105 protein-coding genes and 1 pseudogene (1 of these 106 cut by a window edge) are annotated in these 113,998 nt (G+C 69.1%); 50 read left to right on the top strand and 56 right to left on the bottom strand.

All coding sequences use genetic code 11. The features are described from left to right. Positions 1-383: 383 nt before the first annotated feature. Positions 384-893 (bottom strand): hypothetical protein, encoded by a 510-nt coding sequence (locus tag F6A08_RS00005; RefSeq protein ID WP_151458236.1) that lies wholly within the window; start codon positions 891-893, stop codon positions 384-386. A 152-nt stretch (positions 894-1,045) separates the two neighbouring features. Here F6A08_RS00005 and F6A08_RS00010 point away from each other — a divergent pair, with 152 nt between their 5' ends. The 8 genes and pseudogenes from F6A08_RS00010 (at position 1,046) to F6A08_RS00045 (ending at position 11,552) form a co-directional block, all read left to right on the top strand. Continuing rightward, positions 1,046-2,014, top strand: a complete 969-nt coding sequence (locus F6A08_RS00010) for a G5 domain-containing protein (protein WP_192576647.1) — start codon at positions 1,046-1,048, stop codon at positions 2,012-2,014. A gap of 63 nt (positions 2,015-2,077) precedes the next feature. Beyond that, positions 2,078-3,263 (top strand): annotated as a pseudogene (locus F6A08_RS00015) (SulP family inorganic anion transporter). A gap of 298 nt (positions 3,264-3,561) precedes the next feature. Further along, positions 3,562-5,361 (top strand): DNA cytosine methyltransferase, encoded by a 1,800-nt coding sequence (locus F6A08_RS00020; RefSeq protein ID WP_151458238.1) that lies wholly within the window; start codon positions 3,562-3,564, stop codon positions 5,359-5,361. 66 nt (positions 5,362-5,427) lie between these two features. After that, positions 5,428-7,629, top strand: a complete 2,202-nt coding sequence (locus tag F6A08_RS00025; protein WP_151458239.1) for a sensor histidine kinase — start codon at positions 5,428-5,430, stop codon at positions 7,627-7,629. Further along, positions 7,626-8,783: a response regulator gene (locus F6A08_RS00030; RefSeq protein ID WP_151458240.1), complete on the top strand. Its 1,158-nt coding sequence runs from the start codon at positions 7,626-7,628 to the stop codon at positions 8,781-8,783. Before F6A08_RS00025 ends, F6A08_RS00030 begins: the two co-directional genes overlap by 4 nt. A 100-nt stretch (positions 8,784-8,883) precedes the next feature. Beyond that, positions 8,884-9,219: a nucleotide pyrophosphohydrolase gene (locus F6A08_RS00035; RefSeq protein WP_151458241.1), complete on the top strand. Its 336-nt coding sequence runs from the start codon at positions 8,884-8,886 to the stop codon at positions 9,217-9,219. Next, entirely contained in the window at positions 9,216-10,979 is a 1,764-nt protein-coding gene (locus tag F6A08_RS00040; protein ID WP_151458242.1) for a DUF2075 domain-containing protein, read from the top strand. Before F6A08_RS00035 ends, F6A08_RS00040 begins: the two co-directional genes overlap by 4 nt. A 30-nt stretch (positions 10,980-11,009) precedes the next feature. Continuing rightward, positions 11,010-11,552: a hypothetical protein gene (locus F6A08_RS00045; RefSeq protein ID WP_151458243.1), complete on the top strand. Its 543-nt coding sequence runs from the start codon at positions 11,010-11,012 to the stop codon at positions 11,550-11,552. Positions 11,553-11,564: 12 nt separating this feature from the next. Here F6A08_RS00045 and F6A08_RS00050 read toward each other — a convergent pair whose 3' ends face one another. Then, positions 11,565-12,173 carry a MerR family transcriptional regulator gene (locus F6A08_RS00050; RefSeq protein WP_151458244.1) on the bottom strand — a complete coding sequence of 203 codons (609 nt, stop codon included), beginning with the start codon at positions 12,171-12,173 and terminating at the stop codon, positions 11,565-11,567. Between the two features lie 70 nt (positions 12,174-12,243). Here F6A08_RS00050 and F6A08_RS00055 point away from each other — a divergent pair, with 70 nt between their 5' ends. Beyond that, the gene (locus tag F6A08_RS00055; protein WP_151458245.1) at positions 12,244-12,753 is read left to right on the top strand and encodes a DUF4188 domain-containing protein; all 510 of its coding nucleotides are present in this window, start codon (positions 12,244-12,246) and stop codon (positions 12,751-12,753) included. Between the two features lie 69 nt (positions 12,754-12,822). On the opposite strand, the gene F6A08_RS00060 is transcribed toward F6A08_RS00055, so the two are convergent. Next, positions 12,823-13,218: a hypothetical protein gene (locus F6A08_RS00060; protein WP_124894588.1), complete on the bottom strand. Its 396-nt coding sequence runs from the start codon at positions 13,216-13,218 to the stop codon at positions 12,823-12,825. Between the two features lie 14 nt (positions 13,219-13,232). Then, the gene (locus F6A08_RS00065; protein WP_151458246.1) at positions 13,233-14,144 is read right to left on the bottom strand and encodes a hypothetical protein; all 912 of its coding nucleotides are present in this window, start codon (positions 14,142-14,144) and stop codon (positions 13,233-13,235) included. Between the two features lie 65 nt (positions 14,145-14,209). On the opposite strand from F6A08_RS00065, the gene F6A08_RS17930 reads away from it, so the two are divergent. The 4 genes from F6A08_RS17930 (at position 14,210) to F6A08_RS00085 (ending at position 17,089) form a co-directional block, all read left to right on the top strand. Then, positions 14,210-14,392, top strand: coding sequence for a phosphatase domain-containing protein (locus tag F6A08_RS17930; RefSeq protein ID WP_476738602.1), 183 nt, complete (start codon positions 14,210-14,212; stop codon positions 14,390-14,392). Positions 14,393-14,514: 122 nt separating this feature from the next. Further along, entirely contained in the window at positions 14,515-14,856 is a 342-nt protein-coding gene (locus tag F6A08_RS00075) for a YciI family protein (protein WP_151458247.1), read from the top strand. Beyond that, on the top strand, positions 14,853-16,154 hold the full coding sequence (locus F6A08_RS00080; protein ID WP_192576649.1) for an RNA polymerase sigma factor: 1,302 nt from the start codon (positions 14,853-14,855) through the stop codon (positions 16,152-16,154). Before F6A08_RS00075 ends, F6A08_RS00080 begins: the two co-directional genes overlap by 4 nt. A gap of 260 nt (positions 16,155-16,414) precedes the next feature. Continuing rightward, on the top strand, positions 16,415-17,089 hold the full coding sequence (locus F6A08_RS00085) for a hypothetical protein (protein ID WP_151458249.1): 675 nt from the start codon (positions 16,415-16,417) through the stop codon (positions 17,087-17,089). 917 nt (positions 17,090-18,006) lie between these two features. On the opposite strand, the gene F6A08_RS00095 is transcribed toward F6A08_RS00085, so the two are convergent. After that, a complete protein-coding gene (locus F6A08_RS00095; RefSeq protein ID WP_225855676.1) occupies positions 18,007-18,576 on the bottom strand; it encodes a TetR/AcrR family transcriptional regulator in 570 nt (189 codons plus the stop codon). Positions 18,577-18,651: 75 nt separating this feature from the next. On the opposite strand from F6A08_RS00095, the gene F6A08_RS00100 reads away from it, so the two are divergent. Further along, on the top strand, positions 18,652-19,653 hold the full coding sequence (locus tag F6A08_RS00100) for an SDR family NAD(P)-dependent oxidoreductase (protein ID WP_151458250.1): 1,002 nt from the start codon (positions 18,652-18,654) through the stop codon (positions 19,651-19,653). A gap of 64 nt (positions 19,654-19,717) precedes the next feature. Here F6A08_RS00100 and F6A08_RS00105 read toward each other — a convergent pair whose 3' ends face one another. Further along, positions 19,718-19,996, bottom strand: coding sequence for a hypothetical protein (locus F6A08_RS00105; RefSeq protein ID WP_151458251.1), 279 nt, complete (start codon positions 19,994-19,996; stop codon positions 19,718-19,720). Between the two features lie 69 nt (positions 19,997-20,065). Continuing rightward, positions 20,066-20,935, bottom strand: a complete 870-nt coding sequence (locus F6A08_RS00110; RefSeq protein WP_151458252.1) for an NAD(P)H-binding protein — start codon at positions 20,933-20,935, stop codon at positions 20,066-20,068. A 73-nt stretch (positions 20,936-21,008) separates the two neighbouring features. Here F6A08_RS00110 and F6A08_RS00115 point away from each other — a divergent pair, with 73 nt between their 5' ends. Beyond that, positions 21,009-21,734 (top strand): helix-turn-helix transcriptional regulator, encoded by a 726-nt coding sequence (locus tag F6A08_RS00115; RefSeq protein ID WP_151459056.1) that lies wholly within the window; start codon positions 21,009-21,011, stop codon positions 21,732-21,734. Positions 21,735-21,773: 39 nt separating this feature from the next. Here F6A08_RS00115 and F6A08_RS00120 read toward each other — a convergent pair whose 3' ends face one another. Then, positions 21,774-22,133, bottom strand: a complete 360-nt coding sequence (locus tag F6A08_RS00120) for a hypothetical protein (protein ID WP_151458253.1) — start codon at positions 22,131-22,133, stop codon at positions 21,774-21,776. Positions 22,134-22,291: 158 nt separating this feature from the next. On the opposite strand from F6A08_RS00120, the gene F6A08_RS00125 reads away from it, so the two are divergent. Then, a complete protein-coding gene (locus F6A08_RS00125) occupies positions 22,292-22,672 on the top strand; it encodes a VOC family protein (protein ID WP_151458254.1) in 381 nt (126 codons plus the stop codon). Between the two features lie 9 nt (positions 22,673-22,681). Here F6A08_RS00125 and F6A08_RS17555 read toward each other — a convergent pair whose 3' ends face one another. The 4 genes from F6A08_RS17555 to F6A08_RS00140 form a co-directional block, all read right to left on the bottom strand. Next, positions 22,682-22,840 carry a hypothetical protein gene (locus F6A08_RS17555; RefSeq protein WP_192576650.1) on the bottom strand — a complete coding sequence of 53 codons (159 nt, stop codon included), beginning with the start codon at positions 22,838-22,840 and terminating at the stop codon, positions 22,682-22,684. A gap of 35 nt (positions 22,841-22,875) precedes the next feature. After that, positions 22,876-23,598, bottom strand: a complete 723-nt coding sequence (locus tag F6A08_RS00130; RefSeq protein ID WP_151458255.1) for a 3-keto-5-aminohexanoate cleavage protein — start codon at positions 23,596-23,598, stop codon at positions 22,876-22,878. Positions 23,599-23,641: 43 nt separating this feature from the next. Continuing rightward, positions 23,642-23,869 carry a DUF2188 domain-containing protein gene (locus F6A08_RS00135; protein ID WP_124894576.1) on the bottom strand — a complete coding sequence of 76 codons (228 nt, stop codon included), beginning with the start codon at positions 23,867-23,869 and terminating at the stop codon, positions 23,642-23,644. 93 nt (positions 23,870-23,962) lie between these two features. Next, positions 23,963-25,144 carry a MalY/PatB family protein gene (locus tag F6A08_RS00140; protein WP_151458256.1) on the bottom strand — a complete coding sequence of 394 codons (1,182 nt, stop codon included), beginning with the start codon at positions 25,142-25,144 and terminating at the stop codon, positions 23,963-23,965. A 151-nt stretch (positions 25,145-25,295) separates the two neighbouring features. Between F6A08_RS00140 and F6A08_RS00145 the strand changes: the two genes are divergently transcribed. The 9 genes from F6A08_RS00145 (at position 25,296) to F6A08_RS00185 (ending at position 36,892) form a co-directional block, all read left to right on the top strand. Continuing rightward, entirely contained in the window at positions 25,296-26,318 is a 1,023-nt protein-coding gene (locus F6A08_RS00145; protein ID WP_151458257.1) for a LacI family DNA-binding transcriptional regulator, read from the top strand. Positions 26,319-26,642: 324 nt separating this feature from the next. Further along, positions 26,643-27,842 (top strand): ROK family protein, encoded by a 1,200-nt coding sequence (locus F6A08_RS00150; protein WP_151458258.1) that lies wholly within the window; start codon positions 26,643-26,645, stop codon positions 27,840-27,842. Further along, the gene (locus F6A08_RS00155; RefSeq protein WP_151458259.1) at positions 27,839-29,677 is read left to right on the top strand and encodes a class I mannose-6-phosphate isomerase; all 1,839 of its coding nucleotides are present in this window, start codon (positions 27,839-27,841) and stop codon (positions 29,675-29,677) included. Before F6A08_RS00150 ends, F6A08_RS00155 begins: the two co-directional genes overlap by 4 nt. Before the next feature lie 134 nt (positions 29,678-29,811). Next, on the top strand, positions 29,812-31,080 hold the full coding sequence (locus F6A08_RS00160; protein WP_151458260.1) for an ABC transporter substrate-binding protein: 1,269 nt from the start codon (positions 29,812-29,814) through the stop codon (positions 31,078-31,080). Between the two features lie 8 nt (positions 31,081-31,088). Further along, positions 31,089-31,964: a carbohydrate ABC transporter permease gene (locus tag F6A08_RS00165; RefSeq protein ID WP_124894570.1), complete on the top strand. Its 876-nt coding sequence runs from the start codon at positions 31,089-31,091 to the stop codon at positions 31,962-31,964. After that, the gene (locus F6A08_RS00170) at positions 31,964-32,776 is read left to right on the top strand and encodes a carbohydrate ABC transporter permease (protein WP_151458261.1); all 813 of its coding nucleotides are present in this window, start codon (positions 31,964-31,966) and stop codon (positions 32,774-32,776) included. The genes F6A08_RS00165 and F6A08_RS00170 overlap by 1 nt, the downstream gene beginning before the upstream one ends. A gap of 35 nt (positions 32,777-32,811) precedes the next feature. Next, entirely contained in the window at positions 32,812-34,947 is a 2,136-nt protein-coding gene (locus tag F6A08_RS00175; RefSeq protein ID WP_225855677.1) for a glucosidase family protein, read from the top strand. Between the two features lie 44 nt (positions 34,948-34,991). Continuing rightward, positions 34,992-36,167 (top strand): DUF4185 domain-containing protein, encoded by a 1,176-nt coding sequence (locus tag F6A08_RS00180; protein WP_225855678.1) that lies wholly within the window; start codon positions 34,992-34,994, stop codon positions 36,165-36,167. Next, positions 36,164-36,892, top strand: a complete 729-nt coding sequence (locus F6A08_RS00185) for an SGNH/GDSL hydrolase family protein (protein ID WP_151458262.1) — start codon at positions 36,164-36,166, stop codon at positions 36,890-36,892. The genes F6A08_RS00180 and F6A08_RS00185 overlap by 4 nt, the downstream gene beginning before the upstream one ends. 361 nt (positions 36,893-37,253) lie before the next feature. Here F6A08_RS00185 and F6A08_RS00190 read toward each other — a convergent pair whose 3' ends face one another. Then, positions 37,254-37,709, bottom strand: coding sequence for a VOC family protein (locus F6A08_RS00190; RefSeq protein WP_151458263.1), 456 nt, complete (start codon positions 37,707-37,709; stop codon positions 37,254-37,256). 103 nt (positions 37,710-37,812) lie between these two features. Between F6A08_RS00190 and F6A08_RS00195 the strand changes: the two genes are divergently transcribed. Further along, positions 37,813-38,766 carry a helix-turn-helix transcriptional regulator gene (locus tag F6A08_RS00195; protein WP_151458264.1) on the top strand — a complete coding sequence of 318 codons (954 nt, stop codon included), beginning with the start codon at positions 37,813-37,815 and terminating at the stop codon, positions 38,764-38,766. A gap of 20 nt (positions 38,767-38,786) precedes the next feature. On the opposite strand, the gene F6A08_RS00200 is transcribed toward F6A08_RS00195, so the two are convergent. After that, positions 38,787-39,863: a hypothetical protein gene (locus tag F6A08_RS00200; protein WP_151458265.1), complete on the bottom strand. Its 1,077-nt coding sequence runs from the start codon at positions 39,861-39,863 to the stop codon at positions 38,787-38,789. Between the two features lie 176 nt (positions 39,864-40,039). On the opposite strand from F6A08_RS00200, the gene purL reads away from it, so the two are divergent. The 3 genes from purL to F6A08_RS00210 all read left to right on the top strand — a co-directional run bounded on the left by purL (position 40,040) and on the right by F6A08_RS00210 (position 43,738). After that, positions 40,040-42,367 carry a phosphoribosylformylglycinamidine synthase subunit PurL gene (purL, locus tag F6A08_RS00205; RefSeq protein ID WP_151458266.1) on the top strand — a complete coding sequence of 776 codons (2,328 nt, stop codon included), beginning with the start codon at positions 40,040-40,042 and terminating at the stop codon, positions 42,365-42,367. Further along, complete coding sequence (locus tag F6A08_RS17560; RefSeq protein ID WP_017202962.1) at positions 42,367-42,510, top strand: hypothetical protein; 144 nt, start codon at positions 42,367-42,369, stop codon at positions 42,508-42,510. The genes purL and F6A08_RS17560 overlap by 1 nt, the downstream gene beginning before the upstream one ends. A 502-nt stretch (positions 42,511-43,012) precedes the next feature. Continuing rightward, positions 43,013-43,738: a DUF2786 domain-containing protein gene (locus F6A08_RS00210; protein ID WP_151458267.1), complete on the top strand. Its 726-nt coding sequence runs from the start codon at positions 43,013-43,015 to the stop codon at positions 43,736-43,738. Between the two features lie 60 nt (positions 43,739-43,798). Here F6A08_RS00210 and F6A08_RS00215 read toward each other — a convergent pair whose 3' ends face one another. Next, positions 43,799-44,371 (bottom strand): TetR/AcrR family transcriptional regulator, encoded by a 573-nt coding sequence (locus tag F6A08_RS00215; protein ID WP_124894561.1) that lies wholly within the window; start codon positions 44,369-44,371, stop codon positions 43,799-43,801. A 68-nt stretch (positions 44,372-44,439) separates the two neighbouring features. Between F6A08_RS00215 and F6A08_RS00220 the strand changes: the two genes are divergently transcribed. The 3 genes from F6A08_RS00220 to F6A08_RS00230 all read left to right on the top strand — a co-directional run bounded on the left by F6A08_RS00220 (position 44,440) and on the right by F6A08_RS00230 (position 47,871). Next, a complete protein-coding gene (locus F6A08_RS00220) occupies positions 44,440-46,995 on the top strand; it encodes an MMPL family transporter (RefSeq protein ID WP_151458268.1) in 2,556 nt (851 codons plus the stop codon). 61 nt (positions 46,996-47,056) lie between these two features. Next, positions 47,057-47,407, top strand: coding sequence for a TraR/DksA family transcriptional regulator (locus F6A08_RS00225; protein WP_151458269.1), 351 nt, complete (start codon positions 47,057-47,059; stop codon positions 47,405-47,407). 26 nt (positions 47,408-47,433) lie between these two features. Then, positions 47,434-47,871 carry a VOC family protein gene (locus tag F6A08_RS00230; protein WP_017202967.1) on the top strand — a complete coding sequence of 146 codons (438 nt, stop codon included), beginning with the start codon at positions 47,434-47,436 and terminating at the stop codon, positions 47,869-47,871. 16 nt (positions 47,872-47,887) lie between these two features. Here F6A08_RS00230 and F6A08_RS00235 read toward each other — a convergent pair whose 3' ends face one another. The 6 genes from F6A08_RS00235 to F6A08_RS00260 form a co-directional block, all read right to left on the bottom strand. Further along, entirely contained in the window at positions 47,888-48,514 is a 627-nt protein-coding gene (locus F6A08_RS00235) for a TetR/AcrR family transcriptional regulator (RefSeq protein ID WP_151458270.1), read from the bottom strand. Next, positions 48,511-49,278 (bottom strand): tyrosine-protein phosphatase, encoded by a 768-nt coding sequence (locus tag F6A08_RS00240; protein WP_151458271.1) that lies wholly within the window; start codon positions 49,276-49,278, stop codon positions 48,511-48,513. The genes F6A08_RS00235 and F6A08_RS00240 overlap by 4 nt, the downstream gene beginning before the upstream one ends. Then, a complete protein-coding gene (gene phnE / locus F6A08_RS00245; protein WP_151458272.1) occupies positions 49,275-50,117 on the bottom strand; it encodes a phosphonate ABC transporter, permease protein PhnE in 843 nt (280 codons plus the stop codon). Before phnE ends, F6A08_RS00240 begins: the two co-directional genes overlap by 4 nt. Next, positions 50,101-50,943, bottom strand: a complete 843-nt coding sequence (locus F6A08_RS00250) for a phosphonate ABC transporter ATP-binding protein (RefSeq protein WP_225855679.1) — start codon at positions 50,941-50,943, stop codon at positions 50,101-50,103. Before F6A08_RS00250 ends, phnE begins: the two co-directional genes overlap by 17 nt. Next, a complete protein-coding gene (gene phnD, locus F6A08_RS00255; RefSeq protein ID WP_151458273.1) occupies positions 50,940-51,842 on the bottom strand; it encodes a phosphate/phosphite/phosphonate ABC transporter substrate-binding protein in 903 nt (300 codons plus the stop codon). The genes F6A08_RS00250 and phnD overlap by 4 nt, the downstream gene beginning before the upstream one ends. Before the next feature lie 122 nt (positions 51,843-51,964). Further along, entirely contained in the window at positions 51,965-52,828 is an 864-nt protein-coding gene (locus tag F6A08_RS00260; RefSeq protein WP_151458274.1) for a Gfo/Idh/MocA family protein, read from the bottom strand. 81 nt (positions 52,829-52,909) lie between these two features. On the opposite strand from F6A08_RS00260, the gene F6A08_RS00265 reads away from it, so the two are divergent. Then, complete coding sequence (locus F6A08_RS00265; RefSeq protein WP_017202974.1) at positions 52,910-53,749, top strand: hypothetical protein; 840 nt, start codon at positions 52,910-52,912, stop codon at positions 53,747-53,749. Then, on the top strand, positions 53,746-54,594 hold the full coding sequence (locus tag F6A08_RS00270; protein ID WP_151458275.1) for an SMP-30/gluconolactonase/LRE family protein: 849 nt from the start codon (positions 53,746-53,748) through the stop codon (positions 54,592-54,594). The genes F6A08_RS00265 and F6A08_RS00270 overlap by 4 nt, the downstream gene beginning before the upstream one ends. A 203-nt stretch (positions 54,595-54,797) precedes the next feature. Here F6A08_RS00270 and F6A08_RS00275 read toward each other — a convergent pair whose 3' ends face one another. Then, positions 54,798-55,652 (bottom strand): fumarylacetoacetate hydrolase family protein, encoded by an 855-nt coding sequence (locus tag F6A08_RS00275; RefSeq protein WP_151458276.1) that lies wholly within the window; start codon positions 55,650-55,652, stop codon positions 54,798-54,800. 14 nt (positions 55,653-55,666) lie between these two features. Continuing rightward, positions 55,667-56,638, bottom strand: a complete 972-nt coding sequence (locus tag F6A08_RS00280) for a C-terminal binding protein (protein WP_151458277.1) — start codon at positions 56,636-56,638, stop codon at positions 55,667-55,669. A 77-nt stretch (positions 56,639-56,715) separates the two neighbouring features. Between F6A08_RS00280 and F6A08_RS00285 the strand changes: the two genes are divergently transcribed. After that, positions 56,716-57,465, top strand: coding sequence for an SDR family NAD(P)-dependent oxidoreductase (locus F6A08_RS00285; protein ID WP_151458278.1), 750 nt, complete (start codon positions 56,716-56,718; stop codon positions 57,463-57,465). Continuing rightward, a complete protein-coding gene (locus F6A08_RS00290; RefSeq protein ID WP_017202979.1) occupies positions 57,458-57,808 on the top strand; it encodes a nuclear transport factor 2 family protein in 351 nt (116 codons plus the stop codon). Before F6A08_RS00285 ends, F6A08_RS00290 begins: the two co-directional genes overlap by 8 nt. A gap of 81 nt (positions 57,809-57,889) precedes the next feature. Here F6A08_RS00290 and dinB read toward each other — a convergent pair whose 3' ends face one another. Further along, positions 57,890-59,086 (bottom strand): DNA polymerase IV, encoded by a 1,197-nt coding sequence (dinB, locus tag F6A08_RS00295; protein ID WP_017202982.1) that lies wholly within the window; start codon positions 59,084-59,086, stop codon positions 57,890-57,892. Between the two features lie 103 nt (positions 59,087-59,189). Between dinB and F6A08_RS00300 the strand changes: the two genes are divergently transcribed. Beyond that, a complete protein-coding gene (locus F6A08_RS00300) occupies positions 59,190-60,020 on the top strand; it encodes a PDDEXK family nuclease (RefSeq protein ID WP_151458279.1) in 831 nt (276 codons plus the stop codon). 6 nt (positions 60,021-60,026) lie between these two features. Here the strand turns inward: F6A08_RS00300 and F6A08_RS00305 are convergent, their stop codons facing one another. The 6 genes from F6A08_RS00305 to F6A08_RS00330 form a co-directional block, all read right to left on the bottom strand. Continuing rightward, positions 60,027-60,818 carry an SDR family NAD(P)-dependent oxidoreductase gene (locus F6A08_RS00305; protein WP_151458280.1) on the bottom strand — a complete coding sequence of 264 codons (792 nt, stop codon included), beginning with the start codon at positions 60,816-60,818 and terminating at the stop codon, positions 60,027-60,029. A gap of 1 nt (position 60,819) precedes the next feature. Beyond that, a complete protein-coding gene (locus tag F6A08_RS00310; protein ID WP_151458281.1) occupies positions 60,820-61,896 on the bottom strand; it encodes an enolase C-terminal domain-like protein in 1,077 nt (358 codons plus the stop codon). Next, complete coding sequence (locus F6A08_RS00315) at positions 61,893-62,651, bottom strand: SDR family NAD(P)-dependent oxidoreductase (RefSeq protein ID WP_017202986.1); 759 nt, start codon at positions 62,649-62,651, stop codon at positions 61,893-61,895. The genes F6A08_RS00310 and F6A08_RS00315 overlap by 4 nt, the downstream gene beginning before the upstream one ends. Before the next feature lie 87 nt (positions 62,652-62,738). Further along, positions 62,739-64,124, bottom strand: a complete 1,386-nt coding sequence (locus F6A08_RS00320; protein WP_124894545.1) for a hypothetical protein — start codon at positions 64,122-64,124, stop codon at positions 62,739-62,741. Between the two features lie 31 nt (positions 64,125-64,155). Then, positions 64,156-66,375 (bottom strand): DUF4148 domain-containing protein, encoded by a 2,220-nt coding sequence (locus F6A08_RS00325; RefSeq protein ID WP_225855680.1) that lies wholly within the window; start codon positions 66,373-66,375, stop codon positions 64,156-64,158. A 14-nt stretch (positions 66,376-66,389) separates the two neighbouring features. Further along, entirely contained in the window at positions 66,390-67,754 is a 1,365-nt protein-coding gene (locus F6A08_RS00330) for an MFS transporter (RefSeq protein WP_124894544.1), read from the bottom strand. Between the two features lie 156 nt (positions 67,755-67,910). On the opposite strand from F6A08_RS00330, the gene F6A08_RS00335 reads away from it, so the two are divergent. Together F6A08_RS00335 and F6A08_RS00340 are read left to right on the top strand one after the other, a co-directional pair. After that, on the top strand, positions 67,911-68,567 hold the full coding sequence (locus tag F6A08_RS00335; protein WP_151458282.1) for a GntR family transcriptional regulator: 657 nt from the start codon (positions 67,911-67,913) through the stop codon (positions 68,565-68,567). Positions 68,568-68,573: 6 nt separating this feature from the next. Next, on the top strand, positions 68,574-69,416 hold the full coding sequence (locus tag F6A08_RS00340; protein ID WP_151458283.1) for an SDR family NAD(P)-dependent oxidoreductase: 843 nt from the start codon (positions 68,574-68,576) through the stop codon (positions 69,414-69,416). A 129-nt stretch (positions 69,417-69,545) separates the two neighbouring features. Here the strand turns inward: F6A08_RS00340 and F6A08_RS00345 are convergent, their stop codons facing one another. The 8 genes from F6A08_RS00345 to F6A08_RS00380 all read right to left on the bottom strand — a co-directional run bounded on the left by F6A08_RS00345 (position 69,546) and on the right by F6A08_RS00380 (position 79,001). Then, the gene (locus F6A08_RS00345) at positions 69,546-71,696 is read right to left on the bottom strand and encodes a peptidase C14 (protein ID WP_151458284.1); all 2,151 of its coding nucleotides are present in this window, start codon (positions 71,694-71,696) and stop codon (positions 69,546-69,548) included. A 106-nt stretch (positions 71,697-71,802) separates the two neighbouring features. Continuing rightward, positions 71,803-72,732, bottom strand: coding sequence for a GNAT family N-acetyltransferase (locus F6A08_RS00350; RefSeq protein ID WP_151458285.1), 930 nt, complete (start codon positions 72,730-72,732; stop codon positions 71,803-71,805). Beyond that, entirely contained in the window at positions 72,729-73,742 is a 1,014-nt protein-coding gene (locus tag F6A08_RS00355) for a hydroxyacid dehydrogenase (protein ID WP_151458286.1), read from the bottom strand. Before F6A08_RS00355 ends, F6A08_RS00350 begins: the two co-directional genes overlap by 4 nt. Then, a complete protein-coding gene (locus tag F6A08_RS00360; RefSeq protein ID WP_151458287.1) occupies positions 73,739-74,824 on the bottom strand; it encodes a dihydrodipicolinate synthase family protein in 1,086 nt (361 codons plus the stop codon). The genes F6A08_RS00355 and F6A08_RS00360 overlap by 4 nt, the downstream gene beginning before the upstream one ends. Continuing rightward, positions 74,824-75,858 (bottom strand): NAD-dependent epimerase/dehydratase family protein, encoded by a 1,035-nt coding sequence (locus F6A08_RS00365; RefSeq protein ID WP_151458288.1) that lies wholly within the window; start codon positions 75,856-75,858, stop codon positions 74,824-74,826. The genes F6A08_RS00360 and F6A08_RS00365 overlap by 1 nt, the downstream gene beginning before the upstream one ends. Before the next feature lie 19 nt (positions 75,859-75,877). Next, entirely contained in the window at positions 75,878-76,783 is a 906-nt protein-coding gene (locus F6A08_RS00370) for a carbohydrate ABC transporter permease (protein WP_017202996.1), read from the bottom strand. Continuing rightward, positions 76,780-77,685, bottom strand: coding sequence for a carbohydrate ABC transporter permease (locus F6A08_RS00375; protein ID WP_017202997.1), 906 nt, complete (start codon positions 77,683-77,685; stop codon positions 76,780-76,782). Before F6A08_RS00375 ends, F6A08_RS00370 begins: the two co-directional genes overlap by 4 nt. 74 nt (positions 77,686-77,759) lie before the next feature. Then, on the bottom strand, positions 77,760-79,001 hold the full coding sequence (locus tag F6A08_RS00380) for an ABC transporter substrate-binding protein (RefSeq protein WP_017202998.1): 1,242 nt from the start codon (positions 78,999-79,001) through the stop codon (positions 77,760-77,762). 188 nt (positions 79,002-79,189) lie between these two features. Between F6A08_RS00380 and F6A08_RS00385 the strand changes: the two genes are divergently transcribed. The 4 genes from F6A08_RS00385 (at position 79,190) to F6A08_RS00400 (ending at position 83,704) form a co-directional block, all read left to right on the top strand. After that, positions 79,190-80,374: an ROK family transcriptional regulator gene (locus F6A08_RS00385; protein ID WP_151458289.1), complete on the top strand. Its 1,185-nt coding sequence runs from the start codon at positions 79,190-79,192 to the stop codon at positions 80,372-80,374. Then, positions 80,371-81,393: a Gfo/Idh/MocA family protein gene (locus F6A08_RS00390; protein WP_151458290.1), complete on the top strand. Its 1,023-nt coding sequence runs from the start codon at positions 80,371-80,373 to the stop codon at positions 81,391-81,393. Before F6A08_RS00385 ends, F6A08_RS00390 begins: the two co-directional genes overlap by 4 nt. Beyond that, entirely contained in the window at positions 81,390-82,412 is a 1,023-nt protein-coding gene (locus F6A08_RS00395) for a Gfo/Idh/MocA family protein (protein ID WP_151458291.1), read from the top strand. Before F6A08_RS00390 ends, F6A08_RS00395 begins: the two co-directional genes overlap by 4 nt. Positions 82,413-82,699: 287 nt before the next feature. After that, positions 82,700-83,704, top strand: a complete 1,005-nt coding sequence (locus tag F6A08_RS00400) for a magnesium and cobalt transport protein CorA (RefSeq protein ID WP_017203002.1) — start codon at positions 82,700-82,702, stop codon at positions 83,702-83,704. Positions 83,705-83,813: 109 nt separating this feature from the next. On the opposite strand, the gene F6A08_RS00405 is transcribed toward F6A08_RS00400, so the two are convergent. Next, positions 83,814-84,278: a VanZ family protein gene (locus F6A08_RS00405; protein WP_151458292.1), complete on the bottom strand. Its 465-nt coding sequence runs from the start codon at positions 84,276-84,278 to the stop codon at positions 83,814-83,816. A 114-nt stretch (positions 84,279-84,392) separates the two neighbouring features. On the opposite strand from F6A08_RS00405, the gene F6A08_RS00410 reads away from it, so the two are divergent. Continuing rightward, positions 84,393-86,087, top strand: coding sequence for a trypsin-like serine protease (locus tag F6A08_RS00410; protein WP_192576651.1), 1,695 nt, complete (start codon positions 84,393-84,395; stop codon positions 86,085-86,087). A 52-nt stretch (positions 86,088-86,139) separates the two neighbouring features. On the opposite strand, the gene F6A08_RS00415 is transcribed toward F6A08_RS00410, so the two are convergent. The 12 genes from F6A08_RS00415 to F6A08_RS00470 form a co-directional block, all read right to left on the bottom strand. After that, the gene (locus tag F6A08_RS00415) at positions 86,140-88,326 is read right to left on the bottom strand and encodes a S8 family peptidase (protein ID WP_151458294.1); all 2,187 of its coding nucleotides are present in this window, start codon (positions 88,324-88,326) and stop codon (positions 86,140-86,142) included. Positions 88,327-88,435: 109 nt separating this feature from the next. Next, positions 88,436-88,966 carry a cytochrome C5 gene (locus F6A08_RS00420; RefSeq protein ID WP_124894531.1) on the bottom strand — a complete coding sequence of 177 codons (531 nt, stop codon included), beginning with the start codon at positions 88,964-88,966 and terminating at the stop codon, positions 88,436-88,438. 247 nt (positions 88,967-89,213) lie between these two features. Continuing rightward, positions 89,214-89,849, bottom strand: a complete 636-nt coding sequence (locus F6A08_RS00425) for a hypothetical protein (protein ID WP_151458295.1) — start codon at positions 89,847-89,849, stop codon at positions 89,214-89,216. 240 nt (positions 89,850-90,089) lie between these two features. Beyond that, positions 90,090-92,201, bottom strand: a complete 2,112-nt coding sequence (locus F6A08_RS00430) for a COG1361 S-layer family protein (RefSeq protein WP_151458296.1) — start codon at positions 92,199-92,201, stop codon at positions 90,090-90,092. A 39-nt stretch (positions 92,202-92,240) separates the two neighbouring features. Further along, positions 92,241-92,933 (bottom strand): hypothetical protein, encoded by a 693-nt coding sequence (locus F6A08_RS00435; protein ID WP_151458297.1) that lies wholly within the window; start codon positions 92,931-92,933, stop codon positions 92,241-92,243. A 75-nt stretch (positions 92,934-93,008) separates the two neighbouring features. Beyond that, positions 93,009-93,629: an exosortase/archaeosortase family protein gene (locus F6A08_RS00440; RefSeq protein ID WP_151458298.1), complete on the bottom strand. Its 621-nt coding sequence runs from the start codon at positions 93,627-93,629 to the stop codon at positions 93,009-93,011. Next, the gene (locus F6A08_RS00445; protein WP_151458299.1) at positions 93,629-94,975 is read right to left on the bottom strand and encodes a glycosyltransferase family 2 protein; all 1,347 of its coding nucleotides are present in this window, start codon (positions 94,973-94,975) and stop codon (positions 93,629-93,631) included. Before F6A08_RS00445 ends, F6A08_RS00440 begins: the two co-directional genes overlap by 1 nt. Further along, positions 94,959-95,150 carry an LPXTG cell wall anchor domain-containing protein gene (locus tag F6A08_RS00450; RefSeq protein ID WP_017203012.1) on the bottom strand — a complete coding sequence of 64 codons (192 nt, stop codon included), beginning with the start codon at positions 95,148-95,150 and terminating at the stop codon, positions 94,959-94,961. The genes F6A08_RS00445 and F6A08_RS00450 overlap by 17 nt, the downstream gene beginning before the upstream one ends. Next, positions 95,150-96,298, bottom strand: a complete 1,149-nt coding sequence (wecB, locus tag F6A08_RS00455; protein WP_151458300.1) for a non-hydrolyzing UDP-N-acetylglucosamine 2-epimerase — start codon at positions 96,296-96,298, stop codon at positions 95,150-95,152. Before wecB ends, F6A08_RS00450 begins: the two co-directional genes overlap by 1 nt. A 59-nt stretch (positions 96,299-96,357) precedes the next feature. Further along, a complete protein-coding gene (locus F6A08_RS00460) occupies positions 96,358-98,514 on the bottom strand; it encodes a DUF11 domain-containing protein (RefSeq protein WP_151458301.1) in 2,157 nt (718 codons plus the stop codon). 107 nt (positions 98,515-98,621) lie between these two features. Beyond that, positions 98,622-100,058: a sigma-70 family RNA polymerase sigma factor gene (locus F6A08_RS00465; RefSeq protein ID WP_151458302.1), complete on the bottom strand. Its 1,437-nt coding sequence runs from the start codon at positions 100,056-100,058 to the stop codon at positions 98,622-98,624. Between the two features lie 112 nt (positions 100,059-100,170). Beyond that, positions 100,171-102,039 (bottom strand): DUF5979 domain-containing protein, encoded by a 1,869-nt coding sequence (locus tag F6A08_RS00470; RefSeq protein WP_151459061.1) that lies wholly within the window; start codon positions 102,037-102,039, stop codon positions 100,171-100,173. Between the two features lie 386 nt (positions 102,040-102,425). On the opposite strand from F6A08_RS00470, the gene F6A08_RS00475 reads away from it, so the two are divergent. The 4 genes from F6A08_RS00475 to F6A08_RS00490 all read left to right on the top strand — a co-directional run bounded on the left by F6A08_RS00475 (position 102,426) and on the right by F6A08_RS00490 (position 106,687). Then, positions 102,426-103,163, top strand: a complete 738-nt coding sequence (locus tag F6A08_RS00475; protein WP_225855681.1) for an SGNH/GDSL hydrolase family protein — start codon at positions 102,426-102,428, stop codon at positions 103,161-103,163. A gap of 101 nt (positions 103,164-103,264) precedes the next feature. Further along, a complete protein-coding gene (locus F6A08_RS00480; RefSeq protein WP_017203017.1) occupies positions 103,265-104,005 on the top strand; it encodes a Type 1 glutamine amidotransferase-like domain-containing protein in 741 nt (246 codons plus the stop codon). After that, positions 104,002-105,357, top strand: a complete 1,356-nt coding sequence (locus tag F6A08_RS00485; RefSeq protein WP_151458303.1) for an anaerobic C4-dicarboxylate transporter family protein — start codon at positions 104,002-104,004, stop codon at positions 105,355-105,357. The genes F6A08_RS00480 and F6A08_RS00485 overlap by 4 nt, the downstream gene beginning before the upstream one ends. 1 nt (position 105,358) lies before the next feature. Further along, positions 105,359-106,687 (top strand): threonine/serine exporter family protein, encoded by a 1,329-nt coding sequence (locus F6A08_RS00490; protein WP_124894520.1) that lies wholly within the window; start codon positions 105,359-105,361, stop codon positions 106,685-106,687. 137 nt (positions 106,688-106,824) lie between these two features. On the opposite strand, the gene F6A08_RS00495 is transcribed toward F6A08_RS00490, so the two are convergent. After that, on the bottom strand, positions 106,825-107,715 hold the full coding sequence (locus F6A08_RS00495) for a helix-turn-helix transcriptional regulator (protein ID WP_192576652.1): 891 nt from the start codon (positions 107,713-107,715) through the stop codon (positions 106,825-106,827). A gap of 123 nt (positions 107,716-107,838) precedes the next feature. On the opposite strand from F6A08_RS00495, the gene F6A08_RS00500 reads away from it, so the two are divergent. After that, on the top strand, positions 107,839-108,702 hold the full coding sequence (locus tag F6A08_RS00500; protein WP_151458304.1) for a zinc-binding dehydrogenase: 864 nt from the start codon (positions 107,839-107,841) through the stop codon (positions 108,700-108,702). A gap of 50 nt (positions 108,703-108,752) precedes the next feature. On the opposite strand, the gene F6A08_RS00505 is transcribed toward F6A08_RS00500, so the two are convergent. From F6A08_RS00505 to F6A08_RS00515, 3 genes are all read right to left on the bottom strand, one after another. Further along, positions 108,753-109,346 carry a DUF305 domain-containing protein gene (locus F6A08_RS00505; RefSeq protein ID WP_151458305.1) on the bottom strand — a complete coding sequence of 198 codons (594 nt, stop codon included), beginning with the start codon at positions 109,344-109,346 and terminating at the stop codon, positions 108,753-108,755. 68 nt (positions 109,347-109,414) lie between these two features. Then, on the bottom strand, positions 109,415-109,804 hold the full coding sequence (locus F6A08_RS00510) for a DUF6153 family protein (RefSeq protein ID WP_151458306.1): 390 nt from the start codon (positions 109,802-109,804) through the stop codon (positions 109,415-109,417). A 37-nt stretch (positions 109,805-109,841) separates the two neighbouring features. Further along, the gene (locus F6A08_RS00515) at positions 109,842-110,393 is read right to left on the bottom strand and encodes an ECF transporter S component (protein ID WP_151458307.1); all 552 of its coding nucleotides are present in this window, start codon (positions 110,391-110,393) and stop codon (positions 109,842-109,844) included. Between the two features lie 143 nt (positions 110,394-110,536). Between F6A08_RS00515 and F6A08_RS00520 the strand changes: the two genes are divergently transcribed. Continuing rightward, a complete protein-coding gene (locus tag F6A08_RS00520) occupies positions 110,537-113,023 on the top strand; it encodes a helix-turn-helix transcriptional regulator (protein WP_151458308.1) in 2,487 nt (828 codons plus the stop codon). Between the two features lie 108 nt (positions 113,024-113,131). Here F6A08_RS00520 and F6A08_RS00525 read toward each other — a convergent pair whose 3' ends face one another. After that, a protein-coding gene (locus F6A08_RS00525) for an isopeptide-forming domain-containing fimbrial protein (RefSeq protein ID WP_151458309.1) crosses the window boundary here: on the bottom strand, positions 113,132-113,998 show its 3' end. Its footprint extends 4,329 nt past the window's final position; 867 of the gene's 5,196 nt are visible here — the last part of the coding sequence; the start codon falls outside the window, past its right edge; its stop codon occupies positions 113,132-113,134.

Raw genomic sequence — 113,998 nt, forward strand, 5'->3', positions numbered from 1 at the left:
ACGAGGATAATTTGGCATTTGACAAGTGCACGCTGTTGAGTTCTCAAGGATCGGATGCTCCCACGACCCAGTCATCACAACCAGGCCCGCAGGGCAACTTCTCTATCTTACTAATCTCGCCGCCGTTGTCAAGTCCGAATTTCTTCGGCCTGACCGTGGGAACGGACCAGATCCTTCATCCTGTTCACTCAGTGAGTGTCTGGGATTCGGGAGGTGTTAGCTGCTTGACGGGAGCCGGTCCGAGGACCTCCGCTCAACCGTTTGGGGCGAACAAGTAATAAGTTACGTGGGTTCTGGGGATCCGGCAAATCAGGGCTGACCGCCGGGCGTGTCGCAGTCTGCGGCGGGGAGATCGGCCGCCGATCCTCTGCTCTTGGCGCGCGTCACTCGACGATCAGGGGTGTGGTTGTGACGTCAATGGTGCCGAAGGGGAACGGGTGGACGATGGACCAGGAGTGTGCGGTGAAGCTCTCCATGGGGATGAGGGAGAACCAGAGGTGCGAGACCACGACGCCGATGCCCACGAGCACCACGATTCCGATGACAGCCCGGTTCAGTGTCTGGAGCGCAGCGGCCTCATCGTTCGCCTTCATCAAGCGGCCGAGTGTGAGCAGCACGATCGCGGCGATACCGACGTAGACCAGAGGGCTTGGCGCGAGCGCCAGCTCGATGCACACGGGGGCTTCGTCCGTCGGCTGCCCAGACGCATCGATGAACCCACCGCTCCCGTCGATGCCGCCAGGGCAGTAGCTGCGACTTGCAGCCATGAGGGTGGGGAACACCAGTGCGCCGATCACGGCCACGATCAGGACTCGGCGGATCTTCGCGACGATCGCGACGCCGGGGAGTCCAGTGACGGCACTGGTTTCCGGCGGGGTCTGCGCGAGTGACATGGAGGCTCCTCCGTGGGCGCGGTCGTCTCATGATGGCGCACGGGGTGGAGAGAAGGAAGGGTGGGTTGTCGGCGCCGGCACTTGTCCGTTCTGTGCGCGCCTCCGGAATATCGGTATTGTTCGGCCATAGACCATGGAGAAGGACGGCAACGATGCCCGCAGCACCTCAAGGTTGGTATGCCGACCCCGAGCACCCCGCACAGCAGCAGCGGTGGTGGGATGGCACTCAATGGACGACGCACACCGCGCCTCTAGGCCAGGCGCCGGCGGTAGCTGTCGCCGCGGGCGTTGCCGAGGCCACTCCCGCAGCGGCGAAGTCCTCTCGGTGGAAGATCATCCTCATCGTGGGAGCAGTGGTCCTCGCGGTCCTCCTGCTCACCCGCAGCCTGGGCGTGATCATGATGCTCGCGGGGCTGGTCCTCTTCTTCGTCGCCATCTACGGCATCGTTCGTGGCTCGGCGAAACTCTTTCGCGTGCGCTCCCGCGGGGCGGCATGGGCTGCCCTCGGGATCGCCTTCGTGCTGATGTTCGTGGGCACGGGGGCGAACGCCGCTCTCGGCGGTCCGGGTTCGGACTCGACGGGTTCAGAATCATCGTCATCGGATGCCAAGCCGTTCGTGTCTGCACCGACCGAGAAGCCGACGCCTGCAGAGACCGAGGAGCCGACGCCCTCACCGAAGCCGACGACCTTCGAGGACCTCGAGGAGTCGACGGCGATTCCGTTCGAGCGGACGACGGTCGACGATCCGCAGCTCGACGTCGGGCAGACCGCCGTCACGACCGCGGGAGTCGACGGCACCAAGGTCACCACCTACCGCGTGACGTACATCGACGGGGTTGAGGCGTCGCGCGAGGTCGTCGGCGAGGTCGTCACCGTCGCCCCGGTGAATGAGGTCACGTCGAACGGGACGCGACAGCCCGCTCCCGCACCGGTGCCTCTGGTGCAGCCCGCAGAGCAGTGCCACTCGAGCTACGCAGGAGTGTGCGTGCCGATCGCGTCGGATGTGGATTGCGCAGGCGGGAGCGGCGACGGGCCGGCCTATGTGCGGGGGCCGCTGCAGGTGGTCGGCTGGGATGAGTACAAGCTCGACCGCGACGGTGACGGGATCGCCTGCGACTGAAGCGGGTCCGCCTTACGCTGGAGCGTCTGCCTCTTTCTCTGAGGCGCCTTCCCCTGGAGCTCCATGTCTGCAACGACGGTCGATGATCGTGCCCGCTATCGGGCGAACCCTTCTGTCCTGACCGCGCTGAAGAGTCCGCGGATGCTGACCCGCGAGGTGCTGGCCGGACTCGTCGTCGGCCTCGCGCTCATCCCCGAGGCGATCGCGTTCTCGGTGATCGCGGGCGTCGACCCGAAGGTGGGGCTGTTCTCGTCGTTCATCATGGCGGTCTCGATCGCGTTCCTCGGCGGGCGTCCGGCGATGGTGACCGCGGCGACCGGAGCCGTGGCGCTCGTGATCGCACCGGTCGCGCCGATGTACGGACTGGACTACTTCATCGCGACTGTCATCCTCGCCGGGATCTTCCAAGTGGTGCTCGGGGTGCTCGGCGGAGACGTTCACGATCATCGCGCCGTTCGCGCTCGGGGTGGCGCTGGTCGGGCTCATGGAGTCGCTGCTCACCGCGAAGCTCGTCGACGAGATCACCGACACCCACTCGAACAAGACGCGTGAATCGTGGGGGCAGGGCGTCGCGAACGTGCTGTCCGGGATCTTCGGCGGCATGGGCGGGTGCGCGGTGATCGGTCAGAAGATGATCAACGTGAAGGCGTCTGGTGCGCGGACCCGCATCTCGACGTTCTGCGCCGGCATCTTCCTGTTCCTGTTGGTCGTGGTGTTCGGCGACTTCGTCGGGACGATTCCGATGGCGGCGCTGGTGGCCGTGATGATCATGGTGGCGATCGGGGCGTTCGACTGGCACAGCGTGCGTCCGTCGACGCTGAAGCGGATGCCGAAGAGCGAGACGTTCGTGATGGTGGCGACGGTGGTGCTGGTGCTGATCACGCATAACCTGGCGGTCGGGGTTGTGGGTGGAGTGCTGGTCGCGTCGGTGCTGTTCGTGCGGCGGGCGGCGCACTTCGTTTCCGTGTCGCGGGTCTTGTCTTCGGCTGGGGACGTTGTGACGTACGTCGTGGAGGGGGAGTTGTTCTTCGCTTCGAGCAATGATCTGACGACGTTGTTCAATTACTCATCCGACCCATCTCGGGTGGTGATTGATCTGACGGGATCGCATGTGTGGGATGCGTCGACCGTTGCTGCGCTGGATGCGATTGAGACGAAGTATCAAGCGTTGGGGAAGACGGTGGAGATCGTCGGGATGAACGACCCGAGCGGAACCATGCACGGGCGGTTGACGGGTGGGTTCGAGTAGGCGGAACAGGACAAGGGCGATTGCGGCCCGTCTAGCACGTTGCAGTTCCCACCGCGATCGACACCAAGGCCAAGCGACTGAGGCCGAGGTCGAAGTACACTCAGGACTACGAAGCTGCTGCCGGCGGACCTATGGCAACCTAACACGGGATAAGATACGCACCTTGTTGAGATGGTTCACACCGATCAAGCGCGGTTCGCACTGAGCTCGAACACAGTGTTGAATTGGTTCAGAGAAGCGGTGCGTCGTTTCGCCCAGAAGTGACGCAGATGTTCTCCTGGAGTTGAGCACCGAGAGGATGTCCTTGGCGGAGTATGGAGTCAAGCTTGAGCGTTCCGCGCCGTTAGCGCTGGACCGCCATGAATCCGCACCCAACGAAGACGCATTCGCTTCCTGGTGCAGCGACGAAAAGTCCGCGGGCCGACCGTTGGCTCTTGACCTCTTCTCTGGGGCAGGTGGACTCGGCCTCGGGGTCCAGGCTGCCGGCTGGACCGTCGTCGCAGCCGTCGATCACGACCGCCGCGCTCTCGAGACACATCAAGCCAACTTTCCAGGACTAGCGATCCACAAAGACATGAGTGACCCCGAGCAAGTGCGCGAGCTTATCTCACAATTGCGCGAGATCGACCTTGACTTGATAGTCGGTGGCCCACCATGCCAGCCATTCAGCCGAGCCGGGCGCGCGAAGATTCGCAGTCTCGTGAATCAGGGCGCAAGAGAGGAAGATGACCATCGGCGCGAGCTCTGGCGCTCGTTTGTTGACGTCGTTCTTGCGCTGCGGCCGCGCGCGGTCATCATGGAAAACGTTCCCGACATGGCAATCGGTGATGACCTACTCGTGATCCGGACCATTGCCGACATCCTAGAACGGTCGGGCTACTCGGTGGACTACCGGCTCCTCGACGCATGGCGGCACGGCGTGCCACAGCATCGAAAGCGCTTCATCCTTCAAGCACGGAAGGATGGCGCTCCCCGATGGCCCGAGCCCCAGAGTGATCGCGTGAATGTTCGCGATGCCATCAGTGATCTTCCGAAGCTCGGGGCCACCACCGGTGCAAGAGAACTCCCGTACGTCGGAGAAGCCCTCTCCGAATTTGCAAGGCAACTACGCGGAGATGCCGGCCCCCTGGTTTTCGACCACATGACCCGCCCCGTGCGCAGTGACGATCGTGAAGCATTTGAGCTGATGACACCCCGCACTTTGTACTCAGACCTGCCCGAGCACCTTCGTCGATACCGTTCCGACACCTTCAACGACAAGTACAAGCGGCTCGACTGGGACGATTTGAGCAGAACAATCACCGCGCACATCGCTAAGGACGGATACTGGTACATCCACCCTGGAGAGCACCGCACACTTACAGTCAGGGAAGCCGCCCGAATTCAAACCTTTCCCGACAGCTTTCGATTCTCCGGAACACGGAGTGATGCGTTCCGACAGATCGGCAACGCAGTCCCTCCGATGCTCGGCAAAGCAGTCGCGGAAGCCGCAGCCGATCGTGAAGGCAGCGCGCCGGTCGCCCAGGTAGAAATCACCGCGCTCCGAAACGGGCTAACCAATTGGGCAATGCACGACCGCGAGACGTTCTGGTGGCGTTATCCCGGCCACCGAATGACCCCGATGGCTTCCGCGCTGGCCGCATTGCTCGATGTTCAGCGGCTATCGCCTGACCTGGCTCGAGCTATCATGACTCCGATCGGATCACAATCGTCCCTAGGCCTCGAGCAGCTCACGGCCCTTCCGACCGATCGTTTGAGCCGCGGACGCCGAATACTCGTACGAGGACTGAGAGAGTCAGTCCGTCGAACCGACGCGCCTGCAACCCCCGATGACCTCCTTGAACACATGCGACCTTCTCAACGCCGAGTCATGTCGATCCTGCAAGGCGGACCCGAGCTTGTTGTGAACGCTCACGTGGGCAAGGCAGTCACAACGTTGATGCGCCTTCCTTCGCATCTGCGGGGGCTCCATACTGACGTAAAGGTAGCCGCGGCCCAGCTAGTGGGCGTCGGTGAGAACGCGGCACTACGGATGTGTGCGTTACGCCACGTGGACATCGCTGCAGCACCGAGAATTCGCGCCGAGTCAGAATTTTGACGCGCGGACCGAAGAAACCCGATAGCGTGCGGTAGAACGGATCAATCGTTTCCGAAGGGGTAGAGGGTGGCAACCACAGACAGCTCGGGTCGAGGCAGGCTTAGACCCCGCGCGCGACTCCTACGAACGCTCGGAAACGACCTAATCAGCAACGATAAAGTCGCGATCATAGAACTCGTCAAGAACTCGTTCGACGCCGATGCCAAGAACGTGGTGGTCCGATTTATCGGGCCCCTCACCCCCACCGACGGGCGGATCGAAGTCTGGGACGACGGCACTGGCATGGATGCCGAAACGGTGGAATCAGCGTGGCTTGAGATCGCCACCGACAACAAGCAGAAGCGCACGCACAGCGACGGCGGGCGACGCGTTCTCGGAGAAAAAGGAATTGGACGCTTAGCGTCTGCGCGTATCGGCAGCGAGCTCTCCTTGATAACTCGGAGAGGGGACGCACAAGAAGTGGAGCTTCTCGTCGATTGGGCGGACTTCGATCGCGAGGGCGCGTTCCTCGACGAAATCGATCTTGCTTGGGAGATTGGCGGTAGCGATCTATTTGCACCCAATGGCACTGCGAGCGAGATCTTCGCCAGCAATGCCGAAGAATGGCACAGTGGTAGCGGGACTCTACTTCGAATCGAGAAGTTGAACCGTAGTTGGACCGAAGAGGACGTCGCTGAGCTGCGAACCTCACTTACGCGGCTGGTCCGCCCTCGACCCGCTCACTTGGAATCGCCGGAGTCAGATTTTGTAATTCACCTTGACTTCGTTTCTACAGTTGATGAGCTTGAGAAGTTCTCCGGATCCGTTCAACCCCCGCAAGACTTCCAGCAGCCCCACTACCGTCTTTCAGGGGACGTGGACGAAAGTGGTGTGGCAACGCTTCGATATGAGCAGCTCGCGCCAGAAATCGATGAGACGCTTGAGGAGAAGGCTCTTTGGGTAAGTGACCGTCGCGCCCCCCTGTGCGGAGGTTTTCAGTTTGAGCTAAGCGTCTGGGATCGAGATCGGCAAGGTTTTGACAAGACTGTGGCTGCGGCCGAGCGGTCAGGGACGGCGCTCATCGCAGCGAATCTCAGAGGTTTTCGGGCCGATCTTAATGAAGTTGCGGGCGTTAGCGTCTACCGTGACGGCTTCCGCGTCCTCCCCTTTGGCGAAAAAGATGATGATTGGCTGCGCCTAGACATAAGGCGAGTTCAAAATCCAACGTTGGCAGTCTCGAACAATCAGATAATTGGACACGTGTTCATCGCCGCGGATAGCAATCCGCTGCTGCGTGACCAATCCAATAGAGAGGGCTTGCTCGACGGCCCCGCATATGACGATCTTCGAACCATAATTCGTGCCGCACTATCTATGCTCGAAGTCAGGCGCTATGCGGCCAGACCTAGAGCAGAGAAGCCCGCTTCGACCAGAGGTGGACTTTTCGACAGGTTCGAGCTCACAACCCTACGGGATGCGATTGAAGCGAAACACCCAGGCGACAAGCAGATCATGGGACTTCTCGATGAGAAGGACCGCGCGATCCAAGCCGGAGTCGAGGAAGTTCAGCAAGTCTTATCGAGGTATTCACGCCTCGCGACGCTCGGCTCGCTGGTCGACAATGTTCTACATGACGGCCGCACTATCGTTGCTCAGATTATCGCTAGAGCACGTATCCGCCGACGGGAGCTCGCGAAAGAAGCAGTGCCTTGCCGGGAGCGTCTCCAAGTTGCAGATGAGGCGCTCGCAAGGACCATGGATCAAGCGAATCAGATCGATCAGTTGTTCGGTCGCATTGAACCTTTTGGTGGAAGAAAACGTGGTCGCCCCAGACAAACGCAGATCGCTGACATACTTGAGCGAGCCGTTGCCATCCATCGAGTTGACGCCGAAGAGCGTGGAATCGAGTTAAGTGCGGACGTCCACGACTTCGAAGTTACGGTCGATGAATCTGAGATGCTGACGGTCCTCGCCAACCTCATCGGTAATGCACTCTACTGGACTTCCACCAATCGGCCGGACTCGCCAAGGAAGGTACGAGTGAGCGCCGTCAGGAATGCCGATGCGTCACTGTCGGTGTTTGTAGGAGACACGGGTCCCGGAGTCGAGGATGACGTTCGTGATCTGATCTTCGATCCCTACTTTTCAACGAAGCCTGACGGAATCGGGCTTGGCTTGAGCATCGCAGGAAGCTTGGTTCAGGACGTGTACGACGGCGACCTACGACTGGTCGATAATCCCCAGTTCGAAGGTGCGACCTTTGAGGCTATTTTCAGGAGGCGCTCATGAGTAACGAACTTGTTAAGATCCTTTTGATCGAGGACAATATCGAGCTGGCGGAGCTCGCACGGGCCGAAATCTTTGATGCTTTCGAAGACGATAAAGAGATGTCGATTGCCCTTGACGTCGAGAATGATTTTGATCGGGGATATGAGCGAGCTAGCACAGGTGGATATGACCTGATCGTTCTGGATCTACGCCGCGAAGATGCCGCAGGCGACGATGACGACGCGGGCCAACGGACCTTTACCAATATTCGTGGGGCTCGGTTTATCCCCATTGTCTTTTGGACTGCCCTTCCGGACCACGTTGCCGATAAAGTCAAGCCACCGTTTGTGACGGTTGCCAAGAAGACGGCGCTCGACCAAGTTCCGCTGCTGATCCGAGAGGCTGTCAAGAGTCATGCCGCCCACGCCATGCGAGCGATCGAAGCCTCCGTCTCGGAGGTGCTCCGCCAACACATGTGGGACGAGCTGGCACCCAATTGGGATGAGTATTCTGGCACCCCCGATGAGGCTTCGCTCTCGCAGGTTCTCATCAGCCGATTGGCGCGCGTACTTGAAGCCAAGAACAACGAACAGTTCACATCGCATCCGCATCATCGATATGTTTATCCGCCTGCAGCGGAGCACCGCGCACCAGGAGACGTGCTAATGCGCGGAGGGGAGGGAGATGCTACCTGGTGGATCGTCCTGACCCCGGCCTGCGACTTCATTCCCCGTAAGGATGGCATACCGAACGCCGAAAGGGTCGTACTCGCCGCCGCGACCCCCGTGGAAGACGCTGATAAATATAAGGCATGGGCGAAGAAGATCGATGACAAGTCCAATTGGAGCATTCTGCGGCGCGACATCCTGACTGCGACTCACAGCCGGTTCTCGTATCTACCGGCTTTCCGGGACATCCCCGACCTTGTTGTGGATCTCCAACACTTGGCATCGGAGCCAATATCTCGAATCGCCGAATATCGCGCAGTTGCCTCGTTGGCGGGACCATTTGCTGAGGCACTGTTGGCCCAACACAGCCACTACGCAGGTCGCATTGGGATCCCTGATCTTAATGTCGACTTGATAAGGCAACGGTTCGAGGCTTCGATCGAGGCGGAGCTGTTGGCAGCCTCTGCGGTCGATACGCTTCAACCGACGGAGGCTGATGACCGCTAACCGGACACCGCCTGTGCCCCTCCGACACGATTGGGGCTAAGAGCACCAGTGCGGGAGAAGGTGTGGATTAGCGACCTTCGCGGCTGATACCGTCGGTCGCGTGCCGTCCTCAACCACGATCTCCGCGCTCCGCAACTTCGTCGCCGAACGGGACTGGGATCAGTTCCACTCGCCTGAGAACCTCGCCAAGAGCATCTCGATCGAGGCCGGCGAGCTCCTCGAGTGCTTCCAGTGGTCCGCTGACGTCGACCAAGAACAGGTCGAAGCGGAGCTCGCAGATGTTGTCACCTACTGCATCCACCTCGCGAACAAGATCGGCGTTGACCTCGACGAGATCGTCATGAAGAAGTTGGAGTCGACGAAGGCGAAGTATCCGGTGGAGCTGGCCAAGGGCCGCATGACGAAGTACACGAAGCTTTCCGAGGCGCCGGAGTGACAGATTTCAGCATCCAGCGCCTCCCTTTCCGTCGTGACGCTGTTGATACGTGGGCGCGCGACGACACCCGGCACACCAACTGGCCGGTTGTCTATGTGATCGAAGGCGACGCCCAGCGCAGTTCGCCCGGGCTCTACGTCGGTGAGACGGTGAGCGCCGCTACACGGATGCGTCAGCACCTCGCCGGCTCGAAGAAATACGAGTCGCTTGAATCGATTCGCGTCGTCGTGGATCACACGTTCAACAAGTCAGTCTGTCTCGACCTGGAATCGCATCTCATTCGTTGGTTCTCGGGGGACGGCCAATACCGCATCCTCAATGGCAACGACGGTCTGACTGATGCTCAGTATTACGACCGCGCCCTCTACCGCGAGTCGTTCCGTGACGTGTTCGAGGCGCTGCGAGCAGAGGGACTTTTCTCGCGGAGTATCCCCCAGATCGAGAATTCCGACCTGTTCAAGCTCTCGCCCTTCAAAGCGCTGACCGACGACCAGGGCATCGCGATCATGGACATCCTGGAGGGTCTGCTCGAAGACCTCCACGACCCCGGGGCTCGGTCCACACTCGTTGTACAGGGCAACCCGGGAACAGGGAAGACGATCATCGCGATTTTCCTGATGAAGTTGCTCGCCGACATCCGCGATTACGACGACCGCGACGGGGTGGAACCGGACTCGATGTTCTCGGAGTTCTTCGTCCCCGAGAATCGCGAGCTGCTCAAGACGCTTCGTATGGCGCTCGTGATCCCACAGCAGTCTCTGCGGATGTCGGTGAAGAAGGTTTTCAAGAAGACGTCCAAGCTCGATGCCTCGATGGTGATGTCGCCGTTCCAGCTCGGTGAATCGAACGAGGCTTACGACCTCGTCCTTGTCGACGAGACCCACCGACTCGGGCAGCGAGCCAACCAAGCATCAGGTGTGCAGAATAAGAAGTTCCGCGCGATCAACGAGGCGCTGTTCGGAAGCGACGATCCTCAGTACACCCAGCTCGACTGGATCAAGGCGCGGAGCAAACATCAGCTCCTACTCGTCGACGGAGAGCAGAGCGTGCGCCCTCATGATCTGTCCCCTGCGGCGCTAAAGGTCGAGATCACCGGGGCTAAGGATGCGCATCGCTTCTTCCGCCTGACGACCCAGATGCGCGTGCAGGCTGGCGCAGACTACGTCGAGTTCGTCCGCGCCCTGCTTCGGGATGAAGTGCCGTCGCTCCCTGACCTCGGCGAGTATGAGCTCCGCCTCTTCGACAACCTCGGAGAGATGCGCGACGCCATCCGGCGGAAGGATGCTGAGGTCGGTCTTTCGCGCCTCGTCGCAGGCTATGCGTGGGATTGGGTGTCGAAGAAGGACCCGGATGCCTTTGACATCGAACTCGATGGCGAGCGGATGCGATGGAACCGCACCGACAAGGACTGGATCAACTCGAAAGGGTCACTCGAAGAGGTTGGCTCCATCCACACCGTTCAGGGGTACGACCTGAACTATGCCGGTGTCATCATCGGGCCGGACCTCCGCCTCGACCCGGCGACCGGGCAGATCGTCGCGGATCGCGAGAGCTATCGGGACAAGAAGGGCAAGGAGAACACCGGGCACCTGAAGGATGCATTCGGAGACGATGACCTGCTGACGTTCATCCGGAACATCTATGGGGTGCTGTTGACGCGCGGGATGCGTGGAACGTACATCTACGTGTGTGACATTCATCTTCGCGAGCGCCTCCGAATCGCGATACAGACATCACCCTTGCTCGACACGGCTCCATGAGCGAGTTGAAGCCATGACTGGAGACCCGCAATGAACTACCCCGCCTGGAGCTATTTTCCGCGCAACGCTCGACCGCCAGCCTGGGCAGTAGCACTCATCGAAGTGGTGTCTAGCGCGCGGACAGTTATCGACACGGAACCGTCGCGCCCGACAGATGACGACCGCCTCACCAGTGACTATGTGCTGTCCGTTCTCCGCCCAGGGATGGAACACCTTGGCTACGTAGTGGAATCCGGAAAGCTTGCGACACAGCGCATCCGGAGACCGGTGCTTTTCGGCGATAACGGTCGCGCAGAGGTGTCCTACGAGATCGACGCCTTCCACGACGAACTGGGCATTGCGGTCGAGGTCGAAGCTGGTCGGGGAGCGATGGGAAACGCCGACTACCGTGACATCATCCGCATGTCCTTGTTACTCGACGCCGAGTACATGGTGCTAATGACGCCGTCAACGTACCGCTACGGGTCTACCAGCACGAGCGCATTCGCTCGGACTCGCGACCAGCTGTCTGCCATCTACGCTTCCGACCGGTTCCGGCTTCCTTTCTCGGGTGTGCTCCTCGTCGGTTACTGAGCGCGTCAGCCCTCAGCCTCCCCCAAACCGCTCCCCCGAGCTCACCTGCTGCGCCACCCGCCGCAACGCCAGCAACAACGGCTCCACCAACACCGACCCCAACACCACGTACCGCACCGCGGCTTCCGCAGACTCCCCCGGCACCCCCGCGATCTCCGCATCCGCGATCCGCCGCGCACTCGCGAGGTATTCCGCCATCGCCGCATCCGGAACGGTGAACCCGACGCGCTCCAACCCCTGCAGTGCCCGCGCGACCGCATGCAGCACCGCGGGGTCGCACATCCCCGGCTTCCACCCGAGCTGGGCGGCGTGCGCCTCCGCGTCAGTCAGGTCCAACGACTCCTCCACCGGCGGAGTGATCGCCGCATGCGCAGCCCCCAGCAGCTCGTGCGCACTCTCCGGCGGATCATCCAGCGCCCCGAGCACCCGCCGCGTCTCGGCAATGCTCACCCCCGCGTCGAGCAGCGCCCGGATCACCCGCAGCCGCTCCACGTGCTTCTCGCCGTACGCGGCCTGAGTCGCAGACGACCGCTCACCCTCGGGCAGCAGTCCCTCGCGCAGGTAGTACTTGATCGTCGGCACAGTCACGCCGGTCTGGGCTGACAGTTCGGAAATTCTCATGGCCACCTCTTGACTTCGATAGTAGCGCTATCCATTATGGATAGTGAAACTATCCAATCAAGGAGACATCATGTCAAAAGTCATCACGGGCCGCATGACCCACCGCCACGACGGCGAGCTCGTCGTGTTCCACATCGGGATGCAGATCAACCGCTGGTGGCGCCCCGACCTGTGGATGCCGGCCTTCTTCGCCATGCCGGGGATGCTGCGCGAACTCAGCACCGACCCCGACTCGGGCATGCTCGGCTACCACCTGCTCTTCGGATCGGGCGGGCCCTACGTCGTGCAGTACTGGTCATCCGTCGACAAGCTCTACGCCTACGCGTCCAGCCCGAACCAGCAGCACCGCCCCGCCTGGACCGCCTTCAACCGCGCAGCCCGCAAGGCTCCAGGAGCGGTGGGTGTCTGGCACGAGACCTTCCGCGTCGACACCGCCGAAAGCGTTTACGTCTCGACGAAGCCAATGGGGCTGCCGAAGGCCACGGAGCTCGTCCCCGTCGGCAAGCGGCACGACCGGGCGCAGGCACGGTTCACGGATGGGCGGATAGAGGCAGGGCGTAGCGGGTCGCTCGAAGCCTAGTTGCGCGGTCGCGAGACGAGCGCGCGGATTGACCGAAGCGGCGATGATCCCCCCAACCGCCCGCAAGCGCTACGCCGACCGCGAGTCCGCCCCCATTCTGATCGCCGAGTTCAGATAGAAGGCCGCAACGATGAACAACGCCACCCCGCCGACGAGCACGAGAGGTGGATTCGGTGACTGCGACGCTGCGACAGACGCGTACATCGCCTGAAAGAGGAAGAGCAGGGTGAGCGCGACGCTCGTGCTACGCGTGTTGGTCATTTTCCACCAGGGTCGGCGACTGTCCGGCTCTCCCCGGCCACGAAACGTTCTGGCCGCCACGACCACGGCAGCAACGAGCGCCACGACCGCCCAGACGAATCCGAGATCGAAGCTCGCGATACTCAGGGGAACAAGGACGAGCGTGATGACGATCACAACGACAAGCAGGTACCCCACCTGCGCTGAAGGTTCCTTGATGCGCATAATTGCCTCCCGTCCTACTTGACTGCTTTGAAGGTCGTGTAGCTGCAGTAGTTGAAGCCGCAGTTGTAGTACGTCACCTTGATCCGCAGCTTCTGCCAGTATGCTTTCTCGACTTCTGCCGACGGCGCAAGCCCAGCGCATGTGATGCTCGCTGGATAGGGGATCGGGAATAGCCCGCAAATGTTGTTGAGATTCTTCAGACCCTTGTACATGCTGGTGACCTGGGTGCGGCTCAGGTAGATCACAGACGTCGTGTACGTCGGATCAGCGACCACGGGGTATGCGTAGTCTGCGCTCTGATGTTCGACAACCTGGACAACGCTCGAACCCTTGATCTCGTATCTTGTCGGAACCATACGACCGTCCGCATCTCGAGCCCATGGCTCAGCGAACGCACCGAGAACTTCTCCAGTGGCGTTCTCCACCACATCGAATCCCTCGCCGGAAGGCAGCAACGAGGCGCCGGCCGGCAAGTCAATCGGATACTCATACGAAGTTGGCGCGGAAGAGTCGTTCAAGACGGTCGCCACCTGGAGCCGCCCGGTATCTTGGACGACGGCCACCGTGTCTGTTCCATTGTTGTTGTCGAACGTCATCGTCCCTGGTGCCTCAGAGACTCCGTCGCTCGCCGCGCTCGCGAACGGCAGCCCAATCGCGATCTCGCCGGTCCCCACCGCGACGGACACCCCGCGCGCTGGGTCGGCGGGGACCGACAACGATATGCCCCCGAGCGTCCCAGCCAGGCCTTCACGAGTCACCGGCATATCGACTGCGCTTTCAACGGAAGTTTGGTCCGCGCCCTCAAGCGCATCAAGGGGACCCTGGTCGTCACCGTAAGCGGGGTTGACCACCGCGAGCATCAACGCTCCAGCCACAAAGGCGCCCAGGGCGAGGTATGACGTGCGTGATTGTTGTGCTCGCTTCATGCGGAACTCCTCAAGATTCTCCGTGCGGACCCGCCCTTGTGTGCTTCGACCTGAACGCTCGCACAATGCGGACCCAGATTCCAGGAGTTTGGCGTCCGTCAGGCGTTGTATTCCGGAATCCGATCTTGAGACGCCCACATAGAACCGCACTTCACCGTGATCGTGTGGTCGACGATCGCCGCAGCGTGGTCGAGATGTGGCGGTCTCGCGGGCTGGCCGGCTTCCAGGTGGCCGAAGGGGACTTCTGAGGCGCACCCACCGGAGTCCAGCGACTTCGGCGTGGTCCGTCATTTTCCAAATCTGTGTCCTGTGCGCCGGTGGTCGTCCGTCGTCTGGGTAAGTGGATGTAGAAAGACCTTGAGGAGAACACATGCGCTACGTACTTTTCATCTGCACCGACCCGACCGCTGAGCCCTACATCGAGGCCGAGGACAACGCCGGGGAGTGGGTGGCGTCGCTGCAGGATAGCGGCTCCTACGTCTTGGGCGACCGTCTGCGGCCTGTCGAAGACGCCACGACCGTGCGCGTCCGAGCCGGCGAGCGGATCGTGGCCGACGGACCGTTCACCGAGAGCCGCGAATGGATCGCCGGGTTCGACGTGATCGACGCCGACGACCTCGACGCCGCGATCGAGATCGCCGCCGCACACCCGATGGCCCGGTTCGGCCTAGTGGAAGTGCGCCCCGTGTGGCCGCTCGGGGCGACGATGTGACCACCCCGGAGGAGCCGCCGGGCACGCCTCCGGATGCCTTGGCTGCCGTGCGGCACGTGGCATCGACCGAGTACGGCCGCGTGGTCGCGAGCGTGATCGGCACAGTCCACGACTGGACTCTCGCGGAAGACGCCGTGCAGGACGCTCTGGCCCGAGCGGTCGAACGGTGGCCAGGCGACGGGGTTCCGGCGAACCCCGCCGCCTGGGTCACGACCGTCGCCCGCCGCCGCGCGATCGACCTCGTCCGGCACGCGGACGCCGAGCGGCGGGCGGTGGCTCGCCTGGAGCACGAGCCGCACGAAGGCACCGATATCGCCCCGGGATCCGACGACCACGACGACGCGTTCCCGCACGGGGACGAGAGGCTGAAGCTGATCTTCACCGCCTGCCACCCCGCACTGACCTTGGAGGCCCGCGCGGCGCTGACGCTCCGCACCGTCCTGAACGTGTCGATCGAACAGCTCGCCGCGATCTTCGCGGTCGCACCCGCGACAATGGAGAAGAGACTCGTGCGGGCGCGGGCCAAGATCGCGCACGCGAACATCCCGTACCGCGTTCCGGATGCCGCGCAGCTCGACAGTCGAAGTGCCAGCGTCTGCGAGGTCCTGTCCGCTCTGTTCACCATCGGGTATTCCGATCCGACCCTGCAGCCCGACCCCGGCGCCGAGGCCATTCGACTTGCTCGGCTGTGCCGGCAGCTGCTCCCCTCGGACTCCCCGGCACTACTCGAGTTCACGGGGCTTCTCGCCCTCCTGCTCCTTCAGCACTCCCGCCGCGCGGCGCGCACGACGCCCGACGGCCTGTCCGTGCCGTTCGACCAACAGGATCGCGAACTGTGGGATGTCTCCGAGATCGAGGAAGGGCTACGGCTTCTCGATGACGCCGTCGAGGAGGCGGCACGGGCGGGAATCCCCGGCGGACGGCACCTCATCCGCGCCACCGTCGCGGCCGAATATGTCCGCCCCGCCCCAGGGACGGAGATCGACCACACCCGCATCGCCGACATCTACGGGGTGCTGGAGCAGGTGGATGCATCGCCGTTCGTCCGCCTGAACCGTGCGGTCGCCGTCGCGAACGCGGGACGACCGGCCGAAGCCCTTGCGCTGACGGAGGCGCTCGAGAGCTCGCTGGGAGGACACCACCTCTACTCAGCGGTTCGGGGAGATCTCCTGCAGCGCCTCAAGCGCGACGATGAAGCGAGCTCCGCGTTTCGCGATGCCGCACGCACCGCTCCGACGGAACGCGAGCGACGGTCATACTCCCAGCACGCTGACGACATCTCCTCGGCATCGACCTAGCCTGCACCCCCCGGCTCCCTGTGGCCTTCGATCCTCACGGCCGGAGCCTGCGCACGGGTCTCGGACCCTAGGGCAACTGTCAACGCGCAGGCCGGAAACTCGTTGCCGATTCCGAGAGTCATCGTCCTTCTCCTCAGGTCGTCAGCAGCGGAGCAGCCGCCGGAGTTGACACGACGTCGTCGAATATATTGCATCAGACCTCACATGGGGACTTACATATCTCATATACGTGCGATAGGGACACGCTCTCAGGAGGACTCATGAAGATGTACTCCCCGTTCTCAATGCTGTTCGCCACGACCGTCGTGGCGACTGTTTCGCTCGCCGGAGCATCCGCGGCATCGGCCAGTACGGACGTTCTCACGGAAAGCCAGGAGACAGCGATCCGCGCGAAGATGACGAGCGGAGGCATTGCTTCCGGGACCCAGGATGCACTCATAGAGAAGATCGAGGCAGGCATCGCCCCTGACTCACTCAGCGGAAAGGCACCAGTCGAAACCGTCAGAGAGCGCACCGCGACGGGCGTGCGCACGATCGACATCTTCGCCGACGGCTCACGAAGCTGGACCGAGATCCAGACGGCCTCCGCAAAACCGACTGGCCCGGCACCCCGCTCTTCGATAAGCGGGTGCCAGAACGCCGGAGGCTGGAAGGTGGGGTGCCGTGTCGGCATCTACGACATCATCAGCAGCGCGACCTTCGTGATCGACTATCAGACGAGCTCTCGAGGGCAGGCGAAGGTGCGCGACATGCGGTCACTGACCTGCGACAACGTCGCCGGCTCCTGCACCCGCTCCGGGAGCATCAAGAGGGCCACGCAGAGCAGCGCCGGACCGGCCTGGGCCGAGCTCTCGTACTCGGCGAACGCAGGGTGGGTCACCACGAAAGGCGCCTCTGGCATCCGAGTCAGCGGCACCACTGTGACCACCTATTGAACCTCACGGGCTGAATCGGAAAGGACACTCATGTTCGGAAGCGGCCTCGACATCGTTGCGCTACTCGCTTGGCTCACGATCGTCGCCCTCGTCGTCGGCGGCACCATCCTCGTGGCACGCATCGTGATCACAACCCTCCGACAACGCTCCTCACCCACGAAACCGGCGGGCGGACGGCAGTCGGACTCCTCAACATAGGTACCGGCGGCGCTGCGACGCGGTCGGTTCCACTCACTGCGCTCGCACAACAAATGAGATCAGGCTCACGCACCGACCACGCAAAGACGGGGATTGCGCCGCGATCCCCCGCAGCAACCGCACCACGGTCTCCTCCACTGGCTCCGCACTCGAGGGCTGCCCACAGCGTCCACTCCTGGCGGCGCTCACCGATCGCGACGTGAACGGTGCGTCTGCATGCGCCCATCCGTCCGACGCTGGACGAATCGGGCAACGCCGCGCACGAGGAAGTATGCGCTGACGAGAATCGCGACAACCACGGCAGCGCTGACGAAAAGACCCCACCAGCTGAAGAGCGATGCATCCACAACCCTGACTCCTTAATGCAGTCCGAAGGACCCGGCGCTCGTGTAGACGAACGACCGGCAATCCATCTGCATGTACGCGACAGCGCTGGTGACTCTCCCACTCCGCGAGAACGACCAGCTGCTCGGCCGAGGAGAGAACCGAGGGAAACAGCAGTCAGAAGGCTGACGGCCAAACCCGGCCATGACGACGGAGCAGTACGTCCGTTTCGACGATGCGATTCGCACTGTTCTCACGCAGAGGAACTAATCACACATATGAGGGCATAGCAATATTCTTGAGTTGCTGCCGAACCCCCGTGTTGGTCGCCAACTCCCCGCATACCGCGCGCGCCCAGCCCGGCCGAATCCGCGCCCGTCGGCGAGAGCCCGCACTCACCCCGCGATCCCCCGGAGCAACCGCACCACGGTCTCCTCCACCCGCTCCGCGCTCAACGGCTGCCCGATCAGAGCCGAGTACGAGGCGATCGCGATGAACTCGTCCGCGACCGCGGCGGCATCCACATCCGCCCGCACGTCTCCGTCCGCACGCCCGCGAGCGATCCGCTCCGCCACCCATTCCCGGATCGGCGCCGCCAGCCGCTCGTTCAACACGAGCCCCAGCTCGGGGTCCGCCGCCGTCACCTCGATGAGCGCCCGCGCCAGCGACACGCCCTCGGGCCGAGCCAGCCCCGCGGACACCGCCGTGAACCACGCGCGCAGGTCCGCGCCGAGGTCGTCCGTCATCGGCACGACGACATCCGAACCAGGGACGGTCCCCTCGAGCAGCGCTTCCCCGAGAATCGCGGCCTTCGACGGCCACCACCGGTAGATCGTCTGCTTCGACACCTCCGCCGACTCGGCGAGACCCTCGATCGTCACGGCCTCGTAGCCGTCCGCGGCGAGCGCACGACGCATCGCCTCCAGCACGGACTGGCGGGCCTTTTCACTGCGAGGACGGGGCACCATTCGAGCGTACAGAGGCGTACACTGGAACATAAGTAGACGCACCGTTGCGAAACCCGAGCAAGGAGAAAGAGCATGGCCCTCACCGCACACTCCACCATCGGCGACTGGATGAACGACCCCACCGGTGGCCCGCTCATCCGTGGCCTCTTCGAGCAGACGGGCGCCGACCCCGAGCTCCTCACCCCCGTGCTCGGACTCCCCCTGCAGCAGCTCGTCGCCATGAGCCAGGGCCAGCTCCCGCAGTCGGTCGTCGACGACCTCGTCCGTGCCGCGAACAACGGCGAGATCCCCGAAGACGACGCCTCCGAGGGCTGGGCCGAGAAGGTCACGGCCGGCCGCTTCGCCGGCAAGACCGTGATCGTCACGGGCGCCGCGTCCGGCATCGGCAAGGCCACCGCCTCGCGCATCGCCCGCGAAGGCGGACGCGTGATCGCCAGTGACATCGCCGCCGAGAAGCTCGATGCTCTCAAGGCCGAGCTCCCGGACGCCGACATCGTCACGGTCGCGGGCGACCTCACCAAGCAGGACGCGATCGACGCCGTGCTCGCCGCCGCGGGCGACCGCATCGACGGGCTCGCGAACGTCGCCGGCATCAACGACGACTTCTCCCCTGCGGGCGAGACCCCGGATGCCGTGTGGGACCGGGTCATCGCGATCAACCTGACCGCTCCGTTCAAGCTCATGCGCGCGGTCATCCCCGTCATGGAGAAGGCCGGTCGCGGCGCGATCCTCAACGTCTCGAGCGAGGCGGGCCTGCGCGGCAACGCCTCGGGCAACGCCTACACGGCCAGCAAGCACGGCATCATCGGGGTCACCAAGTCCGCCGCCTTCATGTACGGGCCGAAGGGCATCCGCGTGAACTCCGTCGCCCCCGGCGGCGTAGCCACCGGCATCCCGATGCCCCCGAACATGTCCGAGTACGGCTCCGGCCGCCTCGCCCCGTTCCAGCAGGCCATCCCGACCGTCGCGACCGCCGAGCACCTGGCCGCCTCGATCACGTTCCTGCTGTCGGACGACGCCGTCAACATCAACGGCGCCATCCTCGCCTCCGACGGCGGATGGTCGGTGCAGTAAGCACCGCGCCTGCGAAGCCGACGCCCCCGCCGACCCGAACGGCGGGGGCGTTTCGCGTGTCGAGTCAGCGCGAGGCGCGTCGGGCGTCTTCGCGATCCTGCCGGCGGAACTTCGCGTCGGTGACGCCCTGCCAGATCACGCAGGACCAGAGCGGAATCACCGATGCCAGCCCCAGCCACTCCGGTCCCCCACCGTTCCTGATGTACACGGCGTTCGCGGCGATGGAGAACAGCACAGCGGCGATGAAGAGGCTGAACCTCACCGGCGAGAACAGGATCCGGACCCGCTTGCCGAACGAGTTCGTGTAGGAGTCCGGATCCATCGACATGACGAACCATGCCACAGATGAGGTCGATGTGCAGCAATTCACGGTGCGGCGTATCGGAATTCTGCACGCGGGGAGGCGGGTTCGTCACAACACCCCGAGCAGCTCCTCCCGCGCCCAGGACCGCAGCGTGGTCGGCGTCGTGGTCGCAACCGAACGCTGCTGCTCCGGGACGAAGTCGTCGCGCAGTCCGGTCGACATCCCGAGCACCGCATCCGCCATCGCCGGCGGCATCCCGGCAGACAGCAGCCCCTGCCGCATGTCGTCGTCCGTGATCTGCTCCACGAGCACTTCGCGCCCGAGCTCGTGCGTGAGGATCTCGGCGACCTCCGACCAGCTCAGATCCGCAGGGCCGTGCACGGCCCGGACGCGCCGGCCGGTCCAGTCCCGGTTGAGGAGGGTAAGCGCCGCCACCTCGGCGATGTCGCGCGGCGCTACCCAGGGCATCCGGGCCTCGAGAGGCAGCACGGTCTGCAGCCGTCCGGCCTCCAGCGCCTCCTGGTCGAGCAGCAGGTTGCTGAAGAAGTACCCGCAGCGCAGGTGGGTGACGTCGATGTCGAGGGCATCGAGCGCGAGCTCGGTCGCCGCGAGACCATCGATCTCTCCGGCGCCGTGACGCTTCTCCGCACCGACACTGCTCTGGAACACGACCCGCCGGATCCCGTTCGCCTCGACCGCGCGCACGAGGGCGTCGGTGGCGCGGTCGTAGTCGGCGAGCGGGTCGTCGGACATGACGGACGGATCCACCCAGTACAGGGCATCGACGCCCCGGGTCGCTGCGACGACCTCGGCCCCGTCCTGCGAGTCCGCGGTCGCGATGTCGACATACGGCCGCAGCTTGTCGGCGATCCGGTCGGGATGCCGCGTGAGCAACAGCGGGCGAGCGCCGGCTCGCACCAGCATCCGCGTCAGGTGGCTGCTGACATTGCCATTCGGGGTGGTGACAGCGATTCGCATGATCGTCCTCTCGTCGATGTCCGACCACGGTAAAGTCAGATACGGCCTGATTCTGGCCGCATCCGGAGCGATGATGGATTCCGTGGAGTCACCCTCGAACCGCACCCTGCATCTGCTCTCCCTGCTCCAGACCGGCGGCGAGTGGAGCGTCGTCGAGCTCGCCGAACGCCTCGACGCGAGCGCCCGGACCGTGCGCCGCGATGCCCAGCGCCTCCGCGACCTCGGCTACGACATCCACTCCCGTCCGGGTCCCGGCGCGGGATACCGGCTCCGCCCCGGAACGAAGATCCCGCCGCTGCTGCTCGACGCCGACGAGGTCACCACGATCATCACCAGCCTGCTCGTGCTCGAGACCTGGACCCCGGAAGACGCCTCCGCAGCGGTCGCACGAGGCAAGCTCGAACAGGTGCTTCCGCCCGCTCTCCGACGCCGCGCCGCCGCGACCGCGCTGTCCACACAGATCCTCCGCGCCGACCCGGCGCCGGTCGACTGGGCGCTCGCCGGACTTCTCGCCGACGCGGTCGCGCAGGGCGCCCGCATCGCCTTCGACTACACCGACCAGCACGGCCGGGAGACGCAGCGGGTGGTCGAACCGCACCGGCACTTCCTCCGCCAATCTCACTGGTACGTGGTGGGATTCGATGTCGACCGTGACGACTGGCGGCTGTTCCGGCTCGACCGCATCCGGTCCGCGCGGACGCTTCCCGGCACCTACGCGGGGCGCGAGTTCCCGTTCGCGTCGATCGAGGCCTGGCTCGCGAGCGACTTCGGTCGCGCGGAGCAGGGAGCGGACGGCTGACGCCCTTGCCTCGGACCCGCGCCTGCTTCCTCGGACGAGCTAGGACGCGGGTGGACCGGAGGCGGCGCGTTTCTCCGCGAGCACCGCCGTGGCGATGGCGACGGCAACCGTGCCCAGCAACCCGCTCCCGAGCAGCGTGAGTCCCGCCGGCCAGACCGTGAGGAACGTCACATCGACGAAGCCCCCGCCCGCAGGGGTCTCCTGGGCGATCGTCCCGTTCGCGGTCAGGGCGATTCCGACGATCAGCGCCAGCAGCGGCAGCACCCAAGCGGTGCCCCACGAGAGACGACGGAGAAACCTCTGCCGCTGCTGCCAGTCCTCGGTCTCGAGGTCGACCACGGCAGCGTGCTCCACGGCACGATTATCGGCCGGGGCACCGGACTCGGACGGAATGCTCATCCCCGCACCCTACGGAATCGCCACGACATCCCGGGTCCCACGCGCCGGCCATCTCCGCAGAGTACCGATATGCGCGCGTCCGCGGTTCGCCCCTGAGCACGATCCCCGGGTCGATGCAACCCCGTGGATCCTCGCCGCGCCCGACCTAGGCTGACCGCATGTTGAAGATCGTGTCGATCGTCCTCCGCGTCAATGACCTGCCCGCCCAGGCCCGGTTCTGGAAGACCGCGCTCGACTACGTGGAACGGGACCCCGCCGAAGACGACTGGGTCATACTCAAGCCGCGCGACGCCGAGACCCCGTGCATCGCCCTCGACGCTCACCACTCCGAACGGGTGCTGCCGCCGCGCATCCACCTCGACATCTACGCCGAGGACCAGGCGGCCGAAGTCCGTCGGCTCACGGAGCTCGGCGCGCGGGAGGTGCACTGGGACGGCCGCCCCGCCGACGCGGACTACGTCATCATGGAAGACCCGGAAGGGAATCGCTTCTGCATCGTCGACCGCCCGGACTGGGCTGGGTGGGACGACGGGCGCTGAGCAGGCCGCTCACACCTGACCGGGCCGTCCTTCCCGCTCCATCGCCTTCCGGTGGGATGTCAGTGCAGCGCGCACGGCCGAATAGATCACCAACCAGGCGACGACGACCCCGACCAGCAGGTAGCCGAGGTTCATGAGGAGGATGGCGAGAAGCGAGTCGCTGAACATGGGCCCAGGATGCCGCATGCGCCGAGCCGTCGGGGTCAGACGCCCCGCATCCGCCCGACAGCGGCCCGGACGAGCGCGGCATTGCCCGGGGCGGTGCTCCCGTCGGGGAGCAGAAGCGTGTCCTCGAGGCCGATCCGCGAATCCCAGCCGCCCTGCACGGCGACGTCGAACGCGGGCCAGGTCGACCCCTCCTCGCCATGCAGCAGGATCGGGACCCCGGGTTCTTCCAGCTCGACGTGGGCGATCATCCCCTCAGCGTGATCGCGCACGGTCTCGGCCGCCTCATCCGGAAGCTCGATCAGCACGCGCAGGCACTTTCCGCGCACGGGCGACCGCCTCCACACCTCGAAGCCCGCGGCGTCCCACAGTCCGGCCTCGACGCCGACGCCTCGCCGCAGCAAGGCCGCGGCCACATCGTCGGCGCCGGCCTCGTGCCAGTTGACGGAGGCGAAGTCGGGCAGTTCCTCCCAGGCCTCGATCGCCGCGAGACGCCGCGCGACGTCCGGCTCCGCCCAGGCCCCCGTGGTGACTCCGACCGGCACATCGGGGCACGCCTCCCGCACAGCTCGCAGCCACCGCGCGACATCGTCGGGGGCGAGGCTGTCGCGGCCGGCGGCGTCCTTCGGATGCACGTGCACCTCGGCAGCTCCGGCAGCGACCGCGCGAGCGGCATCCGCCGCGACCACCGTCGCATCCGCGCTCAGCCACGGATGCTCCGCGATGTCGCGCGCGCCGTTGACACATGCCTGCACCAGCATGCCTCGTCTCGACGGGGCGGGAGCGGAGCCGGACGCCACGCGCTCAGCCGATCAGGTCGCGGGGGTGACGGTCGTAGACGCTGTCATCCGTCGACGGACCCTCCTCGGTGCGCACGCTGTGTGCGACCTGACGTGCGACGGCCGCACCGCGTCCGACCTTCACGGCTTCTTCCTGGGTCTCGAAGCTGCTGCCCAAGGTGTGCGATTCGCCCTGGATCCGGTTGAACCAGATCCCGTTGCGCTGAAAAGTCTCGATGTCGCCTGCGGCCATGCGGGGATCCCTTCTCTCAGATCCCTTTCTACGTCAGGCGACGGACATACGAGAGGCCCTTGACACCCTCGGCCCGCACGTCCGATATGCCGGTCAGGGCCTCGCTGCGCGCACGGCCTCGCCCATCGCAGCGAGCGCCTCCCGCAGGATCGGTCGCGGCGTCGCGAACACCACCCGCACGAACTCCTCGTACCCGCGTCCGAGCAGCCGGCCCTCCGTGAGCACGACTCCCGCGTGCTCCCGGAAGAACTCCGCCGGCGGACCGTCGATCCCCAGCGCGCTCGTGTCGATCCACCCGATGTACGTCGCCTCGGGTTCCCGGTACACCGCTCCGGGGAGGTGCTGCGCCACGAGCGTCGCCAGCTCCCGCCGCGACCCGTCGAGGTAGGCGGTCACATCCGACAGCCAGGGCTTGCCCGCGCGGTATGCGGCCGTCGACGCCACGACGCCGAGAGTGGCCGCGCCGTGCTGCACCGCGAAACCGAAGCGTCGGTACAGCTCCTGATCCGCATGGTTCGAGGTGATCAGCTGCGCCGTCTTCAGCCCCGGGATGTTCCAGGCCTTCGACGCGCTCGTCCCTGTGACGGTGTGCGCGGCCGTCGCGTCCGACACGGACGCGTAGGGCACGAACGGCGCACCGTCGTACCGCAGCGGAGCATGGATCTCGTCGGCGAAGACGCGTCCGCCATGCCGCTCCACCACCTCCGCGATCGCCTCGAGCTCCTCCCGCCCGGCGATCGTGCCGGTCGGGTTGTGCGGATTGCAGAGCACGAGAGTCCGCGCCCCCGCAGCGAACGCCTCGTCGATCCGCTGGAGGTCATGCTGCCAGCGACCGTCCACCTCGACGCCGGGCACCTCGATCACCGGATGCCCGATCGCAGGCAGGTATGTCAGGAACGGCATATATGCGGGAGTGGGCACGATCACGGGCGAGCCCGCGGGCGCGTACTCCTGCACCGCCACCCCGAGCGCTGCCATGACGTCGGACACCGGATGCACGCGCTCCGGGTCGACGGTCCAGCCGTACTCCTCGCGCATCCACCCGGCCGTCGCCTCCCCGAGCTCCGCGGCCTGCGGCGGCGACAGATAGCCGAGGTTCTCGTCGTCGATCGCCCGGTGCAGCGCCTCGGCGACCACGGGCGCCACACCGAAGTCCATCTCCGCCACCCAGGCGCCGATCCGTCCCGGATGCAGGCTCCACTTGCGGCTCTGCGGCCGGTCGAGCGAGATCCGCGTACGCGCATCGAACGGGTGGGACGGACAGTCGTCGGGCATGGCTCCTCCACGGCAGGGTCCGACCAATCTACGGACGGGCGCTCCGCCGTGCACGTCGCGTTTCCATCCATGACGTCGACTCCGCTCCCACGCGCGAGGGGCCGCTGGTAACGTTCCCTTGGATCGTCGGCACCACACCCCGGAGGGCAGTATGAGCGAACGCGCGCGCCGCCCCACCGTGAAGGAGGTGGCGGTCCGGGCCGGCGTGAGCCCGATGACCGTGTCTCGCACGCTCTCCGGCGGACTCAACGTCAAGCCCGATGTGCAGCAGCGCGTCATGGAAGCGGTCGCCGAACTCGGCTACCACCGAAACGAGAACGCCCGCAGCATCCGCCCCGGTCACTCCAGCGGACTGATCGGCGTCGCGATCACGAACATCGCCAACCCGTACTACAGCACCTTCGCGCTCGGCGTCGAAGAGGAGGCGGCCCTGACCGGACGCCGCATCCTGCTCGGCAACACCTCCGAGGATGCCGCCCGCGAAGCCGACCTCGTGGGCGACTTCCTCGGCCGCCGCGTGGACGGCCTGATCGTGGTGCCCGCCGGCACGACCTCCGCCCACCTCGCGCACTCCCAGAACCAGGGCGTCCCCGTGGTGCTCGCCTCCCGGCGCATCGACGGACTCGCTGCAGACAGCGTGGTGCTCGCCGACGACGACGGCGCCCACCGCGGGACGAGCTCACTCCTCGATCGGGGCCACACCCGCATCGGCTACCTCGGCAACGCCCTGTCGATCTTCACCGGCGGACGCCGCTACGCCGGATTCGTGCGGGCCCTGGAGGAGCGCGGTCTCACCGTGGATCCGCAGCTCGTCGCGACGAACCAGCAGACCGTGGACCAGGCCCGCGAGGCCACGCGCACCCTGCTCGACGCGGAGCATCCACCCACCGCCATCTTCTGCGCCAACAACCGCAACGCCATCGGCGCGCTCAAGGAGATCAGCGCCCAGCTCGGCGACGGGACCAGAGCGCCCGCGGACTTCCCGGAGATCGTGAGCTTCGACGACTTCGAACTCGCGGAGCTCTCGCCCGTGCCGATCAGTGTGATCGACCACGACCCTCGCGAACTCGGACGCACCGCCGCACGGCTCCTCCTCGACCGACTCGACGGCGGCGAACGCGAGACCCCGCCCCGCGCCATCGAGCTCCCCGTGTCCCTCCGCGGCGTCCGCTGACTCCGGCCGTTCGGCATCGGGGGACGATTCCCCGAGGCCCGGACCAATCCCGGACGAAGTCGTAAAGGAAGGACGGGGGATCGTCCATCCCTCGGTCGATCGTCACCGGAAACAAGGGGCGTCGGCACGGGACTCTTCGGGGACCGACGACTCCTCCGTCCGAACCTCGGCCGGACGATTCCCCGAGGCCCGGACGAATCCCGGACAGAGTCGTGGAGGAAGGACGGGGGATCGTCCATCCCTCGGTGGATCGTCGGGTGAACGAAGGTGTTGACACCCCTCGACCTCATTGATAACGTTACCAATCATCGACGAGGAGGCCGGATGGAGCTGTGCATCGATTTCGGGGGCACCGAGATCAAGCTCGCCGTGATCGACGGCCACCGTGTGCTCGCCTCAGGCGGCGTCGCGGTGCAGGGTGGTCCGTCCGACCTCGCCGCCGCGGCCGTCGAAGCGCGCCGTCTCCTCGAGCAGACGGGCGCGCCGGAGGCCGTCGGCATCGCCGTGCCCGGGGTGGTCGAACCCGGCACCGGGCGGATGCTGCACGCCAACGCGAAGTACGACTTCCTCCGCGACCTCGACCTCAGCGCGTGGTCCCTCGCCGAGTTCGGAGTCCCCGCGGCGGTGGAGAACGACGCGCGCGCAGCCCTCATCGGCGAGACCTCGACCGGCAGCGCCGCCGGCACACGCGACGCGGTGCTCGTCACTCTCGGAACCGGGATCGGCACGGCTGTCCTGATGGGCGGGATGCCGCTCCGCGGACGCACCGGGCATGCCGGGATCCTCGGGGGACATCTCACGGTCGACCTCGACGGACCCGTCTGCCCCTGCGGCAACATCGGCTGCGGGGAGGCCCTCGCGAGCACGTGGGCGCTGGGCGCTTCGACGGGGGACGACTCTTCGACCACCCGACCGGAGGACGAAGCGGCGCACGTGGGGGGCGCTTCGACAAGCTCAGCGACCCGGGTCCAAGACTCCGCGACCCAGGACCAAGACTCCGCGACCCAGGACCAAGAATCACCGACCCAGGACCGAGGGTCAGCGACCCGCACGAACGGCTCCGCGACCCAGGACCAAGACTCCGCGACCCAGGACCAAGAATCACCGACCCAGCACCGAGGCTCAGCGACCCGCACGAACGGCTCAGCGACCCAGCCGAACAACTCCGCGACCCAAGACCAAGGCTCGGCGACGCAGGCGGGGCGGGTCACGATGGCGGAGGTGTTCGCGGGGGAGGCGCACCGGGAGATCCGGGAGCGGTACCTGCGGGTGTGGGGCGCGGTCGTCACGTCGCTCGTGCACTCGTACGACCCGGCGGTCGTGATCCTCTCCGGCGGCATCCTCCGCGCGGGGGACGCCGTGAGCGCGCCCATCGAGGCCTACGTGCGCGCGCACCTGTGGCCGTCGCTGACACCGCCCCGTTTCGTCGTCCCGCCGGAACCCGAGCTCTCCGTCGCGCGTGGACTCAGCGTCCTCGCCCGCGCCGGGCACCTTCACACCGCAACACCGCAGGAGGAACAGTGACCACCCCGATCAGCGACATGCACGAAGGGCACACGACCCGAGGTCGCTACGACACCCAGCCGACCGTGGCGCTGCCGGAGGGGGAGCGCATCCTCCGCGGTGCGGACGCATGGACTGCCGCCGCCGAACTCGCCGAGGCCTGCGCCCGCGTGACGGGCACCGCCCCGGTGCTGCTGGTCGACACGTACCCGGGCGTCGATGTCGAAGCCCTCACCGTGCAGGTGCGCGGGGCCCTGCCGGACTGGACGCTCGTCGACGTCGAGGTCGCCGCACGCCCGGTGGCGGAGGTCGAGCAGCTCATCGCGCCGAACCTCACGGACGACCGGGTCTTCGGCGTCATGAGCCACTTCACGCTCGACGACTTCTACGACGCCGGACAGCTCGACACCCTCGCCTCCTCCCTCGCCGACACGCCGACCGTCGTGATCGGGTGGGGTGCGGCACTGCTCGCCCCGCGCCTGGCCGGTCCGGCCGCGACGGTGCTGGTGGACATGGCCCGGTGGGAGATCCAGCTGCGTCAGCGGAAGGGCGCGACCAACTGGCGGGCTGCGAACCCCGACGAGGACAACCTCCGCAAGTACAAGCGCGGCTTCTTCGTCGAGTGGCGGGTGGCCGACCGCCACAAGCGCGGCCTGTTCGACACGGTCGACTTCGTCCTCGACGGCAACGCGATCGCCCCGGCCGAGCAGCACCCCGACTCCCCCGAGGCGGGCATGATCACCGGCGCCGCGTTCCGCCAGGCGCTCAAGGATGCCGCGCACCGGCCGTTCCGCGTCGTGCCGTTCTTCGACCCCGGCGTGTGGGGCGGGCAGTGGATGAAGAACCTCATCGGCCTCGACCCCTCGAAGGACAACTACGCCTGGTGCTTCGACTGCGTCCCCGAGGAGAACTCCCTCCTGCTCGAAGGGGAGGGCGGCGTGGTCGAGATCCCCGCGCTGGATCTGGTGTTCAGCCGCCCGGTCGACCTGCTCGGACCGAAGACCTTCTCCCGCTTCGGGGCCGAGTTCCCGATCCGCTTCGACTTCCTCGACACCATGGACGGCGGCAACCTCAGCCTGCAGGTGCATCCGCTGACCGACTACATCCAGAACACGTTCGGCATGCACTACACGCAGGACGAGAGCTACTACATGCTCGATGCGGGAGACGACGCGGTGGTCTACCTCGGCACCAAGGAGGGCATCGACCGCTCCGAGATGCTGCAGGACCTCGCGACGGCGCAGGACGGAGAGCACCCGTTCCCCGCCGACAAGTACATCAACTCGTTCCCGGCCCGCAAGCACGATCACTTCGCGATACCGGCCGGCACCGTGCACTGCTCCGGAGCGAACTCCATGGTGCTGGAGATCTCGGCGACGCCGTTCATCTTCACCTTCAAGCTCTGGGACTGGGGCCGGGTCGGCCTCGACGGCATCCCGCGCCCCGTGCACCTCGATCACGGGGCCCGCAACATCCAGTGGGACCGCGACACCAGCTGGGTCGGCGACAATCTCCTCGACCGGGTCGAGACCGTCCGCACGGACGGAGACGTGGTCGAGGAGAGCACCGGCCTGCACGAGCTCGAGTTCATCGAGGTGCGCCGGCACTGGTTCTCCCAGGGCGCCGACCACGACACCGAGGGCACCGTCAACGTGCTCAATCTGGTCGAGGGGGATGAGGTCAGGGTCGTCAGCCCCACCGGCGCCTTCGAGCCCTTCACGATCCACTACGCCGAGACGTTCATCGTCCCGGCGGCCGTGGGAGCGTACCGGATCGAGCGCACCGAGAACGCGCGCAGCACCCGCTTCGCGACCGTCAAGGCGTACGTGCGCGGTTCGCGCACGAGCGACAACTGAACACAGCACCTGCAATGCCGCACCACCCGAACGCAGGGGCCTCCTTCCCAGGAATCCCTTGCACCGCACTCATCACCTTGGTAGCGTGAATCCAGATTTCTGGTAACGATACCAAACGAACAAGGGAGTTCTGAATGATTTCGCGACGCAAGATCGCCGCCGCCGCTGCCGGTCTCCTCCTCGGCAGCCTGGCGCTGGCCGGCTGCTCCGGCGACTCCGGATCCGGAGACGGCGGAGAGGTGACCGGCACGCTGAACTTCTACACCGACAAAGCGGCGTGGAAGCCCGACTTCGAGTCGCTCAACGAGGTCAGCGGCGACGCCGTCGACATCACCCTCAAGACCACCGGCTACTCGGACGCCAACCAGTACGACGCGTTCATCAAGCAGTCGTTCCGCACCGACAAGTCGCCCGGCCTGTTCACCTGGCACACCGGCGACTCGCTCAAGCAGCTGGTCGACGAGGGGCTCGTCGCCGAGACCACCGACATCTGGAGCAAGGCGGTCGACGAGGGCTGGGTGAGCGAGGACCTGCGCGACAGCTACACGTTCGACGGCAAGCAGTACTGCGTGCCGATGAACATCGCCTACTGGATCATGTTCTACAACAAGGCCGCCTTCGCCGACAACGGCATCGAGGTGCCGACGACGTGGGACGAGCTGAACACCGCGGCCGAGACGCTGAAGGATGCCGGGGTCACCCCGTACTACCAGACCAGCGTGCTGTTCACCTTCCAGTGGTTCCAGCACCTGGTCGCCTCGACCGACCCCGACCTGTACGAGGGGCTCACCACGGGCGAGGTCAAGTACACCGACCCCGAGATCGTCGACATCATGAACGTCTGGCTCGAGGAGCAGCAGAACGGCTGGTTCAGCGACGCGGGCAGCACGACCGATCCCGCCGTCGGCCTGAAGCAGGGCGACTACGCCATGATCAACTTCGGCACGTTCTTCGCGGGCAACCTCGAGGGCGCGGGCATGACCTCCGACGACTACGGGATGTTCGCCATCCCCGCCGTCAGCGACGACCTCGATGCCACCCCGGTCGCCGTCGAGTCGGGCCCGATCTGCACAGCCGAGAACTCGAAGCAGCGCGACCTCGGACTCGCCTACGCCGAATGGTGGATGTCGCCTGACGCGCAGACCGCGTGGAACGATGCCCACGGCGACGTGGCGTTCAACCCGAAGGCGAAGGTCTCCGACCCGGCCCTGGCCGAGATCGGCGAGCAGATCGCCGGTGACGACTACATGCTCTACGACCGGTTCTTCGAGGCCATGCCCACCGAGATCGTGACCACCGCGATCGAGCAGTTCGGCGCGTTCAACGCCAACCCGGGCGACCCGATGCCGTTCCTGGAGAAGATCCAGGCCACCGCCGACAAGTACTGGGCAGAGCAGGAGTAAGCGGGCGGATGGCGCATCAGAAGACGCCGTACCAGTGGTCCGCCCGGGGCTTCGTCGCCCCGGGCGTGATCCTGGTCGCGATCCTGCTCTACCTTCCGCTGCTGTGGACGGTGTTCCTCAGCTTCACGGAGTACAACGGCCTCGGCAGCCCCGACTGGATCGGGCTCGACAACTACGTCGAGATGTTCACCGACGGCGACTTCGTGGGCTCCGCGATGAACACCGTGCTCTGGGTGATCGGCACCCTGATCATCCCGGTCGGCATCGGCCTGGCGATCGCGCTGCTCACCTGGAACCTCGGCGGCGGCATCTGGCTGCGCCTGCCCTTCCTGATCCCCTACGCCCTGTCCGGCATCGGCGTCGGCGTGGTGTGGTCGTTCATCCTCTCCTCGGGCGGGGCGCTCGACCAGGCGCTCGCCGCGTTCGGCGTCACCGATCCGCCGCGGTGGCTGCTGGATGCTCCGCTGAACACGATCGTGATGATCATCGCCTCGTCGTGGCAGGGCGTCGGCGTGAACGCGCTGCTGTTCACGATCGGCCTCCAGGCCATCCCGAAGGAGCCGCTGGAGGCCGCGCGCATCGACGGAGCCGGCGGGATCCGCCTGTTCACCAGCATCCTGTGGCCCATGCTGCGTCCGCTGACCGCCGTGGTCGTCGGACTCTCGATCGTCGCGAGCCTGAAGACGTTCGACATCGTGTGGGGCATGACCAAGGGCGGACCGGGCACCGTCTCGGAGACCCTCGCGCTGACGATGTACAAGGAGACGTTCGTGAACAGCGACTACGGACTCGGCTCCGCGATCGCGGTGTTCCTCACCGTCATCACGCTCCTCGCCTCCGTGCTCTACCTGCGCCAGCAGCTCTCCCCGAAGAAGGAGATGTGATGTCGAAGTTCATCCGCACCGCCGTGCTCGTCATCCTCGGGATCGTGTGGCTGCTGCCCGCTTACCTCCTCGTCGTGAACGCGATGAAGGACCCGATCACCTTCACCTCGAAGGAGTCCTGGGTCCCGACCGACTTCCACCTGTTCGAGAACTTCGCGCAGGCGTTCGAGCTCTCCGGACTCGGCAACAGCATCCTGAGCACCCTCATCTACTCGATCGTCTCGCCGACCATCGCCGTGCTCGTCGGCGCGGCGGCCGGCTTCGCGATCGTGGCGCTGCGCCTCAAGCGCGGGTTCCTGTGGTTCGTGGTGATCTTCGGCGGCACGGTGTTCCCGCTGCAGATGGTGCTGCTGCCGCTGTTCGACGCGTACTCGCGCATCGGTCTGTTCGACACCCGTGTGGGCATGGTCATCATCTACACCGTGATCTCGATCCCGTTCTCGGCGTTCGTGATGCGCAACTTCTTCACCGGCGTCGCGCACAACGTGTTCGAAGCCGCGGTGCTCGACGGCGCGACCACCTGGCGCATCTTCGTCCGGCTCTACCTGCCGATGGCGTCGAGCGCACTGGTCGCGATCTTCATCCTGCAGGCGACGTTCGTGTGGAACGACCTGCTGCTCGGTCTGACGCTCAGCCAGTCCGACGACATCCGTCCCATCATCACCACGCTGTCGGGCATGCAGAGCACCTACGGCGGCGCGCAGATGTCGGTCGTGCTCGCCGCGGCCGTGCTCGTCTCGCTCCCCACGGTGGTGCTGTTCCTGTGCACGCAGCGGTTCTTCGCCAAGGGCCTCGCGCTCGGGCAGTACTGACCCCACCCCGCCGCCCCTCCGCCGCGAAAGGCATCATGCATCCGCTCATCCCCACCGTCGAGGATCTGGCCGCCGATGCGGTCACCCACCACTATGACGACATGATCGCGCCCTCGGGCCTGACGAACATGCTCGGCACCGTCCGCGTCGACCACGACCTCACCGCCCTCGGCGCCGTGCAGTTCCCGCCCGTGTCGCAGGGACTCACGCAGACCGCCGTGCTGTTCGTCGACGGGCGACTGTTCGCCTCCTTCGGCGTCCCGGTGACGCACGAGTGGCGCCCGGACCGGGTGGTGCGACGCGCGACCGCGGGCGAGCTGGAGATCGAGACGACGACGGTATGCGTGCCGGGGCGGACGGCGGTGGCGATCGACATCGCGGTGCGGAACACCGGGGCGGTGGAGCGGGAGGTGCGGATCGGGCTGTCGGCCGCGGCGCGGGTGACCCGGTCCGCGGCGGCCTGGCTCGATGCGGAGTCTCCGTCGGAGCGCGACAGCGTGCTCGTCGACGGCGACCGGCTCGTGTTCGCCGCGGAGGATGATGCAGCCTGGAGCGTGCAGGGACTGGTCGGCGGATCGGCGGCGCTGAGCGGAGTGGCCGACGCCTCGGCAGGCTCAGCGACCCCGGAGTTCGACGTCGGCATCGGCGGGAACGGGCGCGGCGGCGACCTCGCCGTGACACTGTCGGTCCCGGCCGGAGGTGCCGACCGCACCGGATACGTGCAGGCGGTCGGACTCTCGGAAGCCGAGGCGGCGGAGACGTGGACGGCGGTCGCTGCGGACGTCCCGGGTGCGGTCCGGGCGGCGGAGGAGTTCTGGAACCGGCAGCTGCGCGCCGCCTTCGACCCTGACGACGACGAGTTCTCCGGTGCCCTGCCCGTACTGGAGACCACCTCCGCTCCCCTGCGTCGCCTGTACTGGTGGGCGGTGCTGGGCGTGATCTGGTTCCGGCGCGACTTCGCGGGCAACGTGCTCGGCCGGTCCTACGACACCCTCATGCCGAACTACTGGGGCACCACCACGTTCATCTGGGACTACAGCCTCAGCTCGGTCAGCCATGCCCTGCTCGACCCCGCCGAGATGCGCACCCAGGTGCGGCACTGGATCTCGCTCGACATCCACTCGCACTTCGGCACCTCCTCGCTCACCGGCGGCCCGGTCGGGCGCTGGTACTCGGTGAACGACTACGCCATGACGCGCCTCGTGCACGACTACGTGCGCTTCACGGGCGATGCGGCTTTCCTCGACGAGGTGGTCGCCGACGAGACGATCGCCGCGTCGGTGCGGCACTGGGCGACCGCATGGAAGGACTTGCGGCAGGACAGCGCGCTCGCGGACTACGGCGAGATCGACAACCTCCTCGAGTGCGTCAGCTCGTACACGCACGAAGTCGCCGGGCTCAACGCCGCGAACGTGTGGAGCATGCGCACCGCCGCCGACCTCGCCGACCTGCAGGGCGATGAGACGGCATCCGCTCGGCTGCGCGCCGAGGCCGACGCCCTGCTGCCGGCCGTGATCGACCGTTACCTGCCCGGCACGGGAGTCTTCACAGCGGGTCAGCCCGACGGCACCCGACTGCCCGTGCGGCACTGCTACGACTTCAGCGTGGTCGGCACCACCATCGCCGACGACCTGGCGCCGAGCGTGCGCGATGAGATGGTCGCGTTCTTCCAGCGCGAGCTGCAGACCGAGAACTGGATGCGCGCGCTCTCGCCGTGGGATCAGGATGCGAGCTACAGCGTGCGCCCCGACCATCAGTGGAACGGCGCCTACCCCGCATGGCCGGCCGACGCCGGACGCGCACTCGCGGCCCTCGGCGCCCCCGGCGTGCTCACCGACTGGATCGAAGGGCTGTCGCGCACCGCGAACCAGGGTCCGATGGGGCAGGCGCACTTCGTCGAGGAGGCCGTGCCGGGGATCCACGGCGGCGCCCGCAAGGCTCCCCCGCAGCTGCCGTACATCATCGACTGGGCGTGCTCCTCGTCCGGTGCCTGGATCGAACTCGTGATCGAGGCGCTGTTCGGGATCTCGGTCGCCGCGGACGGCACGGTGCGCGCGGCGGGCTGCGTCGCGGCGCTCGACCCGCACGCCGTGCTGCGCGGCCTGCGGGTCGGCACGCGCATCTACGACATCGACGCCTCCGGAGGCATCACCGAAGCTCCCGGACGGTGACCGGCACCACCGAAGCAGTACCCGAACACGAAGGAGTGATCGACATGAGAAGACGCACGATCGCGGCGACCCTCGCCGCGGCATCCCTCTGCGCCGGCGCGCTGTTCGCCGCCCCGGCGACCGCAGCCGTACCGACGGGAGGCGGACACGGCGGAGGCCACGGCCCCGCTCAGTGCTCCCTCGTCGACAAGACGCTCACGGCGACGGCGAGCGTGGATCAGAGCCTGACCGACGCCTTCACGACCTACGGCGACACCGGCGGCGCATGGACCGGCGGCGACAGCACGTACTCCCTGCCGCTGGGCAAGGGGAAGACGGGCTGGTTCTTCTCGGACACCTTCCTCGGCACCGTGAACCCCGACGGCTCGCGCCCCACCGACTCCCCCTTCGTGAACAACTCGGTCGTGGTGCAGGACCGTCGCGGCACCCTGACCACCATCACCGGCGGCACCCCCGACGACCCGGCCGGCATCATCCCGCCCGAGCCCGACGGCAAGTGGTACTGGATCGGCGACCCGACACCCGGCCGTGACGGGACCGTGCAGGTTCCGCTGCTGCAGTTCGCCCGCACCGGCACCGGCCAGTGGGACTTCGCCTGGACGGCGAACCGGCTCGCCACGCTCGACGGCGACACCCTGCAGCTGCAATCCATCGTCGACCTGCCGTCCGCGACGGGCATCAACTGGGGGTCCTGGACGCTCGAGGAACGCGGCACCACGTACATCTACGGCATCGCGGATCCCGGCGGCGTGCGGTCGGCCTACGTCGCGCGCGTGCAGGACCGGAACGGCCTCAAGGGCACGTGGACGTACTGGAACGGCACGGGCTGGTCGGCGGCCGAGACGGATGCGGTGCCCGTGGTGCCCTACGTCGCCAACGAGTTCAGTGTCGCTCCGTTCCGCGACGGGTACCTGCTGGTGACGCAGGACACGTCCGAGCTGTTCAGCACCCGCATCGTCGCGCGCACCTCGTGCTCGCCGACCGGGCCGTTCACCGACCCGGTCGAGCTGTACCGCACGCCCGAGACCGGTGCGCTCGGCAGCTACGGCGACCCCGACGTGTTCACGTACAACGCACACGAGCACCCCAACCTGCGTCAGGGCAACCGCATCCTGGTGTCCTACAACGTCAACACGTTCGACAACGTCGGCGACGTGTACGACGACGCGTCGATCTACCGTCCGCGGTTCATCGACGTGCAGCTCAAGGTCACCGGATGACCGACGACCGTGCGGCGCTCCGGGGGCTGCTCGCCTCCGGGGCGCCGCTCACCTGGGTGCTCACGGGCGACTCGATCACGCACGGCCTCATCCACACCCGCGGTGCGCGGAACTACGTCGACCACCTGCATGAGCTCATCCGCGGCGACCTCGGGCGCGTGCAGGATGCCGTGATCAACACCGCGATCACCGGATGGCGGGCGGATCTGATCCTGGACGACTTCGACCGCCGCGTCGCACACTGGCGGCCGGACGTGGTGACCCTGATGATCGGCACGAACGACTGCACCACGAAGTGGCTGGATCCGGTCATCGAGGCCGCGGACTTCGCGTCGTCGGTCACGGACTTCGTGGGACGGGTGCGCGCTCTGGGGGCCGTACCGGTGCTGCAGACGCCGCCCACCGCAGACCTCCGGCATGCCCCGGACCGCGCCAGGATCGGCGAGTTCGCGCAGGCGATCCGGGACGTGTCCACGCGGGAGGGTGTGATCCTCGTGGATCAGTTCGCCGCGTTCGCGGAGTTCTCCGCCGGGACCGGCCCCGGCAACGACGACATCGCCTGGGGACTGCTCGACGACGCGTTCCACCCCGGCGCCGCCGGCCACGCCCTCCTCGCGCTCGGCCTCGCGGAGCAGCTCGGGCTCGACCTCCCGGACTCCCGCGTGCGCACGGACCTCGCCGCGCGCGTGGCCCTGGCCCGGCACCCCGCCTGGCCCCCCGCCTGACCCCCCCCGCCCCCTGCCCCGCCGGGACGGATGTCGGGCCGCCCCCTGCCCCGCCCGGGACGGATGTCGGAGCGTGGCCTGCCCCGCCGGGACGGATGTCGGACCGGTCACCGGAGCCTGCGGACACCTGTCGGGCCGCGGGACGGATGTCGGGCCGGATGGGCTCGAACCCTCCAGCATCCGTCCATCCGCCCGACATCCGCCCCACCCGACATCCGTCCCGCCCGACACCCGTCCCACCCGGCATCCGCCCCGCCCGACATCCGTCCGACCCGACATCCGTCCGGTCCGACATCCGTCCCGCCCGACATCCGTCCGGTCCGACATCCGTCCCGTCCGACACCCGTCCGCGGAGGAGGCGTCAGGGCTGCACGTCGAGGACCCAGGTCACGCCGAAGCGATCCGTGAGCATGCCGAAGCCGGGCGACCAGGCCGAGGCGGCGAGCGGCTCGATCACGGTCGCACCTTCGGCGAGGGCGTCCCAGGACGACCGGAGCTCGTCGAGCGAGTCCGAGCGCAGGGACTGGAAGAACGTGCGGTCGGTGATCGTCGCCCCGTTCTCGCGCGTGGTCGTCCCGGCCGTCGCCGCGGGGTCGGCGTCGTCCACTCCCGGGATGTCGTAGGCCATCAGGCGGATGCCTCCCGGAGCGTCCAGCTGCCCGAAGACGAGCTTGTCGAAACCGGGCGTGCCCTCCGGCAGGCCGAACTGCCCGTAGGTGGCGGCGGTGACCGTGCCGCCGAACACCGACCGGTAGAAGTCGAGGGCGTCCCGAGCGGTGCCGCGGAAGTTGAGGTGGGTGGTCGTGATGAGGGTCATGACTGTCTCCTTGTGTCGCGGCCCGCCGTTCGGACCGCTCTGAGACAACGATCTCGACAGTAGAGGTCTGTTTCTGTCCTCTACCTGCGACAGACTGAAGAATATGACTGGAAGCTCGTCACGGATGCTCGCGCTGCTGTCGCTGCTGCAGACGCCGCGGGACTGGCCCGGCCGTGTGCTCGCCGACCGGCTGGATGTGAGCTCTCGCACCGTGCGCCGCGACGTCGATCGGCTGCGCGAGCTGGGCTATCGGATCCGCGCGATCAAGGGCCCCGACGGCGGCTACCGTCTGGACGCCGGCTCGGAACTGCCCCCGCTCCTCTTCGACGACGCGCAGGCGGTGGCGATCGCGGTCGCCCTCCAGACCGTGCCGTCGAGCGGCATCGACATCGACGAAGGCGCGGCGCGCGCTCTGGCCACGGTGCGGCAGGTGATGCCCTCGCGACTGCGGCACCGCGTTGACGGCATCCGCTTCACGGGATCGGAGAACACGACCAGAGTCGATCCGGCCGTGCTCGAGGCGGCGAGCGCTGCCGTCCGGGATCGGCAGGTGCTGCGATTCGACTACGGCGATGACGATCGTCCCGCCCGCCGCACGGAGCCGCACGCCGTGGTCGCCCGCGAAGGACGGTGGTATCTGCTGGCGTGGGACCGGGACGCGGACGACTGGCGCACCTTCCGTCTCGACCGGATGCGGCCGCGCGTGCCGACCGGCCCGTCATTCGCTCCCCGGCCGTTGCCTGCCGCCGACGCGCAGACCTACCTCGCGGCGAGGGCCAAGGGCTCGAGCACCGAGGATCGCTGGCCGTGCACGGGCGAGGTCGTGATCGAGCTCCCGGCGCGCGAGGTGAAGCCGTGGGTCGAGGACGGGGAGCTGGAAGAGCTCGCCGAAGGCTCCTGCCGCGTGCGGCTCGGCTCGTGGTCGTGGACGGGGATCCTCGCCGCCGTCGCACGGTTCGATGCGCCGTTCACGATCGTCGGACCGGAACAGCTCAAGGAGGCGGCAGGCGCTCTGGCGGAGCGCTTCACCGCGGCGACGGGCTCCTCCTCCTCTTGATCCGCCACCCGAGCCGGGACCTACTGCGGAGAAGGACGCCCCCGGGTCAGGTGCTCGACGGCCATCGTCGCGATCGGGATCATGTCGGCGGCGGCCCGCCCGTCGTAGAACGTGAAGCGCAGCCAGTCCGGGCCGACGCGGACGTCGAGCGCGGAGCGGCCGTAGAAGTCGACGCTCGAGAGCGCGGCATCCGCGCCCGCGACGGTCTCAGGGCTCGCGCCGTCCAATTCCTCGAACGCCCATGCACCGGCTGGAAGCGTGGTCAACGAGACCAGGGTGGCGTCTTCGTAGATGTTCAGCCCCTCCGCATACAGGCAGAGCTGGCCGCCGTCCTTCACGTAGTAGACCTCCGCGGGGATGCCCCATCCACCCAGCATGGTGAAGTCGGTGATCTCGACGTGCGTGCCGAGCTCCGCGGCGACCTCCTCAGCGGTGAGCAGGCTCTCGCAGCGCGCAGCGGCGATCTCGCTCGGACCGACCTCGACCTCTCGGAGCGTGTTGGCGGCGGACACCAGGATGCCCTCGAGCGCTTCGTGGACGCGGCCTTCGTCCGCCTCGGTGATCCCTGGGGCCCTCAGCGAACCGGACATCAGGACCTCGCCGTCGCGGAGGTCGATGATGCAGGAGCTCGGATAGCACCGGACCCCTGTTGCGCCATTCTCACCCGCGCCACGTTCGGCGGCGCCGTCGAGGATCCGCTGCGCATCCGGGACGATGGCGATCCCCCAGTAGGCGTCGGGCGACGACTCGGGGTCGAACTTTTCGGGGTCGCCCGCCGAGCAGGCGATGCCGCCCGCCCGCTGCATCATGTGCTGGGCAGGACCGGGGTACCAGTTCGGAGCGGAGGTGAGGCCCATGACGTCCTTCTCTCCGCCGACGGAGCCGCCCAGCAGATCCGCGATCACGTCGTTCACGTCGGCGCACGTGACATCGAACGCCGCCTCGGGCGCCTCGATGGGCTCCTCGGTGGGAGTAGGCGTCGGGGAAGGAGTCGGCGACGAGGCCGACGGACTCGGAGACACCTCCGGAGTCGGCGCACACCCGGTCAGGATCAGGACGGTCACGAGACTGAAGAGAACGAGAGGACGCACACGCACGCTGCCACCCTAGGGGCGCGCGGACGGACGGCTGCGGAGCGGTGCACAACGATCTGATGACGACCGCAACGCGGTGCCAGCACGCCGTCCGCCGCACCCGCACCGGCCCGAGATCCGGCCCCCACCCGCGCCGGTAGACTGAATCTGCCCCGCCGGCCCCTTCCTTTGGAGTGCGCGTGACCACCGCCCCTGCACCTTCCCCCCAGCACGTCCCCGACTCCGTCGAGAACGCGATCGCGACCCCCGAGAAGGAGCAGCCGTACGGCGCCCTCGGACTCAAGGACGACGAGTACGCGCGCATCAAGGAGATCCTCGGCCGCCGACCCACCTCGGGCGAGCTGGCGATGTACTCGGTGATGTGGTCGGAGCACTGCTCCTACAAGTCGAGCAAGAACTACCTGCGCCGCTTCGGCCAGAAGGTCTCCGACGAGATGAAGGAACGCCTCATGGTGGGCATGGGCCAGAACGCGGGCGTCGTCGACGTCGGCGAGGGCTGGGCCGTCACCTTCAAGGCCGAGTCGCACAACCACCCCTCGTTCATCGAGCCGTTCCAGGGCGCGGCCACCGGCGTCGGCGGCATCGTCCGCGACATCATCTCGATGGGCGCCCGCCCGGTCGCGGTCATGGACGCCCTGCGCTTCGGTGCGATCGACCACCCCGACACCGCCCGCGTCGTGCACGGCGTGACCAGCGGCATCAGCTTCTACGGCAACTGCCTGGGCCTTCCGAACATCGGCGGCGAGACGGTCTTCGACTCCGTCTACCAGGCCAACCCCCTCGTGAACGCGCTCGCCGTGGGCGTTCTGCGCCACGAAGACCTCAAGCTCGCCAACGCGACCGGCGTCGGCAACAAGGTCGTCCTCTTCGGCGCCCGCACGGGTGGCGACGGCATCGGCGGTGCCAGCATCCTGGCCTCCGACACGTTCGCCGACGGCGGCCCCACCAAGCGCCCCGCGGTGCAGGTGGGCGACCCCTTCGCCGAGAAGGTGCTCATCGAGTGCTGCCTCGAGCTGTACCGCGGCGAGCTCGTCGAGGCGATCCAGGACCTCGGCGCCGCCGGCATCTCGTGCGCGACCAGCGAGCTCGCGGCCAACGGCAACAGCGGCATGAAGGTCTCGCTCGACAACGTGCTGCTGCGGGACCCCTCGCTCACGGCGGAGGAGATCCTCATGTCGGAGTCGCAGGAGCGCATGATGGCGATCGTCGCTCCCGAGAAGCTCGACGCCTTCATGGCGGTCGTGAACAAGTGGGAGGTCGAGACCTCCGTGCTCGGCGAGGTCACCGGCGACGGACGCCTCATCATCGACTGGCAGGGCGAGCGGATCGTCGACGTCGACCCCTCGACCGTCGCGGTCGACGGCCCCGTCTACGACCGCCCGGTCGCCTACCCGACGTGGATCGACGCCCTGCAGGCCGACGCCGCCGAGAACCTGCCGCGCTCTTCCGAGCCGGCCGTGCTGCGCGAGCAGTTCCTCAACCTCGTCGCCTCCCCGAACCTCGCCGACACGAGCTGGATCACGAACCAGTACGACTACTACGTGCTCGGCAACACGGCCCTGAGCTTCCCCGACGACGCCGGCATGATCCGCGTCGACGAGGAGTCCGGCCTGGGCTTCTCCATCGCGACCGACGCCAACGGCCGCTACTGCCAGCTCGACCCGTACGCGGGTGCCCAGCTGGCCCTCGCCGAGGCGTACCGCAACGTCGCCGTGACCGGCGCCGTGCCGACGGCCATCACCGACTGCCTCAACTTCGGCTCTCCCGAGAACCCCGAGGTCATGTGGCAGTTCGGCCAGACCGTCGACGGCCTCGCGGACGGCTGCTACGAACTGGGCACCCCGGTCACCGGCGGCAACGTCTCGTTCTACAACCAGACCGGCGACGTGCCGATCCACCCGACCCCGCTCGTCGGCGTGCTCGGCATCATCGACGACGTCTCCCGCCGCATCCCGTCCGGCTGGCAGGACGAGGGGCAGAACATCTACCTGCTCGGCACCACGTCGACCGAGCTCTCGGGTTCCGCGTGGGCCGAGGTCGTGCACCAGCACCTCGGCGGCCTGCCTCCGAAGGTCGACCTCGCGGGCGAGAAGCGTCTCGCCGGGCTGCTCGCCGCGGCCCGTGACGAGTGGCTCATCTCCTCGGCGCACGACCTCTCCGAGGGCGGCCTCGCGCAGGCCCTGGCCGAAGGCGTCATGCGCTTCGGCGTCGGTGCCCGCGTCTGGCTGAACGAGATCATCGAGCGCGACGGCGTGGATGCCGCGACCGCCCTGTTCTCCGAGTCGACCGGTCGCGTGCTCGTGACCGTGCCGCGCGAGGACGACGTGAAGTTCCGCGGACTCTGCGAGGGACGCGGCTACCCCGTCGCCCGCATCGGGGTCACGGACAGCGAGCCGCAGCTCGAGGTGCAGGACGTCTTCACCGTCTCGGCCGCCGAGCTCCGCGAGCGCTCGCAGGCCACGCTGCCGTCGTACTTCGGTCCGACCGTCACGGAGCCGGTGGCCTGATGAGCGGCGACGGCCTCAGCGAGGACTACGGCGACCTCGGCGAGAAGCGCAACCGGCGCATCCGCATCATCGCGTGGACCGTCATCGTCGCGCTGATCCTCGGTGGCGGCGGCGCGACCGTGCTCACCCTGCTCCTCGGCTGACCCGGGCCCGCGTCGCAGATTCGCATCCGCGTCGCAGATTCGCGCCCGCGTCGCAGATTCGCATCCGCGTCGCACATTCGCATCCGCGTCGCACAGATCCAGGACATCGCTGCGACCTCGGTGCGAAACTGCGACCCCGCGACGGGTCCGTGATGGCGCCCGCCTGCTGCTGAGGCCGCGACTCCCGCACTCGAGGCGGCCACGACCACCCGCGCCGCGTCGCAGATCCGCACCCGCGTCGGCCGGATCCCGCACATCCATGCGACCTCGGTGCGAAACTGCGACCCCGCCCCTGCCGCAGCCCACCCCCGCCCCGCGACACCCCGGCCCCGCCCCCCCCGGCCCTACACGCCCGCCCCGCAGAGCCGCGGAGCCAGCACCGGTTCTGCACCGCGGCGGGTTCTCGGCAACTCTCCCCGCTCTCCTGCGCGCACTCGTCCCGGCACCCGCCCTTGGGGGAACCCCCGAGAAGGATGCGAGGCACACGAACGAAGGGGATGGCATGGGCGACGGGAAGCTCGAACTGATCGAGAAGCTGCTGGCGAAGGCCGAGAGCACGACGCCGGAGGAGGCGGAGGCGCTGACGGAGCACGCCGAGCGGCTGATGCTGAAGTACGGCATCGATCAGGCGCAGGTCGATGAGCGGCGGCGACGACAGGGGCAGGCGCCCGAGGAGATCGTGCAGGAGCAGATCCTCTTCACGGGCACATACGCGCGCGACTTCCGAGAGCTCGGAACGGGCATCGCGCTGGCCCTGGGCGCGGTCCACCCGCTTCACGCGGACCGCGGGGCCGGCTCGATCCTCTATCTCGTTGGTCATGTCTCGGATGTGGCTCAGGTGCGGAGGCTGACCGCATCCCTCGAGGTGCAGGCGAAGGTGGCGATGCGGGCGTGGTGGGCGGAGCATCGCGAGCGGTATCACGCGTGTACGGAGAGCGAGCGACGTCGCGCGAGGAGCGGGTTCCTCCGCGGATTCGCGGCCGGCGCGGTCGGCCGTCTCGTGGAGGCGCGGCGGGCGGTCTGGGAACACGTCGGTGACGGCACCGCTCTCGTGCTCGCCTCGCGCCGAGACCGGGTGGATGCTGCGGTCGATCGCATCCGGACGCGGAGAGGGCGGGCCCGAGGCAGCGCCGATGGCAGCGCATTCGTTCACGGGCACCGCTCCGGCCGACAGGCCCACACCGGCGAAGGCGCTGTCACCCAGAGAAGAGGGGCTGACGATGAGTGACCCCGTACGTCCGTGCGACGATCACCGATTCCGGGCATCGCCCGCCTTCCCGGAGGACGCTCAGCGATCGAAGAGGTACCGCGCCAACGCGACGACCGAGTCGGGGTCGTGCGTCTCGCGTCCGAGCGACTCGACGATGATGGCCCCGAGGATCGCACGGCCGAGCTGCTCCACGGGGGCCTCCTCCGGCAGCTGTCCGTCCCGGATGCCGCCGCGCAGACGCTCCGACAGGTACTTCTCCACTCCCAGGCTCTCGCCGAGGTGGGCACCGACCGCCGCGTCTTCGGTGGCGGCGGCGACGAGCGAACGGAGCAGGGCACCGCCCTCGGGGGCTTCGAGGATGCCGAGCACGCTGCGCAGCCAGGTCTCCACATCGGTGGCGAGGTCGCCGGTGTCGGGCACGACGAAGTCGACGGGGATGAGGCGGCCTTCGGCGAGACAGTCGGCGATGAGCGCCCCGCGCGAAGGCCACCAGCGGTAGATGGTCTGCTTGCCGACCCCGGCCTCCTTGGCGATGCCCTCGATCGTGAGGCGGTCGTACCCCTGGTTGTGGAACAGTCGTGCGGTGGCGTCGAGGATGGCCTCTCGGGCGACGGTGCTGCGCACGGGCCCGCTGCGATGCTCGTTCACCATGCGTTCAGGATAGCCACAGATCCCTAGACGAGACGTGCCGTATGCTCTTCAGGTCTGAAGGAGATCACGTGGCTGCACTGCTGTTCCGTCTGGGTTCGTTCGCTGCACGCAGGGCGTGGACGGTGATCGTCTCCTGGGTCGTGATCCTCGGCATCGGAGTCGGCGCGTTCCTCACGCTCGGCGGCACCTTGAGCAACAGCTTCGACATCCCGGGCACGGCCTCGGGCGCAGTGACCGACCAGCTCGCCGAGAAGCTTCCGGACACGGCGGGAGGCACCGGCACGGTCGTCTACCGCACCGACGACGGCGAACCCTTCACGGACGAGCAGAAGCGTGAGATCTCCGACCTCGCGGCGAGCGCCGAGGACCTCGACGGGGTCGCCTCCGTGGTCGATCCCTTCGACGCACAGCAGCAGCAGGACGAGCAGGCACAGAAGCTCGCGGACGGCACGAAGCAGATCGACGACGGACGCACGCAGCTCGACGCGGGTCAGGCCCAGCTCGACGCCGGCCGCGCCCAGCTGGAGGCCGGCAAGCAGCAGCTCTCGGACGCCCGTGCCCAGGCCGAGGCAGCCGGAGCCCCCGCAGCGCAGCTCGCCGCCCTCGATGCGCAGCTCACCGCGCTCGACGGCCAGCTCTCCGAACTCGAGGCCCAGCAGGAGACGCTCGACGCGAACCGCTCCGAGCTCGACGACAACGAGAAGCAGGTCGAGCTCGGCTCCACGCTCCTCGACCTCGCCGACGGCATCGGCGTGGTCTCCGAAGACGGCTCGACCGCGATCGTGAACATCTCGTTCGTCGACCCGCGCCTCGAACTCTCCGAAGAGGTGAAGCAGTCCGCGATCGCGCACTTCCAGGACGAGCCGATCGACGGCGTCGAGGTCGAGTTCGGCACCGACATCGCGCAGGGCGTCCCGGAGATCTTCGGCATCGGCGAGGCGGTCGGACTCGCCTTCGCCGCTGTCGTGCTGATCGTCATGCTCGGCTCCCTCGTGGCCGCCGCCCTCCCGATCGTCACCGCCATCGTCGGCGTGGGTGTCGGCGTGACGGCATCGCTGGCGTTCTCGGGTGTCGTCGACATGGCGTCGGTGACCCCGGTCCTCGGTGTCATGCTCGGGCTCGCGGTCGGCATCGACTACTCGCTCTTCATCGTGAACCGGCACCGCAAGCAGCTGCTCGCCGGCGTGCCCGTCCGCGAGTCGATCGGACTCGCCACAGGAACGTCCGGCACGGCCGTGGTCTTCGCCGGCACGACAGTGATCGTCGCGCTGCTCGCGCTCAACGTGACAGGTGTGCCGTTCCTCGGGCTCATGGGAACCGTGGGCGCCGTCTGCGTCGCGGTGGCCGTGCTCGTCGCCATCACGCTCGCCCCCGCGATCCTCGGCCTGGTCGGTCCGCGTCTGCTCAGCCGTCGGGCGCGCGCCACGATCGGCCAGGAGCACGCCGCGGGCAAGCCCGTGAAGCGCATGTCGACGCTGCGTGCCGTCGTCACCGCGGTCGTGAGCGTCGTAGCCCTGCTCATCATCGCCATCCCCGCCATGTCGATGCGTCTCGGCCTGCCCGACGGTTCCAGCGAGCCGAGCGACTCGACCAGCTACCGCGCGTTCCAGACCGTCGACGAGCAGTTCGGCGAAGGTGCGAACGGTCCGCTGCTGGTGACCGCGACCCTCGACGACGCCGTGAGCGACGACGACCTCCTCGCCACGCAGGTCACGATCGCCGAGAAGATCGCCGACCAGGACGACGTCGTGGCCGTGGCACCCATCGCCGCCTCCGACGACAACACCCTGCTCGCGTTCCAGGTGCTTCCCGAGGAGGGACCGAACAGCGCGTCGACCGAGAAGCTGGTGCAGGATCTGCGCTCACTGCCCGAGATCGACGGCGGTATCACCCTCGGCGTCGCCGGCCAGGCGGCCATCAACATCGACATCTCCGAGGCCCTGGCGAACGTGCTGCCGCTGTACCTCGTGGTGGTGGTCGGACTGTCGCTGCTGATCATGATCGTGGTGTTCCGTTCGCTGCTGGTTCCCCTCATCGCGACCGGTGGCTTCGTGCTCTCGCTGTTCGCGACGTACGGCCTCATCGTGGCGGTGTTCCAGTTCGGCTGGGGCGCCGAGATCATCGGCCTGCACAGCACGGGACCGATCCTCAGCTTCCTGCCCGTGATCCTGGTCGGCATCCTGTTCGGGCTCGCGATGGACTATCAGCTGTTCCTCGCCTCCGGCATGAGGGAGGCGTTCGTGCACGGGGCCTCCGCACGCGATGCCGTGGCACAGGGCTTCCGCGCCGGACGCTCGGTCGTGATCGCCGCCGCCCTCATCATGGTGTCGGTGTTCGGCGGGTTCATCTTCTCGGAGTCGACGATCATCCGCTCGATCGGCTTCGGCCTCGCGTTCGGCGTGCTGCTCGACGCGTTCGTCGTGCGGATGCTGCTGATGCCCGCGCTCATGCACCTCCTCGGCCGTTCGGCCTGGTGGCTGCCGCGCTGGCTCGACCGGATCCTGCCGAACGTCGACATGGAGGGTGCAGCGCTCGAGCGCGACCACCCCGGCATGAAGGCCGTCGCCGTGCCGACGACGACCGACAGCATCCCGACCACCCGCGGCTCCGGCCGTTCCGCCTAGCCGCTGACCGGCGCGTCCGCGGAACGGCCCCGGCGTCGGCGGTCGCGCCTAGAGTGGGCGCATGACCGCCGACGCCCGCGAACGCCTGCACGAGCTGCGGGTCCGCGCCGAGGAACGGATGCGGGCGACGGCCGCGACCCTCGACGAGCTCACCCACGACCGGGAGGGCTCCAACGACGACGACGAGCACGACCCCGAGGGCGTCACCCTGTCTTCGGAATGGTCGCGCCTGACGGGCCTGGCCGAAGCCGCGGCCGCCGAGCTCCGCCAGGTGGACGACGCGCTCGCCCGCGTCGATGCCGGCGCCTACGGGATCTGCGCGAACTGCGGCAGGCCGATCCCCGCCGCACGCCTCGAAGCCCGACCGTTCGCCGAGTACTGCGTCGCCTGCGCCGAGAAGCTCGGACACTGAGGCCGGCGCGGAGTAGCATCGCCGCCATGCCCATCGCACTCGAGAACGTCGGGATCGCCGTCCGCGACCTGGAAGCCGCCATCTCCTTCTTCACCGATCTCGGCCTCTCCGTGTTGGGGAGGGACGAGGTCAGCGGCGAGTGGGCGTCGACCGCGGTCGGACTCGACGGCAACCACGCCAAGATCGCCGTCCTGCAGACACCCGACGGTCGCGGCCAGATCGAGCTGTTCGAGTACATCCACCCCGACGCGATCGAGACGGAGCCCACCCGGCCGAACGAGATCGGCATGCACCGCATCGCCTTCTCCGTGGACGACATCGACGAATCCCTGGCCGTGGCCGCCCGTCACGGATACCACCCGCTCCGCGGCGTCGCGAACTACCAGGACGTCTACAAGCTCACCTACCTCCGCGGTCCGAGCGGGATCGTGCTCATGCTCGCGCAAGACCTCACCCGCTCCTGAGCGCGGACCGCGCGAGTCAGGAGACCATGCCGCGCCAGATCACCTCGATCGCGGCACGGAGTCGGGACACGACCGCAGGATCGCTGATCCGATCGCCCCGCACGACGAGCTGGTAGTACGCCACCCCGGCGATCGCATCGAAGCACGCCTCGACGTCGAGGTCGCTCCGCAGCTCACCGCGGGCGATCCCGACCCGCAGCGCGTTCTGCAGCGGCACCCGCCGACGCGAGACGTGCGAATCCCAGTACGTCTTCTGCAGGGCGCGGTCCGACATCACGAGCCGGATCCGCTGCCGGAACCGCTCCTCGGAGTACCCCGGGGCGGACGGAGCGACCCCGTCGGCACCGAGACCCAGCCCCGTGAGCAGCACCTCCCGCAGATCCGCATCCTCGGGGTAGGCCGGGGGCACCTCGCGCCCGACGTCGAGAGCCGCAGCGATCAGGAGCGTGAGCGAGGGCCAGCGTCGATACAGCGCGGCCCTGCTCACCCCGCTGCGCGCGACCACGCGGGAGACCGTGACCTCCTCGCCCGCGTCGATGATGGCCAGCGTCGCGGCGACGATCTGCCCGTCGATGTCCTCATCCCGCGGACGGCCGGGGCGGCGGCGGACCGCAGCCCCGGCATCCGTCGTCGGCGTCGTCACGCGGCGAGCGCCCGCTCGCGCAGCCGCGCGATCGTGGCATCCGAGAGTCCGGCGGCGCGCAGCGGCGTCAGCGGGTCGCCGTGCTGTGCACGCAGCGTGTCGAGCAGGCTGCGCATCGACACGTCCATCGATCCCTCCAGCAGGGACGACGTCTTGTCGATGGCGTCGGCGTCGAACCCCAGGGCCTTCCACATCGCGCCCATCACGGGGGCGGTGCGCGCCATGATCGCGACCATGTTGTCGCCGGTACGGGCGTAGTCGGTGACGATGTCCTCGTCTGCGGCACCGAGGGCGAGCAGCAGCATCGCGGCGAGCACACCCGTGCGATCGCGACCGGCGGCGCAGTGGAAGGCCGCGGTGCCCGGCGTGTGCGCGATCACGTTCAGGGCGATGACCAGCTGCGGTGCCGCGCCTTCGACCATGCGCTGGTACATCAGCCCCATCGCCTCATGCGTGAGGGCAGGACGCTCCCGGTCCATCGACTCCCCCACGTCGGCGATGAGCGGAAGGTGGTGGTACGCGACGGGGTGCTGTCCGAGCGGACCGCGACCGGTGACCGAGACCTCCAGCGGCGAGCGGAGGTCGATGATGGCGGTGAGCCCGCCGGTGACGAGGCCGTCCGCGACGTCCGCCGTCACGTACGCGAGGTCGTCCGTGCGGATCGCGAGCCCCTCGCGGAGCACACCGCCGTCGATCGCGATGCCGCCGAGGTCGCGCAGGTTGACCGGTGCGCTGAGGACGAGCTCGGTGTCGATGATGGTCATGTGATTCTCCTTCGGATGAGGGCGCTGCCCTGGTCGATCAGCGTGACGAGCACGATGATGCAGATGATGATGGCGCTGAGGTGGCCGTAGTCGTACATGCGCATGGCCGTGGTCAGCTCCAGGCCGATGCCGCCGGCGCCGACGAGGCCGAGGATCGTCGCGCCGCGCACGTTCCCCTCGAACAGCAGCAGCGTGTAGGAGGTGAGCAGCGGTGCGGCCTGCGGCAGGATGCCGTACTGGATGACCTGCCGCTTCGACGCGCCGACCGCCTCCATGGCGACGACGGGGCCGCGGTCGACCTGTTCCATGGCCTCGGCGAAGACCTTGCCGATCGAGCCGATGGATCCGAGCGTCATGGCCAGGATGCCCGCGAACGGACCGAGCCCGACCGCCGAGACGAACATCAGCGCGAAGACCAGGTCGGGCACCGAGCGGATGATGTTCATGATCCACCGCGTGGGGTAGTACAGCCACCTCGGTGCGAGCGTGGAGGTGGCGCCGAACGCGATGATCAGGGACAGCACGGCGCCGAGGACCGTGCCGACGACGGCCATCTGGAACGTCTCGAGCAGCAGCGCCAGGATCGTGCCGATCTTGGAGAAGTCCGGCGGGAACAGGCGGGAGAGGAACTCGCCCATGTTGACCGCGCCCTCGCCGAGCTTCACGAAGTTGAACTGGGCGCCGTTGAACGACCAGAGCAGCAGGAGGACCGCGACGGGGAGGCCGATCAGGAAGCGGGCGCGCGGCACCCGGAAGGCGCTCTCGAGGCGAGCCCGCTCCGCCGGGTCGAGCTGCGGACGAGCCGTGCGGTCGGCGCGCGGCTCAGTGGTGGTCGTCATCGCGGTGCTCCTCGTCGTCGTACAGCGGTTCCAGGGCGGCGGCGTCGAGCTGGGACGTGACGCCCGAGACGAGCATCTCGCCGTGCCGCAGCCCCACGATGCGGTCGCTGTGCGCGAGCGCGAGCGGCAGCACGTGCAGGCTCACCAGCACCGGGATGCCGTCCTGCGTGGCGATCTCCCGCAGCAGTCCCAGTACCGAGTCGGCGAGTTTCGGGTCGAGCGAGGCGACCGGCTCGTCGGCGAGGATCACGGCGGGCCGCTGCATGAGCGCCCGGGCGATCGCCACGCGCTGCTGCTGTCCGCCGGAGAGCGACCGGGCGGGGGCGGACGCCTTGTGCGCGATGCCGACCCGATCGAGCAGCTCCAGTGCCCGGCGCCGGTGCGCGCTCGAGAACCCGCCGGCGAGGTTGATCGGCCCGGCCCCGTGTAGCGCACCGGTGAGGACGTTGGTCAGGACGCTCAGCCGCGGGATCAGGTTGAACTGCTGGAACACCTGCCCGACCTCGGAGCGCAGGGTGCGCAGTTCGCCGCGGGCGAGGTTCGTGACGTCGTGGCCGGCGACGCGGACCGAGCCTGCGGACACCGGGGCGAACCCGGTCAGACTGCGCATCAGCGTCGACTTGCCGGAGCCCGAGGCGCCGAGCAGAGCGACCATCTCGCCGGGGAAGAGGTCGAGGTCGACCCCGTCCAGCACGGTCGTGGCGTCGTACGCGACCTTCAGCCCGCGGACGGTGACGAGGGGAAGGGCCTGTCGCACCTCGGCCGTCGGCGTGCGCATCCCGTCTCGCTCCGCCGGGGCTGCCACCGGGGTGGGAGCGACGGTCACTGGAGGTCCTTGAGCTCGACGCCGGCGACGGCCGCGATCTCCGCGAACGACTCGAAGTCCGTGCTCTCCGGGTCGACGGTCTGCGGCGCGGCCGCGAAGGAGCCGTACGCCCCGAGCCGCTCGGCGTTCTCGGGCGAGAACACCTCGGCGATGCCGTCCTGGATCACCTTGCGGGTCTCGGCATCGAGTGACTGGCGCCCGAGCACCGCGCCCTGGATGTCCATCGCCGGGCTCTCGCCCACCGCGCGCCACTCGCCGTCGGCGAAGGGGAACATCGGGGCGCCGAGCTGGGTCAGCATGACGGCGGTGCACGCGGCATCCACCTGTCCCTGCTCCAGCGCCGCGAAGCTGCCCTCGTGGCCGCCCGCGAAGATCGCCTCGTAGTCCTCGCCCTGTTCGAGACCCGCCTCGTGCAGCATGTAGACGGGCATGAAGTACCCCGAGCTGGAGGCCTGATCGGCGAAGGCCACGGTCTTGCCCTCGAGGTCCTCGACCGTCTGGATCGGCGAGTCGTCGAGCACGACGCAGGTCGACACCGGCTTGCCGTCGCCCTGGAACGCGACCAGCGCATCCACCTCTCCGGTGTTGACGGCGAGCGCGGAAGGGAAGCCGCTCATGATGCCGATGTCGACGTGGTCGGCGCGGATGGCCTCGACGACGCTGAGGTAGTCGGGGACGTCGGTGATCTCGACGTCGCGGCCGGTCGCCTTCTCGAGCAGCTCGGCGAACACCTCGATCGGGTTCTCGGCGGTGGGGTCCTCGCCGACCGGGATGGTGGCGATCGTGATCGGGGCGTCGGGGTCGGCCGGGGCCGCCTCGGCGGTCGGGCTCTGGCACCCGGTGAGAGCGAGGGCGGCCACGCCCAGGAGGCCGACGACGGGCAGGGTGAAGCGGCGCATGATGACCTTTCGGGAGGAAGATGTCTCGGCATTCCGAGAACATCGGTATTCCAACTCCCGAAGGTGACGCGCAATTACGAGACCGCCGTACTCCGAATGGAACGCTCGGTGAACGAACGGTGTCAGTGCGCCCGGGGGAGCTCCGCCGCGATCCTCTCGAGGACGACGATCGGAGCCAGCATCTCCGCCGCGGACAACGGTTGACGGCCGGAGACGAGCATGTCGACGAAGGCATCCACCGCCGGCTTCATGTACCCGGGCCCGACGGCGATGTCGCGGCTCACGATGCCCTCCCGTCCGACGGCGGCGACGTGGAAGGGCACCTGGGTCGTCGCGGTCGGGCGGATCAGCTCCAGCGACACCGGCACTCCCCGCAGCCGGTAGGTGGCGACGACGCCGTCGGGGAGCGCGTCGACGGCGACGTGATCCGGCTCGCCCGGGAGCAGCCGCTGAGCGAGATCCGCGACATGGATGCCGTAGAAGAAGAGCCCTCCGTGTGGATGCCCGGCGTCGGCGGGTCCGGTCACCCGCACCGACTGCAGCGCGCCGATCCGCGACACCCCGTCGGCCGCCGCGGCCATCTCCGCCGACCAGCGCAGCGTGGACGACGAGGTGAGCGCGGCGCCGCCCCGCTCCGCCGCCGCGACGATCTCCCCCGCATCGACGGCCGAGGTGGCGAGAGGCTTGTCCACCCAGACCGGCGTGCCCGCTTCGAGGAACGGCACCGCCTGCGCGCGGTGCTGGGCGCCGTCCCTGGACGTCACCACGACGCCGTCGACCTCGCCCCGCAGTTCGGCCGGGTCGTCGACGATCCGATCGATACCGCCGAAGGCCGCGAGGAACCGCGTACGCTCCGCGTCCGGATGCGCCACCAGGGCGTGCACCCGGACGGACGCATCCGCGGCCGCATCGACGTTCAGATGGCGGATGATCTCCTCGGCATGGCTGCTCTCCAGCCCGACGATCGCGACGTTCCTCGGTGGCATGCTTCCATCCTCGTGCACGCGTGCGCGGCCACGGCCCCGCACCCCTCGGCGTGAGACACCGCGCAGTAGGCTGAACGCATCATGGACGAGTTCATCCAGGGCTTCTGGACCTTCGCGGGACACTACTGGTGGCTCGTCTTCCCGATCATGGGCATGGCGGGCGGGGCCGCGAAGGCGTGGGAGCGCAACTCCAAGCGCCGGCACGAACGCCGCCTGGAGACGCTGCGCATCAAAGCCCAGCTGAAGACCGCCGAGATCGAGGCGCGCGCACTGACCCAGCAGGCCAAGCGGCGCGGACCCACCGTGGTCGACACGACCGCATCCGTCGCCCCTGCTGACCTCGTCGCGCGCCTCTTCGCCGAGCACGACGAGATCACGGCGCGCTGGCTCGACTACGAGCTCGACGTCGCGAAGCTCATCGCCTATCCCGCCATGAGCGACGGCCGCCAGCCGCTGACCGCTGCCTTCCTCCGCGCGAAGAAGACCGCCGACGCCCTGCGCCCCGCCTCCGCCGACGCGAAGGTCTCGGAGCAGCAGGTGACCGAGTATCTGCAGGCCGTGGGCGACTACGCCGTCGCGTTCGAGATCGCCGAGAAGGACGCCAGGCGGCTGCGCGACTCGACCTTCACCGAGCCCGAGCGCAAGCGGCTGGAGCGGGCGCAGCAGCTGCTCAAGGTGGCCGTCGACGAGTCGGCAACGCAGGCGGAGCGCAACGTCGCCTACAAGCGGGTGCGCGAAGAGCTCGACGGCCTCATCCTGCTCTCGGACGAGGCCGTCACCGTGCTCGAGAAGCAGGTGGCCAGGGAGCTTCCCGCGTCGTCCGCGCCGACGCCGGATGCCCCGCCCGAGGCCGACCCCCTGCCCGTCACCGACCCGTTGCGGCCGCCCACGCCGCGCGGACAGCACCGCGAGGACGCATGACCCCCGAGAACGTCACCGGACCGATCGCCCACCACGCCGAAGCCCCTATCTGGTGGCCGGGATGGGGCGGACTGCGCTGGGTGGACGGCGACGCCGGAGACCTGCTGACGCTGCGCTCCGACGGCGTGACCCGCCAGCACATCGATGACGAGTACCTCGCCTTCGCACGCCCCCGGACCCAGGGCGGACTGGTCGCCGTCGGAGCCCGCACCCTCTATCTCGCGGATGACGTCGACGGAGACGCGCGCGCCGCCGCCTCCCTGTTCGACGACAACTCCGTGCGCATGAACGACGGATGCTGCGACCCGCGCGGACGTCTGCTCGCCGGCTCGATGGGCTACGACTCCACCCCGGGCGCCGCGAGCCTGCTGCGGGTGGATGCCGAGCTCGGCATCACCACGGTCCTGCCCCACGTGACGGTGTCGAACGGCGTCGGCTTCGCCCCGGACGGACGGCGCGCGTATTACATCGACACCGAGACCGGACGCATCGACGTGTTCGACGTGGCGGACGGCGACCTGCGCGGCCGCCGATCCTTCGCGACCATCGCCGAGGACGACGGCTCTCCCGACGGCCTCACGATCGCCGCCGACGGCAGCGTGTGGGTGGCGCTGTGGGGCGGAAGCGCGGTGCGCGGCTACGACGCATCCGGACAACTGATCGCGACGATCGACCTCCCCGTCCCCCAGGTCAGCGCGTGCACGTTCGGCGACGACGACCTCGGCACGCTCTACATCACCACCTCCGCACAGGGCCTCCCCGCCGACCACGGCACCGAGGCCGGCTCCGTGTTCGCCGTGCGCCCCGGCGTGCACGGCATCCCCGTCCTCCCCTTCGCCGGCTGACCCGCGCGCGGGATCACACCGGGCGCGCGGGGTCAGGCCGGGCGCGCGGGGTCAGGCGATCCCGCCAGAACAGGCCGAAACCCTGGCCACTTGCCTGATCTCGCGCGAATGCCTGAACCCGGGGGAACACCCGACGGCCTCTGCCCGGGACACGGTGCACTCAGCCATGGGAACCGTGCCCCGGACACAGGCCGCCGGGCGGATCAGCCGAGCCGGACGCGCTCCGTGCGCTGCTGCTGGCGTCCGAGTCCGTCGATCTCGATCGTCATCTCGTCGCCGTCCTGCAGGTAGGGGAACCTCCCCGACAGGGCGACGCCCTGCGGGGTCCCGGTATTGATGACGTCACCGGGCTCGAGCACCACGTACTGACTCAGCTCGTGCACGATCTGCAGCACCGGGAAGATCATGTCCGCGGTCGAGGAGTCCTGGCGCGGCTCGCCGTTCACGAAGGACCGAAGCCTCAGCGCCTGGGGGTCGACCTCGTCCGCCGGCACGAGCGCGGGGCCGAGAGGGTTGAACGTCTCGGAGCACTTCCCCTTCGACCACTGCCCGCCCGAGACCTCGAGCTGGTACGCCCGCTCCGACACGTCGTTCGAGATGGTGTACCCGGCGATGACGTCGCGTGCCGCCTCGACCGACGGCAGGTATCGTGCCGTCTTGCCGATCACGACCGCGAGTTCCACCTCCCAGTCGACTTTCTCCGCGCCGGGCGGCAGCAGCACGACGTCGTTCGGTCCGACCACGGTGTTCGGGTGTTTGAAGAAGATCACGGGGTGTGCGGGCGGCTCCGCCCCGGATTCGGCCGCGTGCGCCGCGTAATTCTGGCCGATGCACACGACGGCGGTCGGGCGGGCGACGGGAGCGCCGATGCGAAGCCCCTCGACGTCGGCCGCGGGGAGCTCGTCCCGGTCGAGGGCGGCACGCACACGGGCGATGCCGTCGGCGCCGAGGAACGTGCCGTCGATGTCGGGCGTGAGGGAGGCGAGGTCGTACACGGTGTCCCCGTCGCGGACGAAGGGGCGTTCCAGACCGGGGGATCCGAGTCGCAGCAGTTCCATGGGTGCTCCTGGGGTCAGCGCGCGGCGTACGCGGGGTTCACGATCGGGACGGACTCCCCGGCGAGGAATCGGATGATGTTGTCCGCGGCGTGCACGGGGAGATCCGCCAGCGCCTCCGGCGAGTACCAGGCGGCGTGCGGGGTCAGCAGCACCTGCTCGAGGTCGCGCAGGGGCGAGTCGTCGGCGAGCGGCTCCCCGGCGAAGACGTCGAGGGCCGCCGCGCCGAGGTGCCCGGCGCGCAGCGAGGCCGCGAGTGCTTCCTCGTCGATGAGGGGTCCGCGGCAGGTGTTCACGATCACGGCGCCCTGCTTCATGGTCGCGAGAGCCGGTCCGTCGATGAGGTGGCGCGTGGCGTCCGTCAGCGGCACGTGCAGGGTCAGGAGGTCGGCCTGTGCCACGGCATCCGGGATCTCGACGAGCTCGCATCCCGCTTCGCGCACGGCGTCGGGTGCGGCGTACGGGTCGGCGACGACGACGCGGAACCCCAGGGCACGGCATCCGCGGGCGACGATGGAGCCGATGCGCCCGAACCCGAGCACGGCCACGGTCGTCGTCGACGGGCGCACCGCGAGCGGCCGCGCGTCGACCGCCTTCCAGGTCCCGGCGCGCACGGCACGGTCGTATGCGGGCAGGCCGCGGGCCTGCGTCATGATCATTGCGATCGTGTGGGCGGCCACCTCTTCGATGCAGTAGCTCGGTGTGTTGGCGACGGCGATGCCCCGAGCTGTGGCGGCCGCCACGTCGACCATGTCGTATCCGATGCCGACGCGGCTGATGATGCGCAGGTTCGGCATCCGGTCCATGACGTCGGCGGTGATATGCGCCCACTGCACGACCAGGCCTTCGGCGTCCGCGCCGAGAACGGCGAGGTCGTCGATGCTCCCGGATGCGGCACGCTCGGCTCGGAGCCCGGCCTGCCGGAGGGTGTCTTCGATGACGGTTCCCGGCAGGTCGCAGTCGCTGACGAGGATGAGAGGCGCGGTCATGAGAGCGATGCTATAGCATCTAGCAGATTGCTGCACGACGGCTGACTTTGCCCTCGGGTTGCTATAGCGTTTACGACATGACTGCTCGCCGCGCACTGATCACGGGGGCCAGTTCCGGTATCGGAACCGCCGCCGCCCTCGAACTCGCCCGCGAGGGCGTCGCCCTCTGGATCACCTATGCCGGGCGCGAGGCCGAGGCCCATCGCGTCGCCGAGGACTGCCGTGCCGCCGGCGCCCCCGAGGTCCGGGTGTCCCGCCTCGACCTGCAGGACCGCGCGTCGATCGATGCCCTGGTCGCGGAGGTCACCGCCGCGTGGGGATCGCTGCACGTGCTCGTCAACAACGGCGGCGTCTGCCCCTACACGCCCTACGACGAGATCGACTTCGACGAATGGGACCTGGTCCTCGAGACCAACGCCCGCGGCACGTTCTTCCTGACCCGCGGCGCCCTTCCGCTGCTCCGAGCCGCGGACGGCGACCGGTCCGTGATCAACATCGCCTCGATCGCCGGACAGGTCGGCGCGCTGCAGACCGGCATCCACTACGCCGCCAGCAAGGGGGCGATCCTCGCGATCACACGCAGCTTCGCCCGGCACCTGGCGTCGGAGGGCATCCGCGTCAACGCGGTCACCCCGGGCCCGGTGGCCAGCGCCATCACCGACCAGCTGCAGGGCGAGGGGCGCGCGAAGCTCGAAGCCGGCATCCCGCTCGGAGCGTTCGGACAGCCGGAGGACGTCGCCTGGATCATCGCATCCCTCGCCTCGCAGCGCTCCCGCTTCATCACCGGAGCCACCTATGACGTCAACGGAGGAGTTCGCATTGACTGACCGCACCGCCCTCGACCGCTCCGCCCTGGACACCGTGCAGGCGCAGCTCGACGCCTTCAACGCGCACGACCTCGACGCGTTCGTGGCGACCTACGCCGACGACGCGGTGATCACCGGTGTGGCGCCGGAGCCCATCGTGGGGTCGGCCGCTATCCGGGCTTTCTACGAGCCCCGACTGCAGAACCCCGAGCTCTCGTGCGTCATCGACACCAGCGTGCTCTTCGGATCCCGGTGGGTGGTCGCGCAGGAGCAGGTCATCAACGCCGGCGTCGCGACCGAGACCATCGCGACCTTCGACGTGGTGGACGGACGCATCGCGCGGGCGTCGATGCTCAAGGCCTGACCCGGCGCGGTCGGGCACCGCATCCGCGAGCTTCGGCTCGAACCGTTGCAGGCTCGTACGGCGGGGCCGGGCCAGAAGTGCTCACTCGTGTTCCGGCAGGACGGGCGACGACCACCCCGGGTCGCGGCCGAGCTGCGCCGCCCGCGAGACCGACGTCGCACCGTAGCGATCGCGGAGATCGTCGAGCACGGTGTCCAGGCGCGCCTCATCGCCCCAGTCGATCGGCAGTTCAGGGTGCACCCGGTCGACGCGGTCGAGCTGCGACAGCGAGATGCCGATCAATGTGATGCCGCGCTCCGCGATCTCGGTGTGCGCCACGGCGAGCAGGGCGCGCGCGACCGTGAGCAGGATGGCGGTGCGGTCGGTCGGAGCCCGGAGGGAGCGCGAGCGCGTCGCCTTCGTGAAGTCGCCGAAGCGCAGACGCAGCACCACCGTGCGACAGACCCGGTCGCCGTCGCGCAGACGCCGCGCGAGCCGATCGACGATCTGCGTGAGGATGAGATCCAGTTCCTCGGGCGATCGAGGTCGACTGCCGAGCGCGCGCTGCGAACCGATCGATCCGCGGCGGCGGGTGGTGTCGACCGGCCGCGGATCCCGCAGCCGGGCGAGGGCGTGCACGTGCGCGCCCGTCGCCTTCCCCAGCATCCTCTCCGCCGTCGCGGCCTCGAGCTCGGCCAGCTCGCCGACCGTGCGGATGCCGTACCGGTGCAGCTTCTCGGCCGTCACCGCCCCCACGCCCCACAGCCGCTCCACCGGGAGGGGCAGCAGGAACTCCTGTTCACGCTCGGGCTCCACGATCAGCAGACCGTCCGGCTTGCTCACCGCACTGGCGACCTTGGCGAGGAACTTGGTGCGCGCGACCCCGACCGAGATGGCCAGTCCGGCCTCCGTCCGCACGCGCTCGCGCAGTCGCACCGCGATCTGCTCGGGCGTTCCGGCGATGCGCCGCAGGCCGCCGACCTCGAGGAAGGCCTCGTCGATCGAGAGCCCCTCGACCAGCGGCGTGGTGTCGCGGAAGATCGAGAAGACCGCCTTGCTCGCCGCGGAGTAGGCCTCCATACGCGGCGGCACGACGACGGCATCCGGGCAGAGGTCGCGGGCCTGGCGTCCGCCCATGGCCGTGCGGACACCGCGCGCCTTCGCCTCGTAGCTCGCCGCCAGCACCACGCCTCCGCCCACGATGACGGGCCGCCCGCGCAGCTCCGGCGCGTCACGCTGCTCGACGGACGCGTAGAACGCGTCGAGGTCGGCGTGCAGCACCGTCGCTTCCCCGCGCATCCCGTTCTCCCGTCGACGTGCGGATCGTCGCACGGACCGCGGACATCGGCGACGCGTCCGACCCGACGGATGCCGTGTCGGTGCCGACGGGTAGGGTCGGCGCGTGCCGGAACCGGTGATGCAGTGGTGGGCGCGACGGCAGTTCTCCCGCGGTCGCGCTGTTCCGTATGAGGTGGGCACGTATCGCACGGGATGGGCGGCATACCCCGAGCTCGTGCGGCAGTACCACCCCGAGCTGAACCACGGCATCGCCCTGTCGCAGATCCCGCTCGCCGCCGACGTGCTGCTGTGCTGGGAGTGTCCGCTCGGGCATCGCTTCGCAGCCACCCCGACCGAGCAGCGCGAGCGTCCGGGACCGGTGCGACGCCGCTCCGCATGGTGTCCCGAGTGCTCGGCGCTCGCCCGCCCCCAGCCCGTCGTCCTGGGCGAAGCACGCGCCCTTCCGCGCAGACCGCGCCGCCCGGCGCCCGCACTCTGCACGAAGACGCCTGACCTGCCGACCGGGACCGCGTTCGTGAGCGTCTGTGCGCCGCGACCCGCGTCCGCCGCCGAGGGGCGTCTGCGCGCGGAGCTCGCGGCGGCGATCGCGTTCGATCCGACCGTGAACGCCGTGAAGGTGGCCCGCCCGTTCTTCCGCCACACCGAGGTCTGGCCCGACATCGTGCTGCCGGAGCTGCGCATCGCCGTCGAGTACGACACGGTGGGCCGTCACGGGTTGGAGCACGTCGGCAAGCGGCAGGATGCGGATCTGCGGAAGGACAGGGCCCTCCGCGCCGCCGGGTGGGAGGTCATCCGCCTGCGCACCGGGAAGCTCGAACCGCTCGGACCGCACGACCTCGCCGTGTCCTCGGTGAACGCGAAGAGCATCGCGCGCCTCGTCGAACAGCTGCGGACGATCCGCGGCGCGCTGATGGTGGACGCGTACCTCCGGTGAGCCGGATCAGCCGCCGAAGCGAGCCCGCAGCTCGGGGCTGACGGCGACGTCGCCGAACGACGCCGTCCAAGCTCCGTCGACCGCGATCGACTGTCCCGAGAGGTACGGAGCCTCGTCGGAGAGGAGGAACGCGGTGACCGCGGCCACCTCTTCGGCGCGCGCGATGCGCCCCATCGGCGGCCCCTCCGCGAGCGCACGCTCCTCGGCGGCGGGGTCGGCGGCCCTGGCGATCTGGGACTCAAGGTGGGGCGTACGGACGCCGCCCGGAGCCACCGTGTTCGCGCGTATTCCCAAACCGCCATACGTCACGGCGACGCTGCGGGTCAGGGCGTCGATGCCGCCCTTCGTGAACTCGTACGCCGCGTGGTCGACGAAGCTGGACCGGCCGTGGATCGACCCGACGTTCACGATCGCCCCCGGGTGGCCCTGATCGACGAACGCGGACACCGCCGCCGAGCACCCCCAGATGTAGCCGAACCCGTTGATGTCGATGACCTCCCGCACCACGGTCTCATCCAGGTCGTGCAACGGGGTGCGCTTCGTGATCCCCGCGTTGTTCACCCAGCCGGCGAGCGGAGCCCTGGCGCGGGCGACGGCCGCGGCGCGCTCGTGAACCGTGCGCTCCGAGGCGTCGCCGAGGACGACCTCGGCCACGATGCCCTCCTCGACGGTTCCCGAGCCGGGTGAGCGCTCGAGTCCGACCACCGTCCAGCCGTCGGCGGTGAGGCGCTCGGCGATAGCCCGGCCGATGCCCTTGCCGCTGCCGGTGACCACGACGCTGCGTGCGGAGTCTGCCATGTCAGTCCTTTCCGAATCGGAAGACGGCGGGGTCGAGGCCGAAGCCGAGTCCCGGCGTCGCGAGAGGGGTGATGGTCCCGTCGAATCGCGGACCCTCCGTGATGAACGACGGCGCCGGATCGTAGGGGTTGACCCCGCGGGCGAACGTCTCGACCTGGATGCCCAGGTGGGCGGTCACCTCGGGATACACGTGGCCCGATACGGGGAGTCCGCGCTCGGCCGCCCAGGCGATCAGCTCGCGCGCCGGTGTGATGCCGCCGATGGCCACGACGTCCAGCCGCAGCGCCTCCACTCCGCCGACCTCGACCAGCGCCTGCAGCACCGCCGGGTCGGTGACCTCGTCACCCACCGCCACCGGAAGGCCGGAGCCCTGACGGATGCGGGCGACGCCGGCGGCGTCCTCGGGGAGCAGCGGGTCCTCGAGCCAGGCGAGGCGCGGTTCTCCCCACTGCGTGATCTCCGCCAGCGCGGTGTCGGCGTCGGGCCAGCCGAACCCGACATCGACCACGAGTCCGGTGGTCGAGGGCAGCTCGGCGTTGAGGATCGCCAGCAGCTCGCGCATGTATGCCGGATCCGGAATGCGAGAGATCTTCACCTGCGACCAGCCGGCTGCCTGGCGGAGAACCTCGTCGGCGACCGCTCGCGGGGTGCGGTCGGGCGAGGGATACGCGGCGACGAGCATGGCCGCGCGCGGGGCGTCGCCGGTGCCGAGCAGCTTCCACAGCGGCGCACCCTGCTGCCGGGCGGCGATGTCCCACAGGGCGATGTCGACCAGGCCGATGGCCCGCCTGACGAGTCCGACCCGACCGACGATCGCACTGCCGCGCAGCATCCTCTCCCACGCGGCCGCGGGGTCGTCCGTCTCCGCGCCGAGCGCGTGCGGTGCCACGAGCCGTTCGACGATCTCGGTCATCGGAGCCTCGCGCGACAGGCAGTACGCGATCCCGGTCGTCCCGTCGTCGGCCGTGACCTGCACCGCCGAGTACTCCCGGCGCGTGACCGTCATCGCCCCGAGGTGCAGCGGCGCGGGCAGGGGCAGCACGGCGGTGGCCGTGTCGATCCGGGCGACGGCGCTCATTCGGGCTTCTTCGCGAGGGGCACGCCGTAGTCCACCATGAACCCGCCGTCGACGTACAGGGTCTGCCCGTTCATGTACCGGGACTGGTCGGACACGAGGAAGCTGACCGCGGCCGCGATCTCGCTCGCCTCGGCCAGGCGCTTCGCCGGGATGCGCGACAGGATCGTCTCGAGGCTCAGGGTGCCCTGCTCGACGCCGTGCCGGAAGACACCGGTGTCGACGTAGCCCGGAGCGACCGCGTTCACGCGCACACCCCGAGCCGCCCATTCCGCTCCGGCCGTCGAGGTGAGTCCGATCACGGCAGCCTTGGTCGTGGCATAGGGCGCCCGCCCCGCGGAGCCGCGCGAGGAGATGGAGGAGATGTTGACGATCCGCCCCTCGCCGCGGTCGAGCATCCGCTTCCCCGCGGCCTGGAGCGCGGAGAACACCCCGTGCAGGTTCACGTCGACCACGGCGGACCACTCCTCCCACGTGAGGTCCTCGATCCCGCGGTGCCGTTGGATCCCGGCGTTGTTCACGAGCACCTCGATGGGTCCGAGCTCCGTCTCGATCTCGCCGAACACCCGGTCGACGGCGGCGTGATCCGTCACGTCGAGCTCCCGCCAGAGGATCCCGGCGGGGTTGTCGGCCGCCGTGAGCCCCGGGACCCGGTCGGTCGCGACGACCCGGTAGCCGTCCGCGGCGAGGCGCTGTCCGATCTCCCAGCCGATGCCGGCCGATCCTCCGGTGACGATGGCGACGGGAAGCTGCGTCATGCTGTTGTTCTCCTTCAGTTGAGCTCCGGTCGCGATATTCCAGCCAAATGGGCCCGAAATCCCTGGAATATCGCGACCGGAGCGGGGTCAGATGAGTCCGGCGACCAGGGAGACCGCGTGGGACTCCAGAAGCTCCAGGGCGCCGGGAGCCAGGGGGGTCTGCCAGGACTGGTAGGCCCCGCGGTCGTAGGCCTCGCGGGTCGGGAGGTACACGAAACCCGGGCCGTTCGTGAGGTTCATCACCACGATCGGTGTGCCGGGGAACCGCTCCCGCAGGGTCGTCTGCAGCCGGGAGTAAGCCTCGCCCGGATGCCCCACGATCACCGCGTCGCCCAGCCGCCAGGCCCAGACCGGATGCTGCACGGTCGGGCCGTCGATGTAGCCGTCACGGAGGTTGCGGGCACGCCCGAGACGCTCCTCGCGCGACCGCGGATCGATGTCCTTCCACTCCGCGGCGAGCTCGTCCAGGGTGGGCAGGTCGCGCAGCGGCAGTTCGACCGCGGACACGATCCCTGCTGCACCTTCGCCGCCGTCCGCCGGAGCTCCGGTCCACATCGCGAGCGGTGCCCCCGACTCGACGACGCCGTCCAGCGTCAGCTCCTCCCCCGGCTGCGGCAGGGCGTCCAGCGCGGCGAGCACCGCGTGTCCGAGGGAGCGCCCGTGGCGGTCGGCCACCGCGACGTCGCCTGTGTACTGCTCCCGCGGGGCCAGCTCTCCCGACGCTCCCTGCAGGAACAGGCACGGAGCGCCCGTGGCCGCCTCGACGATCTCGCGCATCGCGCCGACGTAGTCCGGCGACACCTCCCGGTGCTGCCAGGCCAGGGTCGTCGGATGGCAGGCGTAGTTCACCAGCGTCGCCCGCACGTCGCCGTCGAGGCTGATCCGGCCGATCGTGACGGTGTCGTCGGCCGTGCCCTGCGGATTGAACCCCACGAGGGCGCGGCCGTCGAGGTCGAGCTCGCGTTCCGCCGCGAGGGTGCAGCTGCCCGTGGTCCACTCGATCAGTCCCGGTCGCGCGGTCTCCAGCGCCTCGCGCCCGGCCGCGATACCGGCCGCGGCCAGGGCCTCGAGGTACCCGGGGATGAGCTCGCCACCCGGCAGATGTGCATCCGCCGCGCACAGCACCGCGCCCGCATGCGTATGGGAGAGCGACAGCATCAGCTGGTCGGGCTCGAGGCCGAGACCGTCGAGGATCGCCCCGCGCACTCCCTGTTCATCCGCGACCCTGCGCCACCATGTGCCGTCCACCGCGAGCAGCAGGCGTGGGCGCTCATCCGAGGCGATGACGGCGAGCGCGGTCAGCTCGAACGGCCGGTGCGCGCCCTCGGACCGCTCCCAGTCGGCCGGCCCCCAGTTCTTGGCGCGGATGCCGACGGGCGGCGTGATGTCGCGCCGGGCGACACCGATGCGCGCCCGGGTGCGCGGGATGCGGATGCGGTCTCCGAGGCGCGTGGCCGGTGCCGTGTCGTTCACGAGGGGTCCTTCCTGTTCTCCATGCCGCGGCTCAGGCGCTCGTCAGCACGTCGGCGATCAGCACGCGGTCGCCGGCCGCGGGCAGCACGGTCTCGACGCCGCGCTCGACGTTGTCGGTGTAGAGCAGGGTGGACGCGTCCGCGAACCCGTCCGCCAGCCGCAGTCCTCCGCCGACGAACTGGCTGCCGGTGACGCGGGCGTGGTTGATCCCCGTCCCGATGTCGAGGTGCGCCGCGCCCTTCGGCACCGTCGAGGTCACGCCGTTCACGCGCCAGGTGATGACCCCACCGGCCGCGCGGGTGAGCAGGGCTCCGTCCGCGCGCTCCGTGCCGAGCTCGACGCCGTCCAGCGTGACGAGCTGGTCGCGGGCCGCGGTCGCGGTCAGCCGCACGTCGCGCACCGAGCCGCCGCGGATGGTCAACCGGGAGGCGCCGATCTCGAAGGGCGCGGCCGCCGCCGGGCCGCTGAGGCGGCAGTCCACGAACTCGACCGGCCCAGACCCCCGCGCCTTCACGCCGTCGACCCCGGTGATGGTGCAGTCGACGAAGCGGACGGTGGCCGTGACCGGGGTCTGCACCAGCACCTGATCCTTGGGCAGCGCGAAGGTGGAGTCCTGGATGACGGTCGGCCGCGATGAGCGCTGCGACCGCTGTCCGATCGCCAGAAGTCCCGCGGTGCACCCTCGCACCTGCGCGCCGTCGGCGTTGATGGTCATGGTCGCCTGCGGATCGAAGGTCGAGCGGCCGATCACGCGCACGTTCTCCAGCGTCAGATCGGTGATCTTCGTGCCGGCGACGAACCACGAGCAGACGTGGTCGCGCACCGTGATGCGCTTGGCGGACGTGCCCCACTGCGCCCCGGAGTTGGCGATGTCCATGAGCCCGGAGTTGCCGATGAAGGTGAGGTCGTGCTCGTACTGCCCGTGCGTGGTGAAGGGGTTGCCGCCCTGGTCGTCGCCGTCGCCGTGGCAGTTCTCGACGAGGCAGTAGGCGCTGGCGGTGAGGTCGTTCAGGTGCCTGGCGTTCGACGACGTGCAGTCGCTCACCCGGCCGTAGAGGCTGTAGATCTGCTGCGTGAGGTAGCCCGCACCCCCGTAGAACACGGTCGGCGGGTTCTCGACTGAGCAGCGTTCCGTCGTGAAGTGCGTGTTCCAGCGCCGCATGATGACGGGCCACCAGGTGCGGCTCGCATGCACGTCGGCGACGTCGCAGTGGATCGCGTACTCGAACGCGATCGGGTGCGATCCGGTGAGCTCCCGCGAGTCGGGGAAGGAGCCGTCGGTCGGACCGTCGAAGGGTCCGGCGCCGAGGAACCGCATGTTCGCGATGCGGACGCCCGCGACCGGTTCCATCTGCCGCCAGCTGAGCTTGCGCCCCTTGTCCAGCGGCCACCCGTTGAGGTAGTCGATCCGGATGTGGTGCGCGTCGATCTGCTGCGTCACCTGCACGAACCGCTGCAGCTCGCGCTCATCCGCCCCGCCACCGGCGACGGGGTCGCACTGCACCGCCCACCAGGAGTCGACGGGGAAGCGCGACGCATCGGGCACGGCCACGGCGTCCGTCAGCTCGGGCCAGGCCTCGGCCAGCGCATGCTCGACCACGACGTCCTTCGACACTCCGGTGAAGAACATGACCGCCCCGAACGGGTTGTCGTGCGTGTTCTGCTCGATCCCGTCCGTCGTGAGGAGATGACCGCCGAAGTCGATCTCGAGGTGGGACCGCGTGAAGCGGTGCCGTCGCCGGAACAGCAGATCCGTGCTCGCCTGGATCCGTCGGATGCGGGGGTCGTTCACCATCGCGGCGAGCGCATCGTCGGCCGGCTTCTCCGGACCCGTGATGCCGAAGACCCGGAAGTCGACCGTCCCGTCGTGCTGCAGGATCCAGCGGGTGCCGTGCTTCCCGCCGATCACCGTGCCCCCGTTGGCTGCGAGCTCGCCGTCCTCGCTCCCCACGTACACGAGGAGTCCCGCGTCTCCGGGCTCCCGATAGCCGGCCACGATCGCGACCTCGCCGTCGCGCGCGCGGAGACGGGCCAGATCGGCGACGGACTCCGCTCGCGTGACGTCCTTGGCGCCGGTGGCGACGGGAGCGGCCTGCGCCGGTGCCGTGCTCGCGATCGCGCCGGCCGTGCCGAGGGCGACCGCCCCGAGTCCTGCCATGAGGGCGCGGCGACCGGAGGAGCGCACGCCCGTGGCCGCGTCCGGGGAGGTCGTCCCCGCAGGTGGATCCGTCGTGGTCGAGGTGTCGGTCATATCCACTCCTTCCGTCATCGCACCGTGGACGCCGCGTCCGCGGACAGCTGCACCTCGGCGGGAACCGTGAAGTCCGCGCGCCGGCTCAGCACGAAGGCGATGGTCGCGCCGAGGAGAGTGAGCGCCGCGATCAGGAGCAGTCCCCAGATCGCCGAGCCCGTGGTCTGGCTGATCCAGCCGATCGCGTAGGGGCCCGCGAAGCCGGCGAGGTTGCCGACCGAGTTGATGAACGCCAACCCGGCGGCGGCCGCAGTGCCCGTGAGCACCATGGGCGGGAGGCTCCAGAACAGGGGCGTCGTGGAGAACAGCGCCGACATGCCGATGCACAGGGCGATGAGCGCCAGGATCGGGGTGTCCTGCGCCGCGACCGCCGCCATCAGCGACAGAGCGGTGATGGTGAGCGTGATGCCGATCTGCAGCGGGATGTTGCCCTGCTTCCGCGCGGCGCGTTCCCACGGCAGCATCACGAGCGCCGCGCACAGGTTCGGCAAAGCGACGAGCCAGCCCGTGGTCGAGTTGGAGAAGTCGCCCATGCTCTTCACGATCGTCGGCAGCCACATGCCCAGTCCGTAGGCGCCGAACACGACGCCGAAGAAGAGCACGATGAGCGTCCACAGGCGACCGTTGCTGAACACCTCGCGCAGCCGCAGGCGCCCGTGCTTCTGCTCGGTGGCTGCGGTCTCGGCGGCCAGGGTGTCGCTGATCCAGCGCTGTTCCGCGCGATCGAGCCAACGCGCATCCTGCGGGCGGTCGGGAAGCCAGAAGAACACCACGAACGCGAGGAGCACGGCCGGAACGCCCTGCAGCAGGAACACGAGCTGCCAGCCGTCGAGCCCCCACAGTCCGTGCAGCTCGAGCATCCAGCCCGACAGCGGTGCAGCCACCGCGTTCGCGATCGGGTTCGAGAGCACGAACACCGCGAGCACCTGGGTGCGGTACTGCCGCGGGAACCAGAGCGTGAGATAGAGCAGCACACCGGGGAAGAACCCGGCCTCCGCGATGCCGAGGACGAAGCGGGCGATGGCGAACTGCGTCGCATCCTGCACGAACGCGGTGAGGGCGGCCACGATACCCCAGGAGATCATGATCCGCGCGATCCACTTGCGGGCGCCGAACCTCTCCAGCAGCAGATTGCTCGGCACTTCGAACAGCAAGTATCCGATGAAGAAGATGCCGGCGGCGAAGCCGAACGCGGCCTCCGTGATCTGCAGAGCGGCCGTCATCTCCAGCTTCGCGAAGCCGGCGTTGTTCCGGTCGATGTAGGCGACGAGGTAGAGCAGGCCGAGGAAGGGGCCGAGCCGCCAGATCGCCTTCTTCATGGCGGATGCGCCGACCTGGTCCGCGGTGCGGGTGTCGGGGGTGGTGCCGGTGCCGGACATGAAAACTCCTTCGTCGTCGCTCGAGGGGACCGCTTTGCTATAGCATGTAGCAAATGCCCCACGGTGTCCAGCGTTTGTGAAAATGCCATAGCATCGAGCGAACGATTCCGCCCGGCCGACAGGTGACACGCGCCGCGGATCGAGGAGGGCATACGGATGCGCAGCGTCTCGGATCAGAACATCGCCGAACAGGTCGCCGACGAGCTGCGCGCAGCCATCCATTCGGGAGAGCTCGCGCCGGGCGAGCGGCTGGTCGAGCGGAAGCTCGCGGATCGCCTCGGCGTCAGCCACATCCCGGTGCGGGAGGCCCTGACCCGACTGGCCGAAGAACGGCTGATCACGCGGGAACCCCGCCGCGGCGCCCGTGTCGCCGAGCTCACGGCGCAGGACCTCGAGGAGATCTCGAGCCTGCGGATCGTCCTCGAGCAGTTCATGGCCATCCGGGTGCAGGAACGGTGGAACGAGGAGTCCGCCGTGCGGCTCGGTGCGATCATCCAGGCGATGTCCGACGCGGCTCCCGGCGACATCGCCGAAGTGCTGCGACAGGACAGACTGTTCCACGAGACGCTCGCGGACCTCGCCGAACATCGCTTCCTCGACGAGCTCAGCGCGCAGCTGCGCGGCCGCATCACGGGCTTCATCCAGGCGGCGAACTCGGCCCTCGACCCCGCGGAGCAGGAGGAGCATGTGCGCAGCCATCAGCAGATCGTGGACGCCATCGCCAGCGGAGACCCCGACCAGGCCCGTGCCGTGATCGCGGAACATGTGACCAGAGCCGTGCAGCGCATCACGCCATCCTCCGCGGGGGAGTGACCCGCCGTGCCCGCGAAGACCATCATCCTCACCGGCGCCTCCGACGGCATCGGCGCGGCCGCCGCCCGCCAGCTCGCGGATTCGCCGCACCGTCTCCTCCTGGTCGGCCGCTCCGTCGAGAAGACCCGTGCCGTGGCCGAGGAGACCGGATCCGAGTGGTTCACTGCGGACTTCGCCCGCCTCGACGACGTGCGAACCCTGGCCGCGAGGATCGCCGACGCCGTGGGGGACACCGGCATCGACGTGCTGGCCAACAACGCCGGGGGCATCTTCGGCGACCGGACCCCGACCGTCGACGGGTTCGAGAAGACGATGCAGGTCAACCACCTGGCACCGTTCCTGCTCACGAACCTGCTGCTGCCCGCGCTGCTGCGGGCCGGCGGTGCCGTGATCAACACCTCGAGCGTCGCCCACCGCCTGTTCGGGCACATCGACGTGGACGACCTCGACAACGCGCGCCGCTTCAGCCCGAACAAGGCCTACGGCGACGCGAAACTCGCCAATGTGCTGTTCGCCGAGAGCCTGCATGAGAGGTTCCACGCGCAGGGGCTCAGTGCCGTGGCGTTCCACCCCGGCACCGTGCAGACCAACTTCGCCTCGGACTCCTCGAGCATCATGCGCCTCGTGTACCGGACTCCGTTGCGCCGCCTGCTGCTCATCGGCCCGGACAAGGGCGGTGCGACCCTGCGGTGGTTCATCGAGGGCACTCCGGGCGAGACCTGGATCTCGGGGGCGTACTACGACGAGCGCGCCCTCACCTCGCGCGTGAACCCGCAGGTGCACGACACCGCCCTCGCCGAGGCCCTCTGGCAGCGCAGCGCCGAGCTCGTCGGCATCCCCCTCTCCTAGCTCCCGCGCCCCCCGCACCCCGGCCGAGTGCACGGGCTCTCGCCGAGCGCACGGCTTCTTCACGTCGAGAAGCCGTGCACTCGTCAGGATCCCGTGCACTCGTACCAGGGAGAGGGACACGGGCGGGGGTCAGAGGGCGAGGTTGGCGGTGTCGACGACGCGAGCGCCCTCGGCGGGGAAAGCCGTGCGGGTGACGCCGGACTCCACGTTGGCGGAGTGCAGCAGCGTGGATGACGTGCCGAACGCGGCATCCGCCAGCTCGAGCGCTCCTCCCTCGAAGCGGTTGCCGACCGCACGGTAGTGGGTCGCGCCCTTCGTGATCGAGACGTGCGTGGCAGAACCCTCGGCGCGGAAGGTGCTGTCGCTCAGGGTCAGGTGCAGCTCGCCGTCGCCCGTCCTCGCGATGCCCGTCCCGCCCTTGATCGCCACGTCGGATCCGGACACCTCGACCGTCTGCCGCTCTGTCCGCGCGGCGACGATGCGCGCATTGCGGAGCGTCGACCCCTCGAACCGCAGTCGCTCGGAGGACGAGGTGACGGGGGCCGCGTCGTCGGCGCCGATCAGGGTCGAGCCGCGGAAGGTCACCGCACCCGCTCCGGTGATCTTCATCCCGCCCACCCGATCGAGCACGGTGTCGACGAACGTGACCGGTGTCTTCACCGTGGCGTTGGTGAGCTCGCCGGGAGCCACGAACGTGAAGTGCGAGTCGGCGATGATCGTCGGACGAGACGAGTTGTCGCTGGCCTGCGTGATGATGAGCGTGTCGGATGCGGTGCACCCCCGCAGCTGCGCGCCGTCCGCATTGATCCACAGCATCCCGGAGCCCGCGAGCGACGGCTTGCCGATGACCTGCACGTCTTCGAGGGTGAGGTCGGTGATGCGCACGCGCGCCACGAACCACGAGCACACGTGCTTGCGGACGGTGATGCGCTTGGCCGCCGAACCCCATGCCGCCCCGGAGTTCGCGAAGGTCATGAGGCCCGAGTTACCGGTGTAGGTGAGGTCGTGCTCGTACTGGCCGTGCGTGACGAACGGCCCCTGGTCGTCGCCGTCGCCGTGGCAGTTCTCGACGAGGCAGTAGGCGCTCGCGGTGAAGTCGTTCAGGTGCCGGGAGTTCGCGGTGTGGCAGTTGGCGACGTAGCCGTAGAGGCAGTAGATCTGCTGCGTCAGGTAGCCCGCTCCGCCCCAGGTGACCGACGTCGGGTTCTTCAGCGTGCAGCTCACGGTCGAGTAGTAGGTGTTCCAGCGGCGCTGGATGAGCGGCCAGAACGTGCCGGTGCCGTCGATGTGGTCGACGTCGCAGCGCACCGCGTATTCGAACGCCAGCGGGTGCGAGCCGGTGTACTCGTCGGTGCCCGTGCCGAGGAACTTCAGGTTCGACACCGTCACGTCCTGCACGGGCACGACCCGGCGCCAGGTCATGGTGCGGTCCTTGCCGAGCGGCCAGCCGTTCTTGTAGTTGATGCGGATGTGCGTGCCGTCGACGATCTGCGTCACCTGCACCATCCGCTGCAGCTCGCGCTCCCAGCGACCCGACAGCGCGTTCACCTCGGCGGCGTACCAGTCCCCGACCGCGAAGAACGAGGAGTCCGCCACGGGGAAGATGTCGCCGAGGTCGGGCACGACCTCGCCGAGCTTCGCCTCCTGCACGGCATCGGTCACCTCGCCGCGGAAGAACATGACCGCGGCGAACGGGTCGTCCTTCCCGGCGTTCTCGATCCCCTCGGTCGTCATGAGGTGACCGCCGAAGTCGAATGCGATGTTCGACCGCGTGAACTTGTGCCGGCGGACGAAGTTGAGGTCGCTGTGCGCTTCGACGCGGTGGATGCTCGGGTCGTTCACCATCGCGTCGAGGGCGTCGTCGGCGTTCACGCTCGCGTCCCGGATACCGAAGATCCGGAAGTCGAGGACGCCCTGGTGCACCAGCACCCAGGCCCCGCCCTTCGGAGCCGCGAGCACGGTGCCGCCGTTCGCGGCCGGCGCGTCCTTCTTCACGAAGCGGTAGAGCCCGTCGCCGCCGTCGCCCGCCGCGCCGTAGCCCGTGGTGCGGACCAGCTCCCCCTCTTTGCCCTTGCGCTGGGCGAGGTCGGTCGCGGTGCCGCCGACCGCGACGTCCTTGCCGCCCGAGGCGTCCTGGGATACGGCGGGCCCGGCCGCCTGGGCGGGCGCCGAGGCGGTCGCGGCGGCGACACCGCCGAGCGCTGCGGCGCCGAATCCGGCGAGCAGCATGCGCCTGCTGCGCAGGGCGGCAGTGGTCTCGGTGATCTCCTGCTGGGTCATGCTCATCCTCCTTGCGGCGCCTTCGCCGCGGTCAGGCGATCCGGCCGTCCGGCCGGCTCGCGGTTTCCGATCAGTCCCCAGTCCCCAGTGCCCTCCGAGCGGCTGCTCAGAAGTAGTCGCCCGCCGTGAAGTGGCGGATGCCGTCGAGTCGGGGCTCCCGTCGCAGCGGACGGGTCATCCCGGTGCGGTCGTGCTGTCGCACGGCGCCCGGCGCGAAGGCGTGCACGGCGGCCTCCTCCTCCGCGAGCGCGGGGGTGGCGAGGTCGCAGGACCGCACTCCGGCGGACGCCCAGTCCGCCGCGACGGCGCCGAGCAGGGCGCGACGCACCCCGACCGGATCGACCGCGTCCGGCAGCGCGGCGCTCTCGTGCAGCAGACCCACCCCGCCGCGCGCTTCGGCGATGGCATAGCCGACCACCGCAGCGTCCTCGATGTGCCGGTACAGCGTCGCGCCGCGCATCCGGACCTCCGCCATGGTCCAGTCGCGGTCGCTGCGCACGGGGGCGAGCACGAGGCGTTCCGACCGGGACCGCTCGTACACGTCGTGCACCGCGCCGAGACTGCCGAGACCCACGGACTCGCGGAGGATCGCCCCGGCAGCCGCCTCGACGACCGACGCCGTCGACCACGGCCCGACCAGTGTGCGGGACATCGCGAACGACGTGAAGCCGCTGGAGCGGTACACCTCGGGGGTGCCGGTGAACAGCAGCGCCCAGTCGGCCTCCCGGCCTGTTTCCAGCGATGCCGAGACGAGCCGGCGGGCGAGCCCTCTCCCCCGTGCGCGCTCCGCGACCGCGACGCTGCCGATCGCGTGCACGCTGGCCACGGCGCCGTCGGACTCCCGCAGCCGCTTCGGCAGCCCGTAGATCGAGCCGCACACGCCGTCGCCGTCCTCGGCCACGAGCGTGTGCGCCAGGCGGTCAGCGTCCACGAGCCACTGATCGGGGGCGAGCGGCGGGGTGAACGCTTCGGCCCACAGCACGGCCAGCGCGGACTGATCCTCCGCGCGCGCCGACCGCACGACGACGGCGGTCATGCCATCGAGGACAGCTGGGCGCGGTCGATGGTGTGCGCGAGCGGAGCCCCCACGACGAAGGCGTCGAGCTCGTCGGCGACGATCCGGCCCTGACGCAGCCGACCTTCGCGGGTGCCGGCCGCCCGGTGCGGGGTGAGCAGCACGCGCGGCGCCGACCGGAAAGGGTGATCCGCGGGCAGCGGCTCCTCGTCGAACACGTCGATCGCGGCACTGATCCGACGCGACCGCAGCTCCGCGATCAGCGCGGCCTCATCGACCAGCCAGGACCGCGCGGTGTTCACGAGCCCCGCGCCGTCGCGTATGAGCGCGAGCTCGCGGCGACCGATCAGGTGATGCGTCTCCGGCAGGGTCGGGGCGTGCACCGCGACGATCTGCGCGCGCCGCAGCGCTTCGTCGAGCGGGACGAGCTCAGCTCCGAGCGAGGTGGCCGCCTCCTCGTCGAGGGTCGGATCGACCAGCATCGGTGCGGCGCCGAGGGTGCGGATCAGTTCGAGGTAGCCGCGTCCGGTGCGCGAGGCGCCGATCACGGCGATGGGCGCTCCGAGGATCTCATGCTGCACGCCGACCGTCTCGGCGTCATACCAGCCGCCCCCCGTGCGCAGCGCGTCGTGCATCTCGGGCACCCGGTGCAGCAGCGCCAGGGTGAAGGTCAGCGACACCTCGGCGACCGACCGGGCCATCCCGGCTCCCGCCTGCGTGACGCGCACGCCGCGGTCGAACAGCGCATCGGTCGCGAAGGGTTTGATCGTCGCGCCGGTGTGCGCGACGAGCTCCAGCTTCGGCAGCGTGGCGAGCACCGCCTCGTCGAAGGGACCGACGCCCCAGCTCGTGATGACGACGCGCGCCTCCTCCAGCGCGGCGTCCGCGAGCCGGTCGACGCGCACGAACGCCCCACCCAGAGCCGCGGCCGCCGCCCGCAGCCGCTCCGTGTCCTCGGCGGTGAAGAACTCCGCGAAGAGCTCCGCCGAGACGACCGCGACCACGGTCGGAGCGCTCGTCCCGCCGCTCATCGCAGCCAGGCCTCGAGGTTCTCGGCGATGAAGGCGTCGTCGTTCAGGGCCGGGTAGGCGCGGCGCACCCGCGTGATCTCGTCGGCCTGCCCCGGCGAGAGCCCTTCCCCGGGGTCGAGGCACCACGTGCCCTCGAGCAGCCCCTGCTGGCGGAGCATCTCGTGCACGCCCGCGATCACGCCGTGGAAGTCGTTGCCCGGATCGAACACGGCCTGATTCACGTCGACCATGTCCGAGGCGAGCAGTCCGACCTCGCGGTAGGCCTCCGCGTCTCCCGCCATCGCCCGATGCGCCCGCTCAAGCAGCGCGACCGCCGCCCGCGTGCCGACCGCCCACTGGCCGAGCAGCCCGCCGACGAAGCGCAGCGTGCGGGGGCCGGACGGGGAGTCGACGTGGAACTCCGAGAGCAGGTCGGCGACGATCGCATCGTCGTTGCCCGTGTAGAGGGCGATCTCGTCGGCCCGACCCGAGGCGGCCACGCCGCGGACGAGTTCGAGCGTGCGGTACCGGTCGAACGGGGCGGCCTTCACGGCGACGACCGAGGGGATCGCGGCGAACTCCCGCCAGAACTCCCGGTCGAGCACGGGCCCGCCGATCGCGGTCTGCAGGTAGAAGCCGACCAGCGGAAGCACTTCGCCGACGGCCCTGGCGCGCTCGAGCAGGGCCTTCTCGTCCGCACCGGCGACGCGCGGGCTCACGAGCACGGCGTCGTAGCCGAGCGAGCGGGCGAGTTCCGCCTCGGCGACGGCCTGCGCGGTGTCACCGGCCACCCCGGCGATGCGCACGAGGCTCGGGTCGTCGCGGGCGTCCATCTCCTCCGCGGCGAGCGCGAGCACGGGCTCGAACAGCGCGTGCTCGGGGTCGCGGATCTCGAACTGCGTCGTGTGCACGCCGACGGCCAGTCCGCCGGCACCCGCGTCGAGGTAGTAGCGGGACAGCGCGCGCTGGCGGCGCTCGTCGAGCGTGCGGTCGGCGGTGAGGGCGAGGGGGTGCGCGGGGATCACGGCGCCGCGGGCGAGGGTGGCGGCTGCAGGGCGGCGCAGGGTCGGCACCGTGGCGATGCGCGCGGCGGCGTCGGCCATCAGAACTTCCCGTCCCGCACGGCCCACTTGGTGGGCTTCGCGATCATCGGCAGCCCGTCGCGGATCCATCCGGCCTGCATGTGGATGAGCTCCTCGGCCGAGACGGACGGGTAGCCGAACAGCGCCATGCAGCGGCGGGCGTCACTGAGCAGTGCGGTGGGCTGCTCCTCGTCGACGATCGTGACCTCGCGGCCGAACACGCTGCCGAAGCGCCGCGCGATCGAGGCGACGCTCAGCAGCTCGGGGCCGGTGAGGTTGATCACGAACGGGTCGGTGGAGGCGTGCACGAGGCTGCGCAGCACGACCTCGTTCGCGTAGCCCTGCCAGATCACGTTGACGTTGGCGGTGGCGACGGAGACGGGCTCCCCCGCATGCACCGCGCTGCCGATGTCGGCGAGCACGCCGTAGCGCAGGTCGACCGCGTAGTTCAGGCGGATGATCGCGACCTTGGTGCCGCGCTCCTGTGCGCCGAACTCGAACACGCGCTCGCGGCCGAGGCACGACTGCGCGTACTCGCCGATCGGCGCGGGTTGCACCTCTTCGGAGGCGCCTCCGGACGACGCAGGCAGGAAGGGATAGACGTTGCCGGTCGACAGCACCGAGATCGCACTGTCGCGGTAGCGGCGGGCGACGCGGTCGGGCAGGGCGGCGTTGACCTCCCATGCCCAGGAGGCGTTGGTCGCGGCGCCGAACTTCGCGCCGACCATGAACACGACGTTGGGGGCGTCGGGCAGCGTGGAGAAGTCGTCGTTCTCGATCAGGTCGAACGGGACGACCGTCACGCCCGCAGCCTCCAGGCGCTCGCGGATGGCGGCGTCGCCGAAGCGGGAGACCGCGTACACCGCGTCGTCGGCGCGCCCCGCGGCGTCCATCCCGCGACGGGCGAGCATCGCCAGCGTCGGGCCCATCTTCCCGCCGGCTCCGAGGATCACGAGGTCTCCGGAACCGCGAGCGAGGTCGGCGATGAGGCCGTCGCTCGGCGTGGCCAGTGCCTCCTCGAGCTCCGCCTCGGAGGTGAATGCGTGCTGAGTCATGTGGTGCTTTCCCTTCTTCTCAGCCCTTGATCCCTGTGCCCGTCACACCCTCCTGCACGTACCGCTGAGCGATGAGATACGCGAGGAAGATGGGCAGCAGAGCGACGACGGATCCGGCGAGCATGGTGCTCAGCGGCACGTTCTGCTGCTGGAGCGACGAGATGCCCACGGTGAGGGTGAACATCGAGTTCGACTTGGCGATGATGAGCGGCCACAGGAAGTCGTTCCAGTGCCAGAGGAAGACGAAGATGCCCAGCGTCGCGAGGATCGGCTTGCACAGCGGCAGCACGATCCGCAGGAAGATGCGGAACTCGCCGGCGCCGTCGATGCGGGCGGCCTCGAACAGCTCGTCCGGCAGCCCCTGGATGAACTGGCGCATCAGGAACACGGCCTGCGCGTTCGCGAGCGTCGGCAGGATCAGTCCCCAGTACGTGTCGATGCCGCCCAGGTTCGCCATGAGGATGAACGTCGGGATCAGCGTCACGTGGAACGGCACCATGACCATCGCCAGGAACGACCAGAACATGACCTCCTTGCCGCGGAAGCGCTTCTTGGCGAAGGCGTATCCGGCGAGCGCGGAGAGGAACAGCACGGCCACGACCGACACGAGCGAGTAGACGAGCGTGTTGAACAGCCAGCCCAGGATGTTCTGCCCGCCGAGCACCTGCTCGTACGACTCGAAGGAGATGTCCGTCCAGGGCAGCAGCGAGCCGGGCAGCTCCACGACCATGCCGGGCTTCAGGCTGAGGACGACCATGGCGTAGAACGGGAAGAAGCTCAGGATGCCGGCGATGCTCAGCCAGATCCACCGCAGGACGATGCCGCCGCGGGTGGGTTCGAGCGCCCGGAAGGAGCGGTTCCGACGGGCGGCCGGCTTCGCGGTCGCCGGCGGGGTCTGCGTAGGCGGCTGGATCAGGGCGGTCATTTCTGCTTTCCGATCACGAGGCGCTGGATGAGGGCGACCACGAGGGTCATGATGAACAGGGCGACGCCGACGGCGGCCGCATAGCCGTAGTCGAAGTAGCGGAAGCCCTGGTCGTACAGCAGGTAGACGAGCGAGTAGCTGGCGTTGGCCGGGCCGCCCTGGGTCATCACGTAGATGACGTCGAAGACCTGGAAGGCGGCGGTCGTCTCGATCACCGCGAGGAAGAAGAACGTGGGGCGCAGGTAGGGGAAGATGATCCACCGGAAGCGCTGCCAGGCGTTGGCGCCGTCGACGAGCGCGGCCTCCTCGAGCTCGCGGGGCACATCCTGCAGCGCGGCGATGATGATCATCATGCCGTAGCCGAAGCGCGACCAGACGCCGACCACGACGATCGCCGGGATGACCAGGACGGTGCTGCCGAGCCAGGAGCCGCCGAGTCCGAGAGGCGCCATGAGCGCGGACCAGGGTCCGTTCGCGGAGAAGATCCACACGAAGATCGAGCCGGCGAGCACCAGCGACGTGATGACGGGCAGGAAGAAGATCGACCGGAAGAAGCGCGCGCCGCGGAAGGCGCGGCGCACCCCGAGGGCCATCACGGTGGACAGCACGAGGGCGATCGGCACGGCCAGCACGGTGTAGATCACGGTGGTGCCGAGGGCGCGCCAGAACAGCGGGTCGGCGACGAGGCGCTGGAAGTGGTCGAGCCCGCGCCAGGCGATCTCGCCGGAGATGTCGTAGTCGAAGAAGCTCAGCGCGACGCCGGCGATGCTCGGGCCGAAGCGGAAGGCGATGAAGAGCAGGAAGGCGGGGAGCACGAACAGGAAGGCCACGCGGGCTTCCCGTCGGGCGAGAACCCGGGTGACGCGCCCTGCGGGCTTCGGCGCCGTTGTGGCCGTCGTCATTGTCGATTCCTCACGTCGGGAGCGGAGAGAGACGGGGGGCGTGCGACGGCTCATCGCACGCCCCGGGGTGGTGCTTACTTCTGGACCAGCGGAGCCGCGGCAGCCGCGGCGTCCTTCAGCGCATCGGCCGGGGACTTCTGTCCCAGCAGCGCCGCCTGGATCTCGGGGGCGAGCACGCCCATCAGCGCACGGGAGCTGCTGCTGAGCTCGCCGACGGTGGTGTCGGGCACGTACTTCTCGACCTCGCCGAGCAGCGGGTCGTCCGCGTACAGCGGCTCGGTGGTGCTCAGCGCCGAGAAGTAGCCTGCGGCGGTGAGGTAGGGCTCGACGACGTCGGCACTGGTGGCGAACTCGGCGAACTTCGCCGCGGCGTCCTGCGCCTTGGAGCCCTTGAGCACCGACAGCGAGCCGACGGTGCCGTACGCGACGGACTCCTTGTCGGTGAGCGGTGCGAGCACCTTGACGTTCTCCTCGCCCCAGAACGGCGCGACCTCGGTCACGGCGTTGTTCCAGGTGCAGGCGACCTTGCCCTGGGCGATCGCGGTCTGCTCGAGCGGGACGTTGGTGGTCAGCGCCTCGGGGTCGAGCGCGCCGGACTTCGCGAGATCGGTGATGAAGGTGAGCGCCTCGTCGCCGGCCTTGCTGTCGAAGCCGACCTGGCCCTCGTCGTCGTAGACCTGGCCACCGGCCTGCCACAGCAGCGGGTAGAAGGTCAGGTTGAGGGTGTTCTCGGCGGAGGCCGGGTAGTTCAGCACGTACATGTCGGCGGCGGTGAACTTCGGCGCGATGTCGACGATGTCGTCCCAGGTCTCGGGATACTCGGTGACGCCGGCGGCCTCGAACGCCGCGGCGTTGCAGATGAGGGGCTGGGCGCTGGTGAGGATCGGCGCACCGAGGATGTCGCCGTCGATCGTGACCGAGTCCTTGACGTTCGGGAGCAGATCGTCCTGACGCTCCTGGCTGAGCAGGTCGTTCAGGGGTGCGATCGACTTCTGGTACGCCGCGAGCTGGTCGGGGATCAGGTAGACGACGTCGGGGCCCTTGCCGGCGGCGATGGCCGTCTGCAGCGCCTCGTCGCGGTTCGCCCACGGGAAGATCTCGTACTTGACGTTGACGTTCTCGTTCTCCTTCTCGAACTCCGCGATCGTGGAGTCCCAGAAGTCCTTGTGCACCGCCTCGTCGGCGATGACGGGGTAGAGCCAGACCGTGATGTCCTGCTCACCCTCTGCGGTGTTGCCTCCGCCGGCCGAACATCCGGCCAACAGGGTGGCGGCCGCGAATCCCGCGACGACGCCGGTGATCTTGCTGACGCGCATGGTGCTCCTTTGCTTATACCGTGCTGAGTACGGTTCATTATGACACTGCAATGGGATAATTCGTCAAGTACAAGTTCGCAGACCTGTGTTTCAGGCGTGTTTCCCGTTCGTCAACATCAAAGCTTGATCTGAGAATTCGGTGTGCTAATTTGATCGCACCCGACGACGGAGAGGAAGGAGGACCGCACATGGCCGTGACCGGTCCGCTCTCGATCGTCGCGCGATCCGCGCTCCAGCTGCGTGACGGCGGCCCCGCGACCGTCAACGAGCTGGCCCGCTCGCTCGAGATCTCGCGCACCTCCGTGGAGAACGCGGTCGCCGCCCTCGGCGAGTCCGGCCTGGTCGTCGACGCCCCCGCGCAGAACGGCGGCGGAGCGGGGCGCCCGGCCCGGCGCTACTCGCTCCACGCCGGCGCAGGAACCGTCGTGGGTGTGGACATCGGCGTCGCGAGCGTGCGCGTCGTGCTCGCCGACCTCGCCGGTCTCGTGATCGCGCAGCGCAGCTACCCCGGCGTCGCCCAGCACGCGGACGGCGCCTCCAAGCTCGCCGCGGTCATCGACGACGTGCGGCGGACACTCGCCGAGGTCTCGATCCCCGCCTCGCGCGTCCGTGCCGTCGGCGTCTCCCTCCCCGGCATCGTCGACGACGCGGGCCGCGTCACCACGTCCGTCGTCATCCCCGAGTGGTCGGGGATCGACATCGGCTCGCAGCTGCGGCAGGCGTTCGGATGCCCCGTCGCCGTCGACAACGGCGTTCGTCTGGCAGCCGTCGCGGAACACCATCTGGGCGTCGCGCAGCTGGTCGATGACGTCATCTACCTCTCGGTCGGCAACCGCATCGCGATGGGCCTGATCCTCGGCGGCCGTCCGCGCCGGGGCATCCACAACGCCGCGGGAGACATCGGGCGCCTCGCATTCCGCGGGCTGAACACCGAGACAGGGCAGATCTCCTGGCGCACGGCGCCGACCGCCGCCGAGGTCTTCGCGAAGGCGCGCGGCGGAGATCCGGAGGCGCAACACGAACTCGACGGCTTCATCGACGAGCTCGCGCACGGCATCGCGACCCTCACCATGACGGTGGACCCGGCGATGATCGTGATCGGCGGCGGTCTCTCCGCCGCCCACGAGCAGCTGCTCGACCCGCTGCGCGTCGCGCTTCCAGGACACCTGGGCCTCCCGTTCCAGGTGCCGGTCGCCGAAGCGCGCCTGGGGGCCGAGGCCGCAGCCCACGGGGCGGTCGTACACGCGTTCCAGCGCCACGCCGCCGAGATCTACGGCATCGAGGACATGCCAGCCCCGCCGATCACCCCGCTGCCGCATGAGCCCGCGACAGCGGATCACGCCGAGGGCGACGACACCGAGGAGAAGAAGTGAGCACGTTGAAGGTCGGACTCATCGGCGCGGGCGGGATCTCCCGCGTGCACGCCGACGCCTGGCGGGCGCTCGGCGCGCAGGGGTACGTCACCTCCCTCGCCGGGGCGGAGGAGATCGCCGAGGAGTACGGTTTCGAGCTCGTGACCGACGTCGACGCCCTCATCGAGCTGGTCGACATCGTCGACATCGTCACCCCGAGCAGCACGCACGCCGACTTCGCCCTGCGGGCCATCCGACGAGGACGCGACGTGATCTGCGAGAAGCCGCTCGCCGCGACCGCCGAGGCCGCCACGGAGGTCGCGCAGGCCGCAGCCGACGCCGGCGTGCGCCTCTTCCCCGCGCACGTGGTGCGCTACATGGGCGAGTACGCGCAGATCAAAGCAGGCATCGAGGCGGGACGCATCGGCACCCTCGCCGTGCAGCGCTTCAGCCGCGCCGGGTCCGCACCGCAGACGCCCTGGTTCTTCTCGGAGCGTGCGGGCGGAGGCGTGATCCGCGACCTGATGATCCACGACATCGACCAGGCCGTGTGGTTCGCCGGCCCCGTCGCGTCCGTCTACGCGGTGCAGAATCCGCCGACGGTCGACGACCGCGTGCCCGCCCCTGTCACCGCGCACGTGGTGCTGACCCACCGCAACGGCGTCATCAGCCACCTGCACGCCAGCTGGGTCGCGCCGGGCATGCCGTTCCGGACCAGCGTCGAGGCCGCCGGCTCCGAAGGACGCCTGCGCTACGACAGCGCCGAGGACAACGCCCTGCGCACCGACGCCGTCGTACCCGAGGGCGACACCGACTACCTGCCGCCGATGTCCCCGGAAGAGAGCCCCTACTACGCGGAGATCGCGGACTTCGTCGCGGCGCTCCGCGACGGACGGGAGGCCAGGGTCAGCCCGGCCGACGGGATCGAGGCGGTCGCGGTCGCCGAAGCCGCCTACGCCTCGATCGCCGGCGGCGCTCCGGTCGATCTGCCGACGACCGTGTCGCACTCCCTCGTCGATGCCGAGGAGGCCGCCCGATGAACGCCCCCGCCCCGCTGCGCATCGCCGTGCTGTCGTTCGCGCACACGCACGCCCTCAGCTACGTGCATGCACTGAAGCAGATGCCGGGGGTCGAGCTGATCGCCGCCGACCCCGACGGCTCCACCGCCCCGGACGACGCTCCGCGCGGTGCGGCGCTCGCGGCCGAGCTCGGCGTCGCCTACGTCGAGACCTATGACGAGGCCTTCTCCTGGAAACCGGATGCCGTCGTCATCGCCGCGGAGAACTCACGACACCGCGGCCTCGTCGAGCGCGCGGCCGCCGCTGGCGTGCATGTGCTGTGCGAGAAGCCGCTGGCGACCACCGTCGAGGATGCGATCGCGATGCGCGAGGCCTGCGAACGCGCGGGCGTGATCCTCATGGTCGCCTATCCCGTGCGGTTCTCGCCCGTGGTCCGCGACGCGATCGCCGAACTGCGCAGCGGTCGACTCGGCCGCATCCTGGGCGTCACCGGCATCAACAACGGCAAGCTGCCCCAGGACCGCGCGTGGTTCACCGACCCTGCGCTCGCCGGCGGCGGTGCGCTGGTCGATCACGTCGTGCACTGCGCCGACCTGCTCGACGAGCTGCTGGGCGAGCGGGCGCAGTCCGTGCGCGCGGTGTCGAACAGCATCCTGCACGCGCAGCAGGAGCTGGCTGTGGAGACGGGCGGACTCGTCACGATCCAGTACCCCAGCGGCGTGGTCGCGACCATCGACTGCTCGTGGAGCTGGCCGCTGAGCTCCGCGACCTGGGGCGGCGTCACGCTGCAGGTGGTCGCCGAGCGCGGCACCGTCACCGTCAGCCCCTTCGCGAAGGGCGTCGCCGGACACGATGCGCACGGCGAGACCTGGAACCCGGTCGGCGCCGACCTCGACGCCCTGCTGCTCGAGGAGTTCGTGCGTGCTCTGCGCGAGAAGCGTCAGCCGCAGCCTGATGCGGGCGTCGGGATCCGCACGGTCGAGATCGTCAAGGCCGCGCAGGCGTCCGCCGCGCGCGGAGGCGACGTCGTCGTCCTCTGACCAGACAGTCTCCTGAGCGAGCGCGAAGGGAGCCGTCAGCAGACGGGAGTATGCTGGGGCGTCGGGCCTTTCGGCCCGCACGAGTCCCGAAAGGCGGTGATGGCGATGTCCGACGATAGTAACGACGCCGCCCTCGCTGCGTCGCGACTCCCTGCGCTCTCGCGTTGACCCTTCGGTCCGCGACCGCACGTCCTGCTCCGCAGCCGTCGGCGGCGTCCTCCGCCCCCTGACGAATCCCGCGCACGGCGCTCTCCGCTGCCGTGCGCCTGCGAGAACGGAGCCGCATCATGGCGCTCATCGACAACGGCGTGTACGTCCACGGACGTCGCGTGGAGACCCCCAAGAACCTGGACGAGACCTACCGGATGCTGGATGCCGCCGGCGGCATCGCCTGGATCGGGCTCTACCGACCCAGTCCCGAAGAGGTCGCATCCGTCGCGCGGGAGTTCGATCTGCATCCGCTCGCGGTCGAGGACGCGCTCTCCGGGCACCAGCGCTCGAAGGTGGAGCGCTACGGCGACACCCTCTTCGCGGTGCTGCGCCCGGCGCGCTATCGCGACAAGGAGGAGTCGATCGAGTTCGGCGAGCTGCACCTGTTCGTCGGCCCCGACTTCGTGGTGACGATCCGGCACGCCGAGTCGCCGAACCTCGCCGCCGTGCGCGCCCGCATGGAGGCGCACCCCGAACTTCTCGCGATGGGACCGGAGGCCGTGCTCTACGCGATCCTCGATGAGGTCGTCGACGGGTACGAGCCGATCGTGGCCGGACTGCTGAACGACATCGACGAGATCGAGGATCAGCTGTTCGGCGACGGAGACGACGACAGCGCGCTCTCCCGGCGCATCTACGAGCTCTCCCGCGAGGTCATCAACTTCCAGCGGGCGGTGCACCCGCTGAACGGGATGCTGGAGTGGCTGCGTCGCGGGTCGGAGAAGTACCGCATCGATGAGGAGCTGCAGCGCTCGCTGCGCGACGTGCTCGACCACACGATCCGCGTCAACGAGCGGGTCGACTCGTTCCGGGCGATCCTCGAGAACGCGCTGACCGTGCACTCCGCGCTCGTCGCCCGACGGCAGACCGAAGCCGGGTTGGCGCAGAACGACGAGATCAAGAAGATCTCGTCGTGGGCGGCCATCATCTTCGCCCCGACGCTGGTCGGCACGGTGTACGGGATGAACTTCGATGTGATGCCCGAGCTGCACTGGGCCTTCGGCTACCCGATGGCCATCGGCGCGATGCTCGCCTTCGCGATCGGCCTGTTCGGAGTGTTCAAGTACAAGAGGTGGCTCTGACCCTCGCCGCCCTCGCGCCGGCCAGCGCGAGATCAGGCCATCGCGCCGCATCAGGCAGTTTCCCCACACGGGCGCCTGATCCGGCGCGATGGCCTGATCCGGCTGCCACTCACTTGGAGCGCTGATCGGCCTCAGCCGCGCGCCGCACGCGGCGATGGACCTCGCGGATCGCCCCGGCGACGAAGGCCCCGACGACGCCGCCGACGGTGTTCCAGACGATGTCCTGCCCATCGGGGACCCGACCGGGGATCAGCGCCTGGCCGTTCTCGATGGCGAAGGAGACGACGAAGACGAACACCGGGGTCAAGGGCCACAGGCCTCGCGGCAGCAGCAGCGCCAGCGTCGCGCCGAGCGGAACGAAGAGGATCAGGTTGAGAGCGCCCTCCACCTGGACATGGGTCAGGGAGGCCAGGAGCGAAGCACTGACCATGTGGGCGAGATCCATGAAGGCGGAACGGGCGGGCGCGACCAGCTGACGAGGCGCCAGCGTGACTCCGATCACGGCCAGGGCGGAGATGCCGGCGAGGAGCAGCCGAGGAACGAGAGTGCGTCGGGCGAGAGTCGTATCGGTCATGCCTCCAGTTCAGCGGAGCCGATGTTGCGGGAGGGTATGCATCCCGCACGCCTCCGCGCGATGGTCAGAGATTTCATACACGGACGCAACATCCGCCTTCCTAGCGTCGAGCGCATGAAGTCACTCAGATTCATCGTGTCCGTTCTGCTGGCCGTGGCCCTGCTCTTCGCAGGCACCGCGCCGGCGCTCGCCATCAGCGACGGAGAGGAGGGGAGCGAGCCCTACCCGTTCATGGGCGCCTACAAGCCCGGCTACCCGATGCCGCCCGGCGCCGGGGGCAATGGATGCGGGGTCACACTCATCGATCCGCACTGGGGGATCACCGCGGGCCATTGCCTGAAGAACAACCTGGCCCATGCCGACTCTCCCGTCGGCTGGACCGTGCAGTTCGGATCGCCCGACGTCACGAAGGGCGGCGAGGTCGCCGAGGTCAGCCGCTTCTTCCGCGCCGCGGACCTGGGGGAGCTCCCGTACGACAAGGACGTGATGCTGCTGCGGTTCGATACCGCCGTCTCGCAGCAGCCGATCCCCCTGGTGACAGAGGAACCGGCCGTCGGCACCCCCGGGCGCATCCTCGGGTGGGGGAACACCGCGACCGAGCAACCCGCCGTGTATCCGAAGACGTTGCAGGAGGCGGATGTGGAGGTGCTGGACCCGACGACCTGCCCGAATTCGGGCGAGATCCTGATCTGCGTCGGTGGAGGCATCGCCAAGGCCGGCAACGCGGATTCAGGTGGCCCGCTGCTCGTGCGTCACGGTGAGGGCTGGGCGCTCGCGGGCCTGCTCGTCGGACCTGAGGAGCCGAATCCGAAGGCCGCCGGCACGTACACCGACGTGACCAGATACGCGGACTGGATCCGCACGGTCATGGCCACGCACGAATCGATCCCTGATGATGAGATCGACATGGGGACAGGAGGGTTCCCCTCGTTCCCGGACTGCGAATCCTCGATCGTGCGGACAACCGCGTCGCAGGACGACGACTCCGCGCTTCTCCTCACGAACGGTCACTGCGTCCCGAACCTCGACCCGAGCATGAAGATGCCCGAGCACGGCGCCACGATCGTGAACAAGAAGGTCGATGCGCCGCTCGCCTTCGCTGACGCGAGCGGTTACGGCATGACCGAGACGCGGATCAACCGGCTGCTGTTCGCCACGATGACGGGCACGGATCTCGCGCTGTACCGCCTCGACGCCTCGTACTCCCAGCTGGAGCAGAAGGGCGTGCCGGTGTTGCGTGTGGCCAGCACACCGCCGAAGACCGGCGACACGGTGACGCTCATGGCCACCGATCCCCTCCTGGGCGGGCCGCGCGGGTGCACGGTCGAAGCCGTCGTCCCCACTCTGCGCGAGGGCGGCTACGAGCAGCACGACTCGCTGCGGATGGCGCAGGCCGAGAGATGCATGTCGCAACCCGGCTATTCCGGGGCCGCGCTCGTCGCCGCCGATGGCACGACCATCGTCGGCGTCAACAACACGAGCAACCACGACGGCAAGAAGTGCGAGATCGACAACCCGTGCGAGGTGAGCGCGGACGGCGAGACCAAGATCTATCGCGAGCGCCCCTACGGACAGCAGATCGTGGAACTCAACGACTGCGTCGCTGCGGGATCCGTGCTGGATCTGGACGCCGATGGCTGCGACCTCGCCGCCGACACCGACCCACCGGCGATCGGTGCCGGATACGTCCTCGGTGCCGTGATCCTCGTCGTCGGCGGGGCGGTGGTCGTCTGGATCATCGTCACGCGGTCGGGGACCAGGTCGCGACGGAACGCCATGGATCCGGCGGCCACCTCGGACGACCGCTGACGCGACGGAAGGCCCCCTTCGCGCGAAGGGGGCCTTCCCGGTTCCGGCGGCGCTACTTCACGGTGATGACGGGGAACGGCGGGTCGTCGGTCCCGGCGCGGACGGGGATCTGCAGCTGCGCCTTCTGCGTCGAGTCGAGCGTGAGCGTCCACCGGAGTCCGCGGTCGGTCCGCTCGATCTCGCCGACCGAGGGCGTCGGCAGCGGGAAGTGCTCGTATGCGGAGAGGTCGATGTCCACCGTGCCGGCACCTGCGGAGGCTCCCGCGTTCGTGAGGTCCACGCGGACGAGCGTGTCGTCCTGCGGCCCCGACTGCGGGGAGATCTGCACGGAGTAGGAGAGCGCCGATGCGGTGTGCACGGCGAACGGGACGGGGGCCGTCAGCGCGGAGGCGTCCTCTCCGGCGACGGTGCGCGCCGTCACCTGATATCGCCCCTGCGGAAGCGGTGCCGTCGCGGTCCAGCGCCCGTCCTCCCCGACGCGGATGAACCGCAGGTACGGGGTGAGCTCGCCGTCGGCGACGCGAACGCGGACGAGGGTGCCGGGGACGCCGGTGCCGGTGATGCGCGTGCTGTTCGCGTACGTCGTCGAGTCGGGGCGCGGCGTGAGCACCGTCGGAGCAGCCGGAGAGGCGCGGATGACGATGGGGGCGGATGCGCTGCCGGCGACGAGCGTCGCCGCGCCGATCGGAGCGTCGTCCGGGACGTCGAAGACGGTGGCGAATCGGCCGGCGTCGTCCGTCTGCACCCGCTGGGTCAGGGCGCCGATGCGCAGCTCGACCGTGCTGTTCGCCGGATGGCCGCTTCCACTGACGCGGAAGGGCTGGCCGGTGAGGGCGATCCTCGAGTACACGCCCACGGCAGGAGCAGGTGTGCCGGTGCCCGCATCGAGGAGCCCGGCGCCGACCAGGTCGGACCCCGCCCCGGAGAGCGGGTCAGCGGTCTCGGTGATGCGCCGCGTCACCCCCTCCGGCGTGAGAGCCGGGTCCTCGGAGAGGATGCGCGCGGCGAGGCCGGCCACATGCGGCGAGGCCATCGACGTGCCGGGGAAGGAGGCGTAGATGGACCCGTCCGCCTGGCGCGGCACCGCGGACCACACGATTCCGGGCGCGGCGACCGTGACCTTGCCGACGCCGAAGTTCGAGAACCCCGCGCGGATCAGAGCCCCCGTGGTCTCGTCCTGGTCGACAGCGGCGACGGAGATGACGTCCGGCAGTCCGGCAGGAGCCTGCAGGCACGACGAGGTCACCGGTCGCGGCTGCGCCTCCCCGTCGTCCGGGCTCATCACATCGGTCGTCACGGCCGCCAGGTCCTGGCCCTCGTTCCCCACCGCGGCGACGTTGAGCACCCCCTGCTCGCGGGAGTAAGCATAGGCGCGACGCAGCGCTTCGAGGGCGGCGGCCTGCGTGTCGGCGTCCGCGCACCACAGGTACCACGGGTCGACGAAGTAGCTGTGGTTCACGATCGGGATGCGGTGCTGGGCGGCCCACATCGTCGCGCAGATGCTGGCCTCGGGGTAGATGAAGCCGGACTGGTTGTCGACCTTGATCGCCGCGACGCGCGCTTCGGGGGCGACGCCGCGGATGCCGCTGCCGTTCGCCGCTCCCGCGACGCTGCCGGCGACGTGGGTGCCGTGCGCCCCGCCCAGACCGGCCCCCGGACGCCACGCCTCCGGACGCGTGTCGGGGACGCCGTTGACGCCGCACCCCACCGACAGGGACGGGTCGATCCGGTCGGCGAGGTCGGGGTGCCCCGCGTCGACGCCGCTGTCGGCGATCCCGACCACGACTCCCTTCCCGGATGCGGTGGTCGCGCCGATGGCGACCGTGTCCCAGGCCGTGCCCTCGGCAGGCATCGAAGCGGGCTCCGTCGTGGCACCGGCCGCGGAGTCTCCGGGCTCCGGGAGGACGTCGGGCGTGGTCGCGGTGCGCGTGGGGCCGACCGACTGCACCCAGGACAGCTTCCGCAGTTCCGCGCCGAAGCCACCCTCCGGCGCTCGAGCGACCGTGACGCCGATCTCCGGGTACGAGATCAGCATCGTGCCGCCGGCGTCCGCGATGGCCGCCGCCACCGTGTCGGTGCTCGTGCGTCCCGGCGCGGTGTTGACCACCCAGTTCAGGGCGGCCTCTCCTTCGGCGGGAGCGGCGGCGGCGGGGAGGGCCGTCAGCGGGGCGCTCAACCCGAGGACGGCTCCGACGGCGAGGACGGCACAGGTGCTGCGGACGATCGTGCGACGGGTCATTCGGCTCTGCCTTTCGGGAACGCGCGACGGAACACCGTCGGATCGAGGACTCTCTGCCAACAGGAGCGGAGATCCTCGGGACGGTTACGCGCGTCCGGGAAGGCGGAGCTCAGTCCTCGTCAGGACCGCTGATCCGGTCGAGCAGCTCGTCGAGGCTGTCGACCTCGATCGTCTCGATGCCGTCGAGGTCCCGGACCTCGACACCGTCGACCTCGAGGTCCTCGTCGAGCTGCACCAGGATCCGCGAGTCGGGGAACTGCTTCGGGGCGAGGAACGCCAGGAGCACGGCATCCGCGAACACCACGACCGACGTGGCCTCGAGGTCGTCGCGCAGCGCGGTCTGCTCGGCCACGGGCTCGTCGTCGACCGCGTCCTCGATGTCATCCACGATCTCGTCGATGATCGTGCGCCACCGCGACTCGCTCACCGACAGCACGCGCGAGACCGCGGCCACCAGCGCGTCGGGGTCCACATCGTCTTCGTGGTCCTCCAGTTCCGGGTCGACGTTCACGTTCACGGCCGTGCCGGCGGCGTCGATGATCGCCCGGCCGTAGACGAGGTCGTTCTCCGCGACGGGTTCTTCGAGCAGTCCGCTCTCGACGATGCGGGCCAGGAGGGTGTCGAGTGCAGGCGATGTCATACCTCCAGTCTTTCGCATCCCTCCCCGCAAGGGGCGGGTCCCGTGGATCCAGCGCCCCCGCGGGATCAGGCACTCTCGTGGATCCGGCGGCGCGCGGGATCAGGCGCTCCCGCGGGATCAGGCGCTTGCGCGCGGGAACTGCCTGATTCGGGCGGATCGCCTGATGCGGCGGGGCCGCGTGACCCTGCGGGAGCAGGCGGAAGGGCCGGGCACCCCGAGGAGTGCCCGGCCCTTCGCCCTCCGAGCGTCAGTCCGTCGTGGCGACGTCGACCGAGGTGACGGTGTGCTCCGCACCGTCCGCCGTGACAGAGGTGATGGTGAAGACCCCGGAGTCGGGCAGTCCCCCGCCGCCCGCCTCGGTATCCAGGTCCCCGTTCCAGGCGGCCAGCCAGATGCCGTCCTTGAGCTGCGTCTCGACGACTCTTCCCGTGCTGGTCGTGATCGTGACCGCCGTCACGTCGTCCCCCGCCTGACCGACGGCGTTGAGGCGTCCGACACCGACGAAGTCGAAGTCGCTGCCGGCGACCCACGGCCCGAGCGAGGTGACGTCACCGGGGGCGACGTCGACCAGGTCCGCGTGACCGGAGACGGCGACCGCACCGTCCACGGTCTGCGTGATCTCGACGCCGTCGGCGCTCTTGGACACCGCGATGGTCCAGGCGTCGTGCGTCGCCTCGACGGTCGGAGCGGCGGACGTCGAAGCGCTCGAGGGGGGCGTGGACGCGGGGATCTCGTCCGCCGACGCGGCCTGAGCGGCGAGTGCGACGCCACCGAAGGCGACCGCGACGCCCAAGGACGCCACGAGGAGCGCCTGGGACGCGCGACCGGGAAGGGACTGCTGTGCGGTGCCGGGCTGAGCCGGGCCCCTGTTCATCTCGTTCATACCCTCGACGCTACGGAGCGACCGGGGTCCAGAGCATCCGTCTGGGGAGGTAACATGCTACATCTTCCGGAGGATGTCGCCGTGTGCAGGCGCGCCGGATCAGGCACTCCCGCGGGATCAGGAGCTTGGGCGCGGAAACTGCCTGATTCGGGCGGATCGCCTGATGCGGCGCACTGGCGGCGCGCACGCGGAAGGGGCCGCCCCTGCGGACGGCCCCTCCTGCCCTGCTGCTGATCCTCTCTATCGTGCGCTTCCGTAGTAGGAGACGTTCGGGAAGGCGAACCCGTCGCCGGCGCCGTTCCACACCCCGGTGAAGGTGATGACGACGGTCTGCCCGGACGCGAGCGGACCCTTCCACGCGATGCTGTTCCCGGTGACCGTTGCGGTACCGCTGTTCGCGGTCACGCTCCCGGCGTTCCAGCTCGAGTCGTCCAGGACGCCGGCGAGGTCGTACACGATCTCCGCGTTCGCCGAGTCGACGTTGCCGTTGTTGCCGAACTCCATCCGGTACGTCACGGCCTGGCCCGGCTGCGGGTCGGTCGGGTTCGAGTTGAACGTGTACTGGAAGAACTCCCGCTTGACGGTGTCCGTGTCGTCGTCGCAGACGTTCGACGCGTTGTTCGCGACAGCGCACGCCTGGTTGGTCAGAGAACCAGGCGGCGCCGACTGATTGACCTTCGCGTTCACCTTCACCGTCACCGACTGGCCGGCAGCGAGATCGCCGAGTTCGGCGGTCACGGTGCGCCCGGCTGCGCTCACTGTCACGCCCGCAGGACCGCTGCCCGACACGAAGTCGAGACCGGCCGGAAGCGGATCGCTGACCACGACGCGCCTGGCGACACCATCGCCGGTGTTCCGCACCACGAGGTCGTAGGTGAGCTCCTGCCCCAGCTTGACGTCGCCCTGCCCGTCGTCCTTGCTGATCGTCAGAGCCGGCTTCGTGATGGTGGTGTCGTCCCCGTCGCAGGCCTGGGTCGCCGAGGTCGCCACCGCACAGGCGTTGTTGCGCAGGACACCGGACGGGGTGGCCGCGCCGACGGTCGCTTTGACGGTGATCGTCGACGACGCCCCGGGAGCGAGGGTGGGGATCGTGCCCTCGACGCGCTGACCGTTCACCGACACCTGACCGGTGGTCCCGGCCGTGTACGACGCGGTGATGCCGGTCAGTCCGGCAGGCAGGTCGTCACTGACGACGACGTTGCCGGCCGCACCGTCGCCGGTGTTGCGCACCACGATGTCGTAGGAGAGCTGGTCGCCGACGACAGCCGTGGTCTGGTGATCGTCCTTGTCGATCGTCAGCACCGGCTTGGTCTGCTTGGTGATGGTGGTGTCATCCCAGTCGCACGCCTGGTTGGACGACGTCGCCACGGCACACGCGTTGTTGCGTACGGTGCCGATGGGTGTCGTCGCGCCGACCGTCGCCTTCACCGTGAGCGTCGATGCGGCTCCGGGCGCGAGCGAGGGGATCGTGCCGCGAACCTGCTGGCCGTTGACGGAGACCTGCCCTGTCGTTCCCACCGTGTACGAGGCGGTGATCCCGGTGAGTCCGGCCGGCAGGTCGTCGCTGATCGCCACATTGGTCGCCGCGGCGTCGCCGGTGTTGCGCACCACGATGTCGTAGGAGAGCTGGTCCCCGATGACCGCGGCATCCCGGTGGTCGTCCTTGGCGACCGTCAGCACCGGCTTGGTGGGCTTGTCCACGTCGATGTCGATGCTGTGCAGGTCGCCGGGCACCTTGGTCCAGGTCGGCACCACGCCGAGGAAGGCCCCCTTGGAACGCATCGTGATCTGGAACTCGACTTTGGAGACCGTGCCGTTGACCTGCACGGTGCCGCTCTTGGCCGCGAAGTTGGTGGACGTGATCGTGTTCGACGTCACGTCGAGGTTCCCGCCGACCGAGCTCAGGGTCACCCCGGAGGTCTTCAGGGTGTACTTGGCGGAACTCTGCACGATGCCGCCGACGGAGTAGACGTCGCCGCCGAGGTTCCCGAGCTTGATCTTCGGATTCGTGATCTGCTGACCGAAGTCGACGACGACGTTCCCGCGAACGCATTCGACGCCGTTCTTGCAGGGGTAGCCCTCGTTGAGGCCGATGACGTTCAGTCCGAGCTCACCGCCGTCTCGGACCGTGGCGAGGTTGACGACGTCGCCGGAGCTCTTGACCTGGATCTTGTCGGTGGTGCTGATGGTGGCGGTCGCGCCGGCTGCGGAGGCGGTGCGGGTGTCGCCCGAGCCGCTCCAGCCGTTGATGTCGGCCGCCGTGGCCGCGGGGGCGGCCGCGAGGGCGCCCACCGCCAAAGCGGCGAGCAACCCCCCGGCCAGCGCACCCCGAAGAATGGATGTCTTCTTCACAGGTTCTGTGTCTTCCTCTTGTCGTGTGGCCGAAGCGGGTCAGTCGATGGACGACGGGCGGCGTCGCAGGACGAACGTGCCCGCGGCGCCGGCCGCGAGGACGCCGGCACCCGCGAGGCCGACCGTCGGGTCGACCATCGGCACGGCGGGACGCTCCGCGAACTGGTGGCTGTAGTTGTAGGTGAACCGCTGGTCATCCGTGAACACGCCGCCGGTGTAGAGGACCTTGGCGCTGTTGGTGATCTGCGGCCCCCAGTAGTCCTTCGCGACCTGGAACGTCGCCATGGGCGTCACGATCCTGGTGCCGCCGTCATGCGTGACGTTGAAGGTCCAGACCACGTTCGCGCCGATGAGCTGGCCGCCCTCGGTCGCCGACACGAAGCTCGTGTTGGCCGGCACGGGGAGGATGACCTTGTAGACGCCGTCGATCTGCTCGTCGTTGACGAGCTGGACGATGGCGCCCTCCTTGATCTCCGATTCCGGCGTGACGCCCGTGGCGGCGGTCTGCGTCGCGCGGCCGAGGTAGCCGCGCACCTGCACCGGAGAGTCGGCTTCGTCCGTGGACTGCGCCTGTGCCGGCGCGGGCCGGGTCGGCGCCGGGTAGGCCGATGAGGTGCTGTCCGGAGCGATCGGCTGCTCGGCGGCCGTGGCCGCCTGACCTCCGAGGAGCGACCCCCCGATGATCAGCAGGCCGATCCCGGTGGTGCATGCGGACTTGAGGATGCTCTTCATCTCGAGCCCCTTTCTTGAATTGACGCGGCGGGCAGAGTGCTTCGCCACGGACTAGACGGAAGGGGCGGTGGTTGATTACGCCCGCTGTCGGCGGGCGTACCGGCGCGTCTGCTGCCGCCGGAACAGGTGCAGATCCGCGATCACGACGACGAAGACCAGGTAGGCGGCGCTGAAGCCGATGATGCTGAGCACCGAGCCGATCAGGCGGTGCGTGAGCTCGTAGCCAACGTCGAAGCCGAGCGCGTGCGATCCGAGGGCGATCACGCCGAGCCGCACCTGATTGGTCAGGAAGATCACGACCACCGACAGGATCAGCGCACGGAGCACGCGCCCCCAGCTCACCCGCTTCATGGCCAGGATCACTCCGGACAACGCGAGCAGAGGCGCGGTGAGGAACGCGATCGTGCACTCGTTGGTCACCATGAAGGCGACCGTCCTGCCGGGTTCGACCTCGAGGATGAAGTAGTTCAGGTAGGGGCGGACGCCCCCGGGGACGAGCGGGGAGAGCCAGGCGCTGGCGACGCCGGCCTCGACGATGCGGACCCGCTCCTCGAAGACGATGAGCAGCACGGCGACGGCGACGAGGGCGAGTCCGATCAGCACCCGCAGAGCGGTGTCGACGGCGGAGGGGCGTCGTCGGGCGCGGGGCGCAGGCGGGGCTTCGAACCCGCGCTGCGAGAGGGCGAATGCGGGCATCAGCTGTCCTTCGCGATGGGTCCGGAGACGTTGATCTCTCCGTTGCGGCGGGTCTTGGCCCACCCGTTCCGGCCGCGCAGGATCCGATAGATGGCCCGCGCACCCGTCAGATAGACGTAATAGTCGTACAGCCACAGCCCGAAGCCCCAGAGGATCCCCGTCCAGAAGCCTGCCTGCGGTTCGCTGTAGCGGCGGTAGAGCGGTCCCCAGATGAAGAACGGGCCGATGCCGAACGCGAGATAGAACACGGCGAGCAGGGCGAGCGACGCGGGCGGCAGACTGACTGCTCCGGAGAGGAGGCCGATCGCGGCGCCGATGAACAGCGTCACGGCGGCGAGGTTCGCGATGACCTGGAAGAACGGAAGGATCAGGTAGTAGCAGGCCTCGAAGACGCCGGCGTTCGTGAACTTCGTCGACCGTGCGATCTCGGGCACGTACCGGATGCACTGCATGTTCCCCTGCGCCCACCGCGTCCGCTGCACCGTGAAGCGCAGGAAGTCGTGCAGAGCCTCCTGGGAGACGTAGGTGTCGTGCAGGTGGCGGTTCTTGTGGCCGGCGAGCAGCACGTGGATGCCGAGCTCGTAGTCCTCGAGGAGGGATCCGTGCCAGGGCCGGTCCGATTGCGCGGAGATCTCGTCCAGCACCGACAGCCGGGTGAACTGGCCGTTGCCGCCGAGTCCGACGGTCTGCGTCCACCCGCGCAGGGACTGGACGGCTGCTATCGGACCGCGGAACTCGATGTCCTGCATCCGGATGAGGAAGCGTCCGAACGTGTTCCGCACCCGGCCGGCACCGGGTACCGGGTGCCGGTCGTCGCGGTTCTTCATGTACACGGTGACCTGAGCGGCTCCCACCTCGGGATCTCCGAACGCGTTCGGCGAGGCCGCCTGGCGCAGGATGTTCTCGGCGACCTCGCCGTCCGCGTCGACCACGCAGACGATCACGCGGGAGCGGTCGGCGTCATCGGGCAGGTAGTCGTGCAGCTGGAAGTACGCGGCGTTGAGGGCATCGCCCTTGCCGGTCCTGGCGTCGGGGCGCCGCCGCTGGACGAGGTGGACGAAGGGGTCCTCGTCCGCCGCCGCCTGCACGATCGCGGAGGTGTCGTCGTCGCTGTCGTCGTCGATCACCCAGACGTGCGCCTCGGGCACCGTCGTGCGGAGCATGCGGATCGTCCGCCCGATGACGACCTCCTCGTCCCGGCACGGCACGAACATGTGCCATTCGAACGCGTCGACCGGTCCCTCCGGATCGGGTCGGCGACGCAGGAACGGCACCACGATCATGAACACGTAGACGAGGAATGTCAGCGTGACGAGGAAGGAGATGGCGTTAGCGGCAGCGATCACGACGCCCTCGGGGGTCGGCCACGGCATGGCGGAGCAGCCGCTGACGCCAGAGCAGGAACGCGCCGGCGCCCATCGAGACCGCAGCGGCCACGACCCAGGTCACCACCGAGTCGGGTCCGGTCATCGCGAGCGTGCCGACCAGGGCGATCGGAGTGGATACCTCGTTGCTGTACATCAGGCCTCCTCGGGGGTGATCTCGGTCACGGCGACGCGGATGTGCTCCGCGATGCGCTCTGTCGCCTTTCCGTCGCCGAAGGGCGAGGGGAGGGCGTCGAGCCGTTCGAGCGTGCGCTCCACGGACGCGAGCAGGGCGGCCGTCTCCGCCGCGAGGGTCTGCGGGGTCACCAGCTTGGTGAAGGTGCCCAGCGCCTCGGGTCGCTCGGTGGAGTCGCGGACGACGAGCACGGGGCGCCCCAGGACGGTCGCCTCCTCCTGGATTCCCCCCGAGTCCGACACCAGCACCGCGGCGTGTGCGGCGAGCGCGAGGAAGCGCTCGTACGGGAGCGGGTCCTCGGCGATCAGCGCGTCCAGCAGATGCGTGGCCTCGAGCGAGGTCAGCACCGCTCTGGTGCGCGGATGCACGGGGAAGACGACGGGCCAGCCCGACGCCGCGATGCGGTTGAACGCGTGCAGCGTCGCGAGCAGGTTCTCCGGATCGTCGACGTTCTCCTGCCGGTGCAGGGTCGCCAGCACGTATCGAGAGGGATACAGGCCGAGTCGGACGAGCTCGTCGCCGTCGGCTTGAGCGGCGGCGCGCTGCGACCGCACCGCCTCGACCACGGGGTTGCCTGTCACGAGGATGCGCTCGTCGGCGATGCCCTCGGCGAGCAGGTTGGCCCTGTTCGCCTCCGTCGCGGCGAACAGGTCGTCGGCGATGTGATCGACCATGACGCGGTTGTGCTCCTCGGGCATCCGCCGGTCGTTGGCACGGAGTCCGGCCTCGACGTGACCGAGGCGGACTCCGACGGCGTTCGCGGCGAGCGCGGCCGCGAACGTCGCGTTGGTGTCGCCCTGCACGACGACGTACTTCGGCTCGAAGCGGGTGACCGCCTCGGCGATCTGCTCGGCACCGCGTCCGATCTGCGCGGCTCGTGGGAGGCCGCCCACGTGCAGCTGGAGATCGACGCGGCCGATGCCGCAGGACTGCAGGAACGCGCGGGACATGCCGTGGTCGTAGTGCTGGCCCGTGTGGACGACGTACGCGGCGTCACCGAGACGGCGGACGAGTGGCGCGAGCTTGACGATCTCGGGACGCGTTCCGAACACGACCATCACCGACGATCTCGGCAGACCGACGGGCGAGGAGGATGGGGAGAGCTTCATTTCTGGGTACCTCGATCAGCCCTCGGGGGAGGCTCCCCCGAGGCTGACGTGACGAGTGGTTATCGGTTGGACTTGCGGCGAGCGCCGAGCACGAGGAGCAGCGCCCCGCCGACCAGCAGCACGACCGCCGGGATCGCGGACAGGATGGTGCCGCCGGTCTGGGCGAGGCCGGCGGGGGCCGGAGCGCGGACGGCTGTCACCGCGCACGACCAGCCGGCGTCGTCCTGGCAGGGATGCGCGGCGGTGAGGGGCGGAAGCGCGGGAAGCCCGGACAGATCCTCCGGCACCGCGATGCCGGCCTGTTCCGCCGCGTCTCGCAGAGCCTCGATCATGGTCGCGTCGTAGGCGACGGTGGCGCGATTGGTGATCTCTCCCCGCGCGTTCGCGGGAACCTGGACCCGCAGCGTCAGGGTGGCCGTCGCGCCGGATCCGAGCTCGGGGATCACCCAGCCCACGCGGTCCTTCACCGCCGCGCCGCCGGTCGATGCCGCGATGAAGCGTGCGCCGTCGGGCAGGTCGTCGACGACGGGGATCTGCGTCGCTGTGCCGGGGCCGGTGTTGGCCACCGTGATCGTGTAGTCGAGGATCGCTCCGGCCTGAGCCGTGGCCTGCGCGACCGTCTTGCTGATCTCCAGTGCGGCGGCCGGGGCGACAGCCGTCACCGCGCACGCCTGCTGCGGGTCATCGGGGCACGGGGTGACGGCGGTCGGTGCCGGGCTGCCGGCCGGAGCGTCTGCCGGGTTCTGCACCGCGGCACGGTTCACCAGCTGCGCCTCCTCGAGTCCGGCGGGGGTCGTTCCGCTCACGTGCAGCTCGACGCTGCCCCCGGCGGCGACCTCGGGCAGGGTCCATCGCACGGCGCCGTCGTCGACAACACCGCCCTGATCGGCGGTCACCCCGGTCAGCGCGGCGGGCAGCATGTCGACCACGGGAACGCCGGCGACCGCCCCGGTGCCGGAGTTGGCCACGACCAGGGTGTAGGAGAGCGACTCGCCGTGACCGGCGACCTGCTTGTCCACGACCTTCGAGATCGACAGGGCGGGAAGCGCGGTGACCGCCGTGGTGGCGCACGCCGCGGCGGCGTCGTCGGTGCACGGTGTCGTGGAGACCGGCGCCGGCGTCTTCTCCGGAGCGTCAGCGGGGTTCTTCGCCACCGCACGGTTCACGAGCATCGAACCCGCTGTCGACCGGTCGACGGTCCCGGTCACGTGCAGGAGGGTCTGCTCACCGGCCGGGATGCTGTCGATGGTCCAGGACACCCGCCCGTCCGCGATCGCGCCGCCCTGCTCGGCGGTGGCATCGGTCAGACCGGACGGGAGAGTGTCGGTGACGGGCACCCCGTGGGCGGCGGCTTCGCCGGTGTTGGACACGGTGATGGTGTAGTCCAGGGTGTCGCCGGGCACGGCAGCAGCCTTGTCCACGACCTTCGACACCGTCAGCGCCGCGAGCTTCGGCTCCGGCTCGGGAGTCGGTGTCGCAGTCGGAGTGGGTGTCGGGGTCGGGGTCGGGGTGGGCGTCGCCGTGGCCGTGGCGGTCACCCCCAACGCATAGGCGTCCAAGCCGGCCGTCTGGGAAGGGCTCAGGCCGAAACGGGCGACGTCGAACACGATCTTGGTGATCTTCGTGCCCGGCACCGTGAAGCTCCCGCAGCCGCCGGGACGCGGCGAGGCCGTGCAGTTGATCCGGACATCGCCGCGGAAGTACCCGTCGCCGCCGTCGACGAAGGTCGCGCCGTCCGACACCACCGCCTTCGTGGCGCCGCCGTCGGCCGACGCGAAACGGATCCCGTCGGCGGCGGACCAGCCGAAGGCGCCTCCGGTCCCGGCTCCGAACTCGGCGATGTGGATGGCGGGATCGTCGACGGGCCGATCGAACTCGACGGTGATTTGCCCCTCGCCGCATCGCTTCGCCGTGCCGCAGTTCTTCCGCGAGTGGACGTCGAGGACCGGGAGGGTGCTCGCGGAGACGCCGGGGGCGTACATCGCATCGGTCCCGCTCCAGGAACTGAGCGTCTTGCCCTGGGCCCCGAACGTGCGCGACTCGTCGCCGGAGATCGTCGCGGTCGCGATCGTGCCGTCCGCGAGCGTGAAGGTACCGGTCCGGGGATCCGAGATCGTGGCGGACTCGTCGGCCGCAGCGGCGGGGGAGCCGACGGCGACGCCGGCCCCGAGGACGAGCAGGATTCCGAGCATGAACGTGCCCGATCGTTTCCTCATGGCGTATTGCTTCCTATCTCACGTGCCTGGTCATCCCGGGCACCGTGGGGGTGCCGGACGTGTACTGGACGGCGAAAGCCGCCGGGGATTACGCGCGCCCGTCGGAATCAGTCGACGATGATCACGGTCGCCGACGCCGTGCCCGACACTCCCGCGATGTTGGACTGCGCGAAGCTCAGGGTGACGGCGGTCCCCGACGCGACGGGAGAGGAGCTGACGTCGAGGCTCGCCTGCCACAGCTCGGTGCTCGGGCATGCACCCGCGGCGAGCGTGACGCCGTAGGCGGAGACCGTGAGGTCGGCCCCGACCTCGCATCTGACGGTGATCGAGAGCACCTCGGTGCGGGAGACCTGCGTCGGGATCTCGATGACCACGGGCGGGCCGGGAACGCTCACCGCGGGCGGAGGCGGCGGGGGCGGCGGTGCCGGGGCTTCGAGCACGTCCGGGGCCACGGATGCCTCGGGGGCGGGGTCGGGTGCGTCGACGACGGGGAGGGGCTCGGGGCTCGGGGACGACACCGCCGTCGGAGAGGGGGTCGGCTCAGGGACGGCGCGGTGCACGAGCTGCTCCGTGGTCTGCGATGAGGCGGTCACCGCCGGCTCTCCGACGAGCGTGGTCGCGACCCCCACCCCGAGCGTCGCGGCGGTGACGGCCGCGACGACGGCGAGGCTCGCCTTGCCGGTCACGAGGCCGGCGACCGGCAGGGTCACGGCGGCCGGCATCGGTGCCGCGCTCGCCGATATGCCCGCGGAGGTCAGGGCTCCCCACACCTGCGCACCGGCACCCACGGCGACGCCCGCCGGGAAGAGGACCGTGAGCATCCGCGAGCTGGCCTGCCTCGCCTCCGCCGCCTTCGCCCGGCAGTCGGCGCATTCGTCGAGGTGCGCATGGATGCGTTGGTTGTCCCGCGGGGTGAGGCGACGACGGGCATGCGCTCCGAGCTTGCCGAGCGTCCAGCGGCATTCCTTCGACGTCGGAGGCTGCGCCGAGACGTGCGCCGTGATCCACGCCTGCCGGAGACCCTCCCTGGCCCGGAAGGCGAGCACTGCTGCCGCACGCTCGCTGATGTCCAGGCGTTTGCCGATCTCCTGCATGGACAGGTGCTCGACCTCGCCGAACCACAGCACGTCTCGCCAGCGCTCCGGAAGCGTGAGGATCGCCTGCGAAACGAGCGACGCGTCGAAATCGGCGTCCGCAGCCGCCTCCGTCGTCGTCGGGTCCTCGACCGCCTCGATGTACTCGATGGGCACCTCTCGGCGGGAGCGGCCCCAGCTGATCGCCAGATTCCTCATCGTCGCGAAGAGGTAGGGCTTGAACGCGGCCGTCGGGCCTTTCCCGGCCTGGATGGCCTGGTAGATCCGGGTGAAGGACTCGGCCACCAGATCGTCCGGATCCGTCGACCACCAGTAGGAGCGCGCGACCGCCGACGCCGCCGGTGCGTATCTCTCCCAGAGTTCGGCGTACGCATGCTGATCGCCCGTACGAGTACGGGCGAGGAGGTCGGCGTCGCGCTCCCGTTCGGCGTCTGCGTGTTGGTCGGTCATGTCTCCCCTTCCCCCGCGGGGGTCTGTCAGGACCTGACGACGGGCGCCGGTCCTGTGCGATTCGCACCGAGGGGGGTGCCGGCGACCGTCGTCGACGGCACCCCACCTCGGGTCACGGCTGGCGGCTGGATCGTCGGAGCCGCCGCACCGCGACCAGGCCTCCTCCCGCAGCGAGCATCAGCACCCCGATGAGTGCGCTCCACGTCGCCGGTTCGCCTCCCGTGATCGCCAGCGATCCCCCGGCGGATCCCGGCTTCACGGGCGAGCTCGGCGTCGTCGGGGTGAGGGGAGTGCTCGGCGTGCCCGGCACCACGGGCGGGGTGACGACCGAGACCGGGTTGGTGACCGATACCGTGACGGCCTCGTCGCCGACGGTGAACCGCTCGGGCGAGATCACCGGGTCGCCCCAGGTGATCCCCTCGACGGGCTTCGGCGCCCGTTCTCGGATCGTGACGTCGGCGCCCACCGGCAGCGCGGGCGCGGACACCGGCGTGCCGGCCCCGAGCGTGAGCTCTCCGGAGCCTGCCGGGAATCCCGGACCGGCGGGATACGAGTACTCGAGCACGTAGCGGGTCGCTGCCGGCACCATCGCGGTCGCCTTCGCCGGCCCGGCGAGCGTCTTCATCGCGAGGAACGGCTGGGTGCGCAGGGTCGCCGTGTTGGTCAGCGTCACCGCGACGGACTCGTCACCCCGGATGGTGACCGTCTGCGGCGAGAACGCGGGAGCCGCCCACTCGAGGTTCGCCGGCAGCCCGGCGAGGGATTCGGAGAGCGAGACCGTGCTGCCGGCCGCGAAAGCGGGACTGGTCCACGTCTCGCCCGCGTGGACGGCGAACTCGCCGGTCGCGGTGCTGCCTTGCGGGGTGGCCACGACGTAGCTGCCGTGGAAGGTGAGGTCTTCCAGGTTCGCGGTGTCGCCGTCGAGCTTCTTGGAGATCGTGAACGTCCCCACCCCTGTGCCCTCTCCCGTGCCCGAGCCGCCGTGACGGGTGACCTCGGAGGTCACGGTGGAGGCGCTCTGGGTTCCGACGGTGATCTCGGCCGCGTTCTGATACGTGCCGGCCGCTCCGGCGTCCGTCACCTTCGACAGGTAGTGGACGTTGTAGAAGTACCCCTCGCGCGCCGTGAAGCTCACGGTCGTACCGTCGGCGGAGACGGTGTAGTCGGAAGCGGCCACCTCGGCGAACGGCCCGGGCACGACCATCCCGCTGGGGAGCGTCTGGAACGCGTTCGCCGCCCACAGGCTCGGGGAGCGCTCGCCGGTGGCGGATTGGGAGAGGAGCTCCTGGTTCGCGCCGATCACATCCTTGACGACGACCTCCTGGCCCCCGGTCATGCCCGTGGCGCCCGCGCCGATCGCGACGTCCCACTGGATCGTGTCCGTGCTGTTCTGGTACTCGCCGCTCTTGAAGTTCGAGCGCCCCGTGAACGTGCAGTCCTCGGTGCAGATGAACGGATCGGGCTTCACGTCGACCGATGCGGTGACGTCGCCGAAGTCGTAGTCGACGGTGGTCTGCTCGGTGACCTGGGTCGTGACCGTCGCCCAGAACGAGAACCTCCCGGACAGGCCGAGAGGGTGGCTGCGCAAGTAGGCGCTGTCGAAGTCGCAGACGAGCTGCGTGCCGGTCGCGACGCAGTCCCCGGCCTTGGCGCCGGTCGCATCGAGCAGCGGGAATCGGTCCGGCATGCCCTGCAGATCCGCCGGCAGATCGACGACGAACCCAGCGGGTGCCGTCGGATTGTCCGGCAGAGACCAGGTGCCCTTGAGCTCGGCCCTGGTCCCGCTCGTGACGGTGCTCTGCGCGAAGGCGAGCGAGTCGATCTTCGCCTCGGTCGCGTACGGGGGAGCAGCCGTCGCGGACAGCGGCGCCAGCAGGGCTCCGATCAGTCCCAGGACGAGTGCGGCGGCAGCGGAACCGCGGCGAGACGGACGGCGGTCCGCGCGTCGGCGCGGCCGAGCAGGTGGCGAATCGGTCAACATGAATTTCCTCCGGTGAAAAGCCGCACACGAATCGAAGAGCGCGGTTACAAGGCAGACACAGTAACACGTTACGTCTTACGCGTCGGCCGGAAATATACTGCAAATCCTCGGCACGGCGCCCATCGCCGGGTTGCATCAGACGACGTCCGAGGTCCGTCGGACGGATGACGACCGTCCTCACCCGGCGCGGCCAGAGAAGTGCGGCGGGCCAGGGGAGGCGGCCCGCCGCACGAGGGCTCGGCTCCGGAGAACGTCGACGAGGTGGGAACTCACCGACGCCGGACCACGGATCCCGTCCGTGCTCGAGCGCCCGACCTCACCCTCGGGGACAGGACGCGCTCACGCCCGAAGCATTACGCGCGGGCTCGCGGATTATGCTCGAACCCGTGCCCATCGCCGCATCCGCCTCCCCCGCCACCGCCGATTCCGACCGCCGCCGGCTCGCCGCCGCACTGACCGATCCGGCGCCGTTGAACTGGATCATCACAGGCGATTCGATCACCCACGGCCTCGTGCACACCCAGGGAGGACGCAGCTACCCGGAGCACCTGCACGAGCTGATCCGCGGAGAGCTCGAGCGCGTGCGCGACATCGTGCTCAACACGGCGATCAGCGGCAACCGCATCGTCGATCTCCTGGACGACTGGGATCGCCGAGTCGCATCCTGGCGCCCGGACGTCGTCACCCTCATGATCGGCACCAACGACGCCTCGGACGGCGGTCCGCGCCCCGTCATCAGCGCGGACGACTATGCCGCGTCGCTGCGCGACTTCGTGACGCGGGTCCGCGGGCTCGGCGCGATCCCCGTGCTGCAGACCCCGCCGGCGATCGACGTGCGCAATGCGCCTGAGCGCGGGCGGATCGGCGAGTTCGCCGCGGCCGTCCGCCGGGTCGCCGTCGACGAGGACGTCATCCTCGTCGACCAGCACGCCCGCTTCGCGGAGCTCGGCGACGGGGGTGTGCCGTGGGGGCTGATGAACGACCCCTTCCACCCCGGCGCCGCCGGCCACGCCGCCCTGGCACAGGAACTGGCGCGCGTCCTCGGCATCCGTCCGGAGGGCCCGCGCGCCCGCACCCTCGCCCTCCTGGAGGGCATCGTGGGCACGGCGCGCATGAACACGTAAGGCGGTCGCCCCTCACCCCCACCGGATGAAGACACCCTGGACGGCGGCCTCGGCGCCGCAGTAGGTTGAGCGCATTCACACTCGACAGTGAGGTGGGGGGCATGTCACACGTCGTCGCGACAGGGGCCGGCAAGGCCATGATGGAGCGCCGGAACGATCCGACGCACGACTACATCCTCGGGCTCACCGGCAAGGAGCGCCCGCGCGTGCTCTTCGTCGGCACGGCCACCGGCGACGATGCCGCCTACATCGTCAGCTTCTATTCCACGTACGACTCCGACCGCTGCGCGCCGCACCATCTGCCGCTGTTCCATCGCGCGGTCGACGATCTGGCCGGCTTCGTGCGCGGCTTCGATGTGATCCACGTCGGCGGCGGGAACACCGCGAACATGCTCGACGTGTGGAAGCGCCAGGGTCTGGACGAGATCATGCGCGAGCTGTGGGAGGACCCCGATTCGAACGTGGTGTTCACCGGCGGCAGCGCGGGCGGCATCTGCTGGTTCGAGGGAGGCACGACCGACAGCTACGGCCCCACGCTCCAGGTGCTGCCGGAAGGTCTCGGTTTCCTGCACGGCAGCTTCTGCCCGCACTACGACGCCGAAGACCAGCGCCGGCCCCTCTTCCACGCCTCTCTTCTGAGCGGGGAGCTGTCCACGGGTTACGCGGTCGGCAACCTCCAGTCGCTGCACTTCGAGAACTCCGAGTTCGTGACCGCGATCAGCCCGGTCGACGATCCCCTGGCGCTGCGGGTCGAGGCGGTCGACGGGAAGATCGTCGAGACGGAACTGCCGACCAGGCGGCTCACCGGATCGGCACCCGTCGTGAAGGGGCCGTCGTCATGAACGACAACGTGTGGATCCTCGTCGCACAGCTCGTCGTGGTCATCCTCGCGATCTTCATGGGGACCCGCACGAGCGGCATCGGACTCGGCGTCTGGGGGCTCGTCGGCGTCGCCGTCCTCGTGTTCCTGTTCGGCGAGGCGCCGGGAAACGCGCCCGTCGACGCGGTCTTCATCGTCATCACCGTGATCACCGCCGCCTCGACCATGCAGGCGGCGGGCGGCATCGACTGGATGGTCTCGGTCGCCGCGAAGGTCATCCGCCGGCGTCCCCGATCGGTCGTCTTCCTCGCCCCGGCGATGTCGTTCCTGTTCACGGTCGGCGCCGGGACCGGCAACATCTTCTACCCGCTGCTCCCGGTCATCTACGACGTCTCGTACCAGCAGAAGATCCGCCCGGAGCGCGCACTGTCGGTCTCCGCCGTCGCCTCGCAGGTCGGCATCCTCTGCTCCCCGGTGTCCGCAGCCACCGCGTCGATGGTCGTGCTGCTCGCCCCGCAGGGCGTCGACCTCGGCGGCCTCCTGCTGATCATGTGGCCGGCCTCGATCGCCGGCCTCCTCCTCGCCGCGCTCGTCATGATGCGCCACGGCAAGGACCTCGAGGACGACCCCGAATACCAGCGGCGACTGGCCGAACACCAGATCAAGCCGCCCGTGGTCGACGCGCACGAGAAGAAGCTCGCCCCCACCGCCGTGCTGTCGGCCGGTCTGTTCCTCGCCGGCGTCGCCGTGATCGTGTTCTTTGGCCTGTTCGAGAACCTGCGGCCCGTGATCGGCACGGACGACAACGGCGACCCGCTGCGCCTCAGCGTCACGGTCATCATCGAGGTGACGATGGGCATCATCGCCGCCCTGATCTTCGTATTCTGCAAGGTGAAGGCCGCCGACGTGCCGAAGCAACCCACCTTCCCCGCCGGCATCGTCGGAGCGATCGCCCTGTTCGGCATCGCATGGCTGGCGAACACGTTCGTCGCGGCGAACCAGACGCTCATCGTCGACGGCCTGGGCTCGGTGGTCTCGGGGTCCTCGGCGTTCCTCGGCGCCCTGCTGTTCGCCCTGGCCCTCTTTGCGGTCGCGATGCTCACCACCAGCCAGTCGAGCGCCACGAATGCGATCGTCCCGATCGGCATCACGATCGGTCTTCCGGCCACGCTCCTGGTGGGGCTGTGGCCGGCGACGATGGGCATCTACACCCTGCCGGCGAACGGCAGCCAGGTGGCCACGGTCGCGTTCGACCAGACCGGGACGACCAAGATGGGCAAGTTCGTCGTCGACCACTCCTTCCAGCTGCCGAACCTCGTGTACATCGGCACCGCGATCATCGTCGGAGTGACGCTGTCCCTCCTGTTCGGCTGACATGATCGAGCCCGTCGACCGCTCGGCGCTCCGTCAGTTCCTGCTCGGGCTGGCTCAGGGGATGAACGCCTCGGGCGAGTCGGTCGACCGCATCCGCGACACCATCGCCGAGGTGGCGACGGCATCCGGAGGAGATGACACCGACTTCGTCGTGCTGCCGACCATCATCATCGTGGAGACCGGAGACGCGGAGGAGGAGAGGGTCGCGATCCGGTCCGCCACGAACGCCTCGTTCCGCTTCGATCAGATCGCCGCGCTGTACGACCTGATCACGCTCGCCCGGACCGGTTCGGTGGCTCCGCTCGACGGCATCCGGCGGCTCAACGAGATCGGCGCCATGCGGCCGCGCCTCGGGTGGTTCACCCGCACGCTCGGGCACGCCGTGCTCACGACCGGCCTCGCCCTGCTGCTCGCCCCGACCTGGCAGGGGGCGATCGTCGCCTTCGCGCTCGGCTTCGGGATCGGGCTGCTGAAGCTCGTGCGCTCCCCCACCCTCCAGCTGATCATGCCGATCGCCGCGGCCTTCGTCTGCGCCGCGGCGGTTTTCCTCCTCGCGGAGGTGATCGAGATCGGCGATCCCATCCGGCTGCTCATCGCTCCCCTCGTCACATTCCTCCCCGGCGGGGTGCTCACCACGGCGACCGTCGAGCTCGCCGCAGGACAGATGATCTCCGGGGCCTCCCGGCTCATCTACGGCTTCGTGCAACTGGCGCTGCTCGCGTTCGGCATCCTCGCGGCGGGGGCGGTCATCGGCGTCGACTCCGACTCGTACGAGCCGCTCGACGCCTCCTCGTTCCTGCCGTGGTGGGTTCCGCTGCTCGGCATCCTCGTCTTCGCCCTCGGCAACTACCTGCACTTCTCCGCCCCGCCGTCGACGTTCGGGTGGGTGCTGCTGGCGCTGGTCGTCGCCTACGCCGGCCAGTGGGCCGGGACTGAGTTCATCGACCCGGCGGTCGGCGGCTTCATCGGCGCCGTCGCCGTGACCCCGGTCGTGTTCTGGATCGCCGGACTCCGCCACGGAGCCCCCTCGCAGCTGACGTTCCTCCCCGCGTTCTGGCTGCTCGTCCCCGGTGCAGCCGGGCTCGTCGGGCTGACCGAGGCCTTCGCGACCGACAACGGACTCGCCGACTTCACCGCCGCCCTCGTCTCGGTCATGTCCATCGCGCTGGGAGTGCTCATCGGCACCGCGCTCTACCGGGTGGTGCACCACGGCGCGGAGGAGTTCGTCCAGTTCGCGGTCGCTCCGCCGCCGCCCGCGAACGACGATCCGAGCCCCGGTCTCTGGGCGCGGCTCTCGTCCCCGCTGCGACGCCTCGGTCGCGGACGCTGAACGGTCTCCGACCCTAGCGATAGACCTCGCGACGATGCCCTGCGTGGACGACGACGACCGTCAGGACCTCGTCCTCGATGCGGCGCTTGGCCTCGGGTGGAAGCTTGCGAATCGCACGCACAGCGACGGGAAGGAGATCAGCCTTCGGCAGGACCAGCGTGCTCGGGCGACTGCCGATCGGCCGCCCACGAGGAGAGCAGACGCAGACGCTCGGCCGAGGGCGAACCGGGCTCGGCGGTGTAGACGAGCAGCACGTGCCCCGGCTCCGCGGTGATCGCGAACTCCTCGTAGGCCAGGGTCAGATCGCCGACCACCCGGTGGTGGAAGCGCTTGGTGCCCGCACCGTGCGTGCGCACGTCGTGGGAGCCCCAGAGCCGACGGAACACGTCGCTGCGCGTGGACAGCTCGCCCACGAGCTCCTGCAGTTCGCGGTCGTGAGGGTCGCGCCCCGCCTCGGCGCGCATGATCGCGACGCACATCTCCGCGAAACGGTCCCAGTCCGGGTAGAAGTCGCGGGAGGCCGGATCGAGGAACTGGAAGCGCGCGAAGTTGGGGGTGCGGCCGCCCTCGCCGTACATGTCCGCGTAGAAGGCGCGGCCGAGGGCGTTCGCCGCGACCAGGTCGGCTCGGGTGTTGCGCACCACGGCGATCCCGTCGGTGAACGCGTCCAGCGCCCAGTGCAGGCTGGGTCGCGTCGCCGGGTTCCCCGCGGTCCGGCGTCGTCGCAGCCGCCCCGACGTCGGGATGCCGTCGACCGCCCGCGCCAGGTCGAACAGATGCGCGCGCTCCGTGTCGTCCAGCTGGAGGGCATCGGCGACGGCATCGAGCACCGACGCGGAGGCACCCCCGATCGCCCCGCGCTCGAGCTTGGCGTAATACTCCACGCTGACCCCCGCGAGCACCGCGACCTCGGCACGACGCAGCCCGGGGACACGGCGGTTCGCCCCGGCGGGGATGCCCGCCTGAGCAGGGCTGAGGCGGGCGCGCCGCGACATGAGGAACTCGCGGACCTCGGCTCGATCGTCCATCGTTCCAGGGTAGGCAGCACCACCCGCATGTGGGGTGCCCTGCGGGTACACCCCTCCGCAGGGACTCCCCCGAACGCGCTCGGGAGCGTGTACTGGAGGACAACGAACGAAAGGAACACCACCATGCGTGGAGTCGTCATGCACGCGCCTCGCGACGTCCGTGTCGAAGAGCGCCCCGACCCCGTCATCGAGCAGCCCACCGACGCCGTCATCCGGGTGTCCGTCGCCGACAACACCTGTGAGATCTGCCGCGCCGGCTACCAGTCGCACTGCGTCCATCGCGTCCCGATGGGCGCGCTCGGAACGCAGGCCGAGCTGCTGCGCGTCCCGCTGGCCGACGGCACGCTCGTCGCGGTGCCCGGCGACCCGACGCCGGCGCAGCTGCGCGGTCTGCTGGCGGCATCCGACGTGCTGGGGACCGGGTGGTTCGCCGCCGTCGCCGCCGCCGCCGGACCGGGCAGGACCGTCGCCGTGGTGGGAGACGGTGCCGTCGGACTGCTCGGAGTGCTCGCCGCGAAGCAGCTCGGCGCCGAGCGCATCATCGCGATGTCTCGTCACGCCGATCGACAGGAGCTCGCCCGGCGATTCGGCGCCACCGACGTCGTCGAGGAGCGCGGAGACGCCGGCGTCCAGGCGATCAAGGACCTCACCGACGGACTGGGCGCGCACTCGACCATCGAAGCCGTCGGCACGCAGGAGTCGATGATGCAGGCGATCCGCTCCACCCGCGCCGGCGGGCACGTCGGATACGTGGGGGTCTCCCACGACGTCGAGCTCCCCGGTCAGGAGCTGTTCTTCTCCGGCGTGCACCTGCACGGCGGGCCGGCCCCGGTGCGCGGGTACCTTCCCGCGCTGATCGACCTCATCATGACGGATCGGATCGACCCCGGCGCCGTCTTCGACCTGACGCTGCCGCTGGCGGACGCCGCCGAGGGCTACCGCGCCATGGACGAACGACGCGCCACCAAGGTGCTGCTCACGCTCTGACGCGCGCCCGACCCCGCGCCGCGGATGCGCGACGCGGGGGCGGGTGCCGTTCAGAGCGTGGCGAGGATGTCCTTCATCTCGCTGATCTCCGCCGTCTGGGCGTCGACGATGTCCTGCGCGAGTGCCACGGCATCGGCATTCTCGCCGTCCGCGATCTGCGCTTCGGCCATCTCGACCGCGCCCTCGTGGTGCATGATCATCTGCTCCAGGAACAGCGTCGACGCTTCCGGCCCCGCCGCCTCCTCGAGCGCGGCGAGGTCATCGTCGCTCATCATGCCGTCACCGTGATCCATCTCGCCGGCGTCTCCAGCGTCTGCGCCCCAGTCGTCGAGCCAGCCCTGAAGCTGCTCGATCTCTGGGCCCTGCGCCGCGGTGATCCGCTCGGCGAGGTCGGCGACCCGCGGGTCCACGTCGTCCTTCGCGAGCACGATGTCCGACATCTCGACGGCCTGCTCGTGGTGCACGATCATCATCGACGCGAACATGACGTCGGCTTCGTTCGCGTCCCCCGCGGGAGCGTCGGACGCGGAGTGGTCCATGCCGGAATGGTCGGCGGGTCCCGCTGGTTCCGCGGAGGCGCAACCCGCGAGCGCGAGCGTTCCGGCGAGGACGAGGGCGGCCGCAGCCGTGATCCTGGTGTTCATTTCTCTCTCTTCTCAGTCAGGGGAGGGCGACCGCGGTTGCGGGCACCCGTGGCGCAGACGGGCAGCGCTCAGGTGCGACTGATGCAGAGCGCATGGAGAGAGGGCGGGCGAGGACGTGGGGTGCGGCCGAAGGCGGGGAGGGGATGCACGCGCCCCGGGCCCTGGGCGAGCACGAGGGATGGCCGTCGCAGCAGCAGAAGCAGACCGCCGAGAAGGGCGAGGACGCACAGGGCGGCGGCACCGTGCCCGACATCGGACGGCACCGCCACTTCCGCGTTCGTCTCCGTCGTGTGATGCAGCGCGGGGGAGGCCGGCGCCGCGGCCGCGTGGGTGACGACGGTGTGCGGATCGGCGGATCCGTGCGTGTTGAAGGCATGCATCCCCAGCAGGCCCACGACGATGCCGAGTGCGAGGCAGACGACCGACAACGCTCCCCGCAGTGTCGTCGCACGCCTCATGCGGGCCATGCTACCCGCTGGGGGTATGGGTATCAGCTCAGCGCGCGACGCCGGCCCGGGACAGCAGGCGCCGGACCGCGATGACCAGACCCGCGACGGCGAGTTCTCCGGCGACGCGCGCGGCCAGCGTCGCGATGAGCACTCCCGGCACGAGGTGCTCCGGGGAGAAGACCGGGAGGGCGACGAAGAACAAGACGACGCCGGTCAGAGCTGCCGCCGCCAGGATGCGACCGGGGGATGTGCGGGCGTCGCGTCGAAACGGCAGGGCGAGGTCGAGGACCGCCGCGCCGAGAACCAGAGGCACGATCCCGAGCGGGCCGATCGGGGAGATCGCGACCGTGAGCACGCCCGTGACGAAGGCGGCGAACGTGGCCATGCCCGGGGTGCGGGTCACGACACGGGCGAGCAGCGGAAGGGCGGTGTGCACGGCGGCGACGAGCGCATAGGCCGGAGGCGAGGAGACGGCGAGGACCGTCGTGATCGGCACCACCGCCATGAACACGAGCGCCTGGATCGCGCCGAGCGAGGCGGTCACGAGCAGGGCGCTGGTCGACACCCGCCGCGTCGTCCGCCCCTGCCGCACATTCACCTCTCGAGCCTAGAGGTGCAGGGGGCGCCGGGTCTCCGCGCCGCCGCACTCCACAATTTCGGAATATCGTAGGAGGCGGGGAACGGACCTGGGGAGGGACGATGGGGGCTTCTCGCGCTCCACGGGAGGCGCGGATTCCGCGCGTGTCGGCGACCGTGATCGTGCGGCCGCGACTGAACCGCATGCTCGAGACGGACATGCCGCTGACTCTGCTGCGCGGAGCGTCCGGGTCGGGCAAGACCACCGCCCTCGTGGGCTGGGCGTCGACGACAGCCACCCGCGTCATCTGGCTGACGGTGACGCCGTCGTCGTCGACGAGCGACGCCCTCGCCCGCAGCCTGGGACGATGCCTGCACGGCGCGCTCTCCCCGACCTCGCCGCACGACACCGCGGCCGTCGACTGGCACGCCATCGGCGAGCTCCTGTGCGACGCCGACGAGCCGATCGCCCTCGTGCTCGACGACGCCGCGACTCTGGATCGGGACGGCGTCTTCGACCTCTGTCGAGTCGTGGCGGCCGCCCCGCTGGCGCGCCTGATCGTCGCATCGAACCGTCCAGGCGCCTGGGACAGCGACGGCCTCGATCTCGTCATCGACACCACCCGCCTCTCGCCGGCGGACCTCGCCTTCGACACCGAGGAGATCGGCCGAGCTCTCGACACGGACGAGGACGGCGCCACCGCGGTCCTCGAAGCGACCGGAGGCTTCGCCGCCGTGATCCGGGCCGTCGCCCTGCGCGGCAAGACCTCGACGGAGACCGCTCTCGCCGAAGTCGCCGCCGCCACGGTCGACGACTACCTCCGCAGCCGGATGGCCGAGGGCACGTTCGGGGCGGGGGTTCTGGAGGGCCTGATCCGAATCAGCATCACGGACACCGTGGATCTCCCGCTGGCCCAGGCGCTGACCGATGACGCCGGGATCGTCGGCGCCCTCGACGAGGCGGAGGCGTTCGGATTCGGACGGTGGTCGTCCGGCCCGCACCGGACCTTCACGATCGCGCCGCCCGCACGGACGCTGCTGCGCCGCGAGCTGGTCCGACGGCTCCCGGCCGAGGTCCGGCGGCTCCGGCGGCTCGCGATCGACGGAGCTCTTCGCCGAGGGGCGCCGTTCGAGGGACTTCGACTCGCGGTGGAGGAAGACGACCTCCACCTCGCCGGCCACGTGATCATGTCGGGGTGGAGCCACCTCCTCGACCACGACGGGCGGGAGGTCGTCCGCCTCCTCGGCGACCTGCCCCTCGCACGGCTCAAGCAGGAGCCGCTGGTGGCGATGCTGCTCGGGATCTGCCTGAACGCGAACCGGCTTCGTCGCCTGCGCGGACTGCAGCTGCTGCGCATGGCGGTGTCCGCCGCCAACGCGCGCCGCAGCGGGCTCTCCCCGACCGAGCGGCTCTTCATCTGGACGGCTGAGAGTGCCGCACTCAGAGTGATCGGCATGCCGGACCGGGCCGGGCAGGTCGCATCGCGCGCGCTGGCCGTGTTCACCGAGACGCCGGAGACCGCCTGGCAGCAGTACGCGCGGGAGATGCCGCTGCTGTGCACGCACCTGGGCATCTCGCTCTACTACAGCGGTCGTCGCGATCAGGCGGTGCAGCTGTTCGAACAGGCGGCGTCGCTCGCCGCCGCACAGGGGAGCCGCAACGGCTTCCACGCCATCTGCCTGCTCAGCGGCATCCACGCCCTCAACGGGGATCTGCCCGAGGCTCGACACTATGCCGCGCTCATCCGCGAGGAAGACTGGGACCCCGCCCTGCTCGACGGCTACCGGGGCACCTTCTACCGGGTCGCGGAGGCCATGCTCGCGGTCGAGGACGGCGACATCGCCTCCGCGAAGCAGCACGCCCGCGTGTTCCTGCCGCACCGGGCCACGATCGAGCACTGGACGACGATGGCGACCGTGGAGGCGTGGATCGCCCTGCACGACGGAGACGCGGCGGGAGGACTCGAGCGCCTCGAGTCGTTCGCCCGGATGCGCGGGCGGGAGGCTGGCTCCGCGCACGCGCGTCACGCGCTCAGCCGTCCCCGGATCCTGCTCCACCTCGCGCTCGGCGACGTGAAGGCCGCCAGAGGCACGAAGCAGCGGGACTCCGGCGCCGATCGGTTCGGAACCCTCCTGGAACGTGCGCGGGTCGCCCTCCTGGACGGCCGTGCTCCCGAGGCCGTCCGGCTGCTGTCGCAGACACGGCTCGAGCCGTCGACCTCCCGCGAACGCGCCGAGGCGACGGCCGTGCAGAGTGCGGCGCTGCACCGCGTCTCCGCGGCGGCGGCGCAACGGGCGACCGATGCCCTGGCGGCCCAGCTCTCCGACCGCGAACTGCGCACCCCGCTGGCGCTGCTCAGCGCGGAGGACTTCGCCGCCGTGCGCGCCGACCTCGCGCCCGTCCACGGCTCGCCGCTGCCGACGCGCTCCGCGCTGCCGTCGTTCGCCGCACGGCCGCGCCTGTCATCGCGCGAGCAGGTCGTCCTCCGCGCCCTCACCACGGGAGCGCCCCTGCCCGAGATCGCGGCCGACCTCAGCGTGTCACCGAACACGTTGAAGACCCAACTCCGCAGCATCTATCGCAAACTCGATGCCGCGAACCGCACGGAAGCCCTGGAGCAGGCCGCCCGCCACGGCCTCCTCCCCTCCTGACCCCCGCTCCCTCCGGCTCGCGCGCCGAGTGCACGGCTTCGCGCCGAGTGCACGGCTTGCCGGCGTGGGCAGACCGTGCACTCGGCGGCAGGCCGTGCGTTCGGCGGATCAGCTCTGCGTCCGGCGGCGGCGCAGCAGCAGGAGCGCGGCGCCGGTGAGGAGCAGGGCCAGAGACAGACCAAGCAGCCACGGGGCGAGCTGTCCGCCCGTCAGGGCGAGCGGCGTCAGCACGGGGTTGTCCGTCACACCGGCCGGCGGGGTGATCGGGTCGCCGCCGGGAGGTGTGGCCGAGGCTGCGGCCACGTTCCGCAGGGTCGCACCCGCGGCGTCGGCGTGCACGGTCACGGAGTACGTGATCACGACGCCCTCCTCTTCGGCGAGGCTGCCGGTCCAGCGCAGCGTCGTGCCGTCGATCGTCGGCGCGGCCACCGCACGGTCACCCACCGTGGCGGTCGCCGGGCCTCGGAGGTCGGCGTGCCGCAGCACTCCGGCCAGGTCATCCGTGACGACGACCTCGTCCAGGCCCGTCTCGCCGGTGTTGGTCCCGGTGAGGGTGTAGGTCACGACGCTGCCCGTCGCGACGGCGGTGCCGGACGCCGGATCGGAGGTCTTGGCGAACGTGAAGCCCGGGGTGCCGACGGGGTTCTCCGTCGTCACCGGCGGCGGGGTGAGCTCGGCGCCACCCGGGGGCGTCGCCGTCCCCTCGACGGTGTTCGCGATGATCGCACCGCCGGCGTCGCCGCGCACGGTCACCGAGTAGGTGATCGTGACGCGCTGGCCGACCGCGAGGTCACCGGTCCAGGTGAGCTCGTCCCCATCGACGGCGGGCGCTGCGGCGGTGCCGTCGCTCACGGTCGCCGTGGCGTCGCCGTTGTAGGCGGCGTGCGCGAGCACACCCGAGAGGTCGTCGACGATGCGGACCGGAGCCAGCGCCGTCTCGCCCGTGTTGATGCCGGTCACGGTGTAGGTGAGGAC

Origin of the sequence: Microbacterium algeriense, assembly GCF_008868005.1 — a bacterium.
Lineage (GTDB): Bacteria > Actinomycetota > Actinomycetes > Actinomycetales > Microbacteriaceae > Microbacterium > Microbacterium algeriense.

Excerpts from the sequence above, each read along its gene's own strand:
- F6A08_RS00005 (WP_151458236.1), bottom strand. The coding sequence starts at position 893 with ATGTCACTCGCGCAGACCCCGCCGGAAACCAGTGCCGTCACTGGACTC.
- F6A08_RS00010 (WP_192576647.1), top strand. The coding sequence starts at position 1,046 with ATGCCCGCAGCACCTCAAGGTTGGTATGCCGACCCCGAGCACCCCGCA.
- F6A08_RS00020 (WP_151458238.1), top strand. The coding sequence starts at position 3,562 with ATGTCCTTGGCGGAGTATGGAGTCAAGCTTGAGCGTTCCGCGCCGTTA.
- F6A08_RS00030 (WP_151458240.1), top strand. The coding sequence starts at position 7,626 with ATGAGTAACGAACTTGTTAAGATCCTTTTGATCGAGGACAATATCGAG.
- F6A08_RS00045 (WP_151458243.1), top strand. The coding sequence starts at position 11,010 with ATGAACTACCCCGCCTGGAGCTATTTTCCGCGCAACGCTCGACCGCCA.
- F6A08_RS00050 (WP_151458244.1), bottom strand. The coding sequence starts at position 12,173 with ATGAGAATTTCCGAACTGTCAGCCCAGACCGGCGTGACTGTGCCGACG.
- F6A08_RS00055 (WP_151458245.1), top strand. The coding sequence starts at position 12,244 with ATGTCAAAAGTCATCACGGGCCGCATGACCCACCGCCACGACGGCGAG.
- F6A08_RS00060 (WP_124894588.1), bottom strand. The coding sequence starts at position 13,218 with ATGCGCATCAAGGAACCTTCAGCGCAGGTGGGGTACCTGCTTGTCGTT.
- F6A08_RS00065 (WP_151458246.1), bottom strand. The coding sequence starts at position 14,144 with ATGAAGCGAGCACAACAATCACGCACGTCATACCTCGCCCTGGGCGCC.
- F6A08_RS17930 (WP_476738602.1), top strand. The coding sequence starts at position 14,210 with ATGCGGACCCAGATTCCAGGAGTTTGGCGTCCGTCAGGCGTTGTATTC.
- F6A08_RS00075 (WP_151458247.1), top strand. The coding sequence starts at position 14,515 with ATGCGCTACGTACTTTTCATCTGCACCGACCCGACCGCTGAGCCCTAC.
- F6A08_RS00085 (WP_151458249.1), top strand. The coding sequence starts at position 16,415 with ATGAAGATGTACTCCCCGTTCTCAATGCTGTTCGCCACGACCGTCGTG.
- F6A08_RS00100 (WP_151458250.1), top strand. The coding sequence starts at position 18,652 with ATGGCCCTCACCGCACACTCCACCATCGGCGACTGGATGAACGACCCC.
- F6A08_RS00110 (WP_151458252.1), bottom strand. The coding sequence starts at position 20,935 with ATGCGAATCGCTGTCACCACCCCGAATGGCAATGTCAGCAGCCACCTG.
- F6A08_RS00115 (WP_151459056.1), top strand. The coding sequence starts at position 21,009 with ATGGATTCCGTGGAGTCACCCTCGAACCGCACCCTGCATCTGCTCTCC.
- F6A08_RS00120 (WP_151458253.1), bottom strand. The coding sequence starts at position 22,133 with ATGAGCATTCCGTCCGAGTCCGGTGCCCCGGCCGATAATCGTGCCGTG.
- F6A08_RS00125 (WP_151458254.1), top strand. The coding sequence starts at position 22,292 with ATGTTGAAGATCGTGTCGATCGTCCTCCGCGTCAATGACCTGCCCGCC.
- F6A08_RS17555 (WP_192576650.1), bottom strand. The coding sequence starts at position 22,840 with ATGTTCAGCGACTCGCTTCTCGCCATCCTCCTCATGAACCTCGGCTAC.
- F6A08_RS00130 (WP_151458255.1), bottom strand. The coding sequence starts at position 23,598 with ATGCTGGTGCAGGCATGTGTCAACGGCGCGCGCGACATCGCGGAGCAT.
- F6A08_RS00135 (WP_124894576.1), bottom strand. The coding sequence starts at position 23,869 with ATGGCCGCAGGCGACATCGAGACTTTTCAGCGCAACGGGATCTGGTTC.
- F6A08_RS00140 (WP_151458256.1), bottom strand. The coding sequence starts at position 25,144 with ATGCCCGACGACTGTCCGTCCCACCCGTTCGATGCGCGTACGCGGATC.
- F6A08_RS00145 (WP_151458257.1), top strand. The coding sequence starts at position 25,296 with ATGAGCGAACGCGCGCGCCGCCCCACCGTGAAGGAGGTGGCGGTCCGG.
- F6A08_RS00150 (WP_151458258.1), top strand. The coding sequence starts at position 26,643 with ATGGAGCTGTGCATCGATTTCGGGGGCACCGAGATCAAGCTCGCCGTG.
- F6A08_RS00160 (WP_151458260.1), top strand. The coding sequence starts at position 29,812 with ATGATTTCGCGACGCAAGATCGCCGCCGCCGCTGCCGGTCTCCTCCTC.
- F6A08_RS00165 (WP_124894570.1), top strand. The coding sequence starts at position 31,089 with ATGGCGCATCAGAAGACGCCGTACCAGTGGTCCGCCCGGGGCTTCGTC.
- F6A08_RS00170 (WP_151458261.1), top strand. The coding sequence starts at position 31,964 with ATGTCGAAGTTCATCCGCACCGCCGTGCTCGTCATCCTCGGGATCGTG.
- F6A08_RS00175 (WP_225855677.1), top strand. The coding sequence starts at position 32,812 with ATGCATCCGCTCATCCCCACCGTCGAGGATCTGGCCGCCGATGCGGTC.
- F6A08_RS00180 (WP_225855678.1), top strand. The coding sequence starts at position 34,992 with ATGAGAAGACGCACGATCGCGGCGACCCTCGCCGCGGCATCCCTCTGC.
- F6A08_RS00185 (WP_151458262.1), top strand. The coding sequence starts at position 36,164 with ATGACCGACGACCGTGCGGCGCTCCGGGGGCTGCTCGCCTCCGGGGCG.
- F6A08_RS00190 (WP_151458263.1), bottom strand. The coding sequence starts at position 37,709 with ATGACCCTCATCACGACCACCCACCTCAACTTCCGCGGCACCGCTCGG.
- F6A08_RS00195 (WP_151458264.1), top strand. The coding sequence starts at position 37,813 with ATGACTGGAAGCTCGTCACGGATGCTCGCGCTGCTGTCGCTGCTGCAG.
- F6A08_RS17560 (WP_017202962.1), top strand. The coding sequence starts at position 42,367 with ATGAGCGGCGACGGCCTCAGCGAGGACTACGGCGACCTCGGCGAGAAG.
- F6A08_RS00210 (WP_151458267.1), top strand. The coding sequence starts at position 43,013 with ATGGGCGACGGGAAGCTCGAACTGATCGAGAAGCTGCTGGCGAAGGCC.
- F6A08_RS00215 (WP_124894561.1), bottom strand. The coding sequence starts at position 44,371 with ATGGTGAACGAGCATCGCAGCGGGCCCGTGCGCAGCACCGTCGCCCGA.
- F6A08_RS00225 (WP_151458269.1), top strand. The coding sequence starts at position 47,057 with ATGACCGCCGACGCCCGCGAACGCCTGCACGAGCTGCGGGTCCGCGCC.
- F6A08_RS00230 (WP_017202967.1), top strand. The coding sequence starts at position 47,434 with ATGCCCATCGCACTCGAGAACGTCGGGATCGCCGTCCGCGACCTGGAA.
- F6A08_RS00240 (WP_151458271.1), bottom strand. The coding sequence starts at position 49,278 with ATGACCATCATCGACACCGAGCTCGTCCTCAGCGCACCGGTCAACCTG.
- phnE (WP_151458272.1), bottom strand. The coding sequence starts at position 50,117 with ATGACGACCACCACTGAGCCGCGCGCCGACCGCACGGCTCGTCCGCAG.
- phnD (WP_151458273.1), bottom strand. The coding sequence starts at position 51,842 with ATGCGCCGCTTCACCCTGCCCGTCGTCGGCCTCCTGGGCGTGGCCGCC.
- F6A08_RS00260 (WP_151458274.1), bottom strand. The coding sequence starts at position 52,828 with ATGCCACCGAGGAACGTCGCGATCGTCGGGCTGGAGAGCAGCCATGCC.
- F6A08_RS00265 (WP_017202974.1), top strand. The coding sequence starts at position 52,910 with ATGGACGAGTTCATCCAGGGCTTCTGGACCTTCGCGGGACACTACTGG.
- F6A08_RS00270 (WP_151458275.1), top strand. The coding sequence starts at position 53,746 with ATGACCCCCGAGAACGTCACCGGACCGATCGCCCACCACGCCGAAGCC.
- F6A08_RS00275 (WP_151458276.1), bottom strand. The coding sequence starts at position 55,652 with ATGGAACTGCTGCGACTCGGATCCCCCGGTCTGGAACGCCCCTTCGTC.
- F6A08_RS00280 (WP_151458277.1), bottom strand. The coding sequence starts at position 56,638 with ATGACCGCGCCTCTCATCCTCGTCAGCGACTGCGACCTGCCGGGAACC.
- F6A08_RS00285 (WP_151458278.1), top strand. The coding sequence starts at position 56,716 with ATGACTGCTCGCCGCGCACTGATCACGGGGGCCAGTTCCGGTATCGGA.
- dinB (WP_017202982.1), bottom strand. The coding sequence starts at position 59,086 with ATGCGCGGGGAAGCGACGGTGCTGCACGCCGACCTCGACGCGTTCTAC.
- F6A08_RS00305 (WP_151458280.1), bottom strand. The coding sequence starts at position 60,818 with ATGGCAGACTCCGCACGCAGCGTCGTGGTCACCGGCAGCGGCAAGGGC.
- F6A08_RS00310 (WP_151458281.1), bottom strand. The coding sequence starts at position 61,896 with ATGAGCGCCGTCGCCCGGATCGACACGGCCACCGCCGTGCTGCCCCTG.
- F6A08_RS00315 (WP_017202986.1), bottom strand. The coding sequence starts at position 62,651 with ATGACGCAGCTTCCCGTCGCCATCGTCACCGGAGGATCGGCCGGCATC.
- F6A08_RS00325 (WP_225855680.1), bottom strand. The coding sequence starts at position 66,375 with ATGACCGACACCTCGACCACGACGGATCCACCTGCGGGGACGACCTCC.
- F6A08_RS00330 (WP_124894544.1), bottom strand. The coding sequence starts at position 67,754 with ATGTCCGGCACCGGCACCACCCCCGACACCCGCACCGCGGACCAGGTC.
- F6A08_RS00335 (WP_151458282.1), top strand. The coding sequence starts at position 67,911 with ATGCGCAGCGTCTCGGATCAGAACATCGCCGAACAGGTCGCCGACGAG.
- F6A08_RS00345 (WP_151458284.1), bottom strand. The coding sequence starts at position 71,696 with ATGACCCAGCAGGAGATCACCGAGACCACTGCCGCCCTGCGCAGCAGG.
- F6A08_RS00350 (WP_151458285.1), bottom strand. The coding sequence starts at position 72,732 with ATGACCGCCGTCGTCGTGCGGTCGGCGCGCGCGGAGGATCAGTCCGCG.
- F6A08_RS00355 (WP_151458286.1), bottom strand. The coding sequence starts at position 73,742 with ATGAGCGGCGGGACGAGCGCTCCGACCGTGGTCGCGGTCGTCTCGGCG.
- F6A08_RS00360 (WP_151458287.1), bottom strand. The coding sequence starts at position 74,824 with ATGGCCGACGCCGCCGCGCGCATCGCCACGGTGCCGACCCTGCGCCGC.
- F6A08_RS00365 (WP_151458288.1), bottom strand. The coding sequence starts at position 75,858 with ATGACTCAGCACGCATTCACCTCCGAGGCGGAGCTCGAGGAGGCACTG.
- F6A08_RS00370 (WP_017202996.1), bottom strand. The coding sequence starts at position 76,783 with ATGACCGCCCTGATCCAGCCGCCTACGCAGACCCCGCCGGCGACCGCG.
- F6A08_RS00375 (WP_017202997.1), bottom strand. The coding sequence starts at position 77,685 with ATGACGACGGCCACAACGGCGCCGAAGCCCGCAGGGCGCGTCACCCGG.
- F6A08_RS00380 (WP_017202998.1), bottom strand. The coding sequence starts at position 79,001 with ATGCGCGTCAGCAAGATCACCGGCGTCGTCGCGGGATTCGCGGCCGCC.
- F6A08_RS00385 (WP_151458289.1), top strand. The coding sequence starts at position 79,190 with ATGGCCGTGACCGGTCCGCTCTCGATCGTCGCGCGATCCGCGCTCCAG.
- F6A08_RS00395 (WP_151458291.1), top strand. The coding sequence starts at position 81,390 with ATGAACGCCCCCGCCCCGCTGCGCATCGCCGTGCTGTCGTTCGCGCAC.
- F6A08_RS00400 (WP_017203002.1), top strand. The coding sequence starts at position 82,700 with ATGGCGCTCATCGACAACGGCGTGTACGTCCACGGACGTCGCGTGGAG.
- F6A08_RS00405 (WP_151458292.1), bottom strand. The coding sequence starts at position 84,278 with ATGACCGATACGACTCTCGCCCGACGCACTCTCGTTCCTCGGCTGCTC.
- F6A08_RS00410 (WP_192576651.1), top strand. The coding sequence starts at position 84,393 with ATGAAGTCACTCAGATTCATCGTGTCCGTTCTGCTGGCCGTGGCCCTG.
- F6A08_RS00415 (WP_151458294.1), bottom strand. The coding sequence starts at position 88,326 with ATGACCCGTCGCACGATCGTCCGCAGCACCTGTGCCGTCCTCGCCGTC.
- F6A08_RS00420 (WP_124894531.1), bottom strand. The coding sequence starts at position 88,966 with ATGACATCGCCTGCACTCGACACCCTCCTGGCCCGCATCGTCGAGAGC.
- F6A08_RS00425 (WP_151458295.1), bottom strand. The coding sequence starts at position 89,849 with ATGAACGAGATGAACAGGGGCCCGGCTCAGCCCGGCACCGCACAGCAG.
- F6A08_RS00435 (WP_151458297.1), bottom strand. The coding sequence starts at position 92,933 with ATGAAGAGCATCCTCAAGTCCGCATGCACCACCGGGATCGGCCTGCTG.
- F6A08_RS00440 (WP_151458298.1), bottom strand. The coding sequence starts at position 93,629 with ATGCCCGCATTCGCCCTCTCGCAGCGCGGGTTCGAAGCCCCGCCTGCG.
- F6A08_RS00450 (WP_017203012.1), bottom strand. The coding sequence starts at position 95,150 with ATGTACAGCAACGAGGTATCCACTCCGATCGCCCTGGTCGGCACGCTC.
- wecB (WP_151458300.1), bottom strand. The coding sequence starts at position 96,298 with ATGAAGCTCTCCCCATCCTCCTCGCCCGTCGGTCTGCCGAGATCGTCG.
- F6A08_RS00460 (WP_151458301.1), bottom strand. The coding sequence starts at position 98,514 with ATGAGGAAACGATCGGGCACGTTCATGCTCGGAATCCTGCTCGTCCTC.
- F6A08_RS00465 (WP_151458302.1), bottom strand. The coding sequence starts at position 100,058 with ATGACCGACCAACACGCAGACGCCGAACGGGAGCGCGACGCCGACCTC.
- F6A08_RS00470 (WP_151459061.1), bottom strand. The coding sequence starts at position 102,039 with ATGTTGACCGATTCGCCACCTGCTCGGCCGCGCCGACGCGCGGACCGC.
- F6A08_RS00480 (WP_017203017.1), top strand. The coding sequence starts at position 103,265 with ATGTCACACGTCGTCGCGACAGGGGCCGGCAAGGCCATGATGGAGCGC.
- F6A08_RS00485 (WP_151458303.1), top strand. The coding sequence starts at position 104,002 with ATGAACGACAACGTGTGGATCCTCGTCGCACAGCTCGTCGTGGTCATC.
- F6A08_RS00490 (WP_124894520.1), top strand. The coding sequence starts at position 105,359 with ATGATCGAGCCCGTCGACCGCTCGGCGCTCCGTCAGTTCCTGCTCGGG.
- F6A08_RS00495 (WP_192576652.1), bottom strand. The coding sequence starts at position 107,715 with ATGGACGATCGAGCCGAGGTCCGCGAGTTCCTCATGTCGCGGCGCGCC.
- F6A08_RS00500 (WP_151458304.1), top strand. The coding sequence starts at position 107,839 with ATGCGTGGAGTCGTCATGCACGCGCCTCGCGACGTCCGTGTCGAAGAG.
- F6A08_RS00505 (WP_151458305.1), bottom strand. The coding sequence starts at position 109,346 with ATGAACACCAGGATCACGGCTGCGGCCGCCCTCGTCCTCGCCGGAACG.
- F6A08_RS00510 (WP_151458306.1), bottom strand. The coding sequence starts at position 109,804 with ATGAGGCGTGCGACGACACTGCGGGGAGCGTTGTCGGTCGTCTGCCTC.